Raw genomic sequence first — 113883 nt, forward strand, 5'->3', positions numbered from 1 at the left:
TTGACGACGTCCCAGGCGGCGAGTTTGCCCTTGTAGTGGGCCATCACACCGTTGATGTGGTCGATCATCGCCTGCCGCAGGCCGCTGCCGCTGAGACTTCCCCAGAACCGCGGCTGCTGCGCGTGCCAGGCCAGCGTGTGCCCGCGGACCCGCATGCCGTGCTGGACGGCCCAGTTGTAGATCGCGTCACCGGCGCTGAAATTGAACTGGCCGCGGTTGGGCTCGGTCGCGTCGGGTTTCATCTCGTTGACCGCGGTCATCATGTCGAACTCGCGGTTCGCGATGGTGAGGAAACCGTTGTCGCTGAGCCGGTCACGGCCCATGGCGGCGCCGAAGTACCGGCCGCTGCGCTCGGCGGCCGCCTTGAGCGTGGTGCCGGGCGGGCCGCTGGGTTCGGCGTGGGCCAGGGTGGCCACCGCCACCGACGCGATCACGGTCGCCGCGGCGAGAGCGCCGGCGAGCAGACCGGTACGGCGCTTGGGCCGTACGGAATCGTCTGTCATCTCTGCTTTTCCTTCAGCCTGGAGGGATCGGCCGTCAGCCGGCCTGGACGAGTCGCCAGTTGTTGTCGGCGCTGCCGTTGTCGGATTCCTGGACGATCTGGGCGCCCCAGGTGCTCGACGCGTTGAGGATCGCGAGGACCTTGCCGCTGTTGACGTTGCGGATGCGGTAGGAGCCGTCGCTGTTGGCCACCAGGGTCCACCGGTGGTCGGCGGTGCCGGTGTCGCCCCACTGCAGGACGCGGGCGTTGTCGGCGGTCGACATGTTCTCGACACCGAGGACCTTGCCGCTGTTGACGTTGCGGAACCGGACCGCGGAGCCGTCGGTGATCCGGGCCCAGAGGTGGTCGGCGGTGCCGGTGTCGCCCCAGGCCACGGCGAGGCCGCCGTCGGCGGTGGACATGTTCTGCACGCCGAGCACCAGGCCGGTGCCGACGTTGACCAGCTTGACGGTGGGGTCGTTGCCGGTGCCGGTGCCGGTGGCGTTCCAGTAGACGACGTAGTTGAAGCCCTGGGCGTCGTGGAAGGGGCCGACGTTCACCGAGGTGCCGTTCGCGGTCGCCGAGAAGGAAAGGCTGCCGGCGCCGGTACGGGTGATCGAGGAGACCGTCAGCGACGGCGCCGTGGACAGCGTCGTGTTGCCGTAGTTGCCGCACAGCACGGCGGGTCCGTACGTGATGGCCTGGAGGTTGGCGTTGTCGGGCGCGGCGCTCATGATCACGCGCATCGGCAGGCGCAGCGTCACGGTGTCGCCGGCGGCCCAGTCGCGGGTGATCGTCGCGTAGCTGCCCGGTGTCGCGGTGACGTTCTGAACCGTGCCGTTGACGCTGATCACCGGGCCGGCGGTCCAGGACGGGATGCGCAGCCGCAGGCTCCACGAGCCGCTCATCGCACCGGTCAGCGTCAGCGTGGTGGTGTCACTGACCGGGTAGGTGGTGGCCTGGGTGACGGTGATCCCGCGCTGGGCCCAGGTCAGCACCGACGGCACGTAGAGGTTCACCGTGAGCGTGGTGCCGTTGTAGAAGTAGACCGAGTCCATCAGCTTCGTGTTGGTCTCGATGCCGGTGCCCTGGCAGCACCAGAAGCTGTTGTAGTCGGTGGACCACGTGCCGCCGCCCCAGGCCGGTCCGACACCGCGGCGCCCGCCGGGACGCAGCGGCGTGAAGTAGGTGACGTGGCCGTGGCTGTCGGCCGGATTCTGCGCGCCCACCAGGTGATTGAGCAGGGCGCGTTCGTAGTAGTCGAAGTAGTCGGCCCGGTTCGGGTCGAGCAGCCACAGCTCGCGGGTGAGCTTGAGCATGTTGTACGTGTTGCAGTGCTCGCAGGTGTCGTTGGCGAGGTAACCGGCGATCGCGTTCGGCGGACGGAAGTGCTCGGCCTGACTGTTGCCGCCGATGACGTACGTGTGTGCCCGGGTGATCATGTTCCAGGAGTTGGCGGCGATGTCGCGGTAGCGGGTGGTGCCGGTGGCCTTGTACTCCCGTGCGGCGCCGATCACCTTCGGGATGGTGGTGTTGGCGTGCTTGCCGTTGAGCTGGTCCTGATTGGCGGCCAGCGGGTCGAAGACCGACGCGTGGTCGAAGCGTTTCGCCGTGGCCAGCCAGCGCGCGTCGCCGGTCTGCTGGTAGACGTCGGTGAGGACCTCGTTCATCCCGCCGAACTCGGTGTTCAGGACGGCCTGCATCTGGGCGTAGCTGAGCCGGCCGGTGCGCCAGTCCACCCAGCCGGCGAGGTTCAGCAGCACGTCGCGGGCCTGGGTGTTGCCGGTGTGCCGCCACACGTCGAGCAGACCGGCGAGGGTCTTGTGGATGCAGTAGTAGGAGACGGAGACGGCGTTGCCCGCCTCCAGGGCGGTGAAGTCGGACTCCGGGAAACCCGACAGGTAACCGGCGGTGAATCCGGCGGCAGCGTTGTTGGCCTGGCACTTGGCGAGTTCGGCGACCATCTGGTTCGCTTTGTCACGGCAGGTGGTGTCACCCAGTACGGCGTACGCCTGCGCCCACGCGGTCAGGAAGTGGCCCTGCATGTGGCTGCGGAAGGGGAAGTTCGGCGCGTCCCACCCGCCGTTGGCGGCGGCGCCGTTGGTGGACAGCCGATGGTTGGCGCGGAACACGTACAGCAGGCGGTTGACGTCGACGAATCGCAGGTAGTTCAGGGTGCGGGTCTGGTTGTCCATGAACCGGCCGGCCGTGAGCCGGACCTGGCCCAGCTCGAACGGATACGCCGACACACCGATGTCGGACCGGGCGGGCGGGACGACTGCCGCGGCGGCCGGTCCGGGCCGCAGGACGGCAGCGCCACCGGCGGCTGAGGCCGCACCGAGGCCGGCGGCTTGCAGCAGGCGACGGCGGCTCAGGGATGAGGACATGGGGAACTCCAGCGCATGGGGGATGACGGGGCTGGCCGGTCGGCTCGGCACCGGATCGCACGTCGGCGAGACGGTGCGACGTCACCGCAGTGGGGATGGCGAGACAGCCGGCGCGACCGCCCCAACCCTGCATATGACGTATGACCTTTGCCCGGCCGACGTTATGGCGGCGTTTCCGTCATGTCAAGCGAAGGCGGTCAATCCCTGTTTTACGTGATTCGGGCAATGTGATGCCCGGAAAACTGTGACAACGCCGGCCCGGGAATGGTCGGGCGGCGATGGGGAATGCGCATTCACGACATCAGCAGCGGCGCCGGTGATCCTCGGCCAGGACGAGGTACACGGCGGCGGTCCAGGTGTAGGCCCGGTCCCGCAGACCGGCTCCGGTGCCGGCGTCGAAGTTCTCGGCGAAGCCCGACGCCTCGCACAGCGCCCGGAACCGGCTGCTGACGTCGTCGGCGAGGTCGTCGTGACCGGCCCGGCGCAGGCCGTCCTCGATCAGCAGGGTGACCGGCGCCCAGATCGGGCCACGCCAGTAGCCGTCGGCGACGTGTCGGGGCGAGTCGAGCGGCTCGGTGGCCGGCCCGTACGGCGTGAGGTGTGCCTTGAGGCCCGCGGCCAGCGCCGTGCGGACCTCCTCGGGCAGATCGGCGCCGAGGCAGAGCGGCATGAGCGCGAGCAGGCTGGTGCTGCTCGTGGTCGCCCCGGTCTCCGGGTCCCGGGCCAGGAAGCGGCTGCCGTCCCACAGGGTGTCCAGCAACGCGGTGTGGAGCTGCTCGGCGGTCGCCGACCATCCGCTCGCCGCCCGGGCGTCGCCGAGCTCGGCGGCGAGGGCGGCGACCTCCCGTAGCTGCATGATCAGGAAGGCGGCGAGATCGGCGGTCTCCAGCACGCGCCCGGCGTCGAAGGTGGTGGCGTTGTCCCAGCCGCTGTCGTTGCCGTGCTGGTAATGCGGGAGCGGCTGACCGGGGGCACGGCGCTGGGTGAGCCAGAACGTGGTCCAGTCGCTCAGCCGCCGGTAGGTCTCGGCCAGCCGGTCCCGGCTCAGCGGCTCGGGCAGCCGCTCCCGCAGGCGACGGAACGCCCAGCCGTGGATCGGTGGTTTGACGAAGTTGCAGAGCACCTCCGAATGGGCCACCGAGTCCGGCAGCGCCCCGGTCGGATCCTGGTGATCGAACGGGAGGGTGAACTGGTGCCAGGCCAGCTCGGGATCGCCGCCGGCGAGCGCGAGCGCGGTGAAGCAGTGGTCCCAGCTCCACACCTTGTCCATCCAGTGCTTGGACATCAGCACGGCCGGCCGGCGCAGGAATCCACCCGGCGCCACGGTCGCGGACCACAGCACGTAGGTGGCGAGTTCCGCGGCCGGGGTGCCGGCGTCACGCCAGGGCGCGATCGCCTCGACGTAGTCGTGGAAGGCGTCGGCGGCGGCGCGGGCCACCTCCTCGAACGAAGCCACCGCACGGTACGGATCACGGCTGGTCGTGTACTCCTCGACGGCCAGCTCCCAGGACGCCTCGCCGGACAGTTCGAGATGCCGGTCGCCGGAGCCGAGGAGGCCGGCCCCGGCCGGGGTCCGCGGGGTCCCGGACAGGACGGTGATCCGGTAGCGCCGGCCGGTCTCGTACGAGGTGAACACGGGCGACCCGTCACGCGGGTCCCGGTAGAGGTAGGTGCCGGCGAACGGTGTCAGGGTCGTCGCCGCGGCCCCGATGCGCATGCCCAGGCCGGCGCCGCGCAAGCGGATCGTGTCGGCGCTCTCGTAGACCATTTCGACATGACCGGACGGGTGCTCCCACCGCAGCCTCTCCGGCCGCGCCGTCACCCGGGTCTCGGCGCGGCCGTCGGCGTGCCGGGGCTCGAAACGCAGGATCGCGTGCATGCCCCGCTGGTGCGAGACCAGGTGCAGGTCGTCGGCGTAGCTCGCCTCCGCCACCACCGGGGAGATGCCGAACCACGATCCCGGGAAGCTGAACGGGATCTCCCGCACGGAGAAGGGTGTGGTCACGGGGTGCCGCCTCTCGTCGGGAGTCGAATCGATTCGACCACTCGATGGGCCGAATCTAGGACCGCCGTCGCAGGAGAGTCAACCGGCTATTGACATTCTTCAATCTGGATGCCTAGCCTCGGCCTCGAACCGATTCGACACCCTGGCAAGGCCGAGGCAGGAGGTGCCCGTGAACATCGGGGAGATCGCCCGCCGGGCCGGCGTGTCACGCAGCACCGTGTCGTACGCGCTGACCGGCCGGCGTCCGGTCAGCGCGGAGACCCGGCAACGGATCCAGGCGGTGATCGACGAACTCGGCTACCGGCCCAACGCCGCCGCCCGCGCACTGAAGGAGGGCCGCACCCGTACCCTCGGACTGGTCATCCCCCCGGCCAGCGCACGGCTGACCGACATGCAACTCGGCTTCGTCGCCAGCGTCGTCGAGGCGGCCGCACAAGCCGATCTGGACGTGCTGCTCAGCCCCTCCGGCGGCGACCACGACCGGTCGTTCGAGCGCCTGATCTCCGGCAACCGTGTCGACGGCGTCATCCTCATGGAGATCAGGCTCGAGGACGAACGCGTCACCCGGCTGCACCGCGAAGGGCTCCCCTTCGTCACCATCGGCCACACCGCCCACCCGCACGGCACCTGCTGGGTCGACGTCGACTACGGCACGCTGGTGGCCCGCTGCGTGCACCACCTCGCCGACCTCGGGCACCGCGGCATCGCCCTGCTCAACCGTTCCACCGAGCTGATCGCCGCCGGATACGGCCCGGCCCATCGCGCCCAGGCCGCCTTCGCCGAGGCGATCCACCAGCGCGGCCTGACCGGCGTCGACCTGCCGTGCGCCGACGACCCCGCCGCCGGCGAGGAGTGGTTCGAGCAGCTCCGCGACCGGCACCCCGGGGTCACCGCCATCACCACGATCAACGAGGCGGCGCTGCCCGGCCTGCAGCGCGGCATCGAGCGGCTCGACGTCGCCGTCCCCCGCGAGATGTCGATCGCCGGGGTCGCCGCCCGGCACTGGGCCGAGGGCTTCCGCCCCCAGCTCACCGCGGCCGACGTCCCCACCCTGGAGATGGGCGCGCACGCCGTCGCCCTGCTCCTCGAACGGATCGCCACACCCACCGCACCGCCGCGCCACCTGCTGCTCACACCCCCCATCTCGTTGCGAGACAGCACCGGGCCCGCCCGGACCACCTGAACCGTCCGTCCTCCCGCTGTCCTTTCCCCGACCGGAGGCACCGTGAGACCCGCATCCCCCACCCCGGCCCGCCCCGGCCTCCTGCTGTCAGCCGCGCTGGCAGCCCTCGGCCTGCTCGTCGCCGCGTCACCGGCACGCGCCGACGACCAGAGCATCAGCGTCGACTTCGCCGCCCCCACGACCACGCCGGCCCACCGGGCGTCCGGCTGGATCTACGGGATGACCGAGAACGGCGCGGCACCCCCGGACCACTTCTTCACCGACGTCGGGTACCGCGCCATGCGGGCCGGCGGCGCCCAGCTGGCCGGCGGCGGCTGGGTCGGCGGCGGATACGACCGACGATGGAACGCCACCCGCGCGCAGATGCTGCGCACCAAGGCCCTCGGCGGCACGTTCGTCCTGCTGCCCCACGACCTGTGGGGCGCCGACGGGGCTCCGATCTCCCGGTTCCCCGGCGACAACGGCGACTGGCGCGACTACGACGCCTTCCTCACCCGGGTGATCGCCGACGTGAAAGCCACCGGCGTCCCGGTGCAGTGGGACATCTGGAACGAACCCAACATCACCCTGTTCTGGAACCGCCCCCAGGCGCAGTACCTCGAACTCTGGCGCCGCACCCATCAGCGGCTGCGGGCCGACATGCCGGGCACCCTGATCGTCGGCCCGAGCCTGGCCGGCGTGCCCACCACCACCGGCGCCTGGTGGAACCAGTACCTCGACCACGTCAAGGCCACCGCCACAGTGCCGGACATCATCAGCTGGCACGCCCTGCCCAGCGACCCGGTGGCCAACGTCGCCGCGGCGACCACAACACTCGACTCCCGCGGCATCGCGCACCCCAGGCCGTACCAGATCAACGAGTACGGCGCCGCCGACGAGCAGAACCCGGCCGACGGCGCCTGGTACATCACCCGGCTGGAACGCGCCGGCGCGGACGGCCTGCGCGCCAACTGGGCCAGCGGCGGCAACCTGCACAACGACCTCGGCAACCTGCTCACCCACAACGCCGCCGGGCAGTACCAGCCCAAGGGCGAATGGTGGGTCTACCGCTTCTACGCGGGACAGACCGGCACGGGCGTGGCCACCACACCGTCCGCGGGCTACGACGCCTACGCCACCATGACCACCGGCACCGCCAGGATCCTCGTCGGCGGCGGCCGCACCACCGGCACCGTCACCGTCAACCTGCGCAACCTCGGCAGCACCAGCGGCGTCGTCGTCGGCAACCAGGTCCGCGTGCGGGTGCAGCGCATCCCGCACAACGGCGGCGGTGCGGTGGCCGGCCCGGTCACCGTCCAGGACCGGATCGTCACCCTCACCGGCAACGCCACGGCGGTCACCGTCACCAACACCACGATCACCGACGCCTACACCATCACGCTGCTGCCGCCCACCGACACGAGCGTCACGACCGTCGCCGTGGCCCAGCACAGCGGCCAATGCCTCGACAACACCGACCTGCGCACCACCGACGGCAACCGGCAGCAGCAGTTCCCCTGCGAGGGCGGTGACCAGCAGCAGTGGGTCCTGCGGCCGGTGGCCGGCGTCGCCGACACCTACACGATCGTCAACCAGCAGAGCGGCAAGTGCCTCGACGTCAGCGGGGTGTCCACCGCCGACGGCGCCGCCGTGCACCAGTGGACCTGCGGCACCGGGCAGAACCAGCAGTTCACCCTGCGCCGGGTCACCTACCCCGGCAACGATCCGCACGACTACCAGCTCGTCGCCCGGCACAGCGGCAAATGCGTCGACGTCAGCGGCGTCTCCACCGCCACGCGGGCGCTGATCCACCAGTGGGCCTGCAACCCGCCCGCCCAGGCGAGCCCGCTCAACCAGACGTGGCGGCTGCTCGGCCGCTGATCCCCCGGAGGACACCATGACCGGCAGAACGCGCCGCGGCCTCGTCGTCACCGCGGTCCTGACTCTCCTGTTCACCGGCGGCGCCGTCAGTGCCGCCCAGGCCGCCACCGTCGGCACCCCCACCCGCATCACCGGCGGCCAGTCGGGCCGCTGCCTCGACATCGCGAACTCCGCCACCACCAACGGCCTGCAGGCCCAGCTGTACGACTGCTCGGGCGCGGCCGGCCAGCAGTGGACGTACACCAGCGGCAAGCAACTGACGGTGTACGGCACCAAGTGCCTGGACGCCTCCGGCCGGGGCACCACCAACGGCACCGCCGTCGTCATCTGGGACTGCAACGGCCAGTCCAACCAGCAGTGGAACGTCAACGACAACGGCACCGTCACGGGCGTGCAGTCCGAACTGTGCCTCGACGCCAGCGGAGCGGCCACCGCCAACGGGACCAGAATCCACCTGTGGGCCTGCAACGGCCAGTCCAACCAGCAGTGGGCGCAGCTCACCCCGGGCGGCGCCGGCAACCGGCCCTGTGACCTCTACGCCGCCGGCGGCACACCCTGCGTGGCGGCGCACAGCACCGTACGAGCGCTCTACGGCTCGTACCGCGGCAACCTCTACCAGGTCCGGCGCAGCTCCGACAACAGCACCCGCAACATCGGCGCCCTCGCCGGCGGCACGGCCGACGCCGCCGGCCAGGACGCGTTCTGCGCCGGCGCCACCTGCGTCGTCACCGTCCTCTACGACCAGTCCGGCCGCGGCAACGACCTGTGGTATCAGGGCTCGACCGTCGTGCCCGGATCACCGCAGAGCCGGCCCGCGGTCGCCACCACCGAGTCCCTCACCGTCGGCGGCGCGAAGGCGTACTCGCTCTACATCAATCCGGGCAACAGCTACTGGCGCGACGGGCACCTGACCGGAGTCCCGACCGGCAGCGCACCCCAGGGCGTGTACATGGTCACCAGCGGCACGCACGTCAACAGCGGCTGCTGCTTCGACTACGGCAACAGCGAGACCACCCGCAAAGCCGACGCCGCCGGGGCCATGGACGCCATCTACTTCGGCACCAGCTGCTGGTTCGGCGGCTGTTCCGGAGCCGGGCCGTGGGTGCAGGCCGATCTGGAATGGGGCCTGTTCCCCGGCGGCAGCAGCGCCTGGAACACCAACCAGCGCGCCTTCACCAGCAAGTTCGTCACCGCCACGCTGAAGAACAACGGGACCTCCCGGTTCGCCATCAAAGGCAGCAACGCCCAGACCGGCAACCTGTACACGCTCTGGGACGGCTCGCTGCCGGCCGGCTACAGCCCGATGCGCAAGCAGGGCGCCATCGTGCTCGGCAGCGGCGGTGACTGCTGCAAACCCGACGGCGGCGCCAACCAGAGCGCCGGCACGTTCTACGAGGGCGCCGTCGTCGCCGGCTACCCCTCGGACGCGACCGAGAACGCCGTACAGGCCGACATCGTCGCGGCCGGATATCGCTGAACGACGCAACGTCCGGCGACCGCCACCGGGCCGGTGGCGGTCGCCGGCCGCCGGCGCGTTCGCGGGCGTCGCGTCAGGTCCACTCCGCCGTGCCCAGCGCGATGAGGGCCAGCAGTGTGTCCCGGCAGTCCTCGGCGTCGGTCATCACCACGGCCGCCGTCGAGGCCGCCGGCCACATGAACGAGAAACAACTGAACCCGGTGTTCTGGCCGGTGTGCCCGTAGAACCCGGCGCCGAGTTCGACCCCGAGGCCGAACCCGCCCGGCACCTGCGCCGTCACCATCTGCCCGGCCAGGTCCCGCGGCAGCAGCGGCGACTCACCGGCGACAGCACGGGCGATCTCCAGCTCCAGCCGCACCAGATCCGCCGGGGTGCTCCACAGCCCGGCGCCGGCCCGCTCCGGCTGGGTGTGCCAGCCGCCCGGCACGGGCACCCCGTCACGGTGCCCGCGTGCGGCCCGCCGCCGATGCGCATGCGGGAACCCCTGGTCGAAGCTGCTGTCCACCATGCCGGCCGGTGCGAGCACGAGCTGGTCCATCAACTCGTCGAACGGCGTCCCGGTCACATCCTCGAGCAGCTTCTCCAGAACGGCGTAGTGGCCGCCCGAATACCGGAACACCGCGCCGGGGGTCAGCTCCCGTCGCACGGCAGGCGTGTTCGCCGGCGGCTCACCCCGCAAGATCTGATCCAGCGACGGTACGGGTGACCCGGCGGCGTATCCGGGAAGCCAGTACTCGGTCAGCCCCGCGGTATGCGACAGCAGCTGGCGTACGGTGACCGTCCCCTCCCCCGGCAGCCGCCACCCGCGCAAATGCTCGTTGATGTCGTCGTCGAGGCCGAGCACCGCGTCGGCGACGAGCCGCAGCGTCCCGAAGGCGGCGACATGCTTACTGACCGAGCAGGCCGGAAACAGCAGGTCGTCCCCGTCGGTCCACAGGTCCCCACCGATCCGGCCGACCGCGATCGCGGCACGCGAGATCCGATTGTCGCCCGCCACCACGTCCCGCCAGCTCTCTCGCGTGCCCACGATCTTCCCGTACCCACCGGCGGTCACCGGCAAGCCCTAACCGCGCTGGAGCTGGAAACGCTGGTTGGCGCCGGTGCCGGGAGTCCACTGGGAGATGCGCGCGCCGTCGGTGGTGGCCGCCTGCCACACGTCCATGGCGAGGCCGCTCAGCCGGTTGATCAGCGCGACGACCCCGCCGCCGCGGTCCTCCACCCGCCACTGCTGGCCGGTGGCATCGGTGTCGGGCTGCTGGGTGATGTCGGCGCCGGTGGCGGTGCCGGCGACCTGCAGCACCAGGCCACTGTGCCGGGCCCGGATCCGGTGGAAGCCGCCGCCGGAGCTCACGAAGTCGAACTGCTGGTTGGCGGCGGTGCCGGCCTGCCACTGGATCAGTTGCGCGCCCGCGGCGGTCGAGGCGCCGCTGATGTCGGCGGCCTTCCCGCTGTGCTGGGCCACCAGCCGGTAGTACACGCCGGTCTCCACCGGCCCGGACGCCGTGGCCGACGCGCGGTAGGTGTGGCCGGCCTGGCCCGCGAACTCGACGACGTCGGTCTCGGGTCGCGCCGGTTGCAGCACGGCTCCGGTCGTGTCGTCGCGCAGCTCGAAGGCGCCCGCGAAGATCCGGTTGCGGACCCGGACCGTGCCGGCGCGGTCCGGGGTGATGACGAGTTCGGTGCGGGTGCTGCTCCAGGAGGCGCCGACGGTGTGTCCGCCCCGGCCGCGCAGGCCGGTGACGCTGCCGGACGGCCAGGCCGGCGGCAGCGCGGGCAGCACGTGCAGCTCGCCGTTGTGGCTGTGCAACAGCATCTCGGCGATGCCCGAGGTGGCGCCGAAGTTGCCGTCGATCTGGAACGGCGGGTGCAGGTCGAACATGTTCGGCGCGAGCCGGTCGGTACGGACCAGGTCGCGCAGCAGCTTGTGGGCCCGCGCGCCGTCCTCCAGCCGCGCCCAGAAGTTGATTTTCCAGGCGAGTGACCAGCCGGTCCCGTCGTCGCCGCGCAGCTCCAGGGTCTGGCGTGCGGCCTGGTACAGGGCGGGTGTGCCCCGGCGGGTGATCTGGTTGCCGGGGTGCAGGCCGTACAGGTGCGAGACGTGCCGGTGCGTGCGCTCGGTCTCCACCCAGTCGGCGAGCCACTCCTGGATGTTGCCCCGCGAGCCGACCTTGGTCGGGGCCAGCCGGTCCCGGGCCGCCAGCACCTGGGAGCGAAGCGTGGCGTCCGTCCCCAGCACGTCGGCGGCCCGCGCGACAGCGTTGAACAGGTCGCGCAGGATCTGGTTGTCCATGGTCGGGCCGGCGCACACGCTGGCGTTCGCGTGGTGGGGCAGCTCGGGCGAGTTCGACGGGTTGGTGACCAGATATCCGAGTGCGGGATGGGTCACCAGCGAGTCGAGGAAGAACTGTGCGGCGCCCCTCATCGCGGGATAGTTCGCGCGGAGGAACTCGACGTCGCCGGTGAACAGGTAGTGGTCCCAGATCATCGTGGCGAGCCAGGCGCCGCCGGTCTGCCACATGCCCCACAGCGCGCCGTCGACGACCGACGATCCACGCCAGGCGTCGGTGTTGTGGTGGGTGACCCAGCCCCGGGCGCCGTACTGCACGGTGGCGGTGCGGGCCCCGGTCACCGTCAGGTCATCGATCATGTCGAAGACCGGCAGCAGGCACTCGGCGAGATTGGTGGTGTCGGCGGGCCAGTAGTTCATCGGCAGGTTGGCGTTGAGGGTGTACTTGGAATCCCAGGACGGCGCCATCTCCTGGTTCCAGATGCCCTGCAGGTTCGCCGGTTGCGTGCCCGGCCGGGAGGAGGCGATCAGCAGGTACCGGCCGTACTGGAACAGCAGCGCCGAGAACTGCGGATCGTCGGCGCTCGCATGCTGGGCGATGCGCACGTCGGTGGTCTGATCGGCGGCCGCGGTACGTCCGAGGTCGATCGTGACCCGGTTGAACAGCGCCTGGTGATCGGCCACGTGCCGGGCCCGGAGCTGGTCGAATCCGACGGTACGGGCAGCGGTGAGGTGACGTCGCGCGATGTCCTGGTAGTCGCCGGTGACCGTACGGTAGTCGACGTAGCTGGAGCCGATGGACACTAGCACGGTGACGCTGGTGGCTCCGGAGACCCGTAACGTGCCGCCGGAGCTGCTGACCGTCCCCCCGGTGGCGCTCACCCCGGCCAGGGCCAGGAACCGTACCGAGCCGGTGATGCCCTCCATCGAGCCGGAGATCCCGTCGAGGGCGATCGTCGCGGAGTCCGGGCTGGACACGGTGGTCCGTTGCGGGCTGCCGAACGTGGCGGTGAAGGAGATCGCACCGTCCCGGTCGGCCGTCAGCCGGGTCACCACCACCTGGTCCGGTGCGCTCGCGAACACCTCCCGCTGATAGCGCACACCGTTCTGCACGTACGTGGTGGTGGCGGTGGCGGTGGTCAGGTCGAGAGCCCGCTGGTACTGCGTCGCCCCGGTGGCGCTGCCGACGGCGAGCCGGAGATCACCGACCGGCTGGTACGCCAGTTGCCCGACGGGGGTGCCGAGCATCGTCTGGTTGATCAGGTCCTGGGCCGGGACCCACTGGTCGGCGAAGACTCGCCGCCGGATCTCGGCCAGGTTGCCGGCGCCCCGGGTGTTCGCCGAGTCGTAGGGTCCGCCGGCCCACACGGTGTCCTCGTTGAGCTGCAGCCGTTCGGTGTCGACGTTGCCGAACACCATGGCGCCGAGGCGTCCGTTGCCCAGGGGCAGGGCACGCAGCCAGTCGGTGCCGGCGGGCTCGTCGTACCAGAGCCGCAGGTCTCCGGCGGCCCGCGTGCCCGCCGGTGGCGCCGCCGCCACGGGATCGGCGGTCCACCGGGCCGGCAGCAGCGTGGATCCGGCTCCGGCCGTGCCGGCGGCGAGCAGTCTCCGGCGTGTCGTCTCAGACATCAGCGGTCTCCCAGCGGTGTCTCACGGCAGGGTCCAGCGCTGGTTGGCGCCGCCGTGACAGGTCCAGATGATCAAGGGGGTTCCGTCGGCGGTGCCGGCGCCGTTGGCGTCCAGGCACTTGCCCGACTGCGGGTTCACCAGGGAGCCGTTGGCCGCCGGGGTCCAGGTCTGGGCGGCGGACCCGGTGCAGGCCGACAGTTGGATCTGGGCGCCGTTCGCGGTGCTGCCGCCGGCGACGCTCATGCACTTGCCGAGCGAGCGCAGGGTGTTCGCGTCGGCCGTCCACTGCTGGTTGGTGCTGCCGGTGCAGCGCCACAGCTGGATCCTGGTGCCGTCGGCGGAGCTGGCGCCGCTGACGTCGACGCACTTGCCGGCCGCGCCGGTGATCGCGCCGGTGCGGGGTGTCGTGCCACCCGTCTCCTTGATCCGGATGTTGCGGAACGAGACGTCGTCGCCGGCGCCCGGGTTCTGGATGCCGATGTGGCCCGACGCCAGCGACCGTACCGGATCGGTGTTGGTGAAGTCGTTGATCTTGACGCCGTTGAGGAAGACCTGGAGCCGCTCCCCCTCGACCAGCAACTCGTAGGTGTTCCATTCGCCGGGCGGGTTCAGCGCCGCGTCCCGGGCGGTGATGTCGGCCGACTTGAACCCGTACACCGAGCCGGTCGTCCGGTCCGTGGCGTCGGTGGCGTCGATCTGCACCTCGTACCCACCGGCCAGGGCCGCGTCCGGGTCGCTGCCGGCCGGGAAGCCGATCACCACGCCGGAGTTGTCGTCGCCCGGCATCATCCAGTCGAGTTTCAGCGAGTAGGAGCGGAACTCCTTGGCGCTGTACCACAGCAGGCCCGGTCCGCCGGAGGACGTCAGCGTCGCGTTGCCGTTGGCGAACCCACCCGTGCCCGCCTGCGACCAACCTGTGGTGGAGCCGTTGTAGAGCGTGGTGTAGCCGGTCTCCGGACGGCAGTCGGCCCGGGTACGGCCGGCGGCGTACCGGATGCCGCCGAGCACCTGCGCCCGGAAGCCCGCCTCGGTGTAGGAGGCCTGGGTGTGACCGCCGCCGGTGTAGAACGACCGCCCGCCCTGGAGGGTCTTGCACCAGGTGTGCGGGTGGTCGGCGCCCATCGTGCCGCCGGAGTAGGTCGACTCGTCGAGCACCGACAGGATCCGGGCCGACGAGCGCGGATTGGTCCGGAAGTTGTACCACTCGTCGGTACGCGCGACCGTCGGCGGCAGTCCGGCGGTGGCCGCGTGCGCCCGGTTCTCCACCCGTACCGTCGCCTGCTGGATCGCCGGATGCGAGGCGAAGTAGGCCCCGACCAGTTCGCCGTAGAACGGCCAGTCGTATTCGGTGTCCGAGGCCGAGTGGATGCCCACGTACCCGCCACCGGCCCGGATGTAGTTCTCGAAGGCGCTCTGCTGGGTGTTGTCGAGCACGTCGCCGGTGGTGTTGAGGAAGACGACAGCCTCGAACCGGGACAGGTTGGTGGCGGTGAACTGGCCGGAGTCCTCGGTGGTGGTCACCGTGAAGCTGTTGGCCGCCCCGAGGTCGCGGATCAGCTGGATGCCGGCCGGGATGGCGTCGTGCCGGAAGCCGGCGGTCTTGGAGAACACGAGCACGTCGTACGGTGTGTCGGCCGCGCTCGCCGGGGTGCCGCCGAGGCTCGCGATGCTCAGCAGCACCGCGGCCGTGGCGCCGAGGACGGTGCGGGTCAGTGATCGCATGGCCGGGGTTCCTCTCATGGCGTGGTCCAGCGCTGGTTGGTGCCGCCGTGACAGCTCCAGATGATCAGCTGAGTGCCGTTGGCCGAGCTGCTGCCGTTGGCGTCGAGGCACTTGCCCGACGGGGTGTTGACCAGCGAACCGTTGGATCCGGCGGTCCAGTTCTGCGCCCCGGAGCCGTTGCAGGCCGACAGTTGCACCAGGCTGCCGTCGGTCGTCGCGCCGCCGGCGACGGTCATGCACTTGCCCAGCGCCCGCCAGGTGGCGCCGGTCCGGGTCCACTGCTGGTTGGTCCCGTTGTTGCAGGTCCACAGCTGGATCTTCGTGCCGTCGGCCGAACTCGCCCCGTTGACGTCGACGCAGGCGCCGCTCGCGCCGACGATGCGGCCGGTGGCGCCGCCGCTGGGGGCGGCGCCGAACGTGAACGCGTCGACGTCGAACAGTGTTCCGGCGCCGCCCTGGAAGGTCAGGTACAGCGTGGTGGTGCCGGCCGGGACCCCGGACAGTGTCGTCGACACCTCGGTGAAGGTCTCGTAGCTGCCGGTCACCGGCACCGTGACCGTGCCGAGCACCGTGCCGGTGGCCGAACCGGCGCGGACCGAGAGGGTGCCGCCGGCGCCGCCGGACGAGACCCGGGCCGTGAAGCGGCTCTCGCCGGCGAGGGCGTAGCGCTGGAAGGCGATCCAGTCGCCGTTCTGGATGTCGCCGACGGTCCGGCCGCCCTCCGCTGTCGTCTTGTCGTAGAGGCCGGTGCCCGACTGGCTGCTGCGGTGCTCCGCCTGCCGGTGCCGGGGCTGCAGGATCTGCTGCGTGTGGGTGGTCAGAGCGGGCTGGTCACCGGCGCCCCGGTCGGTGTACTCCGCGTCGAACACCGCGTACAGGTTCGCCGCCGTGTCGTGCTCGCCGTCCACCGGGATCTGCAACGTTCCCGAGCATCCGGTGCTCGAGGTGATCGCATGCGCGTGCTCGTCGTGACCGAGGTAGTAGCTGACCTTCACCCGGCTGCAGTCCACGGTGCCGTCCTCGGGGTCCGAGACCGTGACCGTGTACGGCACGTTGTCACCGAAGTCGAACAGCGCTCCGTCCACCGGCGTGTTCAGGGTGACCGTGGGTGCGGTGTTGCCGACGGTGATCGTCACCGAGGCGTTGGCGGTCAGTCCGGCGGGATCGGTCACGGTGAGCGTCACCGTGCGCTGGCCGTCGCCGGTGAAGGTGTGGCTGGGGTTGGCCGCGGAGGAGGTGCCGCCGTCGCCGAAGTTCCACGCGTAGCTCAGGGCGCCACCCTCGGGGTCCGACGAACCACTGGAGGAGAAGCCGACGGTCAGCGGCGCGGTGCCCGAGGTCCGGTCGGCGGCGATGCGGGCGATCGGGGTCTGGTTGTTGCCGGCCTGGTTGTACTCGATGCGGTACAGGGCGGAGCTGGCGTCACCGCTGCCCCAGCCGGTGCCGTAGTCCAGCACGTACAGGGCTCCGTCGGGCCCGAAGGCGCTGTCCATGATCTGGGTGCCGCGCCACGGGAAGTCGCTGATCTGCCCGGCCGAGCCGTCCGCGTTCACGTCGATGCTCTTGATCCAGCGCCGGCCGAACTCCATGGCGAAGTAGTGGCCGTCGAGGGCCGCCGGGAACTTGACGGTGGAGGGGTTCGCCGCGTCGTAGCGGTACACCGCGCCGCCCATCGGCGACTCCGAGCCGCACCCGAACGCGGCCAGCGAGCAGTTGTCGTACTTGATCCACGCCGGCCGGGCGGCCGGCAGGTTGGTCAGCCCGGTGTTGCGCGGGGAGTTGTTGACCGGCGCGGCGCAGTTGAACCGGCTCCCCGAGGGCCCGGACGGGAAGGTGTAGTCCACGTACGTCTCGTTTGTCGTGTTCGTGCCGGTGCAGTAGGGCCAGCCGTAGTTGCCGGCGGAGGTGATCCGGTTGAACTCGACCTGGCCGGCCGGACCGCGCGTCGAGGTGGTGGTGCCGGCGTCGGGACCGTAGTCGGCGACGTACACCGCACCGGTCGGCTTGTCGACGCTGAGCCGGAACGGGTTGCGCAACCCCATCGCGTAGATCTCCGGCCGCGTGCGGGCGGTGCCCGGCGGGAACAGGTTGCCCGAGGGGATCGAGTACGACCCGTCCGCGTTCACCTTGATCCGCAGCACCTTGCCGCGCAGGTCGTTGGTGTTGCCGGCGCTGCGCTGCGCGTCGTAGACCGGGTTGCGGTTGCTGCGCTCGTCGATGGGGGTGTAGCCACCGGAGTCGAACGGGTTCGAGTCGTCGCCCGTGGACAGGTAGAGGTTGCCGGCCGCGTCGAAGTCAATGTCGCCGCCGACATGGCAGCACATGCCCCGGTTGGTCGCGACCTCCAGCACTGTCACCTGACTGCTCACGTTCAGGGTGAAGTCGGCGTTGAGCGTGAACCGGGACAGCCGGTTCACGCCGTTCCACGCGGAGAAGTCCGTACCGGTGGCCGGCGCGTCGCCGCTGGGCGTGGAGAGGGGTGGCGCGTGGAAGAGATAGATGAACCGGTTGCCGGCGAAGCCGGGGTCGACCCCCACCCCCTGCAGACCCTCCTCGTCGTGGGTGTACACCGGCAGCGTGCCGATCACGCTGGTGACACCGGCGGCGGTGGTACGGCGCAGGACACCGTTGCGGGCGGTGTGCAGGACCGAGCGGTCGGGCAGCACGGCCATCGACATCGGCTCGCCCATCTCCGCGACTCCGCGGGCGAGCTCGACCTGCTGGAAGTCGGCGGCGTTGACCGGGTGGGCGGCGGCCGGCGACGCCGGGCCGGCGATGGCCGCGCTGATGCCGACGGCCAGAAGGACGGCGGACGCCGCCGCTCCCATGCGGATGGTGCGGCGGGACGGTCGGCGGTGGCGGCTTCGTGGGAAAGAAGGCATGGCGAACTCCAGTGCCCGGGGGGATGTCGGGGACCGTGCGGTCGTCAGCGCAGCGAAGATGGCGGGACGGCTCGGCGAGGCCGCCCGGACTGCATATGACGTATTACCTTTGCCCGGCCGACGTTAAGACGGTGTTTCCACCATGTCAAGCGACGGCCGTCAATCGATAAATCTCGGAATGCGAGCAAGATAAAACCCGGAAAAGTGTCACGCGGGCCGCCCGTGAATGGTCGCATTGACATCGAGCGATGCGCCTCCCATGCTGGCCGAGTCGACCACAGGACAGGACGGCGCCTGCAGCCCGTGGACGAACCCGGCCGGCACCGCGTCTCCGGCGACCAGCCGTTTCCGTGCTGCCGCGCCACCGGGCTCTCACTCTCGCTGTCACCATCGACGGAAGGTCGATCATGGTCGTTTCACCACGCCCGCGCGGCATCCTGCCGGCCGTCGTCGCGGCACTGGTCCTCATCGCCGCCGGCCTCCTCGGCGTCACCCCGCCGGCATCGGCACAGGCGGCCGTCGCGCTCGCGCCGAGCGGTGGATGCGGCACGGCGCCGACGCTGACCAGCGGCACCCGGACCATCCAGTCCAACGGGCGGACCCGTACCTACATCCTGCGGATCCCCGACGGCTACGACTCCGGCCGCCCGTACCGCCTGATCTTCGGTTTCCATTGGAACGGCGGCACCGCCGGCGACGTCGACTCCGGCGGCACCAGCGGCTACCCCTGGTCGTACTACGGGCTCCGGGCACTGTCCGGCAACAGCGCGATCTTCGTCGCCCCGCAGGGGCTCAACAACGGATGGGCCAACTCCGGCGGCGAGGACCTGGCCTTCGTCGACGCCATGGTGAGCCAGATCCAGGCCGGACTGTGTGTCGACACGGCCCAGGTCTTCGCCGGCGGTTTCAGCTACGGCGGCGCGATGAGCTACGCCCTCGCCTGCGCCCGCCCCACCGTGTTCCGGGCCGTCGCGGTCTACTCCGGCGGGCAGCTCAGCGGCTGCACCGGCGGAACCCAGCCGGTCGCCTACATCGGACTGCACGGGCTGCGGGACCCGGTGCTCAACATCGCCCAGGGCCGGTCACTGCGGGACCGGTTCGTCAGGAACAACGGGTGTACGCCGCAGAACCCGCCGGAACCCACGCAGGGCAGCCTCACCCACACCGTCACCACCTACGCCGGCTGCCGCAGCGGATATCCGGTCACGTGGGCCGCGTTCGACGCCGGTCACACCCCGGGACCCGTCGACGGGTCGGCCGGCGACTACGAGCCCGGCGAACGCTCCTGGACCCGGCAGGTGGTGTGGAACTTCTTCGCCCAGTTCGCCACCACCGACCCGGGCCCCGGACCGGCCACGTTCCGGCTGCGCAGCGAGTCGGCCGGCCGCTGCCTGGACGTCAGCGGGGCCAGCCCGGCCAACGGCGCCCTGACGCAGCTCTGGGACTGTCACACCGACGCCAACCAGCAGTTCAGCCAGAACGGCCGCGAGCTGCGGGTACTCGGCAAATGCCTGGACGTGGCGCCGAACGCCGCCGCCGGCGCCCGCGCCCAGATCTGGGACTGCAACGGCGGCGCCAACCAGCAGTGGAACGTCAACGGCAACGGCTCGATCAGCAACGCCCAGACCGGCCTGTGCCTGGACGTCAGCGGCGCCGCGACCGCGAACGGAACGTCCGTCGTCGTCTGGGGCTGCCACAACGGCGCCAACCAGCGCTGGGCACGCGCCTGAACCCACCGGCCCGCGATCCTGCCCGGCACGGCTTCCGGCGGCAGCAGCGACGTTCCGGCCGGCGACGACTTGTGAGCGACCGTGATCCGGGCGACGCTGTGCGGGTGGACCTGATCGAGCGGGCCCGGCCGTACCTCCGCGAGTTGATGCGGGCGCCGGTGTGGTCGGCGGCAGCCAAACGGCGCCTGTACCTCCCCGAGGAGGGGCCGAAACCGCCTCCCCGGCCCCGGCCCAAGGACTGCGGGCTGCCACCACAGCGTGCCGAGCGTGTGCTTCCGCCGGAGCGGACCGCCCAGGCACGGGCGGCGCTGCTGCTCAACGACTGGGAGCAGAACCGGCTCGATGCGATGCTCGCCGCGCCCGGCGTCGACGACGAGGGTGAGGAGGTCGGCAGCGGTCCGATCATGACGGCGCTCGAACACCTCGCCATCCCGGCGGCCGAGGCCGAGGCGTGGATCCGAGGACCGTTCGGCGGCAACATCGCCGCTGTCGACCATCTGAATTCCTGGTGGATCTCGTACGCGCGGACGGCCCACCCGGGCGGCGCTGCCGTCGCGGTCGTCAGCGCGGCCCTCGGCGACCCGGAACCGGCCGAGAACCTGCGTTACCACCCGCGGAACAGATCGCTGCCCGAAGAAGCGTGGAGGCCGCTGATCGAGGCCGGTGGGCAGCGGGTCACGGCGGAGTATCCGGAGGCCGGCAGTCAGCGTCTGATCGCGGCCGAGCTGCTGAGCAGAGGCTGGACGGTGGCCGAACTCCGGCGGCAGACCGACGGCCTCGACGGACCCGACCGCAACAGGCTGCTGCACTGCATCGACGGGCTGCGATTCATTCCGTACGACGAGATCCTGACCTGGCTCGAAGCGATGACCCCGGCGGACCTTTCGCGGCCGGACCGGTGGCGGCGCCTCAGCGCCGTGCCGCAGTTGCGCACCCTGGTCGGGATCTGGCGCAGCACCGGCCTCCCACCGGCCACGCGGGCATGGTGCGCCGCCGCAGGCCTTGCCCCCGAGGAGGCGATCACCGCGGACGATCTCGACCTGGACGAACTGAAGGCACAGTCATCATCCCATTCGTCCCGTCAGCCTTTCGAGCACCCGGTCGATCGCATCGCGGGCCCTGCCGCGCCAGGCGACCACCTGATCGGGGCGGACCACCATGACCTCGTCGTGGTCCAGGCCGAGCATGGGATGCGCCTCAAATCCGGGGACATCGGCGCCGCCGGAGAACACGGTGAAGCCGGTACCGCATAGGTCCAGGGTGGACAGGCCGGGTTGTAGCCAGAGGTGCGGCACCCGGGTGCCGGGCCGGCCGACGAGTTCCAGGCGGTCGGTCGGGAACGGTGGCCCGCCGTCGGGCACGAGAGCGCCGTCGGTGTAGCCGTAACTGAGCATCAGGACGAACGGATGGACGAGTTCCGGTCGTTCCGAGCCGAAGCCGGTCGGCGCCCGCAGGTCGCCGCTGCGCAGGCTGGACTGCTCGGCGGCGAGGAGCCCGATCGGGTGGCGCTCGGTGTGATAGCTGTCCAGCAGTCCGGGGCCGGCGTCCCCACGCAGCACCATCGCCAGCTTCCAGGCGAGATTGTGCGCGTCCTGAATGCCGGTGTTGGCGCCCTGGGCCGCGAACGGCGGCATCACGTGCGCGGCGTCGCCGGCGAGGAAGACGCGGCCGGCCCGGTATCGGTCGGCGACCTTCATCGTCGGTTCCCAGTCCTGCACGGTGATCAGCTCGATGCCGAGGTCCGGCAGTCCGATGACGCGTCGCAGATGGGCGGGCCAGTCGGCCTCCGCAACGCCGACGACGTCGGTCATGAACTGCCACCGGTCGGTGCCGTTGATGGAGACCAGGGCGCCGGGCGTACGGGCGTCGTCGAGCTGGCACAGGTTGAACTCCCGGCCATGGACGGCCGCGCCGAGGTCGGCCCGGAAGTAGACGGTCGTCGCCCGGCCGAGGGTGCCGCGTCCGGTACGGGTGATGCCGAGCGCCTCCCGGATCGGGCTCCGCGCGCCGTCGGCGGCGACGAGGTAGTCGGCGTCGACCCGGTAGGGGCCGTCGGGTCCGGTGACGGTGGCGGTGACTCCCCGCGCGTCCTGCGTGAAGCCGGCGAGCTCGTGGCCGAATCGCAGGTCGGCGCCTCGTTGTGCGGCCAGCTCACGCAGCACCGGTTCGAGGGCGTCCTGGGCGCACAAACAGGGCAGCATCGGCGAGGCGGCGACGAGATCGCTGACGTCACCGGCCGGGGGGCCGGGCAGGACCTGCGACTCGATCAGCGTCGGCCCGGCCCGCATGGCCTGGAAGTCGGCGAGATCGGCAGCGGCCCGTTCCACCTCGTCAGCGATGCCGAGCTGCCGATACACCTCCATCGTCCGGGTGTTGAACCGGCGTGCCTTGGGCAACGGCGACGTGCCGCCGTGCCGCTCGACCAGCAGCACCTCGACGTCGTGGGCTCGCAGGAGCAGGGCGGCGGTGAGCCCGACCAGGCCACCACCACTGATGATCACCGGAATTCGCACGAACCACCTCCGTGTACGTCGTACAGTGAGTGTACGTTGTACACGCGTCGGTAGAGTGACGTCAACAGTCACCACAGGAGGCGCGATGGCGGAGGCCCCAGGCTCGCTGGTCTGGTCACTGCCCGAGCCGCCGGGCGGGCAACAGCCGAACCTCAGCCGCGACCGCATCGTCCGCGCCGCGCTGAAGATCGCCGACGCCGAGGGCGCGCCGGCCGCGACCATGCGGCGAGTGGCCACCGCCCTCGGCTCGAGCACCCCCATGTCCCTCTATCGGTATGTGGGCAGCAAGGACGGCCTGGTCGACCTGATGCTCGACGCCGCGTGCGGCGAGGTGTCCACCCCCGCCCCGAGCGGCGACTGGCGGGCCGACCTGCGGGCGCTGGCGCTGGCGAACTGGGACATGATGCAGCGCCACCAGTGGTTCGCGGAGCTGGTGCACACCCGTCCGCCACTGGGCCCGAACGCGTTACGGCTGACCGACTACGGCCTCGGTGCCCTGTCGTTCCTCGACCCGGCCACGGCGATGACCTACCTCGGCATGGTCAACAGCTTGACCATCGGCACGGCCCTGCAACTCGCCGAGGAGCTCAAGATGCGCCGGCGCGTCGGCCTGCCCACCGACGACGATCTGCGCGCCGCGGTCAAACCGATCCACGACGAGATCGTCGCGACCGGCCGCTACCCGAACTACAACCGCTGGGCCGCCGACGGTGGCCGCTTCCACAACGCCGCCGGTTTCCCCCTGATGCTCGACATCCTCCTCGACGGGCTGGCCGCCCGCATGCCCTGAGCCGAGAGCCTCCGCCGACGAAGCCGCGGTGAGTTCACCACCCCTCCGGCCCGCGACACACCTACCTGTCATGCCGCCGGCCGTGGGCCCCAGCCGCCCATCAGCGGATCCGGCTGAGAAGGAGCAGGTGCTGCTTGCCGCCGGGTTGGCCCATGTCGATCACGTCTCCGTCCCCTGAGGACCCGTCCTGCTGCGTGCCGACCGTGTTGGTGTTCCGGTCCCACAGGTAAACCCCGGACCTGAGCCGGAGCTGAAGGAACCGGCCGTAACTGTCGTCGTAGAACACGTTGATCTGTGACGGGCACGAGTCGCACGTGTCGGCGCCGGCGGGATCCACCGCGTCGTCGCTCGTCCGCAACGGCCGGCTGCCGTCGATGCCGTAGCTGACCAGGCTGCCTCCGGCCCGTCCGACACAGACGCGGGGATTGCAATCGATCAGGGTGACCCCGCTCAGGGCGCGCGGTGTGCGACGCTCGCCGGTGGCGACGTTCCAGAACCCGGGAGTTTCCACCGGCGCCACCGCCGCGTTGCCGGCATTCGACCGCGCCGAGCGATGCACGGCCCACGGCCCGTACCGAAGGGTGTACCCCTCACTGCCGGGCACCTTCTGCGGTTCGCCGGCATCCGGGATCCGGTAGACCGCCCCCTCCCCCGCGAAGGGCTCGATGCCGGCGTAGAAGACCCCGCCGACCTCGGCGACCGACACGCTGATGTCACCCGGGCCGAACATCGCCCGGCGCACGGCTGCGCCGCCGTCCCGAGGCGCGCTCCACACCTCGACATACCTGGCGCCGTGGCTGTCCTGCGCCGCCACCACCCACGCGATGTGGTGCTCGGTCAGATAGGTGCCGGCCAGGTCGTACCCGAGGAAGCCGGGCGTGCGAGCCGTTCCCAGCTCACGCGCCACACCGGTCCGGGCGTCGAACACCACCGGCGGGAACCGTTTCTGATCATCCCACGGCACGACGAGGTACGCGTCGCCGCCCAGTTCCGCCTGAACGGAATACCGCCGTCCGTCCGGGAGCCGCAGAGGCAGCTCGACGAACGCGTCCGGCCACAGGTCCCGAATCGGCCTGGACAGGGACAGGTCGACGGTGGGCAACGACCCGGTCGGCAACGGCGCAGGGCCGAGAGGCTGTGCCAGATCCGGCTGCCGTACCAGGGGGTCCGGCTGCCGTACCAGGGGTGAGGCGAGGACAGCCATCCCGGCCGCGACCGCGACGACCGCCGCGAAGGCGCCGGCCATCCTGGTCCGTGCCCGCCGGCGCCGGCGGGCGGTCAGGGCCACCGAGAAACCCGGCTCGGCGTTCGGGGCCACGAGACCGGCAGCCCGGAACGTACGGGTCAGATCTTCCTCCAAGTCGCGCATGCGCGGCTACCTCCCCAAGACTTGTGCCGCCACCGGCGACTCGGCAACCTCGCGCAGCTTGTCCAGGCCACGAGCGGCCTGACTGCGCACCGTTCCTCGGGAAACCCCCAGCAAGCGGGCGATCTCCTCGTCGCTGAGCTGCTCGTGATAGCGCAGCATGAGCACCGCTCGCTGCCGGGGCGGCAGGGCGGTCACCGCACGCCACAGACCGAGATCACCCTCGGCTTCGGCGATACCGGCGTCGACGTAGCCCTGCTCGGGCAGCACCACCACCGGATGCTCCCGCCGACGCCGCCGCCACCAGCTGATGTGCAGCCGCGCCATGGTCGTGCGAACGTAGCCCTCCGGGTCGCCCCGCGCGGAGACCCGCGACCACCGCTCCCCCAACCGGACCAGCGCCTCCTGCGCCAGATCAGCGGCATCATGGGGATTGCCCGACAGTACGAAGCCATAGCGCAGCAGCGCAGACGTACGGTCACGGACGAACGACCCGAAGTCCTCGACCATTCCCACCTCCCGACGTACCAACACGCTCGGCAGGCACGAACTGTTGCACGAATCCGACCACCGATCTCCTCGGCACGAACCGGGAGCAGAGAGACGTCAGCCGGTGTGCGTCAGCCGGTGTGCGTCAGCCGGTACGCGTCGGCCGGTCGCTGATGAGCAGCCGCTGATCCAGGCGATCCGCGACCGGCCGCCCAGCTCGCCCCGGAGGCGCTGACCTGCCCGGCCCACTACTTGCCCGACCATTCGGAGGCTAGGTCGGTGACGGTTGGGGTGCCGTTGGCGGCGCGAAGGGCGCTGTTGTGGCGGGAGTCGGCTGGCAGCAGTTTCGGTCCCACTCCTCTTCGTCCCTCAACGCCAGCCACCACGGGAGCACGAAGACAAGGTAGGCAAGGACCGCCACACCGGTCAGGCCAAGCACCCCGAATACGACGTAATGGAGGCCACTGCCCCTGGGGGCACCAGGCCCGATGCCTGACTGCGGCGGGTTCGGCATAGATCCGAGGCTAGTAACGAGGGGCCCCGGCCCTCTTGCCTTTGCCGTTTGAAGTGCCTTTCACGCGACGTTCTCCTCGGCCGCGATCCGTTGTTGCTGGCGACTGCTGCCGGCGGCGCCCGCCCACGCCGATGGGCGCGCACCTGATCACAAGACGATCAAGTGAAGCGATGGACGATGTTGTGGATGTAGGGATCGCCACCGGCTTGTCAGGGCCGTGCCATCATGCTGCCGTGGCTGAGGATCGAGCTGACCTTCGCACCATGGTCGACGACATCGTGAGGGCCGGCCAGGCGGAGGAAGACCGGCGCCCGGCCCCGGACATGTGGTCGCTGTTGCATGGCCTGGGCACCGACGATCCACAGTCGGTGACGAGGGGCCTGTCGTACCTGTGGGACGCGTTCCTCGAGTATCCGAACGTGTTCGAGCCGGCGGTGCCGGCCGTCCGGTACGTGCTGGCGCTCCTGGATCGCAAAGCGGGCGGCGATACGGTGATCCGGAGCCCGGACGGCAGGCTCCGGCCGTTGCGAGGGCACCTGCTGACGTGGCTGTCGCGGGTCGCCGACGCGGTCGGCGACGTCCGAGTCCGCGAGTTCGTCGAGCTCGCCGGATTCTCGCCGCTGGAGTCTGCGACGTCGACGTGGCGCGCGGTCCGGCAGCTCCGTCCTCAGATGTACGAGGCCGCCGCCGCGTTTCTGGACGATCCGCACCCCGGAGTTCGGCAGGAGGCGATCACCGTGGCGGTCGTGCTCGTACGGGATCCGGCCCTGGCCGTCCACCGCCGGCACATCGCCGCCGCCGCGCGTGTATTTCTGGACACCTGCACGGACCCGATGTGCCGGCGATGGGCGGCTGAGGCATTCGACGAGATCAGACCGAGCCGACCGTGATCAGGTCGCCCGCGCTCTGTCGATGGCGGCGCGGCCGAAGTCGTTGACGATCGTGTAGTCGCCGGCGCCCACCACGGGATCGGTCACGAGAACGACCACCACATACCGTCCCACCGCGGCCACGAGATAGGCGGCCCACCGGTCGCCTTCGTCGTACTGCCGGATGAACAGCACCGTGTCCGGTCCAGCGGTGTCTTCGGCGATCCCGCGAAAGCCTGTCTCGTCGCCGCCGGCCCGGCACCGGGCCAGCTGGTCCTTCAGCGCGGCCAGGTAGGCCTGGGCGCCACCGGGCCGGTAGCGGCCCACGTTTTCGTACACCCGGTGTCGCGGGTCGTAGTCTGCCACCAGACTCCGCTGTGCGATGGGCTGCGGCACCGGCGCGTCCGCGCATGGCTGCGGCAGCAACGGGTGGATCAGATCGGGCTCGACCGGACCGGGCTGTGCCCCACCAAGATCCGCCGACTGCAACATCACGGCCTCGGGTACGGGACGAGGTGCGGCCTGGGCTGGGGAAACAGCCAAAGCTGCGCCGGCCAGCCCGGCCACGAGACTCGAAAGGTATCGATTCATGGCCGCATTCTGCCAATGCCTCGCAAAAAGGGAGTGCCAGCGACAACGTGGAGCCCGGCTCGCGCCGATGCGCCGGCGCGGTGATCGCGAAGGCCGTTGTGCCCCGCGGTCAAGGAGCTGTCCGTGTCAGCCGCTACGGCCGGTCCGCCAGGATCACCAAGCGGACATCGGCGCCCAGTTTCGATCTTGATCGTCCATACTGGCGTCCATGAAACTTGCCGAGGCTCTTGCGCTGCGGGCAGCGGCGTCGCGGCGTGCGGAACAGCTTCGTTCCCGGGTTGCCGGTAGTGCGCGCTATCAGGAAGGCGAGACGCCGGCCGAGGATGCCGCGTCGCTGCTGGCGGAGGCCGGTGCGGTGCTCGATGAGCTCGAGTCGCTGATCCGGCGCATCAATCGGACCAACGCCGCCACCGTTGTCGAGGGCGGCACCCTCACCGACGCGCTCGCCCGCCGTGACGTCCTGCGTCTGCGGCACGGGATTCTCACCTCGGCGGCCGACGCGGCGGCCGGTGACGGTCAGCGCGGGTTCCGGCAGTTGCGCTCCGAGTTGAAGATGCTTCCGGCGCTGCCGGTGGCCGACCTGCGACGCCAGGCGGACGACGTCGCCCGGCAGCTGCGTGAGGTGGACACGCTGATTCAGCGGACCAACTGGGAGGCCGACCTGATCGATTGACGGGCGCGGAGCAGGTAGCCGACGTGGAGGCGTGCACGACCCGAGAGCCGGCGGGCAAATCGGCTCCTTTCTTGGCGCGCCGAGGGCAGGCGCAGGGGTTCGATTCCCTGGCTCACATCGCATGCCCAGCACGGAGCACAAGAGACGGCGCACCGGGCACGGCACATCACCGGGTGCAGATCCACGACGGCGAGGGCGGGAAACGGGGAACTCCGCGCCCGTGGGAAAGGTGGCCGTGACAGGCCGCGGCCGGACATGCGAGGCTACCCGTCGGTAACGTCGTCGGATGGGGGTGGCGCCATGTCGGTTCCGGTAGAGGGTGCTTGGCAGGAGCCGTCCGTGCTCGATCCGGCGCTGGTGCGCCGGACGTGGCGGTCGGCCGAGGCTCTGCACGGGCTGATCTATTTCGCGCCCGAGGCGCACCAGCGCTACGCGGCGCTGGGTATCGATCCGCGGGCGGGGTATTTCGCGTCCCGGGCGGCGGCCATGGGGCCGGTCGGATCCGGGGCGGTGACGGGCGCCTTCTTCAACTTCAACCCGGCGCTGGTCTCCCAGGCGCTGCCGGCCGTGTGGGAGCGGGCCACACCGCAGGCGGTGCTCGCGGCCCGGCTGGACGCCGCCGACGCCGCTCTGACGCGTGTGCTCGGCGACATGGTGGACTCGTACGAGATGCGGGAGGCCGCCGGGCTGGCCCGGGCCGCCGCCGAGTCCGTCGGCGAACGTCCGGAGGGGCGGGCCCTGTTCGCCGCGCACGTCGCTCTGCCGTGGCCGGACCGGCCGCATCTGGTTCTCTGGCACGCCCAGACGGTGCTACGCGAGTTCCGTGGCGACGGGCACGTGGCCGCCCTGCTGGTGGCCGGGCTGACCGGGCTGGAGGCGCTGGTCCTGCACGTCGCGTCGGGTGAGGTGCCGCGCCGGTTCCTGCAGCGCAGCCGTGGATGGAGCGACGAGCGGTGGGACGAGGCGGCCGGCCGGCTCCGGGCGCGCGGGCTGGTCGAGGGTGACGAGCCGGCGCTGACCGACGCGGGGCGATCACAGCGGGCGTGGATCGAGGCGGCCACCGACCGGCTCGCCGCTCCCGCCTATGCGGTGCTCGGTGCGCGGGGGTGCGCCCGGTTCGCCGAGCTGGCACAGCCGATGAGCCGGGCCGTCGTCGAGTCCGGTGCGCTGAGTGCCGCCGCCCGGAGTCCGCGCGACCGGTCGACGCCGGCGTGACCGGCCGTGGCGGTAGCCGGGACGCGGTCATGCCACCCGGCGTCGTCGCGCGCGGATGAGGCTTCCGGCGATCACCACGCCACCGACGAGGAGCACGATCAGGACGGCGAACTGCACGTCCTCGCCGTATCGGTTGCCGGTGAACCGGAGGATCCGCGACACGATGCCGAGGCCGAAGATCACGGCCAGCACGTAACCGGCCCGGATCCGGCGCGCCTCCCGCTTTTCGGCGCGGGTGGGCGGGGGTTCCGGGCGCGGCCGGCCGGACTGTGGCGCCGGGATCTGGTCCGGGCGGCGGGCGGGTTGGTCCACACGCAGGCCGGGCGGGATCCGGGCGTCCAGGAACGCCACCGCGTCGTGACCGTCGCGGAACAGGGTCGGCTCGACCCGTACCATGATCCCGTCGTGCCCGACGAACAGCCGGCCGCCGTCCGGCCAGGCCTGCACGATCGAGCAGGCATCGAACCGTACCGTCTGATGATCGTCTCCATCGGCCAGCGTGACGCCGTCCTCGCCGGTGATGAGATGCACGTCCGGGTCGGAATGGGCGGCGTGAGCCGTCCCGAGGATCATCTTCTCGGACCGGTCCGGCGCCGGCTGAAACCCCGCCCACCTGGCGTCGACGCCTCTCGGCGTCATCAGCAGACCGCTGTCTTGGGCCTTACCGGCAACCGCTGTGACGTCACCGACGGTGACCGCCATGATCTCGGCGATCTCGTCCTCCACCTGCCGCACCCGGCGCCCGGCGAGCAGTGCGGCTGCTTCGCCGGCGACGCGGGTGCCCTGCTGGTCGGCATTCCACAGGGTCTCGCCGCGCTGCCGGACCACGATCGCCAGATCCGCCTGGTCGATCCGGCCGACCTGCAGCGTGGTCAGCACGTCGACGAGGCCGCCGAAGACCGCCTCCTGCTTCTCCGGCAACGCGTCGGCGACGGCGACGACCATCGCCGTGTCAGCGCCGAACTCCCGGTACGAGCTGCCGGCGGTGTACGACAGCCCGGCCTCCTGCCGCAGCGCCCGGAACATCTCGCGTTCCAGCAGGTCGGAGAAGACCTGGGAGGCGGGGTTCCGGGGCACCGTGGCGTTCCAGGCGACCACCCCGGGCGCTCCGCGGAAGAAGGCGGGCGTGACCGGCAGCGTGTTCGACGGTGTCGGCAGGGGTTCCCGGCGACCGGCCGGAAGCGGCAGCCGCAGCCCGGCCGGCACCCGGTCACCGGCGATCCAGAGCACCGCGTTGTCGCGGGTGAAGTAGCGGGCCGCCCAGGCGCGCAACTCGTCGGCGGTGATCGCGGGCAACCCGAACTCCGGATAGGAGGACACCCCGTAGTCACGGGCGCCGTGCCGCCACAGCGGCATCGCGTCCAGCGCGCCGTCGCCGCGGCCGTTCGCCTCGGTCCGCAGCAGCTCCTTCTCCACGTCGAGGCGGTGCATCGGCAGGTCCTGCAGCGACGCGCAGACGCCGGCCAGGAATCGGGCCACGTCGTCCGGCGGGCCCTGCATGTGGAACGAGGTGTGCTCGACCCCGGTGGTTCCGTTGACGTGGTGGTCGCTGAGCCCCAGCGGGTACAGCGCCAGGTGTTCGAGCAGGTGGGTGATGCCGTGCCGGGCCAGCGGCTCGTCGGCGAAACCGACCCGGAAGACCAGTCCCGCCCGCATCAGGCCGGGCGCCGGGCTGAGCAGCACCGGAACGCCGTCGAGCTCGCTCTGGGTGATCATCGGCCACCTCCGGTGAGAGCCGACGCCGAGCGGCGGCGGTAACGGCGGATCACCACGAGCTCGTCGTGCTCGTCGTAGTAGCTCCAGGGCCATCGGCTGGCCAGCGGGCCCAGCATCGCGAACACCCGGGCCGCCGACTGCTGATCGCCGGCCTGGGCGAAGACCATGGCGAAGGCGCTCGCCGCTGACACCCAGCCGGGGTCGCGGCGGAAGGCGGGATGCCAGATCGAACGGTTCGCGGCGTCGTGCAGGCTGTCGCGGGCGCCGACCAGGTGGGCGGTGGCGGCCCTCTTGTACTCACCGCCGAGGTCCAGCCACTGTTCGATGTGCGCCTCGGCGACGAGGGAACCCTGCGGTGCTCCGGGCGGGGCGGCGGTCATCGCCTCGTGTGCGAAGGCGTGCGCCTGCGGCCAGCTGCCGTACCACTTGGGGCACAGACTCTGCAGGTACTGCCGCTGCCCCGGCAGGTGGTGCGGGTCGGCGGCGACCATCCGGTCGTGCCGGCGGCGGATCTCGGCGAGGTCCACCTGCAGGCCACGGGCGGTGGTCAGCCGGGCCGCCCACACGGCCGGGTCGTGCGGCGCCCGCGCGGCGGCGTCGATCAGCACCGCCTCGGCCCTGCGCAGCCACTCGCGGAACTGTCTGAACTGGTCGGCGCTGACGTGCTCGGCCGTCGCCGAGCTGCGGATCCGCCAGCCGACCTTGGTCAGGTGCATGCCGAGCAGCGCCGCGGCCGTGCTGTCCCAGGGATCGGCCTGCAGCAGGCGCCGGAGCCACTCCTCCAGGTCCGGGCTCTCGGCAGCCGCCTGGAGCAGCACGGTCCGCCCGCTCGGCGAGGCGGCGTCGAGCGCCGCCCGGCAGCCCGCCCAGTCCCGGCGGGCGACCGCCGCGTCGAGCACACCGAACTCGGGGTACGCCGCCGGTTCCAGCAGCACTTCGTCGTCAGCCCTGTCGAACACCCCGCCATGTTCTGCACATCCGGTTGCGGGCCGGTTGCGGACGGGCTGCCGCTCGGGTGCGCGCGGAGGCTCCCCGACCTACCGGGCCGTGGAGACGGCGTCCAGGTCGCGCGGCAGCCAGACCGGTTGCAGCACGTGCCAGTCGTGGGGATGCCGGCGGACGGCGGCGGTGAAGACGTCGGCCAGCTCCTGCGTCATCGCCGCGACCGACCAGGCACACCACCTCCCCGGCACGCAGCCGCCCGGCGAGCGTGGTGACCGTCCGCCGGGTCTCGTCGGCGGGCAGCACCGTCGCGCCGAGAGCTGCCCGGTGACTGACGAACCGCTGGTAGAGCGACTCCGGGCGCAGTCGTTGCGCGACAGTGGTGAAGGGGTACCCGTGCACCACGAGCCCGGCCCCGGCCAGGTCCCAGTTCGCGCTGTGCGGCAACGCCAGCACCACACCGCGACCGGCGGCACGGGCGGCGGCCACCCGCTCCAGCGACTCGAACACCACAGTGTCGCGGATCCGGTCCCGGCTCCACCCGGTGAGCCCGAAGAACTCCCGCCAATACCGCAGATACGAATGCACACCCAGCCCGGCCGCCGCGGTCACCGCGGGACTGTCCACGGCCTGACCGAGCACCTGGGCCAGGTTGACCCGCAACTGCCGCACGCCACCCGCGCCCGACCAGCGCATCCCGGTGGCGATGCCGTCGAACACGAAGGCGGCGACCGGATCCGGCAGCCGTGGCGTGACCCGCCAGGCAAGGCCGTACAGCAGGCTGGTCAGGTCCTCTCCCACGCCGGGGATGGTAGCGGCTCGCCGAGCGCCCGCAGGTGCGCCGCGAACGACTCGACCAGGCTGCCGAGGACGGCGGCGCCCTTCGCGGCGGTCCCGGCGGACGGCCGCCCGACGACGCCGTGCGAGGTGTAGGCGGCCATCCCGTCGACGAGCAGGAACCGCCGGTCGTCAGCAACATGATCAAGAGATGAGGCCCCATCGCGTACGGCGGACGGCGCCACCGCCGACAGGATCGACACCTCGAGCTCCCCGGCGTGCATGTCCTCGTGGTCGCCGGTGGCGAGACCGGCGCTGCGGCGGGCCCGCGTCCAGTCGTCACGGGACGGGAAGAGCGTCATGGACCGTGGCCTCGCCGCATTCGCCGTCTGCACCACGTTGCCGAGGAAATAGTTCCCGCCGTGCCCGTTGACGACGGCGAGCTTCTCGATGCCCTGGGCAGCCAGTGAGGCCACGACATCGCCGATGATCGCCGTCACCGTCGTATGGCTGAGACTCACCGTTCCCGGCCAGGCGGCATGCTCGTGGGAGCACGACATCGTCACGGCGGGCAGCAGAAGCACGTCGTGGGCCGCCGCCACCCGGCCCGCGACGGCCGCCGCCACGATCGTGTCCGTGGCCAGCGGCAGGAACGGTCCGTGCTGCTCGAAACTGCCCACGGGCAGCACGGCGACAGCGGGCCGTTTCGCCCGAACATCCGCCGTCGTCGTCAGAGGGAGGAGATCCATGGTGCCGATGGTGGCATTTCACCGGCCCCACCGCGGTCCAACGTCGTCTCGCCGGCCCGCGACCGCCTGCCGGGCGGGGGTTGACCAGTAGCCCTGACCAACCCCCCTCCCCTGTCAGCCGGCCAGGGAGGGCAGGCCTCCCACCTGCGTGTTCAGCCACGGGCGGATGGACGGCAGGTCGCCGTAGACGGACGGGCCGGTCGCGCAGACGGAGCTGTTGTTGCCGGCACGGCTGGTCACGCCGATGAGTGCCCAGCGGTCGTCGATCAGGCGTACCTGGGGTCCACCGGAATCGCCGTAGCAGGCGCCGGCGACGTTCCCGGGGTTGCTGGTGCAGATCTCGTGCGGGCCGTCGATGCCGCTGCAACGCTTGTCGGCGAGGATCGTGGTGTCCAGCTCGTTGGCGATCCGGGGCACCGGCCCGCATCCCGGCTCGGCACAGGTCTGGCCCCAGCCGATGATGCGGGTGACGGTGCCGACAGGGCCGGAGTCGGCCGGGACCGGCGCCGGGGCGTAGGGCACCGGCGCGGCGAGTTCGAGCAGCTTGACGTCGATGCGCGGGTGGCTGACCGCACGGCGGACCCCGACGACAGTGCCACCCTGGGTACGGTCGATGCTGCCCACCCGTACCGTGCCGGGGGTCGGGCAGTGGCCGGCGGTGACCACCCAGTTGTCCTTGATCAGCGTGCCGGTGCATCCGGGCAGGTAGGCCATGAACGAGTAGTCCTGGCTGGCCCGCCCACCGCCGACAACCGGCGGCGCCGCCGCGGCGGAGACCGGCGCGAACAGGCCACTCAGAGTGATCGCGGCGAGGAGAAGTCGGGCAGGGGTGCGCATACGAGGGTCCTTTCAGAGGTGGAACGGAGGACTGCCGGGAGTCGCCGGCCATCGACAGGCGGCGCTACGAACGGCAGGAGGAGGAAGTGATGGCCCGATCGGGCCGGTCATGTCCCCGGGCAGTGGCCCGTGGGCGAACAGGGTGAAGACTTTGCGGCGGCTTGTTGTGGGCAGCGGACGACGATCGGGTCAGCCGGCGAGGTCGCAGCCCTCCCCCGGCTCGCCGTGGCGCCGGTCGCCGTCCACTTCCTCGCCGGCCGGCCACGGGCGGCCGGACGATCCGCTGAGCGGCGAGCGCCGGTGACAGCCCGCCAGGGGCAGGAGCGGCCGTAGCTCAGCCGTCCGATAGGGAAATACGTCGGCGAGCCAGCTGTCACCCGTACACAAGAAGGTCTTCATGTCTTTCTCCCTCGGTCCGGCGCCGGGCCGGTCAGCCGCGGCGACGGGATCGAGGTTGCCGCGCCCACCATCTCGGGCGCATGGGGCCGGCGTCCCGCCCCATCCGGGCGATCCGCCCGGAGAATCCGGTACGCGAACCGGGTATCAAGCGGCGCGGCTTTGCCGGGCCGGGCCGCCGCTCCTCGCTCGGTCGCGATGCCGGCGGCGCGGACGGCCCGGATCACGCCCGCACCGCCGGCGAGTACTTACCGATTCCATCGCCCGCGACCCGTCCGCCAGGCCTTCGCTTCACTGGCCAGCCAGACCTTGCCCTGAGCCAGGTCCGCGATCGGCCGGGGGAAGTCGGAACGGTGGGTGATCTGATAGACCCTCTGACGGCTGATGCCGCCGAACAACATGCGAATCTCGTGGGCGCCCACGTAAACCATGTCGACCAGATCTTGCTTAGCGCCTACTGTCATGAGTCGACTGTACACACGACAATCTCGGCCTGGCAGACGGCACTCAGCGAGCCACCCGATCCGGCGTACCGCCCCGAACGCCACGGCGAGCCCGCCACGCTTCGACCTCGACTTCTCGACCACACCCGCCCCCGACCCGACTCCGCCGCCGGGAGATCAGCCCGGCGGGTGAGCAGCACAGCACACCGACGACCGACTCTCGGCTCCCTTCCTCACACGGCTCCCCGATCCTTCCGGGGCTGCGGCTACGCTCGCCGGATGCGCCACCTCACCCGGCAGTTCGCCGTCAACGCACTGCGCCGCGGGATCGGCATCGAGCAGTTCCTCGGCGGCGCCGAGATCGACGGCGAGCCGGCCATCCGGTGGGTGGAGATCAGTCCCGCGGACGGGCGGTACCGCATCTCGCTTCACACCGTGCAGGACCCGGATGATGACCGGTTCGGCGACCTGCCGAACCTCGTGTCAATCGATCCGGTCGACGAGGCCTACATCGGCGAGGGGCGACAACTGGGCATCAGCGAGGACGAGGCAGGCGCGATATCGCTCGCCGAAGGTCTCACGGGCGCCCACCGGGACCGCTGGGTCAACCATGCGATGGCCGGCGAGGAATACATCGACTTCGTCAGGAGCCGGCGCGATTCCGCTCCCAAGCCGGGGTGACCGGGCCGGGCCGGCCAGGCGGCTCACACGAGGCGCCACCCCAGCACAACGACCGCGGCGGCGAGCAGGGGACAATCGACGAACCTCGCCGTCCACCGGGTCCCATGGAGGCCGGCTTCGGTCATCCCAGGCAGACCCGAGCCGTGAACACCCTTTCCGTGGGATCGCGGCCGGACACAAACAGGTCCGTGACCACGGTGGGCAGAGCCACACGTACTCAGAAAAGGTCGATGACCAGGCCCAGATCCCGGGCGGCGACGCCGCGGCAGTGGTCGGCCCAGGCGCGCAGATCCCCCAGGGCCCTGGTGAAACTCTCGGTGTCGTCATCCTCCGGGTGCACCTTGTACAGCCCCAGCTCCAGCATGTCGGCCACCGAGAACTCGCGGCGCACCGCCGCCACGTCCAGCTCGTCGATCAGCCGCGCCGCGGCGGTCAGCTCGGCCGGCGACGAGCACCGCCACGGGGTGACACAGCCGTCCGAGGTGTATAGGGCGAATCGCTGCGCACCGAAGATCGCCCGGTAGGTGGCCATCCGTTCCCGCTGCGGCCAGGACTTGATCGTCCGGGTGGCGATCGGGTCGAGCAGATACTCAGCCTGGTCGAAATTGCGGCTCTCGAAGAAGTCGAGGCTCCACTTCGTGTCGTCCGGGACGACGGCGAGCAGCTGCTCACTGATCCGGGGTAGCACCTCGTCCGGCCACCGCCGGGTGAACGGTGGCTGATCCTCGGCGAGGCGCTGCAACGCCGGATCAGCCCGCAGCGCCCGGACCGGACCGGACTCCAGCGGCAAGGCAATGCATCTCATGTCGCGCCCCATGCCCTGATCACAACACACCCGCGCGACCGTTATCGCACGTGGCAGTCGACCTCGATGCCGTCGAGCCGGGTGTCCGCGACGACGACCGGCGCCGTCGCCCGGCAGGAGGCCTGCCCGGCGCCCGCCGGGGTGCCGGTGACGACATACCGGCCGGCGGGAACGGCGACGGTGAAGCGTCCGTCCGCCGCGACCTCAGCGGTCACGGTGGTCCCGCCGGCATCCTCGAACCGGACCGTGCCGCCCACGCCGAGCGGCGCGGCGCCCATCGGGCCACCGATCCGCCGCATCGATCCGGTGACCTCGACGGCGACCTGCGGCACCCGGCCGCTCGGCTCCTGAGGGACGGGTCCCGGCCGCCACGTCACCGCGTTCGCGCTCAGGGCCAGGACGACGACGGCGGCCGCCGAGCCGGTCACCCTCCGCTGCCGGCGGCGTCGGCTCGCCCGCACGAGCTGCCCGAACTCCGGCTGACGCACCGGCTGGAACTCTGTCGCGGCCGAGGCCAGCAGGTCTCCGAGGTCAGGCATGGGAGGCCTCCTGCGGCAGCAACTCGGCGAGAACGGCACGTCCCCGGCTGAGGCGGGATTTCACGGTGCCGGGAGCGATCTGCAGGGCGCCGGCGATCTCCTCGACGCCCAGGCCGAGCAGGTGGTGCATGACGACCACCTGCCGCTGCCCCAGCGACAGCCGCCGCAGGGCGTGCGCCACGTCGACGCGGTCGGCGCTGGGCTCGGGCTCAGCCGGCGCCGGACCGTGCCGCAGCAGCGCGCGCACGGCGTTGCGGGCTTTCCGCCGCCTGTTCGACAGCAACCGGAACGCGACGGTCCGCACCCAGATCTCGGGAGACTCCAGTCGCGAGACGTGGTCCCAACGGCCCAGAAGCTTCAGGAACGCCTCCTGTACGCATTCCTCGCCGTCGACCCGGCTCTGGGCGGCCAGCGCCACGACGCCGACCAGTCGCGCGTAGCAGGAGCGGTAAAGCTCCGACACCGCGTCCTCGGCGGCCGATCCCTTGCTCATACCCACCATCACCCCCGAGCGGGCCCGCCGGTTCCCGGCTTCGACGACAAAGTTCGGCACCCATCGCCGAGCGGCGAGGAAACCGGCTCAGCCGCCCGGACAGGTGTGGCGTCCCCCGCTGTAGGCCACGCACGTGTTCTCCGGAACCGGACTCCTGCCCGCCGGGCCGGTCGCGAACGCATACACCCCGCACAGCAGCGCGCCGGTGACCAGGACCGTGATGACAGTGCCGCGCAGCCACCGGACCGGGCCGCGCCGCACAGCCACGACCACGGCGAGGGCGGCGCTGAGCCCGGCGACGAGCCACACGGCACTCGAGGTGGAACCGTCCTTCGCGAGCCATCCCGGCATCAGGCTCACGAACGAGGCGGGACTCACCAGCAGCACAAGGACCAGGACGGCCAGCGCCCCGAACCCGAGAAGGACCACGCCGCCGAAGACAGCGCCGACACCCGGCCGCCGGATCACCGTGCTTGCCCGTTTCGTCACAACCGGACATCGTGCCATGCCTATGCACCCTGCCAGCCGAGCAGGTTCCACTGCCACAGGAACCAGGTCAGAGCGACCATCCCGGTCAGCAGGGCGACCTGGTGGACCCGGGCGATGACGCCGGCGCCGCTGCCGCGCCAGCTCCTGACCGTCAGACCGGTCGCGGCCACGGCCGCTGCCAGCGCCACGATCGGCACACCCAGCAGAAGACGGAAAGCCGGCGGTACGGCATACAGGAACTCGCCGGACAGCGACACCACGGTGACCATCAGCCCGCCCAGGAAGACCACGCCCAGCAGGCCCGCACCGACCGCCAGCCGGCGCGCCAGCCGCCAGGCGGGCGTGGTCACGGCCGGCCGTCGCCGGATGCGGCGCACCAGCCGGATGACCGGCAGTGCGAGCGCGCCGAGGACCGGCACGAGAAGGACCAGCAGCACACCCAGGTTGACGGGGAGGGTCTCGGCCGGGGGCATCAGCTCGGCGGCCGATCCGTCGGTGGCCACATAGCGCCGGCCGTCGGTTCCGGTGAGGAACACGAGCCGGTCACCGTCGTCGGCCTGATAGCGGCCGTCGTCCTGCCGTACCCACGTCCTGCCCTTGAAAGAGATCTTGCCCGCGTCGTCGATGGTCAGTCGCGCCGGCGAGAGCAGAGTGCTGAACTTCTCGAACGACGTCGTGTTGTGCCGGGTCGGCTTGTAGAACCCGGCCACCGGGGTGGCCGGTGAGGCCGGCCCGGCGGCCCGCGCCCCGGCGTCGGCGGTGTCCTGCTGCGGGGCGAACCGGTCGAAGAAGCCGTCGACGAGTTTCTGCATCTCCGGGCTGCCGCCGGTGAGGCTGTTCAGGGTGAGGAACAGGCCGAGGTCGCAGTCCGGCACGAGCATCATGATGCTGGCGAAGCCCTCCCAGCCGCCGTCGTGCATCAGGACCCGATGGCCGTTCATCGTGCGTTCCTTGAAACCGTGGGCGTATCCGTCCACCCGCGGGTCGGCGGTGAACGAGCGCTGATGCATCAGTGCCGTGGCCTGCGGGGAGAGGATCCGCCCGGCGCCGAACCGGCCCTCGTGCAGGTGCGCGATCATGAAGTGGGCCATGTCCGCGGCGGTGGTCGTCACCGAGCCGTCCGGTGGCATCCGGTCGAAGGTGAACGGGTACACCTTCGGCGGGGTGAGCTCGGTGTCGTAGCTGCGGGCGAGGTCGGGCGCCAGGGCGGCGGGCACCGGCTCGGCGGCGGTGCTGCGGGTCATGGCGAGCGGGTCGAGCAGGTGGCGCTGGAGGTACGTGTCGTACGGCTCGCCGCTGACCTCGCTGACGATGTGCCCGGCCAGCGCGGCGCCGAAGTTGGAGTAGGCGGAGATCTCCCCCGGCGGGCGGATCCGGGCGGGCATGTGCGCGGCGAGATAATCACCGAGCGGCGGAACCTCCGCGGCGTCACGTGCGCCGGTGCCGGTGACGAAGTCCTCGAACCCGGCGGTGTGGTTCATCAGGTGTCGCAGCGTGACCGGCTGATCGTAGGTGGCCGGCACCTGGAAGCCGGTCAGATAGCGGTTCACGTCGGTGTCCAGGTCGAGACGGCCGGCCTCGACCTGCTGCATCACCGCGGTCCACGTGAACAGCTTCGAGATCGACGCGATCCGGACCAGCGACCGGGAGGCGTCGAAGGGCACCGCACGATCGGTGTCGGCCGACCCGTACCCCTTGGTGAAGGCTGTCGCGCCGCCGGCCACGACCGACACCGCGGCGCCGGGCACCCGGTCTGCCGCCAAGCGGCCCGGCAGGGCGCTGTCGAAGAAGCCGGACACCGCGGCCTGCGTGGCCGGGGCACACGAGACCGAGGCCGCGGCCGCCGGTCGCGCGGGGATGACGGCGGGGACCGCCGCACAACCCACGAGCAGACCGAGCAGCGTACGGCGGGTCAGGGCGTTCATGAGAAGCTCCTCGGAAGGCATCGCTGGCGGACGATGCCCAGCTTCCCGCCGGCCGGTGGTCCGGCACATCGGCGCAAGGTCGGCGACGCGGCCCCACCAAAGACGCAGCCGCCTTGCCGGCATCGTCGACGAAAGTCGCAGTGGCCGGGCGACCGGCGTTGCCTACGCTGCGTCCATGCGGATACGACCTTCGCCCGGGCCCGAGCTCGTCGACGCCGGGCTGGTGCTGGCGTGCCTGGTGCTGAGCCTCCTGGCGGTCAAGACGCCGTGGTCGCCGTTGCCGTGGCCGGTCGTGGCGGCGGCCGGGGTGCTGGGCAGCGCTGCCATGTGGCGTCGCCGCCGGTGGCCGGTGGCCGCCGCGGTGGCCGGGGCGGTCGCGTTCGCGCTGGGCGGCAACCCCGGTCCGCTGCTGATCGGCCTCTACAGCGGCGCCCGCTACGCCTCCCGTCGCCACGCGTGGCTGTGCGGGATCGCCGGATGGGCCGGTTTCGTGGGCTGGTCCTGGTTCGACTCGGGGAAGCTGACCGTCGACAACATCGTCTTCCCGCCGCTGGGCATCGCCCTGGTGGCCCTGGCGGGGGTCAATCTCGCCACCCGCGACGCTCTGCTGGTGTCGCTACGGGAGCAGGGCCGCCGTGCGGAGGCCGAGCAGTCGCTGCGTGACGAGCAGGCGCGCGCCGCCGAACGCACCCGCATCGCCCGGGAGATGCACGACGTGCTGGCCCACAAGATGTCGCTGATCGCCCTGTACGCCGGCGCGCTCGAACTGCAGACCACGGCTGATCCGAAGCTGCGCGACGGCACGGTGCTGATCCGGACCACGGCCCGGGAGGCGCTCGTCGAGCTGCGGGAGGTGCTGGGTGTGCTGCGCGCCGACGTGGCGCCAGCAGCGGCATCGGCATCGGCATCGGCGGATGACACCGGGGCCGGGCAGTTCCCGGACCTGGGCGCGCTGGTCGGGGCGTCCCGCCGCGCCGGGCATCCGGTCGAGCTGCGCGATGAGGTCGGTGACCTGCCGGCCGCCACCGCCCGGGTCGTGTACCGCGTCGTCCAGGAAGGGCTGACCAACGCCCACAAGCACGCGCCCGAAGCGCCGACGACCGTGTCGGTGGGCCGCACCGAGGACGGCGGTGTCGCCGTGGCCGTCCACAATCGGGCGGGCGCCGCGCCGATGGATCTGCCCGGCTCCGGGTCGGGGCTGGTGGGCCTGGCCGAGCGGATCCGGCTGGTCGGCGGGACCCTGCGCAGTGGCCCGGTCCCCGGGGACGGCTGGCAGCTGTCCGCCGTCGTACCCTGGCTGGACCCCCGACCGGAGGTTTCATGATCTCGGTACTGCTCGTCGACGACGAGGCGCTGATCCGGGCCGGGCTGCGGATGATCCTGGAGACGACCGACGATCTGAGCGTCGTCGGCGAGGCCGAGGACGGGCACGCGGCGGTGGCGGCCGTCGACCGGCACCGGCCCGACGTCGTCCTGATGGACATCCGGATGCCACGGCTCGACGGGATCGCCGCGACCGCGCAGATCCGGACCAGGCCGCAGCCGCCGTCGGTGATCGTGCTGACGACCTTCAACACCGACGAGGACGTGTTCCGGGCACTCGGGGCGGGCGCCACCGGCTTCCTGCTGAAGGACACGCCGCCGGCGGATCTGCTGCGGGCGGTGCGCCTCGCCGTCTCCGGCGACGCCATGCTGTCGCCGAGCGTGACCCGCCAGGTGATCCACCGCCTCACCGCGGAGGACCGGTCGCGGACCCGGGTCGAGGCCCTCGGCAAGCTCGGACCGCTGACCGATCGGGAGCGGGAAGTGCTCGTCCAGATCGGGCTCGGCCACGCCAACGCCGTCATCGCCCGCACCCTGCACATGAGCGAGGCCACGGTGAAGAGCCACATCACCCGCCTGTTCGAGAAGCTCGCGGCCACCAACCGGGTCCAGTTGGCCATCGCCGCGTTCCGTGCCGGCCTGGTCGAATAGCCGCCTCAACCGGTCACGCCTCGTTCGGAGACCCGGACCCGGATGGCGTCGCTGATCGGGCGGACGGCCTCGACGCCCTGGCCGGCGGGCGCCCGGTCCTCGGAGGGCGGCGGCTGCCCCCGCGAGACGGCCACGACTAACCTCTGTGGACATGAGCTTCGCGGGGAGAATCAGACCGGTCATCGACCGGGTCTATGTCGGGGCCCGGGCCGCCGGCCGGGATCGTGTGCTCGCCGTCTATGCCCGCCACGGGCTGCGGCCCGGCTTCGAGAGCAGCTTCTACTTCGGTCTGCTGGCCCGGCCGATGACGGCGGAGGCCTTCGCGGCGGCGACCACCTATCTGGGCGGGGACATGTCCGCCGAGTTGGAGCAGGGCATCGCGGTGGTCGACTCCGCCGGCACGTGGCGGCTCACCGACCGCGGGCGCGACATCGCTCTGGGCGTGCAACTGGCGATCGGCGAAGCCGCTGCCGAGCGATGGACTCCCGGACCTCCGCTGGACGCCATGCTCCCCGGACCGGCCGCGTTGCCTCGCCTCGTCGACCTGGTGGGGCGCCTGCTGGAGGCCGGGCACGCCACCGGTGGCCCGGCTTTCACTGCGATGGCTCCGGTGTCCGAGCCGGAGGGCGCGTCCGCGGCCGTGCGCCTGACGAGCCGGCTGGGCGCGCTGCGGCACCATCGCGGGGATGCCCATCGCGCCGCCTGGCAGGGCGCGGGTTTGACGCTGGAGCAGCTCCGGGCACTGCCCGAGGGCCCACAGCGGCGGGCCGTCGAGGCCGAGACCGACCGTCGTGACGAGCCGCTCTACCAGGTCCTCGATGATGAGGAGAGGATCGAGCTGCTGGCCGGGCTCGGCGCCCTGCCCTGACATGACGTGACCGACGACTCCGCCGCCGACCGGCTGCTCACCGACGACGTGCCGGCCATCTGCGTCATGTGCGGCCCTCGGCGTCCGCCCACCGCTGATCGGCGGGGCGGGGCGCTCCCACGCCCGCCTCGCGCAGCGACGCCCACGCTCGCCGGACCGCGGCCGGCACCGGCACGTGGGCGATGAAACCGCGCCCGGCCGGCCCGTAGCCGCCGGGGTCATCGGTGAGGCGAGGGATCTCCCCCATCAGCAGGGAGACATACCGGTCCAGCGGCCACATGCCCTCCGGCGGTGACCGGAAGCCGAGCCTGCCGTCGATCAGGTCGACGGGCGTGCGGTGAGCGGCGAAGTTCACGATCCGCGCGGCCGGGGCGGACAACCGGAAGCCGGCGTCCATGCGCCGCTGCATCGAGGCGTCCTGGATCAGCAGGATCCGCCGGTGGGGGACGCCCTTCGCGGCGAGCAGCGCCAGAGCGTTACGGACGTTGTTGCCGCAGTTCGTCGACTCCTGCTCCAGGAAGGTGGCGTGAACGCCGTACCTCTCCCGCAGGTAACGATCGAAGAGGGCGGCCTCGGTCAGGTCCGCGACGTCGTGCCACCCCATCCGGCGCCGCATCGCGGTGCGCAGGACATCGGTGGAGTGGCCCTGACCGCCGACGATCAGGAAGCAGGCGGCGAGATCGTCGGCGACGGCCCGGGCGAACAGGTCACCGCCCGCCAGGATGCTGCCGCCGAAGAGGATGGCGACGTCCAGGTCGCCACCGACGGCGTCGCGGGTCAGCGCGCCGACATCACGCTGAGCGCAGAAGTCGACGAGAGTGTTGAGATCCGCGACGACGCCGGCTCCGATCACGGATCCGAGCATAGGCCGGCGGCGGCGCCCACCCGGCCTGGGCTTCCTCGTCGTTCTCGACGATCTCAGGCACGGACGAGGGTGGCGAGGAGGCCCGCGAACTGGTCCAGGCTCGCACGGGCACGGGCGTCGTCGCGGTGGGAGAGCCACGACCAGGTCACCCCGTTGAGGGTGGCCAGGAGCAGGTCGGCGAGGACTCCCTCCTCGCGCAGGTAGGTGAGGCCCGCCTCCTTGGCGAGACGGCTGATGTAGCCGGTCGCCTTCTCCACCGACTCCCGGTGCTCGATCTGGGGAAGGTCCTGCAGCTCCGGATCGCGCAGCGCGACCGTGCCGAGCTCGTAGAGCACCAGTTGGGCGCCCGGGTCGGCTTCGACCTGCGACCAGTACGCGGACAGCAACGTGCGGACGTTCTCCTCGGGGCTCGCGTCGGGCCGGATCTCGGGCCAGGCGTCGTCGAGGTCGATCTCCCGGTCGCTGGCCAGCACGGCCGCATACAGGTCTTTCTTGGTGTGGAAGCAGTAGTGGAACGCGCCGTGCGGCATGCCGGCCTCGGCGCAGATCGCCCGGGTGGTGGCCGCCGCGATGCCGTCGCGTTTCATCACCCGCAGCGCTGCCGCGACCAGTTGGCGGCGGCGCTCGTCCGCGCTGATGTTGCGGCGGGCGGCTTTCACGCCCGTGCTGTCTCCCATGGGAAGGGATCCTAACATTGGCCACAGGACTTGGTCACTTGACCAAGTCCTGTGGCCAAGTTAGCGTTCGCCCATGCTCAACCACCCCGTTGCACGTCAACGATGGGCGCTGGCCGCGCTGACCCTCCCGGTACTGCTGCTCAGCGTCGACCTCACCGTGCTGTCGATGGCCCTGCCCCATCTGAGCGGCGACCTGACGCCGACCGGCACCCAACTGCTCTGGATCATCGACATCTACGGGGTGTTCCTGGCCGGCCTGCTGATCCCGATGGGCTCCCTGGGCGACCGGATCGGCCGGCGCCGGCTGCTGCTGATCGGCGGGGCGGCGTTCGGGGCGGCCTCGATCCTGGCCGCCTTCGCACCGACCGCCGAGGTCCTGATCGCCGCCCGGGCACTGCTGGGCATCGGCGGCGCCACCCTGATGCCGTCGACCCTGTCGCTGATCCGCACGATCTTCCGGCGCCCGGCACCACGGCGGCGAGCACTGGCGGTGTGGATGGCGGCCTACGCCGGCGGTGCGGGGCTGGGACCGGTGATCGGCGGGCTGCTGCTGGAGCACTTCTGGTGGGGCTCGGTCTTCCTCATCAACGTACCGATCATGGCGTTGTTGCTGATCCTCGGACCACTGGTGCTGCCGGAGGCCAGGGACCCGGCGCCGGGCCGGTTCGACGTCCCCTCGGTGCTGCTGCTCATCACCGCCGTCCTGGTGACGGTCTTCGGGTTCAAGAGCGGCACCGTCGTGCTCCTGCTCGCCGGCGCCGCCGTCGCCGTGGTCTTCACGGTCCGCCAGCGACGGCTGGCCACACCACTGATCGACGTGGCCCTGTTCCGGTCGCTGCCGTTCACGACAGCCGTGCTGTCCAACATCGCCGGTGTGTTCGCCCTGACCGGAGTGCTCTACTTCTACCCGCAGTACGTGCAGACCGTGCTCGGCCGGACCCCGTTCGAAGCCGGCCTGTGGTCGATCCCCATCGCCGCCGGCGCCGTCATCGGGGCTCTGCTCGCCCCGCGGATCGCCCGCCGCCTGCCGACGGGAGTCGTCATCGGCCTCGGCCTGACCGCCGCAGCCGTCGGGTACCTGCTGCTCAGCCTCCTCGGCGTCAATGCAGCCATGATCCTCACCTTCGTTGCCGGGGCGCTGCTCGGCGCCGGCGCGGGACTGTCCGACACGCTGACCAACGACGTCATCCTCGGCACCGCCCCGGTCGACAAGGCGGGCGCCGCGGCCGGCATCAGCGAGACCGCCTACCACCTGGGCGCGGTGATGGGCACCGCGATCCTGGGCACCGTCGGCGCCCGTCTCTACGCGAGCAACGTGCTGGCCGGCCTGCCCGCGGGAACACCGGCCGACGTCGCCACCACGGCCTCCCAGACCGTCGGAGCCGCGAGCCGCCTCGCCGGCCCGTTTCGCGCGATCGCCAACGACGCGTTCGTCGACGCGATGTCACGCACCTTCCTGACCGGCGCGGCCGTCGTCGGCGTCGCCGGCCTCGCCGCGGCCCTCGTCCTCCGCCATCACCGGCCGGCTCCGTCCGCCGACCACTGACCACCGGCCACCGACCACCGACCACCGAGAAGGAGATCCCATGAGCAAGCCCGGCATCCCCGGCCCGACACCGCTGCCGATCGTCGGCAACCTGTTCGAGCTGATCGGCGCGGCGCACGAGACCAGCGCCGACTTCGCCGAGGCCTACCACGCGAGGTACGGCGGGGTCTTCGCCCTCGACGTCGGCGGCAAACGCATGATCTTCGCCTCCCACCACGCGCTCGTGACCGAGATGTGCACCGACCCGCGCTGGTCCAAGGCCGTCCACGACCCCCTCGAGCAGCTACGCGACCTCGGCGGCGACGGACTGTTCACGGCCTACAACGACGAGCCGAACTGGGGCCGGGCACACCGGCTGCTGATGCCGGCGTTCGGCACCGCGGCGATCAAGGACTACTTCCCGCAGATGCTCGACATCGCGGAACAGATGATGCTGCGCTGGGAACGGTTCGGCCCCGGCCACGACATCGACGTGGCCGACGACATGACCCGGCTGACACTGGACACCATCGCGCTGTGCGCCTTCGACACCCGCTTCAACTCGTTCTACGCGGAACGGCACCACCCGTTCGTCGGCGCGATGGTCCGCGCCCTGGTCGAAGCGGGCGCCCGCGGCGACCGGCTGCCCGGCGTCCAGCCGTTCCTGGTCGGCGCCAACCGGCAGTACCGGGAGGACATCGCGCTGATGCACCGCCTCGCCGACGACATCGTCACCGCACGCATCGCCAAGCCGCCCGCACAACGGCCCGGCGACCTGCTCGAACGCATGCTCACCGCGGCCGACCCGCTCACCGGTGAACGCCTGTCCGAGGAGAACATCCGCTACCAGCTGGCGACGTTCCTCATCGCCGGACACGAGACCACGTCGGGGCTGCTGTCCTTCGCCACCCACCTGCTGCTGGCCCATCCCGAGGTGATGACCCGCGCCCGGCACCGGGTCGACGCGGTGCTCGGGGACCGTACCCCCGCGTTCGAAGATCTTGCGCAGTTGGGTTTTCTCGGGCAGATCCTGCGCGAGACGCTGCGTCTCTATCCGACCGCGCCCGGCTTCGCGCTCACCCCGGACGAGGCGACGACCCTCGGCGGCTACCCGGTCGAGGCCGGTGAGCACGTCCTGGTGATGCTGCCGGTGCTGCACCGCGACCCGGCGGTGTGGACCGAACCGGACAGGTTCGACCCGGACCGGTTCGCGCCGGACCGGATGGGTGAGATCCCGGAGTACGCCTGGATGCCGTTCGGGCACGGCGCCCGCGCCTGCATCGGCCGGCCCTTCGCCCTGCAGGAGGCCACCCTGGTGCTGGCCATGATGCTGCAACGCTTCGACCTCGCCCTGGCCGACCCCGGCTACCGCATGACCGTCAGCGAAACCCTCACCCTCAAACCCAAGGGCCTGATCATCCGTACGGCGGCCCGGCGCCCCGCCGCCACCCTGCAACCGGCGACGGCGCCCGGTGCGGCAACGGCTCCGCCCGGCGGCGACACCCACGGCACCCCGCTGCTGGTGCTCTACGGCTCCAACGGCGGCAGCAGCGAAAGCCTCGCCCGGACCATCGCCGCCGACGGCAGGACCCGCGGCTGGACCACCAGGACGGCCCCGCTCGACGAGCACGCGCACACGCTGCCGACCACCGGCCCCGTGATCATCGTCAGCTCCTCCTACAACGGCACTCCCCCGGACAACGCGAAACGCTTCACCGACTGGCTCACCCACGACCGGCCCGACCTGACCGGGGTCGGCTACCTCGTACTGGGCTGCGGAAGCCTGGACTGGCCCACCACCTACCAGCGCATCCCGACGATCCTCGACGAGGCCATGCACGACGCGGGCGCCCGGCGGTTGCGCGAGCGCGGCGCCGTCGACGCCCGCACCGACTTCTTCGGCGAGTTCGAGCGCTGGTATCAGAACCTCTGGGCAGACCTCGCCGCGACCTACGACCTGCCGCTCGTGGAAGCCGGCGGCCCCCGGTATCGCGTCGGCATCTCCGCCGCCGGCACGCCCGCCGCAACCGCCGTCGTCCTGGAGAACCGCGAACTGGTCAGGGGATCGTCGGCCGGCTCGAAACGCCACCTGGAGCTGCGCCTGCCCGACGGCTGGAGCTACCGCACCGGCGACTACCTGTCGGTGCTGCCGCAGAACCATCCGAGCCTGGTCACCCGCATGATCACCCGCCTGGGCCTGACCGCCGGCCACCTTGTCACGATCGAGTCCGACACCCCGGCCGGACGCATCCCCACCGGCACGCCGACCAGGATCGACGACCTGCTCACCCGGTACGTCGACCTGTCCGCGCCGGCCACCGCCGGTGTGATCGGCCGGCTGGCGCGGACCACCACGTGCCCGCCGGAACGCGCGGAGCTGGAACGCCTGGCCGGTGCGGACCGGGAACGCCCGGCCGGTGACGGCAGGCGGCTGTCGCTGCTGGACCTGCTGGAGATGTTCGCCTCCTGCCAGGTCGATCTGGCGTGGGTGCTGGAGACGCTGCCGGAGCCGCGGATGCGCCAGTACTCGATCAGCTCGGCCGCCGAGGTCCAGCCCGAGGCCGCGCTCACCGTCTCGGTCGTCCACCACGGCGCCGCATCCACCTATCTGCGGCACGTCCTGCCCGGTGACCGGCTCACCGTCGCCCTGGCGTCGCCCTCGGAGACCTTCCGGCCACCCGCCGACACCTCCGTCCCGGTCGTCATGGTCGCCGCCGGCTCGGGCATCGCCCCGTTCCGCGCGTTCATCCACGCCCGCATGGCCGCCGAGTCTCCCGGTGAGACGGTGCTGTTCTTCGGATGCCGGCACCCCGACACCGACGACCTCTACGCCGACGAGTTCGCCCGGTACGTCGCGGCGGGCCGCCTGACGGTGTATCGCGCGTACTCCCGGCAGCCCGACGGCGACATCCGCCACGTCCATCACCGGCTCCGGCAGCAGGCTCGCCTCGTGCTCGAACTGGCCGGCCGCGGCGCGCACCTCTACGTCTGCGGCGACGTCCGCGGCATGGGCCCGGCCGTCGAGAGCACGCTGCGCGACATCGGACCGGCCCGCTGGCTCGACGACCTCACCGCCGCCGGCCGCTACGCCACCGACCTGTTCTGACAGTGCCCTTCGCCCGCGCCGCCGACCCGTCGTGGCGCGCCATCGGCGCCGGCTTGATCAACGCGGTCGAGGGCCTCTACCGGCCTCCGGCCTGAGGTTGCCGCCCCGGCTTCTGGAAAGAACGTTCACAGTCGACACTTTTCGATGTCTTGTCAAGCGTTCGGATCATGGAAGTCGGGGCGGAAGCCCTACTTTCGCAGGGGGCGATGAAAGTTCCGTCCGGACACATTGAACATCTGGACCGGCAAGCGAAACGAGTCCTACGGTGACGCGCACCACACCTCCATCCCCTGAGGAGTACGGATGCCCGTACGGCCGTACCGGAAGATCCTCTCTTTGGTCCTGACCTTCGGCCTGACCACGGCGACCGGCGTGCTCACCGGCCCACCCGCCCACGCCGCGCCACCCCCGCAGGAACCGGGCGTGACACTGCGGGTCTTCGACGTGCAGACCGCCCTGGACAAGCTCTGCACCCTGAAGCCCGCCCAGACCCCGAACATCGACAAGCTGATGCCGACGGTCGCCTGGACCGGCGGCGACTTCGGCATCGAGGACCGCTTCGTCGCCCAGGTGCTCGGCAACGTGACGGTCCCGGCCGCCGGCGCCTACACCTTCCGGCTGACCAGCGACGACGGCTCCCGCCTGACCGTCGCCGACAACCTGGTGATCAACCACGACGGCCTGCACGGCGCGACGGCCAAGGAGGGCACGATCACCCTGGCCGCCGGCATCCACCCGCTGCGCATCGACTACTTCGAACGCGACGGCGGCCAGACGCTCACCCTGGAGTGGCGGACGCCGGGCGCCGGCGCCTTCACCGTGGTGCCGAACTCGGCGCTGAGCACCGACGCCGGCGTCGTCCGGGTGACCGCGCCCGGCCGCAAGGAGTGCGAGGCCGTCGGCGACAGCCCCGGTGACGGCCTGCCGCTGACCGGGGTGCACCCCAGCTACGACCTGACCAACCTGCGGCCCGGCTCCTTCCAGCCCAAGGTCACCGGCATGGACTGGTTCCCCGACGGCCGGCTCGCCGTGCTGACCTGGGGCGGCTCGGACGACTCGGGCACGTCGTCGGCGGGCGAGGTCTACATCCTCGGCAACGCGACCGGCAGCACCGGCCCCGGCACCGTGACGACCAAGAAGGTCGCGGGCGGGCTCAAGGAGCCGATGGGCCTCAAGATCGTCGACGGCGTGATCTACGTGTCCGAGAAGGCCCGGCTGACCCGGCTCGTCGACACCACCGGCGACGGGGTGACCGATCAATACCAGACGGTCGCGACCTGGCCGTACGGCGGCAACTTCCACGAGTTCGCGTTCGGCCTGCTCTACGACGCCCCGAACTTCTACCTCAACCTGTCGGTGTCGATCAACCTGGGCGGCAACACCACCAACCCGCAGCCCGCCGCCAACCGCGGCACCACCATCAAGGTCAACAAGGACACCGGCGCGGTCTCGTACGTCGCCGGCGGCCTGCGCACCCCGCACGGCATCGGCTGGGGCCCGGAGAACGGCCTGTTCGTCACCGACAACCAGGGCGGCTGGCTGCCCTCGTCGAAACTGCTGCACATCAAGCAGGACCGGTTCTTCAACCACTACACGACCCCGCCCGGCCCGTTCGACGCCAAACCGGTGACCGCGCCGGTGCTGTGGATGCCGCAGAACGAGATCGCCAACTCCCCCAGCACACCGGTGCTCGTCAAGGACGGCGTCTTCGCGGGGCAGATGCTGATCGGCGACGTCACCTACGGCGGCATCCAGCGCGCTTACCTGGAGAAGGTCAACGGCGAGTACCAGGGCGCGCTGTTCCGGCTCACCCAGGGCCTCGAAGCGGGCATCGCGGAACTCAGCTTGGGACCCGACGGGGCGATCTACGCCGGCGGGCTCGGCGCGGGCGGCAACTGGGGACAGACCGGCAAGCTGACGTACGGCCTGCAGAAGCTCAGCCCCAACGGCAAGAGCACCTTCGACATCCTCGCCATGCGCGCGAAGAACGGCGGCTTCGAACTCGAATACACCAAACCGCTGTCCACCGAGACGGCCAACGCGCTGGCCACCCGCTACACCGTCAAGCAGTGGCGTTACCAGCCCACCGCCACCTACGGCGGGCCGAAGGTCGACGAGCAGACGCTCAACGTCACGGCGGCCACCCTGTCGTCCGACCGCAAGAAGGTCACGCTCGCCATCGACGGTCTCCAGGCGGGGCACGTGGTGTACGTACGATCGCCGCGCCCCTTCTCCGCCGACACCGGCGAGTCGCTCTGGAGCACCGAGGCATGGTACACCCTCAACTCGCTGACCAGCGGCCGGCCGCCGATCGCGACCACGTACCAGGCGGAGCACGCGGGCCTCTCCGGCACCGCGGGCGTGGCCAGCGAGCACGCCGGATACACCGGCTCCGGGTTCGTGGCCGGTTACGGCACCGCCGGCGCGACCACCACGTTCACCGTCAACGTCGCCTCGGCCGGCGCCTACGACGTGGCGCTGCGCTACGCCAACGGCCCCAACCCCTTCACCGGCACGAAGAAGATCAGTGTGTACGCCAACGGCGTCAAGATCGGACAGACCAGCCTCGCCGACACCGGCGCCTGGGCGAACTGGGCCACCAAGTCCGAGAGCATCCCGCTCAACGCCGGCGCCAACACCATCGCTTACCGGTACGACACCGGCGACGACGGCAACGTCAACCTCGACGCCATCACCATCGGCGGCAGCGGTGGCCCGATCGTCGGCATCGCCGGCAAGTGCGTGGACGTCGACAACGCCGGAACCGCCGACGGCACCAAGATCCAGCTCTGGACGTGCAACAACAGCAGCGCCCAGAGCTGGAGCCGGGTCGGCAGCACCTTCCGTGCCCTCGGCAAGTGCCTGGACATCGACAACGGCGGCACCACCAACGGCACCAAGGTGCAGCTGTGGACCTGCAACGGCTCCGCGGCCCAGGTGTGGCAGCCGCAACCCAACGGCTCGATCCTGAACCCGCAGTCCGGCAAGGTCCTCGACGCCGCCACCGCCAGCTCCGCCGACGGCACCCAGATCCACATCTGGGAGTACGTGGGCGGCGCCAACCAGCACTGGACGATCCCCGGCTCCGGCTCGGCCGTCCTGTTCGACGGCGACGACCTCAACTCCTGGCAGAAGACCGACGGCACCGCGGCGACGTGGCCACTGTCCGGCGGCTCGGCGGAAGCCCTCGGCGGCGACATCCGTACCCGGCAGAGTTTCACCGACTTCAAGCTGCACGTCGAATGGTGGGAACCCACCCTGCCGTCCGACGTGACCGGCCAGCAGCGCGGCAACAGCGGCATCTACCTGCAGGACCGTTACGAACTGCAGGTCCTCGACTCGTACGGCGACACCACCCTCGCCAACGACGAGGCCGGAAGCATCTACCAGAAGAAGGCGCCGGACAGCAACGCCGCCCGGGCGCCCGAGACGTGGCAGACCTACGACATCACCTTCCGGGCGGCCCGTTACAACAGCGCGGGCGCCAAGACCGAGAACGCCCGCGTGACCGTCGTCTGGAACGGCGTCACGGTCCACAACAACGTCGCCATCGACGGCCCCACCGGCGGCGGCGCGGCCGAGGCCGCCACCCCGGGTCCCATCCGCCTGCAGGACCACGGCGACGCGGGCGCCAACGTCCGCTACCGCAACATCCGCATCGAACCCCTCGCCTAGCGCACAGCCAGACGTCCGGTACGCAACCCGCCCGGTCAGAGGACGCACCGACACCAAGACCTCGTCGTGGGGTCCGATCAGTTTCCCCACCAGAAACGACACCACGACGAGGTCGGTGCCCGATCCGACGGTAACGGCCCCTTCGACCAGGACCGGGGCCGGCCAGATGCTCAGATGTCGTCGAAGGGAACCGACTCCCACGCCTCCCGCAACAGCGACACCAGCTTGTCAGTGGCGGGAAACGGGACGCCGTCGATGTCGGCCAGGGGCTGAGCGGGGCAGATCGAGTTGACGGCCGCCGCGCCGGTCAGCAGCGGCAACTCGATCGCGTCGACGGGGCGCAGGGTCCACGGTGTCCCGTTCATGCTCAGCGCCAATTGCAGCAGCACCATGGTCACGCCCTTGAGCATCGGCGCCTCCGGCCAGATCACCCGGTCGCCGTCGAAGAACGCCACGTTCCACGTCGTGCCCTCGCTGACCAGGTTGCCCGCGCCGACGAAGAGCGCGTCGTCGTAACCCGCCAGGCGAGCACGGCGCGCGGCGTACGTCGATCCCATCGTCGCCGTGCTCTTCTGCGCCGGCCAGTCCCGCTGATAGTGGTCGAGCCGGACGTGACGTGGCCGTGTGGGTGCGTCGTCGACCGGATCGTTCACCGAGACCAGGATGTCCGGCGCCGCCTCGCCGGTGACCGGTGGGAGGAAACCGACCCGCACCGAGGCGTCCCTCTCGTTGCCGAGCGCGTGCCGGATGAGGCCGAGCAGCCGCTGCTCGTCGTCGATGCCCATCCGGTAGTCGAAGAACTCCTCGTTGCCGTCGGACAGCCGGGCCAGGTGCAGTGCGAGACCGCGTACCGCCCGGTCACGCACCTGCATCGAGGTGAAGTGCCCGTAGTTGCCGGTCGCCAGCCGCTGGATGTCGGCGATGTCCGACGGCACCCGGCCGTTCAGCTCGATGTTCAACACGCCGTTCAGCGTAGGGCCCCATCCGCGCTCACCGCTGAGGCAGGATCACCGGGTCCCGAGGCGGCAGGCCCGGTTGTTGCCTCCGTCTATACCTAGATCTACTATGCATTGCACTTCTAGGTATGAACGGAGGCGGGTACCGCCATGCGGGTCGCCAAAGATCTGGTCGCCGCGTCAGCCACGCCGATCGTGCTCGGCATTCTGGCGGACGGCGACAACTACGGCTACGCCATCCTGCAGCGCATCAACGAGGTGTCCGGTGGCGAGCTGGACTGGACCGAGGGCTTCCTCTATCCCCTGCTGCACCGTCTCGAACGGCTCGGCCACGTCGAGTCGGACTGGCGGGCGGCGACCGGCGAACGCCGGCGCAAGTACTACCGGCTGACCGAGCAGGGCCTCGCCGAACTGGCCGAGCAACGCCGCCAGTGGGCGACCGTGGTCGAGGCACTCAAGCAGATCTGGCCCGGCGCCGGCGACTTCAGCCCGCTGATGATCCCCCGAGAGGGCACCGCATGACCGTGACGAACGATCCGGACGAGCTGGAGGCACAGTTCGCGCAGTGGCGGCAGTACGTTCGCCGCCGCCCCGAGTTGAGCGAGAGCGACGCCGACGAGCTCGAGGACCACCTGCGCGGCTCGGTCGACCAGCTCACCGCTCTGGGCCTGCACAGCGACGAGGCGTTCCTCGTCGCCGTGAAACGGATGGGTGGCCTCGACGAGCTGTCGCGCGAGTTCGCCCGGGAGCACTCCGAGCGGCTGTGGAAGCAGCTGGTCCTCACCGGCGACTCCGGGCCGCGGAGCCGGTCCCGGCACGACCTGGTCGTCATGCTGGTCTGCGCGATCGGCGCCGCCGTCTCGATCAAGATTCCCGAGCTGTTCGGGCACGACGTCGACTTCGACGAGGACGGCTTCTACAGCCTCAACTACTCGCTGTTCGCCCTGCCCTGGCTGGCCGGTTTCCTGCTGTGGCGGCGGCGCGCCACCCGGCTGGTGTGCGCGGTCGTGGCCGCGTTGTTCCTGGTCGGCGCCGCCGCGGCGAACCTCTACCCGGTGCGCACCGAATCGCAGTCGATCGATGTGATCGCGAGCCACCTGCCGATCGCGCTGTGGTTCGTCGTCGGCGTGGCCTACGTCTCCGATGGTCTGCGATCGGCCCGGCGCCGGATGGACTTCATCCGATTCACCGGGGAGTGGTTCGTCTACCTCACCCTCATCGGGCTGGGCGGCGGCGTGCTGATCGCCTTCGCGGTCGGGGCGTTCAACGCCATCGACATCTACATCGACGACATCGTCGACGAGTGGCTGCTGCCGTGCGGCCTGGTCGCCGGGGTGGTGGTCGCCGGCTGGCTGGTCGAGGCCAAGCAGGGCGTCATCGAGAACATCGCACCGGTCCTGACCCGGCTGTTCACGCCACTGTTCACCATCGGCCTGCTGTCCTTCCTGGTCACCATCGGCTGGAACGGCCGGCGCATCGACGTCAACCGGGGCAACCTGGTGATCTTCGACCTGCTCCTGGTGCTGGTGCTGGGCCTGCTGCTGTACTCGATGTCGGCCCGGGACCCACTGGCCCCGGCCGGCAGGTTCGACGTCATGCAGCTGGTGCTGGTGGCCGCCGCCCTGGTGATGGACGCGCTGGTGCTGTTCACGATGACGGGCCGGATCGCCCAGTACGGCAGCACGCCGAACAACATGACAGCGCTCGGCGCGAACATCGTGCTGCTGGTCAACCTGATCTGGACGGCCTGGCTGCTGCTGCGTTTCGTGCGGCGCCGGCAGCCGTTCGCGGTGATCGAGCGCTGGCAGACCACGTACCTCCCGGTCTACGCCGGATGGATGTGGATCGTCGTCCTGATCCTGCCCCCGGTCTTCGCCTTCCGCTGACGCGGCGGCCGGGGTGGGCGGCGACGCTGCGGCCCACCCCGGCGCCGGGAGATCAGGAGACGGGGTACGGGTAGTTGGCGCCGAAGTCGGAGTCGTAGGCCGTACATCCACTGTGCCGGCCGGTCACCCGGAACCACAGCTCCACCCGGCCGGTGCCCGGCGCGATGTCGACGATCGTGGGGACGGACTCTCCGTCGGGCCCGGTCACTGCCTGCGACTGCGCCGGCCCGCCGTCGAAGCGGGAGAACACATCGATGCGCCAGGCGGGTACGCCGTCGTAGGTCTCCCGGCACTGCGGCAGGCGAGCCGGGTCGTAACGGACGACGAGGCCACGCCCGGCACGGATCGGCCCGCTGACCGTCTCCGACCAGTCGGCGCGGAACGTCACGACCGGGGGCTGCTCGATCGCGTAGTGGTAGTTGGCCCCGTACCGCGAGTCGTACTCGCTGCAACCGGCCCGGTCGCCGGCGTGAAACCAGAGCTCCAGGTCGTGGGCGCCGAGCGGCAGGTCGATGCGGGCGGGCGCCTTGACGTTGTGCCGGTTCTCGTCGAGCCGCGTGACCTGCTGGACGCTGATCGGCCCGCCGTCGACGCGATAGTGCACGCCGATGCTCCAGGCGTCGCCGCCCGCGTACCGGCTGCGGCACTTCGGGAGCCGCTCCAGGTCGAAGTCGACCAGGACGGGCCGGCCGGCTTCGAGGACGCCGTCGACGCGCTCACTGCCGTCGGCGGCGAAGTGCAGCACGGGACCCGGCTCGGCACTGGCGGCCACGGCCGGCGCCGGCCGGGCGGCCATGCTCAGGAGGAGGATGCCGGCGATGACTGCCAGGGCGCGCCGGCTCGGAATGATCCCAGGGTTGCGATGCATCGCTTCCTTCTCACCGATCGCTGTGAAGGTGCCGCACTTGCCACGGCACTCTCCACGACCCTGCAAGTTCTTCCAGAATCAGTCAACCAAAGTCATCGCTCTACGTGTTCACATACACCCTCGAAATGGCCGGCCGAAGCGATTCGATACAGGCCAGACGTGTTCAAAGTTGGAAAACGTGTTCCCCGTGTGCTTCGTCACGCTCTGAAGTGACCATCGCCATCTCGGGCGAGCACTGCAAGATCTTGCAGGCAGACCGGGCCAGCGGAGCACCAGCGCAGGCGTACACCTGAAGGATTTGCTCGGCGATCCGGCGGATGTGCTCACGGGCCTCGGCGGGGCCGGTGACGGTGATGCCGTTGCCGAACGGCAGGAGCATGCGCACGTCCTCGACGTCGCGACCGGTGACCGTGATGCTCACCTGCCGCGCTCCGGCGGGGCCGCGGATGGTCAGCCGGCGGCCGAGGATGCGTCTCGCTCGGGTGAGCTGGCCGGCGTCGAGGTCGGTGGGCTCGCTCTCCGCGGACCGGCGGTAGCGAATCCGCAGCCGCACACCGCGCCGCAGGTCGCCCACTAGCGCGACCGGCGGCAGCCCCTCGGCGTCCCGGGAGTACCAGGATCGGTTGTCGGTGGTGACGACCGCGCTCAGCGGCAGCACGTCGATGTTCGGCGGGCGTAGGGCCGAATGCATCTTCTGGCGTGCCCGCCGGGTTCCGGCTGCGGCGCCCAGTTGCGCGCGCTGCACGTCGTCGAGGCCGTAGAGCGCGAGATGGTCCCGCTCCTCGGCGGTGAGCCGTGACGTGTCGAGCGAACCGCCGGGCAGCAGTGTCACCCCTCCCCAGCGACCGCGCCGGATCAGCAGGGGGAAACCGGCTTCCTGCAGCCATTGCAGATCCCGCAGGACGGTACGGACCGACACGCCCAGGTACGCCGCCAGGTCCGCTGTCGTCGTGGTCTCCCGGGACTGCAGCGCCAGCAGCAGCGCGAAGAAGCGATCCGCGTTCATCGGATCAGAATTTCAAACACGACGGAATCCGTCAGGTATGACCGGCAGGCTCCGGTGCATGGCTCACTCCGCACACGCGATCCTGTTCATCGTCTACGTCAACGACGCCCCGGCGGCCGCCCGCTTCTACGCGGATCTGCTCGACATCGAACCCACCCTGGAAACCCCCGGGTACGTGTCCTTCGATCTCGGTGGCGGCGCGGGTCTCTCGCTCTGGAGCGGGCGGATCGACGGTCTGACACCGGCGATGCCGCGTACCAGCGAGATCTGTCTCGCGTTGCCGGGCGGGTCCGAGGCGCCGATCGACCGTCAGTTCGAGCGGTGGGCAGCCAAAGGGGTTCGCGTCGTCAGCGAGCCGCGCGACGAAGGATTCGGGCGCACCTTCGTCGTCGCGGATCCCGACGGCAACCTGATCCGGGTCGCTCCCGTCGACTGACCGGACGGTTACAGCTCGCGCAGGTCGCTGGACCGCGCCAACTGCAGGGTGGGTACGTCGAGCACTTCCGGCGCGAGCAGCAGGGGGCCGACGGTGATGGCGGCCTCGGCGTCGACGGTGACCCGGTCGGCCCGCACCACGTCCGGGCGGCCGCTGCGCAGCAGGGCGGTCATGCGTTCGTGCAGGTCGGGGTCGGCAGCCAGCGCGGCCCCGATCGTCTTGTTGCGCTGCAGCAGGTCCCGCACGTAGTGGGCGGAGCCCTGCGAGGCGCGAACCCAGGGCCCGGCCGGCTCGGGATGCGGCGGCACGATCCGGCTGCCGGTGCGGCCGGTCGGTCCGACATGAGACCAGACGCGGATGTGCGGGTCGTCGCCGTCGACGTACAGAACCCGGTCGAGGAAGTACTCGCCGGCGTAGTCGGCGGTCGGGCGGTGGTCGGCGGCGCGGGCCGGCACGGCGACCGTGCGGGCGGTCGGATGGTCCTGGGCGATCAGGAAGGTGGCGACCGCCTCGTGCATCGGGATGTCGGCCAGGCGCAGGGCGACGTCGGCCGCGCCGCGCTCGTGTTCGTCGCCGAGGATCGGCAGCACGAAGTTGTCGTGCTCCAGAACGTTGAACGCGCTGACGTCGAGATCGGCGGGCGACTTGATCGCGATGACCTCACGCAGCACGCCGGTGATCAGCCGGGCGGCGGCGTCGAAGAAGTCGCGGTAGGGCCGCCAGTGCAGGTCCTGGGTCCACATCGGGCCGAATCCGCGGCCGGGGCCGCTCCAGCCGGCGGCGGCCAGCGTCTCACGCTGCCGAGCCGTCAGTGGGAGGTCGTCGTTGTCGCTCACCTCGACGTGGAGGTAGTCGTCGCCGTGATGGACCTGCACGAAGCCGAGTCTGTGCCAGGCGAGGATCGCCGCGTCCTCGACGCAGGCGCGGGCGATGCCCAGCGCCAGGCCCTGCTCGAAGGTGTCCCAGTCGTGCGTGCCGATCGTGTCCCCCATGAGTTGATCATCCCATGGAAGGGGTCGTTCACCGGCGGCAGTGCGGCCGGACGGTGGCCGCCGGGGATAGTTTGTTGCGGTGAGCATCACCGAGGCCGCCGTACGGGGCTGGCGCATCGCCCGCCGCTACGCGGTGCCCGCACCGATGATCGACAGGGCGACCGAGCGCCGCCTCGCCGGCGATTGGCGGGGCGCCTGCTCCGCCGCCGACGTCGCCGTCGACCTCGATCTTTCCGAGATCAACCGCCGCTTCGGTACGGCGGCCGCCGCCCGCATCGAGGAGGATCTCCGGCACTTCGCCCCCGACCTGCTGCGCTGGCACCTGCCCCGCCTGCCGAGCACCGGCAGCACCGCCCTGTCACCCCGGCGCCTGTCGGTCCTCGCCCGCTACGACGACGACCTGGTCCTCGCCGTCGGCAGCCCCCGCACCGGTTACGGCCGTCAGCAACTACGCCTCCTCGTCGCCGCCGAGCCGCTGGAGACAGCCGAGCCGCGGATCGCCGCCCGCTGGAACCTCAACCACCAGCCCTGCACCTGGTATCAGACCGTGGACCGCGATCTGCCCCGCCACCGGTGGGACGTCCGCCACTGCGGCGAGCTGCTGACCTGGCACGGCCTGGAACCGGCACCCCACGACCATCTCATCTGGGACCTGCACGACACCGAGAGCTTCCTGCAGGCGTGGGCGGAACAGGGAGTCGACATCCCGGAGCAGCAGGTGCGAGTCAATCCCCGCCTGGCTCTCGGCTACTGGTACCGGCTGCCGGAGATCGTCCGTGCGGTCCGCGACGCCGCTCCTGGGCGGGTCGGCGTCGACTCGCCGGGCCGGCCCAGCCTGTTGTTCACCCCGGCCGGACAGGGCCGGCTCGCCATGAGCTTTCACTGCTATCCGCCGTACGACGCACACCTCCACCTCGATCGTCTCGACGTGCCGCTGGACGTGCTGCTGATCCAGCTCGGGCTCCTGGACCCGGACCATCTGCACCCGCTGATCCACGCGGCGCTGTTCCCGTCCGCGACGCGGCCTCCGGCCGGGCCACCGCGTCCCGGCCGGCCGGCGACGGACCCGGTGCGGGTGCGCTGCGGCGGCGAGTGGCACGAGGTCCACTGGCAGGACGGGCGGGTCCGGATCCCGCACAGCGAGCAGGAGGAACAGCGGGAGACCGCGCTGGTCGCGTTCGGCGGCAGCCGCAGTGGTTGCTTCGCCGCCAAGACCGCGATGGAGAACGGTCCCGCCGGACGGCCCCGCCGGCGGCGGAACGCCACCGACTTTCCGGATCCCTGGGCGGCCGCCGCCACGCCGTCGAACGCCCCTCCCCCACCGCCACCGCCACCGCCACCGCCCGCCCGCCGTGCCCGGCTGCCGCGGCGGCTGCGCGACCAACGCCGCGAACTGATGCGGCTCGCCCTGCACGGCGACACCGAAGGCGTGGTGTCACTGCTCGACGCCGGTGTCTCCACCCACGTACGCGACCATCGAAGCCGCACCCTGCTCCACTTCATGGCACACCTGCGTGATCTCGCCCTGCTGGCACGGCTGCTCGCCGAAGGCCTCGACATCGAACACGCCGACGTGGCCGGGGTGACCCCGCTGGTCGCCGCCGCTCACGGCATGGGCGACATCGCGGTGATCCGCGCCCTGATCGCGGCCGGCGCCCGCCTGGACGTGGTCTTCGCAACCACCGGCGAGCCGCTCACGGCCTGGCTGGAGAAGGCCCGGCCGGACGTCTACGCCGCGATCAGCGACCTGGAAGACCCCGCGGCCCGCACCGCCCGCCTCGCCTGGAACCAGCAACTGGCCGAGTGGGCACGCGCTCACGACGAGTGGCAGAGCCGCAGCCCCTGAGCTTCGCCCGGATGATCGCGAACGGCGTCGACGCGAATCTCGAGACAGCCGTCGAGGAGCTGGCCGATTTCCCGGCGGCCTGAACTCGGGGCGATCAGCTCACCAGGCCGTTGCGGTAGGCGTAGACGACGGCCTGGACACGGTCTCGCAGGTCGAGTTTGGTGAGGATCCGGGAGACGTACGTCTTGACGGTCTCGTGGCTGATCACCAGGGTCGCCGCGATCTCGGTGTTGGACAGGCCGTTGGCGATCAGGCGCAGCACCTCCAGCTCGCGGGCGCTCAGCGGCGTGTCTCCCGCGGCTCGTTGGGACGGCAGGATCCGGGACGCGTAACGGCCGACCAGCTGGCGGGTCACCTCCGGCGCGAGCAGCGCCGCCCCGGTCGCGACCGTCCGGATGCCGTGCAGCAGGTGCGCCGGTGGCGCGTCCTTGAGCAGGAAACCGCTGGCGCCGGCGCGCAGCGACTCGTACACGTACTCATCGAGGTTGAAGGTCGTCACCACCAGCACCTTGATCGGATGCGGTACGCCGGCGCCGGCCAGCCGGGCGGTGGCCTCGATGCCGTTGAGGCCGGGCATGCGCACGTCCATGACCACCACGTCCGGCGACAGGTCGTGCGCGAGTGCGACAGCGGTGTGGCCGTCCCCGCACTCGCCGGCCACCGCCATGTCCGGCTGGGCGTCGATGATGGTGGCGAACCCGGTCCGGATCAGCGGCTGGTCGTCGCAGACCAGCACCCTGATCATGACGGGATCCGCGCGGTCACCACGAAACCGCCCCCGGCCCGCGGCCCGGCGCTGAAGTCGCCGCCGAGTGTCCGGACACGGTCACGCAGCCCGGTCAGGCCGCGCCCGCTGCCACCGGGCGTATCCGTGGCCGACCCTGATCCGTCCGTACAGATGCGCATGTCCGTCTCCCCCGGCCCGTATCGGACGGTGACGCTGGTCCGGGCGCCGTGGTCGTATTTCAAAGCGTTCGTCAACGCCTCCTGCGCCACCCGGTAGACGGTGGCCGACGCGCCGCCCGCGGTGTCCGGCGAGGCGCCCTGCTCGATCAGCTCCACCGGCTGGCCGGCTCGCCGGGTCCGCTCGACCAGTGCCCGCAGTTCGCCGCCGTGACCGGGATCGAGCAGGTCGAGCACGTGCCGCAGGTCGGTGATCGCCTGCCGTCCGGTGTCCGAGACCGCGGCCAGCGCCTCGTCGAGCCGTTCCGGCGCCGCGGTCAGATAGCGTGCGGCCTCGGCCTGGACCACCATCGCTGTCACGTGATGGGTGACCACGTCGTGCAGTTCCCGGGCGATCCGGGTGCGCTCGGCGACCCGGGTGGCCTCCTCCAGGTGCCGCCGGTGCTCCAGCTCGGCGCGCCGGCTGCGCCGCAGCGTCGCCCCGACCGCCCACATCGCACCGAGGATCACGTAGAACAGCCCGACCGCGTCCGGCCCGAGCTGTCCGATTCCGGCCAGAGCGGCGGCCAGCGCGAGGAAGGCGACGGTAGCGGTGATCACGATGGCCCGCCGGTGCCGTGAGGCGTACAGGCCGGCGCTGATCAGGGCTATCGCCAGGGCGATGCCGCCCAGGGTGTTGTAGCCGCACAGCTGGTCGGCGGCGAACCCGGCGAACACCAGCGCGAGGGTCACCGTCGGCCGGGTGCGGCGCAGCGCCAGCGGCAGGCACTCGACGACGATGATCAGCACACCCCAGGCGTCGAACGGCCGGGCCGGCACCGCCTCGGCGAGCCGGGTGCCGTGCCGGTGCCAGTCCGGAACCAGCGCCAGCGCCGTCAGCAGCAGCGCGAAGGGAAGGTCCTGGACCGCGACGTCGTAGCGGCGCCACCGGTCCCGCAGGCCGGCGAAGTCGATCACCCCGCGATCCTAGACGGCCGGGAAGAGACGAACTCCACGGTACGGGCGGAGCGCCGCATCGGCACCAGATGACCGCGGCGACGGGCGAGCCACAGGAACACCGCCGTCACCAGGACGCCCGCGATCAGGGTGAACACACTCGCCTCCGGCCCGAACTGCCCGCCGCTGACCAGGGTGTTGCCGGTCGACTCCGACTCCAGGATGCCGCGCCGCAGCCCGTTGCCGGAGACCGTCGAGCTGAAGATCGCCGACTGGGCGTAGTTCCACCCGAAATGCAGGCCGATCGGCAGCCACAGGGTACGGCTGGCGATGTACGCCGCGGTCAGCATGCCTCCGCCGGCGATCGCCACACACAGCGCGCCCCACCAGGTGGCGTCCGGGTTGAGCATGTGCACACCACCGAACACCAGCGCCGACACCGCGAACGCCGGCCAGGTGCCGGTCAGTTTCTCCAGGTGCCGGAACAGCACACCGCGATAGAGCAGCTCCTCGGTCGTCGCGGCTCCGGCCATGAACCCGATCAGCCCCACCGCGTCGATCGGGCTGTCACTGACGCCGGTGACCCGGTAGCCGCCGTTGAAGGCGATGTCACCGATCACCACCGCGAAGATCGCCACCCCCAACAGCACACCCCGGATCAAACCCGAGGCAGCGGTACGGCCGGAAGCCTCGGTGACCTGCCGTTTCTCCGTGGCCCGCACCACCCCGTGGTAGACGAGCGTGGCGATCACCGCGGCCACCACCCCGACCGCCAGTGACAGCCAGGCGTTGCCGTCGACGAGGGTGATCGCCTGCCCGGCCAGCGCCGACACCGCCAGCACCGCGACGAGCTGAAGTACAAACCGCATGCCACACCTTCCGTAGGCCTCGCGACACCCCGCCGCGACTGCGGAGAAACCTACGGAGATGTACGCCGGAAAATGTCCCCGTACAGCGGACACTTTTCCTGTAGCTCGCCCGAGCTACAGGACGTGCCTCGCCCTCGTGTTGTCCGAACCTCGATTGTCCGATCCGCACCGTGGTGGCAAGACAATTCGCCGGTTGTTAGGCAGGGGGTCCACACCGACAACGGGAGGACTCGCATGCGTCGATGGGACATTCCGAGACGGGCGGCGCTCGCCGTGGCCACGGTTTTCACCGTGCTGCTGACGGCGGTCTCGCCGGCCGTGGCGGGCGATGATCCGGGGAAGAGGAACAGCGCCCGGGCCGCCGCCACGTTCTGCGACGGCTGGCACCGGCTCGACCATGGGGTCAGCGGCAGCCACGCCGTGGTCGAGCCGGGTGCGCCCTGGCACGTCCGCCTGGGTGGCGACACCGACGGCTACCAGAACTTCATGTTCTGCGACTACGGTTACAACGCGGGCGCCGGAAAGCGGAAGGTCGCCTTCTACTCCAACGCCTCGAAGCAGTATCTGACCTGGCGCAACGGCGAGGTCGTGGCCAGCGGCACGGAGCCGGACGGCCCGGACTACTGGTGGGTGTGCGCGCTGGACACGACCTGGGTGGAGATCAGTTACTTCACGCGGGACGCGTACCTGACCCGCAACTCCGCCAACTACCTGACCACCGTGAGCGGCCCGCCGGGCGGCGAGGTGCTGTGGCAGCGCTACCAGTTCGGCCCGATCAGCGACATCCTGCCCTACTGCTGACAAGCGTCGGTGCCCGGAGCAAGGCAGCCGGAGGACGATTCGACGGTCACTTCACTTTCGCCGGAATTCGTTCTCCGGTGTCACACCGGCGGTCCCCTTCCGGGATGGACCGCCGGTGTGACACCGGATCAGGCCGGCTGGTCATCGTCGTCGACGACCTTGGCGGCGAGCGTCGAGGCGAGCGCCACCATCCGGCGGATCGTCGGCTCGTCGGCGTCGCGCACCTCGATCACGTCCCGGTCGTGGAAGAACGGTATCGGCCGGCCGGACGTATGGCCGCTCCAGCATGCGACCGGCGGGCAGGTGATCCAGCGGGCGCCGGAGGGCAGCGTCGCCTCGATCCGCGTCATCATCTCGAAGTCCGGTTGCGCCGCAACCGCCTGCGCCCACTCCTCGGCCCGGATCGGCGCCCGCGCGTTCATGCCGCTCGCCCACGTTCCGCGGGTGAGGAAGCGCTGGTTCCACTCGAAGGCCTCCGGCCCGCGTTCCCCGTCGACGACCTGCTCGCCGTCCCACTCGTACACCACTGTCGAACCAACTGATCGCCCGGGTGATGTGCAGTTCGTAGCCCATATCGGTGATCCTGGCAGGCTCAGCGGGCGATCAGCTCGTCGATCAGGCTGTCGGCGAGCCTCTGGGTACGGGCCTCCGCATGGTCCAACGCGATCACGACCATGCCGGCGCGCTGTGCGGGCAGCCGGGCGATCTGGGCGCTCAGACCCGCCCACACGCCGCCGTGGCGGTGCACCGGGTGACCGGCCCGGGTCAGGACGTCGATGCCCCAGCCGTACGGGAGGGGCGTGCCGTCGTCGAGCCGGCCCGCGGTGTGCAGCAGGCCGGAGACACCCAGCTCGTCGTTCGCCAGAGCCTCGTTCCAGCGCATCAGATCGGCCGCCGTCGACCAGACGCCGCAGTCGCCCAGCGACAGCGGTGCCGGGGAGCCCGGCTCGGTCGGCGTGGCCCCCGGCGGGAACGGTGCCGGACCGGGCCAGTAGCGGGTGGCGGCCATGCCGAGTGGCTCGAACAGACGCGAGCGCGCGAAGTCGGGGAACGGCTCGCCGGCGACCCGTTCGACGATGACCGACAGGCAGGTGTAGCCCGGGTTGCGGTAGCTGAAGGTGGTTCCCGGCGTGCTCTCCAGGGTCTCGTGCCCGCGCAGCTCGGCCAGCACGCCGGGGACGGTCCGGTGCCGCCCGGCCTCCTTGAGCGCGAAGAACTCGCCGGCCTCGGGCAGCCCGCCGGTGTGGTGGATCAGGTGCCGCACGCGGACGGTGGCCGCCCAGCCGGGAAGCTCGGGGATCCACTCGGCCAGCGGCGACTCGACGTCGAGCTTCCCCTGCCGTACGAGCAGCGCCACGCACGCGGCCGTGATCTGCTTCGACACCGACGCCACGCAGGCCGTCGTGAATCGCTCGCCGTGGCTCACATACACCGGCGGCGCGTCCCCGTGCCGCAGACCGACCACGACCCGGTCGCCGTCGCCGTACCCCGCCGACTCGATGAGAGCGGCGGCCCGCTCGCGAAGCCCTCGATCCACCGGCCCAGTATCGGGAGCCGCCGCCACCGGGTACATCGAATTCTGCCGGCCCTCGACCTCGGGCCGCAGCGAGGTCTCGCTTGTGGCGGTTACCGAGCCGCGAACCAGGCCCGCCTGGACCCGGTTGCACCGGTGCCGGGCGCGGCCGGCTCTGCGGCGGCGGTCAGGGCCGCCGATCGCCCTCCGGGTCCCACCAGCGGCCTTCGAACCCGTAGTAGATTCCCGCAGCCCCATAGGCGGGCTCCTCGTGATACTCGAGGGCTTTGCCGACGATCCACATACGAGGCATTTCTCCACCCGCGCTGTCCGGTTCAGACCAGTGGCGGTTGACACGCGCTACCGCCTCGGTCCGGGAGATGCCGGCAGCGGCGGGCCGGAGGTGACGAAACGGCCCGGCGCCGGAAGCTCGCGGCAGAGCTTCTCCGGGAAGGCGGGAGCGGCCTTGACCACGTCCGCGCACCCGCCGTCCCTGGTACGGGTGACGAGCCGCCAGCCGGTGTCCGCCGGACTCAGGAAGTAACGCCAGACCGCCGTGTCGACCGTGCAACCCGCCCGGGGCTGAGCGCCGCACGCCGTCGGATCGTCGGGCACCGTCATGACCAGCCAGTCCTCGTCGCAGGACTCGACGGTGCCCGGCGAATGGCGGGAGACGTCCAGCCCACGCACGACCGCCCGGGTCCACGTGTCGTCGCAGTGGTCGGCCGGCGGTTTGCAGCCGAGCTCGTTGTCGCACTGCACGTAGACGCCGTCCCGCAGCGTCCACACCTTCTGGCTGAAGTTGATGTTCCGGTCGCCGATCGCGGTCTTCGAGGTCAGCTTCACGTCGACCGTCTCGTACTCCGGGCAGTCCCCGTGCTGCGCCGCCGAGTCACCGACGATGTCCGCGAAGATCGTCCCGTTCTCCTCGGTCACGTTGGTGAGCCGCACATTCCGTGCGCAGACGTCCTTCCCGGCGGGCAGCTGGACGTGCGCGGTCACCTCCGTGGCGCCCGGACCGGGAGTCAGCCCGCTCACATCCGCCGCGAACGTGTGCCACTCCGGCGCGGCGCTCATCTCGGCCTCCGGCCGGGCGCCCGGCTCGGCACAGCCGCCCAGGGCAGCGACCACCAGACAGAGACCGACGGCTATCTGACGCATGACGGGCATTCTGCCCCAGACATCGCTTTCCTGCCGTACCTGCCCGGCCGTAGAACCCGGCTGGCCCTCCCTGGTGTCCAGCGCCGCCGCCGGTGTCCGAGGTCACGGCCTGCGCCACCCCGCCGGCCGTTCGCCAGACATCCCTCACGGGCGGGAAGGCGTTACGACCGCGGACAGCCTGCCGTCGGTCGTCAGCCGATTCCAGCTGGCCGGCTGACACATCGCAGTCTCCCTGATCGCCGCCGGGGTCCGGGTTCCCCGGCGGCGCTAGGCCGCGGTGTACACCGCCACCCGTAGGTCGCCCGGGTTGAGCGTGAGCACGTCCAGGTCCAGGTAGAGATCGCCGTGCGCCGGGTTCGGCACGCGCAGCCGGTCCGCGTGGCCGCCGGGGGCCGGTGGCGCGTCCCAGAGCAACGCGAAGTCCGGGCTCAGGGCACGCAGGTCCGTGATCATCGAGGTCAGCTCGGTGTCCGCCGGGTACCGGCGGGCCGTGTCGCGCAGCTCGGCCACGACGGTGGCGCGGAATCCGTCGAGCCGTTTCGGGGCCAGGAAGACGGACGGGCCGGTCTCGGTGAACGCGCGCCAGACCACGTTCCGCCCGCGGCCGGCCTCCGGCACCGTGCACACGTTGGTGTGCCACAACTTGTTGGCCTCCAGCACGGTCCAGCTCGCGTCGCAGACGCAGACCGCGACCTCGGTCAGCCGGTCCAGCATGCGGCGGGCCGTATCGGTGACCTCGCGCGGGACCCGGCGTTCCGGCTGCGGCGTCACGGCGAATCCGGCCAGCGCGCGCAGCCGGGCGTGCTCCTCCGCACCCAGCCGCAGCGCCCGGGCGAGCGCGTCGACCACGCCAGGCGACGGGCGGCGCCGGCCCTGCTCCAGGCGTTTCAGATGTTCCTCGGAGACTCCCGCGAGCCCGGCCAGCTCGTCCCGGCGCAGGCCCGGCACGCGCCGCACGGCGGGCAGCGATGCGGGCACGCCTGCCTCGCCAGGGGTGATCCGCTGCCGCAGGGATCGCAACACTGTTCCGAAGTCGTCGTCCCGCCGCACCGGCCCATTCTGACAGGCGTGGCCGGAACCCCGTTGGTGACAGGCTCCCGGCCACGGCGTGCGTCAGTCGCGGGCGAGGCGCGGGCCGCCCGGTACCGCAGCGCCGACCGCGTCGACCGGCTCCATGTAGAAGCGGGACCGGCGGATCTGTCCGTCACGTACCGTGATGATGATCACGCCGCGTAGGTCCTGGCCCGCAGCCTTGGTGTAGTGCCACTCGCCCCACACCTCGTCGCCGACCTCGACTGCGTTCGTCATCGCGATCGTGATGTCCGGCGACGTTTCGAAGATCATCTCCCAGTTCCGGCGCACCCGGGCCGGGCCGTGCACCTCCCGGGCCGGATGCGCCGGCCATTCACCCACGAAATCCTCGCTGAAGCAGCTCTCCACCGCGTCGAGATCTTGCCCGTTCAACGCGCCGATCAGGCGCTGCACCACATTGTTGCTCATGCCGACCGAAGCTATCCGCGCCGCCGCTCGCCTGCCGGGGCCAGGATGTACCACCCGGAGGCCTGACCCGCCCGAGTGATGAGCGGCTTCGGGGTCCGGCACGGGTCACGGCTCCCCCACCGGGACACATCGGGCGCTGCCGCATCGAGGCATCACCAAATCCTCGGCCGCACAAGCTCCTGCATGGCCACTCACGGTCCGCTGTCGGCAAGCGGAAGGGCGAGCATCACGACATCATCGTCCGGGACGCCACTTCGGAGTCAGTCGGTGCCGGGCGGCCCGCCGGCGTCCGATGCCGAACCGGTCAGCCACCGGTGAGGTGGCGGGCCAGACGCAGGCTCAGCGCGGCCAGCGTGAGTGTGGGGTTGGCGGCCGGTGAGGTCGGGAAGACCGAGTTGTCGCAGGCGTACAGGTTGTCGTATCCGAGGAACCGCAGGTCGGCGTCGACCACCCCGGTCCCGTCATCGGCCATCCGCAGCGTGCCGACCTCGTGGGCGACCCCGCCGAGTCTGGCCGTGGCCAGGTCGAGGTTCTCGCCGGTGACGGCCTCGGCGCCGAAGCTGTCCAGGAGCTGCTTGCCGATGCCGCGTATCTCGTCCAGCACCCCGGGGCCGAGCGGCGCCGGCTGCACGTCGACCAGCACCGGCAGGTGCGGAGGCCCGGACAGGGCGACGCGGTTGCCCGGCACCAGCGGGGTGTTGAGCAGGAAGACGACCTCGCCGAGCATGGCGTCGCCCTTCAGCTCGCGGTGCCGGCGCAGGTTGTCCGGGTCGATGTAGCGGCCCTGGTTGAAGTCGGCGCCCAACTCCAGCACCACGTTGTACGGGTGGCGCCCGGCCGAGGCGTCCCGGTGCCGGGACCAGACCTTCGCCGAGGACTGGGTACGAGACCAGGGGGAGCCGGCCGGGATCGAGAAGTGCGTGAACAGGATCGGGTGATCGGTGATGCCGTGCCCGATGCGGCCGGCCGGCACGTCGAGGCCGGACTGCAGGGCGATCTTCGCCGACTCGATGGTGCCGGCGCTGAGCACGACCGTCGCCGCCAGGTACTGCCTCTGGCGGCGGGCCAGCAGGTCGAAGCATTCGACGCCGATGGCGCGGCCGTCGGCGTGCAGGACCCGCTGGACGGCGTGGTTCAGGTTGATCGTCGGCAGGCGGGCGCCGGGGTCGTCGGCCAGCCGGTCCTCGGTGAGCAGGTCGGCGGTGGAGAACATGCCACCCGGGATGGAGAGCGGGGTGTAGCCCTCGTACTGCACGGCTACCGGCGCGTCCAGGTGGTCGAAGTCGGGAAGCACGGCGCCCAGATGTTGTTTGACGTCCTGCTGGTAGGCCGAGCCGAGCGGACCGTTGCGGTTGAGAGCATCCTCGGCCAGCCGGTACCCCGTGGTCAGCAGGTAGTCCCGGACCGGCTGCGGCCAGCCGGTCAGCTCCCAGGCGCCCATCCGGGGGATCAGACCGCCCCAGAACACCGAACGGCCGCCGAGGTTGAACGCCTGCGCGCCGGCGAAGAACGAGCCGGGGGCGTTGACATAGTTGGCGAAGCTGAAATCGGGGAACAGTCCCCACACGTTCTTGTCGAACCTGCCGATCCGCAGCCGGCGGGGCAGATTCGCCACGTGGGTGGGGAACAGGTAGGAGCCGGCCTCCAGGACCAGCACGTCCGCGCCTGCGTCGCTCAGCTGGTCGGCGAGCAGGCCACCGCCCATTCCCGAGCCGACGACGATCACGTCGTACACGTGCTCCTGGTCGTGGTTCGGCGGAAAGAACAGTTGCTGTACCCGGGAGTTCTCGGTCACGACGGCCGGGACCGGATCGAAGCGCACGGCGTCGTCGCCGAAGTCGAACGGGCCGGGGCCGGCCGGCAGTACGAGGTTCGGGCCGGACATCCAGGTGCCGTCCAGCACGAACTTGAACTCGGCGGGACCGTCCGGCACGACGAACCGCCATGCTCCGTCCTCGAACACGCCGGGGTGGTCCCGGCTCCAGCCGTCACTCGCGGAGCGGACGACCACCGACTCGTCGGGCGGATGGATCTCGGTGAAGTAGCGCACTTGGGCCATGACTTCAGTGCACCCCGGGAGCGGTCGGCCGCGCAGTCGTTGATCCGAACTTCGGCGGACCGGATCAGGACGGCTCAGGTCCGCCGTGCCGCTTGCCACGGGCCTTCCGGCGGAGAGCCGGCGGCCCGGAGGAAGCGAAGTCGTGATCCGGCCGGCTCCCGCCCGGAACGCGCATCGGGTCTCGCCGTCGATACGGCCGAGGAACCCGGCCATACCGACCGCTGGTCAGCTGGTGACGTGGGCGATCAGCCGGTAGTAGTTCATCGCCATCATGGTGAGCAGCATGATCAGGAAGGCGGTGCTGACGAATCCGTACGTGAGGTACAGCCGGCGGCGGGCCGGGGAGACCGATCGGTGGGCCGCGGACAGTGGGATCCGTAGCAGCACGTGTGCCATGTAGGCGTTCGCCCGGTGCCGCAGGTTGAGTTCGCCGATCGCCGCCTCCAGGGCGTGGTTGCCGTCGGTGGGCAGCAGCGGGTTGAGGTTGTTGATGATGACGAACAGCTGGAATCCGAGCAGCCAGCGCACCCCGCCGAAGCCGACCGGGTCGATCAGGATCAGCGTGGCGGACAGTCCCGCCGCGGTGAGGTCGATGATCGGCCCGACGAGCGCCACGCCGATCCGCCCGGCCCGGGACCGGACCCGGTACGCGTCCGTCCGGTCCACGTACGTCAGCGGGATCAGCAGGCAGAACAGCTTCACGCCGGCCTCGCGTACCGGCACGCCGAGCGCCTGGCACACGGTGGCGTGTCCCATCTCGTGCACGGTGGCCTGCACCAGCAGCGCCGTGATCATCATCGTCCAGTCGGGGCCGGTGAAGACGAACGGCGCCGGCAGCACGTACGCCAGCACGACCGCGGTCGCCGCTGCCACGGCCACCAGCAGCGCGATGATCGCGGCGGTCCGGGGGAAGCGGGCCAGCAGCCTGCCCGGGGGGCCGAGCAGCCGGTTGAGGTGGTGTGCCGGGAACCGTACCCGCGGGGTGAGCCGGCCGAGCAGGGTCAGCACCCGCCGGCGGCCGCGTATCTGTTCCGGCGGCAGGGACAGCACCCCGGCGGCGCGCAGGTCCCGCAGGAACGTGACCAGGGCCGGCCCGCGGTCGCGGGGACCGTCCGGCCCGCGTGCCCGGCCCGCCGCGGCCAGCAGGGTCGTTCCGGTCCGGGTGCCGTCCAGCAGTGGCACCAGTCGTGCGCCGGTCCGGCTCAGCCGTACGTACGTGCCGGTGGCGGCGTTGAACAGCAGAGCGTGCCCGTCCGCCCCGTCGACCAGGCTCACCTGCGGAGCGAGCGCGAGAGGTTCGCCGAGCCAGTCCGGCACGTCGAGGTCCGGGGGCGGCGCGGTGCGGCCGACCGGGGGCGTGCTCATGGCACGCCCCCGGATGTGATCAGTGCCGACACCCGTGGCACCCGCCGTGCCCGCCACAGCCGTGACAGCCACCGTGCCCACCGCAGCCGTGGCAACCGCCGTGCCCACCGCAGCCGTGGCAACCGCCGTGCCCGCCACAGCCGTGACAGCCACCGTGCCCACCGCAGCCATGGCAGCCGCCGTGGCCACCGCAGCCGCCGCAACCGTGGCAGCCGCCGGTTCCCAGCAGGGACGCGCTGACGACGGTCGGCAGCTGCTCGACGGTCAGGTCGTCTTCCAGCCAGAGGTCGAGTTCCTCGGCGGTCTCGGGTTTCATCAGCTCACTGCTCATTACCCCAACTCCTTTACGGTCCCGTGACCGTGTTCTCGCCGGTCGGCGGTCTGCCGCCGGCCTGAGCCCGTGACCTGTTCAGGCCGGGCCCAAGTCTGTGGACCGTCCGGGCGGCGCCGGTTCGGTGGCGGGTGGGCGCCCGACGGCGAACGCGAACAGCGCGGCCCGGTGGTATCCGTCAGCGCTCGCGCGTTCCCGCAGGACGTGCGGCAGCAGGCCGGCGAAGACCGTGCCGACGAGGCCGAGGCGCAGCGCTGTCAGCCACGCGGCGTGCCCGGCGGCTCCGGCCCGGGTCAGCAGCAGCCGGTGGCCGTGGCCGCCGTGGCGTTCGAGCGCCGCGGCCAGGTTCCCGGTGATCACCACCAGAGCGGCGGCCTGGGCGAACTCGCGTTGCAGCACCAGCTCCTCGGCCTGCGGGCCGTCCGGCAGGCTCGCCACCCGGCACAGCTGCGACCGGTCCGGCAGGTACCGGTGCAGACCGATGTCCACCCCGGTCACCCGCCACGCCGCGCAGTACAGCTCCAGGTCGACGCCGGCCTCCCGCTCGGCGGCCCACCCGCGGGCGTCCATCCGGTCGGCGGCGGCGAGCAGGGCCGACAGCTCGGCGCCGGAGATCGCTGCCGGTGCGAAGTCGTGAGCCGCGCCGCGTTCCGGCAGCACGTCGGCGAGCCCGGCGCGCGGGGACGCCGGCAGGGGCAGCCGGGTCAGCGGCCCGTCGTCCGGCGGCCGGCGCAGGTGCCCGGGGACGGGTGCGGGCAGCCGGGCGGCGGCCTCGGCGTCCAGCAGGGTGTCGGCCAGCAGTTGTTCGAGCAGCCGCGCCCGGTCGGTCTCGTCGCGGGCCGGGCGGGTCTCAGTGGTGGAGGTCATCGTGGTTCCTCGGGTCGAGGGCGAGCACCGTGGTCACCGGCTCGTCGGCGGGCTCGATGCGCAGCGCCCGGCTCACGGCGGTGTCGTCCCACCGGTCGGCGATGCGGATCGTCACGCGGTGGTCGTCGGCGAGGGCGGTCAGCTGGGCGAGGGCGACGCCGGCGTCGAGGCAGAGGATGCGGTAGGCGAAGTCCTGGTACTTGGCGGCGACCACGCCGAGCGCGCCGGTGAGGGCGATCAGGGCGGCCGGGCGCTGGGCGGCGAGCTGCGGGCAGACCGCCGCGGCGTCGGTCTCCGGCGCGCCCGCCCGGATGCGGGCCAGGCTGTGGTCGCCGCGCTGGTAGAAGTAGCAGCCGGGCGGCAGGCCGGGCACGTCCAGCGCCAGCAGGTAGGCCTGTACGGAGCCGAGGTTCCCACCGGTCGGCGCCCACCGGTTGACCTTGCCGGAGGCGGTCGCCGGTTCGTCCTCGCGCAGGCCGGCGGTACGCCGGAGCAGCACGGCCAGGGTGCCGAGGGTCAATCGTGGCCCGGTGGCCGGCGGTTCGCCGTCGAGCGGGATGCGCGGCGCCGCCAGGTATTCCTTGTTGTATCGCTGCAGGGACAGGTTCGCCGGGCGGTAGTGCGCCTGGTGGTCCTTGAGGTTGAGCCATTCCCGGGGCGGGGCCGCCACGGCCTGCTCGTAGAGGTGGGCAGACGCCGTCGGGGCCGGGGCGCGGGCAGGCAGGCACTGCGGGCAGCCGGGCCGGCGGTAGGCGCCGACCATCGACTGGGTCCAGTCGCCGAGGTCGAAGACGGTGCAGCCGGACGTCGACGGGGTGGAGCCGACCCGGGACAGCAGGTGCACGATCTCGGTCGCGGTCAGCGCCGCCCAGATCGCCGCGCGGGCCGGTGACGGGGTGCCGTCGGGATGCGGCCGGTGGCCGGCGAAGCACTCGTGGCAGCCGGTGTACCGGGCGTTGAACAGTGGCCCGATCTCGGCCGTACGCTCTCCGGCCGCGGTGCGCAGCCAGCTGATGCCGGAGCGGCGGCAGGCCTGGTCCACCGCCGCCATCGCGGCGGTGTCGCCGTCGTCGACGGCGACCAGGAGATCACCGTCGCCGACGGTCTGGCCGGGGCCGGTCCAGCCGTGCGCGTCGACGCCGGCCCCGGCGAGCTCGGCGCGCAGCCGGCCGGCGAGCGGTTCCGGTCCGGCGATCAGCACGCGGGTACGGGCGAGCCGGTCGCAGGCCTCGCCGCGGCTGTGGTTGATCCGGGTGGTGTCCAGGTTGCGGCCCAGGTAGTCGGCCACCTCAGCCGGGATGAGCCCGCTGCCCAGGCCGTCGGGGCCGTCCTGCAGCAGCCCGCTGACGTACAGCAGGGAGATGCAGGCGCGCAGGGCGGTCGCGGTCACGTCGGGGTGTGCCGCGGCCAGTTCGTCCATGGTGTGGGCGCCGTCGAGCGCGGGCAGCAGCCGCGGGATGAGGGTCAGTGCGGCGCGGCCGCGCAGCACGGTCTGGCGGTTGGCGGTGCCGGCGAAGGCCAGGCCGTCGTCGAGCGGGACGCACACCAGGCCGGGCGCCAGGCAGGGCCGGACCGGCATGCTGAACTGGGGGTCGACGGCGACCGCGTAGGCCATGGCGGCGGCGGAGAGCCGCCCGTTCTGCCGGGTGGTGTCGTCGACCTCGATCATGACCACACCCCCTGGAGCAGGGCGGGCAGCCGGTCGTACGAGCGGGTGGTCTCGTCGCGGCCCGACCCGCAGCGTGGGCAGCCGTGCACGCCGACGACCCGGCCGGAGCGCAGTTGCTGGGTGGGCACGTCGATCTGGCGTACCCGGCCGGCCTCGTCGCCCGGCGCGGCCCGGAACCGGTCCACGATCTCGGCCACGCTGGCCGCCGCGAACAGCGCGGTCGCCGTCAGGTATCCGGCCGGCCCGGCCTGCGGGTCGGTGTCGTAGTGCCGGTCGACGGCGGCGCGGATCGTGCGGGCGGTGTCGTGCTGCGCGATCCGGCGGCGGTAGCAGCCGTGGCAGGCGCCCTCGCCGGGGACCACCAGCGGGCCGATCTCCAGGACCGGGTGGTCCAGGACGACCGGCAGCCACGGCCGGCCGGTCCGGAACGCCACGTCGTCGAACTCCTGCTCGATCGCGGGCGCGCGCCGCCACGCCACGAGCACGTCGAGCCGGTCCTCGCGGTCGGGCGCCGGGCGTACGGCGGTCACCGCGCCGGTGGCGTCGATCCCGGCGATGTCGACGTCGCGGCACAGGTCACGCAGCCGCTCGGCGACCGCGTAGCCGAAGGGGCCGAGCGGGGAAACGATCAGATGACACATGCGTGCTCCCGGTGGGTGGCGTCAGGCGAACGGCTGTGGCCAGGCGTTGAGCTCGGCTTCCGGTCTGCTCGGGTGGCCCATCCGCAGCGGCGCCCGGTAGAGCCGGGGGTGGCCCAGGTAGCGGGCGCGGTAGCTGAAGGACAGGGGCTGCAGGCCGGGGACGACCGCCCGCACAACGCTCATCCCGGTCCGCAGCGCCTCGTCCGGGGTGAGATCCACGACGTACGCGTCGAGGTCGCACGCGGCCAGGCGCTCGGCCACCAGGCGCAGGTCGGCGACCGGATCGCCGGTGGACAGCGCCGGCATCTCGGACAGCCGCCGGCGTGCCGGGCTGTCGAGCAGGAAGTCGAAGGCGCCGGCCCGCTGCGGGTCGGACATGTAGGCGGCGCCGTCGGCCACCCCGGTGAACTCGCGCACGTCGTCGCCCGGTGGCGGGGTGCCGTGCAGCGCGACCCGTTCCGACACCGTCTCGCAGATCGCCTTGGCGGCCGCCACCTGCGGGTCGAGGCTGGTGGCGCAGGCGACGACGGTGTGACAGGTGGGGTGGTGCGGTGCGACCGAGACGGCGTACACGGTCGGGATGCCGACGTCGGTGGTGGCGTCGAAGAGGTGGATCGTGAGGTCGCGCCCGGCGGTGAGGTCGAGGTAGCGCTGCAGTTCGGGGCCGACGGTGTCGAGCTCCAGCCGTGGCAGGGCGAGCTGTTGCAGCCAGGTGATGCTGATCGCGTCCCGCTCGATCACCTCGCAGAGCCCTCCGCGGACCGCGACGGCCGGGTCGGGGTGCGCGGCGGAGCCGGTGGAGATGGAACGGGTGAAGCGCTCCCCCGCGTGCGGCGGGAGGTGCATGTACACCAGCACGGCCGGCACCCAGCGCGGCTCGCCGGTGCCCAGGTGCAGTCCCCGGACCCAGCGCATCGGCGCGGTGCGGTCGGGCAGGGTGACCGGGCAGTCCGGGTCGGCCAGCTCGGTCGCCGAACAGCGGGGCACGCTGTCCAGGTCGAGCGCCTCGGCGCCCAGCTCGGCGGCGGTCGCCCAGCGGAACTGCCGCTCGTCGTAGACGCAGTTGGCGTAGCGTTCGAGCGCCTCGGCGACCGCGACGAGCGCGGACCGTTCCGGGTCCACCCCGGTTCCGGTGCCGTCGAGGTTGCCCAGGCACTCCGGTCCGCACAGTCCCGGCAGCACCGCCGAGACCTCGCCGAGCTCGGCCGAGAAGACCGCGAGGGGCGGCTCCGACGGCTCGACCGGCAGCCGGGGTACGTGACTGACCAGGCCACCGAGCGGCGACACCAGTTCCGCCAGCCGGGCGGATCCGGTCGTCTCGGTTTTCGGGTTCGTTGCTGCTGCAGCGATTGCGCTCATGCGCATGTTCGTTCCTGTCCGGTCAGATCCGGCGAAAGATGTCTGAGGGGCGGCCCGCGAGGCTCACCGCGACGGTTCCAACTATGGACCTGCCGACGCCGATTCGCTGTGGTTTGCGGGAGCTACGGCCGGGTAATGTAATTCATCCATTCTGGAGATTAATGTCCGACCTTCCCGCCCGCGGTCCATACACGACCGATAGGCGATGCAGGGAAAACGCCGGGATCCTGCCAGAGGTCTGACGTGGCCGGGCACGTCCCGGGCCGCGGCGGGCACCGTGGCTCGGGACCCCGGGCCGGGCATCCGCGGCGCTGCCCGCGATCAACACCCCGCCGGAAGCGGGGAGGCCTCCTCGATCAGGCGGGCGGGGCGCAGTCCCGGGCGATCTTCGCGAGGCGGGCCGCGGTGTCCGGGCTGATCCGGTGACCGCCGGAGGTGAGCAGCTTGTCCAGCTCGCGGTCGGTGGCGACCAGGCAGGTGGTGGGCACGCCGTTGGTGCTCATGGCGCCCGCCCCGGTGAACGCGAGGACCGGGACGACCGGCACGGTGACGCCGGCCGCGGCGGACAGCGCGTCCGCGGCACGGCTCGCGGCACGGCGCGCCTCCGCGACATAGGACAGTCGCCGCCCGTTGATCTGCACCACGTCACCGACGATCAGGACCCGGAAGAGCCCCTGGTCGGCGACGGTGACCGCATACACCCCGCCGGGCCCGACGGCCAGGAACCCGGCGCGGGCGCCCAGCGGGTCGGCCGGGTCGTGCCGGCGGGACAGGCCGGTCTCCGACCAGTCCACGATGTGCCAGCTCTCGCCGAGGCTGTCGAGCCGGCCGAACGCCCGGGCGCCGGCGACCTCGAGACGCCGGTCGACGAGGTCCGCGCGACGCCGCCGGACCCATTCCGCAGGGGACAGTCGGGGAGACATCCGACCACGGTAGCCCGTTCGCGCACAGCGGTCCCGGACCTCCGCGCGCCGTGTCAGCCGACGGGGGGCCGCAGGCCGATCGCCGAGGCCCAGAGGCGGGAGAGGTGGTCGACCATCTTCTCGGTGTCGAGCGGTTCGCGCAGCTCGTTGATGATCACGGCGACCTGCTCGACCATGCCGCCGAGGGCGATCGCGGTCAGGTGCGGGTCGAGGCCGGGGTCGGCCAGCCCGGCGGTCTGCAGCCGGCGGATGCCCTCCTCGCTGCGGCGCACGTAGAACTCGCGGATCTCCAGGAGCAGGCCGCGCAGGTTGTCGTCGAGGTAGGCGCCGTGCTCGACCATCCGCAACACCTTGGCGGCCTTGCCGGTGGCCGCCAGGTAGCGGCGGTTGGCCTCGACGATCCGCGCATACGGGTCGTCGAGGTCGGGCACCCGGCTCGCGGCGATCATCTCGTCCGCGGCGGCTTTGACGATCTTGCGGAGCAGGTCGTCCTTGGACTCGAAGTAGGTGTAGAAGGTCCCGTACGACACGCCGGCGGCCTGGGTGACGGCCTCGGGCGTGAACCCGGCCCACCCCTGCTCCTCGATGATCTCCCGGCCGGCGGCGATCAGCGCGTCGTGGGTGCGCCGGCCCCGGGCGGTCGCCGGCGCGGTGGGCGCGGGGTTCGTTCGGGCACGTCCCATCGGGCCCCCTCTCGTTACTTGACTACTTTGTCAGAAAGTCTAGGGTGACGGTGTGTTGAGCCGCACCCTGCGTACGATCCGCATCGGGAACTGCTCGGGCTTCTACGGCGACCGCTTCTCGGCGATGGCGCAGATGCTCGACGGCGGCCCGCTGGACTACCTGACCGGCGACTACCTGGCCGAGCTGACCATGCTCATCCTGGGCCGCGACCGGCAGAAGGACCCGTCGCTCGGCTACGCGAAGACGTTCCTGCGCCAGCTGGCCGGCAGCCTGGCCGTGGCCCGCGAGCGCGGGGTCCGGATCGTGACCAACGCGGGCGGCCTCAACCCGGCCGGGCTCGCCCAGGCCGTCCGCGCCCTGGCCGCGGAGCAGGGCGTCGAGGTCGCGGTCGCCCACGTGCAGGGCGACGACCTGATCGGGCAGGCCACGGCGCACGGCTGGGCGGGGGCGCTGACCGCCAACGCGTATCTCGGCGCCTTCGGCATCGCCGAGGCGCTCACCGCGGGCGCCGACATCGTCGTGACCGGCCGGGTCACCGACGCGGCGCTCACGCTCGGGCCGGCGATCGCCGAGTTCGGCTGGGGGCGCACCGACTTCGACCTGCTGGCCGCCGGGGTCGTCGCCGGGCACGTCCTGGAGTGCGGCACGCAGGCCACCGGCGGCAACTTCTCCGGCTTCGCCACGATCGACACCAGCCGGCCGCTGGGCTTCCCGCTGGCCGAGCTGAGCGCCGACGGCACCGCCGTGATCACCAAACATCCCGGCACCGGCGGCGCGGTCACCGTCGACACGGTCACCGCGCAGTTGGTGTACGAGGTGGGCGGCCCCTACTACGCCAATCCCGATGTGACCGCACGCCTGGACACCGTCGAGCTACGGCAGGACGGACCCGACCGGGTGACGATCACGTCGGTCCGCGGCGCCGCCCCGCCCCCGGCGACGAAGATCGCCCTCAACAGCGCCGGTGGATGGCGCAACAGCGTCGAGTTCGTCCTGACCGGCCTGGACATCGAGGAGAAGGCCGACTGGGTGCGCCGGCAGATGACCGAGGCGCTCAGCGCACGGCCGCCCGCCCAGCTGGTATGGGATCTGGCGCGCACCGATCATGACGATCCGGCCACCGAGGCGGCGGCGTCGGCGGTGCTGCGCTGCCACGTCAAGGACCCGGATCCGGCCGTCGTGGGCCGCGCGTTCAGCAGCGCCGCCGTGGAGCTGGCGCTGGCGTCCTACCCGGGGTTCCACGTGCCCGCGCCACCGGGCGCCGGCACCCCGTTCGGGATCTACCGCGCCGCCTATCTGCCGCAGGAGTCGGTGCCGCATGTGGTGGTCCACCCGGACGGGACGCGGGTCGACATCGGGCCGCCACCGGTCACCGCGGACGTGCCGGACGAGACGGCGCCCCGGCCGGATGCGGCGCGCTCCGACCGTACAACCAAGGAATTGCCGTTGGGTCGTCTGGTTTTCGCCCGGTCCGGAGACAAGGGCGGCACCGCGAACGTCGGGGTCTGGATCCCGTCGGGCCACCCCCGGCGCGCCGAGGCGTACGCGTGGTTGCGGCAGTGGCTGACGCCGGAGGTCGTCGCCCAGCTGCTTCCGGAGGCGGCCGCGCTCGGCGTCGAGGTCTTCGCGCTGCCGAACCTGAGCGCCGTCAACATCGTGATCGACGGACTCCTCGGTGCCGGTGTCGCCTCGTCCACCCGTTTCGATCCGCAGGCCAAAGCCGTCGGCGAGTGGCTGCGCGCGCGTGTCGTGACCCTGCCTGAGGAGCTTGTCCCGTGAGAACCAGCGTCGATGCCACGTCGCCCGGCTACGCCGCCAACCGGGAGGTGATGCTGGAACGCGTCGCCGACCTCGCGGCGCAGCAGGCCGCGGCCCTGGCCGGCGGCGGGCCCAAGGCCGTCGAGCGGCATCACCGGCGGGGCAAGCTGACCGCCCGGGAGCGCGTCGAGCTGCTGATCGATCCCGACTCGCCGTTCCTGGAGCTGGGCGTCCTGGCCGGCTGGGGCACCGACTTCGCCGTCGGTGGCTCGGTGGTCACCGGCCTGGGCGTGATCGAGGGCGTCGAGTGCCTGATCATCGCCCACGACCCGACGGTCAAGGGCGGCGCGTCCAACCCGGTGACCGTCCGCAAGATCTTCCGCGCCAACCAGATCGCCGCCGAGAACCGGCTGCCCACCGTCACGCTCGTCGAGTCCGGCGGGGCGGACCTGCAGACCCAGAAGGACATCTTCATCCCCGGTGGCGCGGTGTTCCGCAATCTCACCGCCGCCAGCGCCGACCGCCGGCCCACCATCGCGCTGGTGTTCGGCAACTCCACGGCCGGTGGCGCGTACGTGCCGGGCATGAGCGACTACACCGTCATGGTCAAGGACGGCGCCAAGGTCTTCCTCGGCGGGCCGCCGCTGGTCAAGATGGCCACCGGCGAGGAGTCCGACGACGAGTCGCTCGGCGGGGCCGAGATGCACGCGCGCACGTCCGGGCTCGCCGACTACCTGGCCGCCGACGAGCTGGACGCGCTGCGGATCGGGCGTTCCATCGTGCGCCGGCTCAACTGGCGAAAGCTCGGGCCACCACCCCGCCGGGGGTACGCCGAACCGCTGCTCGACACCGAGGAACTGCTCGGCATCGTCCCGTCCGACCTCAAGGTCCCGTTCGATCCGCGCGAGGTCATCGGCCGCATCGTCGACGGCAGCGAGTTCGACGAGTTCAAACCGCTCTACGGCACGTCCCTGGTGACCGGCTGGGCGCAGTTGCACGGCTACCCGATCGGCATTCTCGCCAACGCCCAGGGCGTGCTGTTCAGCCAGGAGGCGCAGAAGGCGGCCCAGTTCATCCAGCTGGCCAACCAGAGCGACACACCGCTGCTGTTCCTGCACAACACCACGGGCTACATGGTCGGCGCCCAGTACGAGCAGGGCGGCATCATCAAACACGGCGCCCAGATGATCAACGCGGTGTCGAACTCCACCGTCCCGCACCTGTCGGTGGTGATGGGCGCGTCGTACGGGGCCGGCAACTACGGCATGAGCGGCCGCGCGTACGACCCGCGGTTCATGTTCAGCTGGGCCGGCGCCAAGTCGGCGGTGATGGGCCCGGCACAGCTCGCCGGCGTCATCTCGATCGTGTCGCAGCAGGCCGCCGCGGCCCGCGGGGCGCCGTTCGACGAACAAGCCGACGCCGCGATGCGGGCCCTGGTGGAGAAGCAGGTCGAGGAGCAGTCGCTGGCCTACTTCACCTCCGGCCTCGGCTACGACGACGGTGTCATCGACCCGCGCGACACCCGCACGATCCTCGGCATCTGCCTGTCCGCGATCCACAGCGCGCCGGTGGCGGGCGCCCGCGGCTACGGCGTCTTCCGGCTGTGAAGGAGCTCCAGTGATCCGCAAGCTCGTGGTCGCCAACCGTGGGGAGATCGCGCGCCGGGTGTTCCGTACCTGCCGCGAACTCGGCATCGCGACCGTCGCCGTCCACTCCGACGCCGACGCCACCGCCCCGTTCGTCACCGAGGCCGACCAGGCGATCCGGCTGCCCGGCAACGCGCCCGCCGACACCTACCTGCGCGGTGACCTGATCATCGAGGCGGCCCGCGCGGCCGGCGCCGACGCCATCCATCCCGGGTACGGTTTCCTCTCCGAGAACGCCGCTTTCGCCGGCGCCGTCGAGGCGGCCGGCCTCACCTGGATCGGCCCGGCGCCCGAGTCCATCGCGACGATGGGCAGCAAGATCGACGCGAAACGGCTCATGGCCGCGGCCGGGGTGCCGGTCCTGGCGGCCGACCTCGCCACCGTCACCGCGTCCGACCTGCCGCTGCTGGTCAAGGCGTCCGCGGGCGGCGGCGGGCGGGGCATGCGGATCGTGGACTCCCTCGACCGGCTCGCCGACCAGGTCGCGCGCGCCGAGGCGGAGGCGGCGTCGGCGTTCGGGGACGGCACCGTGTTCGCCGAGCCCTACCTGCCCACGGCACGGCACGTCGAGGTGCAGATCCTCGCCGACACCCACGGCACGACCTGGGTGCTGGGCGACCGCGACTGCTCCCTGCAGCGCCGCCATCAGAAGGTGGTCGAGGAGGCCCCCGCGCCACTGCTCGCGCACGAGACCCGTACCTCCTTGCATGCCTTTGCCCTGGCCGCCGCGCAAGCGGTGGGATACCGCGGCGCCGGCACCGTCGAGTTCCTCGTCGACGGCGACCGGATCTTCTTCCTCGAGATGAACACCCGCCTGCAGGTCGAACACCCGGTCACCGAATGCGTCACCGGCCTCGACCTGGTCGCCCTGCAGATCGCCGTCGCCGAGGGCCGGCCGCTGCCCGCGCAGGCGCCTCCGATCACGGGTCACGCCATCGAGGTGCGGCTCTACGCCGAGGACCCGGCCGCCGCCTTCGCGCCACAGACCGGCCACGTCCGCGCCTTCGACATTCCCCACCATCCGGGGGTACGGATGGACTCCGCCGTCGAGGCCGGAAGCGAGGTGGGCGTCCACTACGACGCCATGCTCGCCAAGGTGATCGCCCACGCCGCCGACCGTGACGCGGCGATCCGCCTGCTCGACGGCGTCCTGCGCCGCGCCCGGCTGCACGGTGTCACCACCAACCTCGACCTGCTCCGGGCCGTGCTCTCCGACGACGAGTTCATCGCCGGGCGCGTGCACACCACCCTGCTCGACGAACGCCTCGACCGGTGGACCGCCGGCCCCGACCCGCGCTCGCTGGCCAAGGCCGCGCTCGCCGCCGCCATCGGCCAGGCCACCCGGGCCGCCGCGACGTCCACCGTGCTCGACCGGATCCCCGCCGCGTGGCGCAACGCCGCCGCCCAGCCCCGCCGGCGTGTCTACCGGCGCGGCCCCGACCGGTACACGGTCACCTACTCGTCGGCCGGACGCCGCCTGGTGTCCGACTTCGTCACCGGAGTCACCGTCGCCGACGCCCACGGCGACCTGGTCGTCCTGAGCGACGGCCCGATCCGGGAGACCTACCGGGTCACCACCTCCGGACAGTCGGTCGACGTCGACGGTCCCGCCGGCTCGGTGAGTTTCGAGCTGATCCCCACCTTCGTCGACCCCGCCGACACGGTCGCCCCCGGCTCGCTGGTCGCGCCGATGCCCGCCGCCGTCACCGACGTCGCCGTCGAGCTCGGCACGGTGGTCGCCAAGGGCGACCCGATCGTCGTGCTGGAAGCCATGAAGATGCAGCACACCGTCACCGCGCCCACCGACGGCACGGTCACCGGACTCACCGCGACGGTGGGCCGGCAGGTCGTCGCGGGCGCCGTGCTCGCCGTCATCGAGGAGAAGCCTTGACCAGTTTCGTCGAGTCCCAGGAACGCCGCGACCTGCGCGCCGCGGTGTTCCAGCTGGGCAGCAGGTACGGCGAGTCGTACTTCTACTCGGCCGCGGCCCGCGGCGCCAAGACCACCGAACTCTGGGGCGAGGCAGCCAAGGCCGGATACCTGGGTGTCTCGATCCCCGAGGAGTACGGCGGAGGCGGCGGCGACATCGGCGACCTCGCCGCCGTCGTGGAGGAACTGGCCACCGCCGGCTGCCCCCTGCTCCTGCTCGTCGTCTCGCCCGCCATCGTCGGCACGATCATCGCCCGCTCCGGCACCGACGAGCAGCGACGGCGGTGGCTGCCCGGCCTGGCCACCGGCGAGGCACGCTACGCCTTCGGCATCACCGAACCCGACGCCGGCTCGAACTCCCACCAGATCATCACCCGCGCCCGCCGCGACGGCGACGACTGGATCCTCAACGGCCGCAAGACCTACATCAGCGGCGTCGACGAAGCCGGGCACGTCCTCGTCGTCGGCCGCACCGAGGACGCCCGGACCGGCAAACTCAAGCCCGCCCTGTTCATGGTGCCCACCGGCGCCGCCGGGTTCGAGTACCAGCCGATCGAGACCGGGCTCGTCTCCCCGGAGAAACAGTTCAGCCTCTTCTTCGACGACGTCCGGCTGCCCGCCGACGCGCTCGTCGGCCGCGAGGACGCCGGCCTCGACCAGCTGTTCGCCGGCCTCAACCCGGAACGCATCATGGCCGCCTCCCAGGCCACCGGCACCGCGCGATGGGCACTGCGCAAGGCCGTCGACTACGCCGGGCAGCGGAAGGTCTGGGACACCCCGATCGGCGCCCACCAGGCGATCGCCCACCCGCTGGCCCAGATCCACGTCGAGGTCGAGGCGGCCCGGCTGCTCACCCAGAAGGCCGCCGCGCTCGACGCCGCCGGAGACCTGCTCGCCGCCGGAGAAGCCGCCAACATGGCCAAATACGCCGCCGCCGAGGCCGCGTGCAAAGCCGTCGACCAGGCCATCCAGACCCACGGCGGCAACGGGCTCGCCACCGAGTACGGGCTGGTCCAGGCCCTCGCCAACGTCCGGCTGTCCCGGATCGCCCCGGTCAGCCGCGAGATGGCGCTCAACTTCATCGCCCAGTTCTCCCTCAAGCTGCCCCGCTCGTACTGACAGGGATCCCGCGCATGACCACCTCGCTCGTTCACCGGGACACCACCGGCGGCCTCGCCACGATCACGCTGGACAGCCCGCACAACCGCAACGCGCTGAGCAGCCGGCTGACCGCCGAGCTCGGCGAGCACCTGACCGCCGCCGGGCAGGACGCCGGCGTCCACGTCGTGCTGCTGCGCTCCAGCGGCCGGGTGTTCTGCTCGGGCGCCGACCTCGCCGAGGCACGACAGGGCCGGGCCGATGACGGACCGCGCGCGATCGTCGGCCTGCAGCACCAGATCGCCACCCTGCCCAAGCCGGTGGTCGTCGAACTGGCCGGACCGGTCCGCGCCGGCGGGCTCGGCCTGGTCGGCGCGGCCGACATCGTGATCGCGGCCGCCTCGGTCACGTTCGCGCTCACCGAGGTCCGCCTCGGACTCGCCCCGTCCGTGATCTCGCTGAGCCTGCTGGCGCGGCTGTCACCCCGGGCCGTCGCCGACGTCTTCCTGTCCGGGCGCACGTTCGACGCCGCCGAGGCCGCCGCCGTCGGCCTGGTCACCCGCTGCGTGCCGGACGACGAGTTGGCGGCCGCCGTCGGCGACACCATCACCGAGCTGCGCAAAGGCAGCCCGCAGGGCCTCGCCGAAACCAAACGGCTGGTCAACGGCGACCTGGTCGCCCGCATCGACCGCGACGGCGAGGAGGCCGCGCGACGGTCGGCGGCGCTCTTCGCCAGCCCGGAGGCCCAGCACGCGGTGCAGGCGTTCCTGAGCCGGTCACGTTCCTGAGCCGGCCGCCTTCCTGAGCCGGCCGCCTTCCCGGGCCGACCCTCTTCCTCAGCCGGCCGCCTTCCCGGGCCGGCACTCTTCCTCAGCCGGCCGCCTTCCCGGGCCGGCCTCTAGAACGACAGCATGCCGCTGACCAGTGCCTGCCACGTCATCGGGCCGACAATGCCATCGACTGCCATCGACGGGACGTCGGCGTGAATGGCAGACTGGAAACCCCGTACCGCCGCATCGGTCTGCGGGCCGAAGATGCCGTCCACCGCCAGGCCCCGCGCCGGTTCACCGGAAAGGTTGCGGAACTGGAACTCCTCCTGCACACCGCGGACCGCGTCACCCTCGGCGCCCCGCTTCACCTGGACGATCAGCGCGTTCCAGGTGTTCGGGCCGACGATTCCATCGACCGTCAGACTCCTCTCGGCCTGGAAGGCACGCACCGCGGCGTCGGTCCTCGGCCCGAAGATGCCGTCGACCGTCACCGTCGTCCGGCCGCGTGCTCGCAGCAGGTATTGCAGAGTCGGTACCGGATGTTCCTTGGCGCCCTGCCTGATCTGCGGCCACGGGCTCAATGTCCCTGTCATCGTCAATCGCCTCCCTCACGCCCGTCATACCGCCGGCCCGGGCACGCGTCGCCACAACTGTCCTTGATCTGCGCTCCTCGAATCACGCGATCTTCATCGATCCGGTACGAGGTCGTCATCCGTACTCCGTGTCGCCGAGGAATGCGTCCCGGCGGGTGGAGGTGCGATGGCTGAGCAGCGGGGCGGACCGTCCTCGGATCGACGACGCCCACCCGTCGAGCTTCGCTTCCTGTCCCCGAGCGGTTCCGAGCCGCCCTCGGCCGGAAGGGCGCCGGCCTGGCCCGACCCACAGCCCGGCCCGGCCGGGGCGTCGCCCGGCTGGTCGCCGCCACCTGGACCCGCCGAGGCGTCGGCCGGCCGGACGCCACCTGGAACCGCCGAGGTGTCGGCCGCCTGGACGCCGCCACCCGGACCGGCCGGAGCGTCGCCGGGCTGGCCATCGCCGCCACCTGCACCGGCCGAGGCGTCGCCCGGCTGGTCGCCGCCGCGAGCCGGGACGGCCGGGATGTCGCCGGCGCAAGGGTCGCCGTCGCCGGGCGGGGAGCAGCCGGTGGCCGGGCGGCGGGTGGACACGCCGTCGCGGGGGAAACGGCTGATCGGCAGGGCGACCATTGCCCGGCTGCGGGGCGGTCCGCCGGCGAGGACACCGGCGGCCCCCGAACCGGTCGTGATCATCCAGGAGCAGCAGGTTCTGAAGCCATGGCGACTGTGGTTCTTCACCGGCATGCTGGTGTCGCTGACCGTCGGCGTGCTGCTGGGCCAGGCCGAGGCCTACCGGGCGAACCCGCCGCGCGTGCTCCCCACCGTGGTCGAGGGGCCGCCGTCCGCCGGACCCTCGGTCGCGCCGCTGACCGCCCCGCTGGGCACGGCCCGCCGGCGAACCCTGGAGATCACCGGCGCCACGACGACCCTGCGCATCCGCACGGCTGCGATGGGCGATCAGTTGTACAGCATCCTGGGCCTCGATCCGGGCATCCCTCCCCGGATCACCGACACCGGTGCCGGCTCGGTGCTCACCCTGTCCCCCGACGCGGTCGTCACCGGCGGCGCCGAGGTGGTGCTCAACTCCACGGTCCAGTGGACGGTGAAACTCACCGGCAGCGCCAACGAACTCGACGTCGACGCCAGGCCCGGCGGCCTCGCCACCGTCGAATCGACCTCGGCGGTCGCCCGCGGCCTGCTCCAGCTGCCCAAACCGAAGACCTCGATCCCGCTGAAGATCACCGGCCCGGTCGGCGACCTCACGGTACGCACCGAGGCCGGCGCGCCGGTCCGGGTCCGCGCGGCAAAGGGCGCCGGCAGCGCCACCGTCGCCGGCAAGGCCCAGCGAGACATCAAGGAGGGCGCAACGCTGCAGGAGACCGGTTGGCGCACCGCACAGGGGAGGTACGACCTACGCCTCACCACCAGAGCCAACAGCATCGTGGTCGAACGCCTGACACCGTGATCGGCGACCCTCAACCCGGCACGCGCGCCTCCGATGATGCACGGCAGTGCACACCATCCGAAGCGCTGAAGGAGTCCGATTTTGCGGAAGATCCTCGTCTCCGTCTCGACGGCATTCGTCGCCCTGGGTCTCATCGGTGCCCCAGCGCCGGCGCAGGCCAAGCCCGCCGCAGCTCACACCGTCGTCACGGCCTCGTACTCCGCGGCCGGGGAGTCGGTCGCCCAGCAGAACGCCCGCCGGATGGCGGCGGCCTACCTGAAGTCCATGCCGTTCTCCCGCAAAGGCCTCATCGCGCAGCTGAAATACGAGGGCTTCAGCACGAAGCTCGCCACCTACGGCGTGGACAAGCAGCACGCGAACTGGAAGAAGCAGGCCGCGAGGATGGCCGAGCGGTACCTGAAGTCGATGCCGTTCTCCCGCCAGGGCCTCATCGATCAACTGGTGTACGAGGGCTTCACCCTGGCCCAGGCCAAGTACGGGGTGACGAAGGCCGGCCTCTAGGCTTCGCGTCTCGTTCCGTTGCGGGACGCCCGTACGCTCAGATCCCCTACCGCCTGGAGGTTCCCATGGGGTTGTCTGGCCGGGACTGTCCCGACTGCGGTCGCAGCATCCGTGAACCGTTCGAGAGGACGATCACCGGGCGTGAGGTCTGCCCGGACTGCGCCAACGCGCTGTCCACCGGCACGGCCGCCGCGGTGGTCACCGGCGACATCGGATCCGGCTACGGCGTCTGGGCGATGCTCATGCGCAAGATCCGGCGCTCCGGTTGAGCACCGGAGTCACTGTCGAAGGCGACCTCGACCATGCCGCCGAGGTCGGCAGGTGGCTGTAGACGTTCAGCCGAGTTGATCTTCTCGGTGAAGAGGACGCCGGGGCAGTACGCCAGAAGATTCCGTTCGATCGCATCGACTGTGGCTGGCGTCCGTCGTCGGGCGAAGCGCCCTGGGTCACCGTTACCGTCTCGCTCTATCTTGACCCGGCGACCGCTCACGAGAAGGCCAGAAACTGGTTCGCCCAGGCGCTCGACTTTTCCGTGGACCGAGCGGCGGGAATTCCATCACAGGCGGTACGAGTGGCCGAACGAGCGACTCCGTACGACTCGGCCTACGTGGTCGCCGACGCCAGCGACGCCGAGGTGACAGGCAGCACCGATGACCTTTCGCAGACGACCCTCGTCGGCAACGCCGTCATCACGGTGAAGCTCATCGAGAAGAGGGATCCCGCCCACGGCGGGAGCGCCCGAGCCGACGAGCTGATGACGAGCCTCACTGCCACGGGCGAGGCGATCACGGCCGAGGTGGCAGCGCAATTGGTGAGCCGGCCGTAGTGCCGGGCCGGTTCGGGGAACAGGAGTCGATATCAACATGGAAAGATCGGTAGAACTGATACTAGTACCAGGTACCGCTGGCCTCATCGCGAATCGGCTTCGTTCGGATCACCAGAGGTCCGACCATTTCGTCAACCTCCGGATCCGTCAGGACCCCGCCATCCCCGAAGCCTCTCCATCGTTCAATTTGCCGAAGTGAGAACAAACTGTTTTCGAAGGCGAGGAACATGCAACTCAAGTTCCAGAACATTCCTTTCCCTTGACCGGCGTCGCTGGTGAGCCACGTCAAGACATCTGAGGCGGTTCGGCCGTCCGAGGCCATCTGCCGGATGTGAGCTACCACCGGTTGACGCTCATCCATGCGGCAGAAGATACCCCGTACGAATCACCAGGCGCCTCGCCTTTCCGGTGTCGACAGCGACACCTGCAGATCCGATGCCGCAAACACCGGGTCCGCGACGAGGGGCAGCGCCGAACAGCCCAGCGCACCCGCCATCGGCCACCGCCGGACCCTTCCCACGGGCCGGACCGAGGCACCAGCACCCACGCCGCGCCCCGAGGCGTACTCGGCCGGTCTGCCGTCGCGACGATACGATCTTGGCCGATCTGGAGGCGATGGAAGACTTTGCGTACGCTGCAATGCCGCCGGATGGCGAAGCTGCCGGTTCTGAACGCAGTGGAAGAACTGGTCGCGTTGAACGCGACGGTCGACGGCAGGCTGGTGGCCGTCTCGGCGTCGGGTGGCCGCCGCGGCAGACTTCCCGACTTGCGGGTACGCGTTCACCTGCACGAGGCCGGCGACGACTGGCGTTCGATGGAACTGACCGGGGTGACGGTGGCGCCGACCGAGGTGGGCCTGCTGGCTGACGGAAGTCTGCTGCTGGTTCAGGGGCGATCCGTACGCAGGCCGTTCGAGCCGGCGCAACACAACGCGCAGGTTTTCAGCCCGTCCGGGAAGGCGTTGCGGTCGTTCCGGGTCGGTGACGGCGTGGAGCACCTCGCCGTCGACGAGCCGGGCACCATCTGGGTCAGCTACTTCGATGAGGGCGTCTACGGCGGAGATCCGCTCAGCGCCGGCGGTCTCACCCGGTTCGACGAGTACGGCCGGCAGCTGTGGACCTACTGGCCGCAACCCGGATTCGGTCACATCGCCGGCTGCTACGCATTGAACGTGAGCAGCCGTACCACGTGGGCCTACTACTACAGCGACTTCCCACTGGTCCGGATCACCGATACGACAACCCGCCCCTTTCCACCGGGCCCGGTCCGCGGTGCGCGGGGCGTGCTCGTCCACGACGACGTGGTGATCTTCATCGGCGGGTACGGCAAGCCCCACCAGCTCACCGAGTGCCGGCTGCACGACGCGGCCATCGTCGAGCACGGCCCGGCCGCCCTGACGCCGCTGCAGAGGATCAACCTCGTCAGCACCCGCGGAAGCCGCCTCTACGCGCGAACCGCCCATGCGGTCTTCGAAGCCGACCTGGCCGAATCCTGATCACCCACCTGTTGTTCACTCAGGCGAGCCGATTCGATCCTCACCGCCGGCGCCGGACGGTCACCCGTCAGGCGCCGAGCAGTCCGGGTGTGCGGCCCGTCAGCACGCGTGACCGCTGCCGCCGTCTTCCAGTTCGCTGTCCTGCACCCAGCCGCGCACGACCTGGGTGTCGTCGGACGCTTCCAGGTGTGTCCAGCTGGTGCCGTCCGAGCCCACGAGGTAGCAGTGATAGACCACCGAGTCGGTGGCCTCCCCCCAGGCGATCGTGTGGCAGTCGGCGCTGGGGCCGGTGTGGATGGCGACACTGTCGCTGGTGAATCCGCCGGACTGCAACGTCGTTGTCCACGAAGGCCGGGTGCACCCCATACGGGCCGAGGCGTCGTGCCCCGCGGCGCCCGTGGCCGCCTGGGCGGGCGCCGCCACGAACGCAAGCGGTATCGCGGTTATCCAAACATTGATACGACGCATTGAAGTGACTCCTTGGTCTGATTTATTTCTGGCTCTGATGGCATGTCGCGATAGTCGCCAAAACGATTCTACGATTCATCAGCCGAAGAGCGGATCACCAGAAAATGTCGCGCACCGAGTAGTCCGCCCCGGGCAGATGAAGCTCGACACCAAAGGTGCCGGAAAATCGATTCGAAAAGTGCCCCACCGGACGCCGGGAACACCATTGCCGGCGACCGGACACGTTCTACAAGCAGGCTAGAGCATACTCGCGCAACCACCGAAGAATCGGGTTATGGAGAGACCCGGTCAAGATCGGTTTTCGATCAATTCGATCATTCGGTGGCGGACCGGCGAACCCGCCGTGCACACCGGCGCGGCAGCCCAGCGCCGACGGGACAAGGATCAGTCGAACCAAGCTACGAGGCGTACGCCGTCGTCACCGAACCGTCCGGCCAACGCCCGCATCACCCCGAAGACGTGCTCCCATCCCGAGCCTGGCCCCAGCACGTCGTTGCGGGTCATGACCAGGAAATCGATCCGTACGTCCTTCACTTGCCAACTGCCGTACGCCGCCTCCGCCGGCACTGGCCCCAGCGGGGGGACACCGTACTCGGTGACGATCTCCGCGGGCCATTCGTCGTCGACGCGCGTATACCGGCATCCGCCTCCGGACAACCGCACACGCAGCACACCGCGACCTCCCGGCGTCACTGTCATGTCCAAGTTCTTCAACTCGGCCCACGACACCCATGTCTGATCCCCGACCGCCTCGTTACCGCGAGAGTGGTTCTCGAATTCCGTACGGATTGAAGCGGAGACGTCGGCGGGGAGACCTCGTCGCGCGGCTACCGGCTCCCAGCCGATCCGGTTCCGCACGCCGAACAGACATCCGAAGGCCAGGTAGACGTTGTAGGGGTACAGCGGATACAGGTCAATGGCGCGGGTCCACGGCTCGATGTCCGCCGGATCGTCGTGCGGCGCCAGCTGGTAGACCTCGATGGCACCGTATATGTCAGTCGACACGGCCGGCCAATTCGAGTCCTGCATCCATTTTGGCCCGGCCCGCGTAGGCGAGGTCGGTCAGAGAACACACGGCAGCACACTATCTTCACCGGTTGCGTGCCTCTCGCCGGGCCGACCAGCCGGCGAGAGCGGAGCAACTCAGCAAGCGCTTCCTTCCGGCCGGCGTCCGTGTGATGATCCGGGCGATGTCGGCCGGGCTACCGGGGATCCGCGGTGTCCCAGGCGTACTCGAACCGGTGCGGGCCGAGGCGCCATTCCCGCAGAACGGTCAACAGTTCTGACTCGTCGGCGGCGACGGCGCTGCGCAGCAATATCGAACCGATGTCGTAGTCGTATCCGTCGAGCAGGTCGGCGTCGTACTCCCAATGCTCTATCCGGAAGGATCGGGCATCGCTTTTGTGGGTCCATTTCTCGTGGCGGGCCTGTGCGTCTCCGGCGACGGCGCGCGGCGTGATGTCGACGAAGGCGCGCCGCCCCGGCCCCGTTGCGGGCACCTCGACCGCCAGACGGCGGCCGAGCCGGAGCGCCGACAGTTTCGCGAGCGGCCACACCGGCTCGCTGGTCATGATCGCTCTCGATGCCGTTCGGACACGGCATCACCGTAGACCACGAGCCCGCGCGGGCGGTCGACAGTGGCGCAGCCCTCAGATCGGCGCGACGGATTGACTCAGGGCGGGCCGCCGGATCAGCATGCCATCTGTGAGACATGATGTATCAGAGATGGCGGGCAAGCCCATGCGGGTCGCTGTTGCGGGAGCCAACGGCTCCACCGGCCGCGCGCTCGTCGACCGGGCTCTGAGCGCCGGACACCAGGTCACCGCGCTGGTGCGGCGGAGCGACGGACTTCCCGAGCACCCCGGGCTTCGCATCGGCCTGCTCGACGTGACGTCGGATCACGACCGGGCCGCCGCCCTCCTGGAAGGGCACGACGCGGTGATCTCCACGCTCGGCAACGCGCTGTTCTACCGCTCCGGCCCCGCGCCGAAGTTCCTGGCCGCGGCCCATCGCACCCTGGTCGCCGCCGCACAGCGGGCCGGCGTCCCCCGGGTGGCGACCATGCTGGCGTACGGCAGCGCCGCCACCACCGCACCCGCGCCCCCGATCATCCGGCTGCTGGCGGGCACTCTGCTGCGCAGGGACTTCCGCGACCTGGCCGGCGCTGACGCCGCCCTGGCGGAATCCGGGCTGGCGTGGACGGTCGTGCACTTCGGAGCCCTCACCGACGGCGAGCACACCGGCGCCTGGCAGCTCAGCACCGACCTGCGCCGCCCGGCGCGGTACCGGATAGCCCGGGCCGACGTCGCCGACGCCCTGCTCACCGTCGTGTCCCGGCCCGGATACGAGCAGCGCCGCGCCGTGGTGAGCGGGGCGCCGCGATGACGATCACCTCAGGCCGATCGGTTCGCTGAACCACGGGTCCGCGTCGCCGGCCAGGGCGAGGGACAGGCAGCGCTCCTGGTGCGGGGGCAGCGGCGGCATGGCGTCCGGGTCGAACCAGGCGACCTCGATGGACTCGTCGTCGTTCACCCGCGCGTCGCCGGCCACGGCTCGGCAGCGGAACCCGATGGCGAGCCAGTGGACCTGGTCGCCGTTGGGGGCGACGGACAGGTCCAAGGCCTCGATCGACAGCAGGCGCTCCACCTGCACGGTCACGCCGGTCTCCTCGAGGACCTCTCGTCTCGCGCCCTCGGCCGGCTGCTCGCCGGGCTCCAGGCAGCCCGTGATGAGAGCCCAGTCACTGGTGTCCGAGCGGCGGCCCAGGAGCACCCGGTTCCGGTCGTCGAGGACCACCGCGACGACGCCGTTCAGCGGGAGCGGGGCATGCCCGATCTTGGCACGTAGGGCGACGACGAACTCGGGTATCGGCATGCGTGCACCCTACGCAGCACGCGCCGGCTGCCCTCAGGCCGCGGGGGCCAGGAAGCCGGCGACGAGGTGGGCGATGAAGTCGTCGCTCACCTCGTGGCCACGAGCCAGGGCCAGATACAGCAGGGGGCCGATCAGCACGGCGGCCCGTTCCGCCGGCGGCGATGCCCCGGGCGCGAGCGGCAACGAGGTCATCGCCGCCTGCAGGCGTTGCTCCAGGACGCTGAAGAGGCGATCGCGGCGCACGTCCGTCCGGTCTCGACGGATCAGGGACGTGGTCAGCTGCACCACCGTGGGGGTCAGCAGCTCGTCGGCCAGGCGGCGGAGCTCCTGGTGCAGCCAGGCAGCCAGGGGCTCCCGCGGATCGCGGAAGAACGGCAGGGAGAACTCGTTCATGACCTCGTCGGCCAGGGCGTCGACGGTGGGCCAGTGCCGGTAGACGGTGGCCCGGCCGACGCCGGCCCGCTCGGCGACCACGGCGAAGGTCAGCGACTCGGGGCCGCTCTCGCTCATCAGGGCGACGGCCGCATCGACGATGCGGGCACGGCTGCGAGCGGCGCGGGGGTCGAGCGAGTCGGTCACGTCACGGATTCTACGAGACAACTTGACTCAGAGAGTACGGCCACGGCACGCTGCCACTGTGAGACAACATGTATCGCAGTTTGGGCTGAGTGTCGTCACCGGCGCCAGTTCGGGAACCGGCGCGGCCCTGGCGCGGCGACTGCACGCCGAGGGCGTGGAGCTGATCGTCGTCGGACGCGACCCGGACCGCACCGCTCGTGTCGGCGCCGAGCTCGGCGTGCCCCATCTGGTCGCCGACTTCAGCCGCCTCGGCGATGTCCGCCGGCTGGCGGCCGACATCCTGGCGCGGACGCCGGCGGTCGACATCCTGTTCGCCAACGCCGGCGGCGCGACCACGAGCGTCGCCCTCACCGAGGACGGCAACGAGCCGAATTACCAGATCAACGCGCTCGCGCCATTCCTGCTGGAGACGCTTCTGCGGCCCGCCCTCGGCAAGCGCATCGTCGCCACCTCGTCGCGGTCGCACGACGCCGCGGTTCTGGCCGCCGACTCGGTCACCGCCCAGCTCGACGATCCGGGCCGCCTGTCGGCCCATCAGCGGTACGCGCGTGCCAAACTCGCCGCCCTGCTGTTGCACGAGGAACTGCGCCGGCGGCATCCGGACGTGCCGATCGTCGACGTGCATCCCGGGCTCGTGGCCACCGACTTCGGCCGCTACCTCGGCCGTACCGGAGCTGTCTTGAAGGTCCTCGCCCGGCCCGTGCTCAGCTCGCCGTGGACCGCCGCCGGCCACCTGCTGCGCGCCGCCACCGCCGATCTGACCGGTGGCGCCTACTTTCATCGCGACCGTCCGGGCAGGCCGTCCCAGCTTCTTCAGGATCGGCGACTGTCCGACGCCGTGTGGCAGGACGCCGTCGCGCGCCTCGAATCCTCCGCCGTGGAGGGGGCGTGATCGCCCGGGCGGTGATGCGCGGGGTCTTCGCGCTGCCCCGGCCGCTGAAACGCCGCCTCGCCGGGCCTCCGGTGACCAGTGGACCGGCCCCGCTCGCGCTGGACGCGCAACTGCTGCTGGCCCTCACCCGGCGCGGCGGGCAGACCCTCGTGGTCGACGACTCCGCCACCGCGTCACGGGCCGCCCTGCGCACCGGCGCGACCGCGCTGCGCGGACGGCGGCTGCCGGTGACCACGCGGGACCTCACCATTCCCGGCGATCATCCGGTTGCGGCGCGGCTCTGCACGCCGGCGGTCGAGGCGGTGCCCGGGGCGCTGCTGCTGTTCCTGCACGGGGGCGGCTGGGTGATCGGTGACCTCGACGTCTACGACTATCCGAGCCGATTCCTCGCCCATCACGCGCAGGTCCGGGTGCTGACCGTCGACTACCGCCTGGCCCCGGAGCATCCGTTCCCCGCCGCCCTCGACGACGCGCGTGCCGCGTACGACCATGCGGTGCGCACCGGGCCGTCCTGGGGTGTCGATCCCGGCCGGATCGCGGTGGGCGGGGACAGCGCCGGGGCCACACTGGCCGCGGCGCTGTGCAACGACCCGGCCGTCACAGCGGCCTTCCAGCTGCTGCTGTATCCGGCGACCGACCTCGCCACGGTGTCGGCGTCGCGGCGCGAGCTGAGCGACGATTTCATGCTCACCGACCGCGACATCACGTTCTTCTACGACGCCTACACCGGAACCACCGATCGGACCGATCCGCGGCTCTCCCCGCTGTATCAGCGCCTGTCCCCCACACTGCCGCCGACCTACCTCGCCACCGCGGGCTACGACCCGCTGCGCGACGAGGGCGTGGCCTATGCCCGGGCCCTGGCCGGCGCGGGCGTCGCCGTCGAGCATCGTGCCGTCGACGACATGATCCATGGGTTCCTGGTCTTCGCCGGGATCAGCGCGGAGTTCCGGCAGGCCACCCTGCACGCCGCCCACGCCCTGCGCGCGGGCCTGCGGGCATGAGGTCAGGATCCGCTCCGGGCGGTATTCCCGACCTCGTCGACGACGTGCCGGACCGTACCGCTCAGATCGTCCTTGATCTTGTCGGTGAGGTCGCCGTCGCCCTCCTTGAGCTGTTGCCCATCACCTTCATCGCGGTCCACCCCATTCGGAGGATCCAGGCAAGGCGGACAGCCGTTTTGGCGGGGTTCGCGGTGGGAACCAACGGGGCATGCAGCCGATTGATCAGTTCGAGACCGCCGAACCCACCGACACCCCTCTGATCGCCCGCGTCGATGTGGGCATGGCCGTCGTGGACTCCGCCGGCGACGACGCCGGCACGGTGAGCGCCGTCCAGGCACCCGGCACCGGCGTACGCCCGGACACCGTGGCGGGTGTCGCCGAAGCACTGATGGGCGCCGGATACCTGCGCGTCGACGGCACCGGGGCACTGTCGAACGACACCTACGCGGCCGGCGACCAGATCGCCGACGTGGTCGACGGCGAGCCCGGCACGGTACGGCTGAACGTGCCCCGCGACGACCTGTCCCGCGCCGCGTCCTGAGTCCGGTCGCGCCTCAGACCGAGCGCAGCCGGTCCAGGGTGTGGCCGGTGGCGCGTTTGCACAGGTAGGCGGCACGTTCGTAGGACAGCCGCCGGCGCCCGGTCTCGGGACAGAGGTCGGCCGGTGCGGGTGGGCGGCCGGGTCCGGGCCGCCGGTCGGAGAGGAAGAGCGGGCCACGGGTACGACCGGAGATCAGCTCCGGGAGCAGCCGGGCCGTCGCGGAGCGCCAGACGATCGTCGCGTCCCGGGCGCTGCGGTCGTCGAGGTCCAGGTCCTCGACGTTGAGGGTGAGCACCGCGCCGACCTTGGCGCCGGACTCGCGCAGCAACGACCAGAGCGCCCGCTCCCGCAACGGCGTCTCACCACGCCTCTCGACATCCGAGCGCGGCGCAGAAGCCGCGGCGGACACGACCGGGCGCGGCGCAGAAGCCGCGGCGGTGATCGGGCGCGGGTGGAGGGCGGCGGCCAGGGACGGCGAGCCGGACCAGGTGGCGAAGGAGCGGATCGCGGCCACGTGCCGGTTCCAGGTGCGCGGCGAGACGTCCGGCCAGCTCACGGCGAAGATCTCGGCGATGCGGGCGGCGGTCAGGCCGGTCAACGGGGTGCGGTCGCCGGCGAGGCGGGCGATGCGGTGCAGGGTCTGGCCGTACGCGCGGGCGGTCGCCGGACCCAGCGGGGCGAGGAACGCGGTCACCGCCGCACCGAGGAGACGGCTACGCTCGTCGGGCACGTCCAGGGCGGCCGCCCGTCGCAGCAGGAACTCGCGCTCGGCCGTGTTGCGGGCCAGTGTCGCCGCCCGCTGCAGCTCGTGGCGGGCCTCGGCGGGCCGGCCGACTTTGATCAGCAGGTCCCCGCGCACGCCGGGCAGCAGGTGGTAGGCGGCCATCTGCGGATCGGTCCGCAGGTCGTCGAGCAGGTCGAGGCCGGCCTGCGGACCGTACGCGAAAGCCACCGCGACGGCCCGGTTCAGCCGGACGACCGGGGTCGCCACCAGGCGCTCCAGGGCTTCGTAGAGGGCTGTCACCCGTACCCAATCGGTGTTTTCCTCGGTGTGACAGACCGCGATGGCCGCCTGCAGCACATAGGGCCCGGGTGGGCCGCCCGCCTCGCGGGCGCGCAGCATCGCCGCGAAGCCGCGGCGGATGAGCAGCTGATCCCAGCGCCCGCGGTTCTGTTCGTGCAGCGGGATCGGCTCCCCGGCCGGGCCGGTGCGGGCCGCGGATCGCGACTGCTGGATCTCCAGGAGCGCCACCAGGCCGTGGACCTCGGCCTCGTCGGGGGCGAGCACGGCGAGCATCCGGCCGAGCCGCAGCGCTTCGAGGCAGAGGTCGGCACGGATCAGGTCGGTGCCGGAGGTGGCCGCGTAGCCCTCATTGAAGATCAGGTAGACCACTTCGAGTACGGACGACAGCTGCGCCGACGGCTCGTAGGCGACCCCGGACTCGGCGAGGGTGCGTTTGGCCGCGGCGATCCGCCGGGCGATGACCTGTTCGCCGACGAGGAAGGCGCGGGCGATCTCCGCGGTGCTCAGCCCGGCGACGACACGCAGGGTGAGGGCGACCCGGGCCTCGGCCGGGAGCACCGGGTGGCAGGAGGTGAACATCAGCCGCAGGACGTCGTCCTCGGCCGGTTCCGGCGGCCGGGCCAGGTCGGGGGCGAGCCGCTCGCGGGTGCGGGAGCGGCGGATGTGGTCGACGGCCCGGCGTTTGGCGGTGGTCGTCAGCCACGCGCCGGGGTTGTCGGGGATCCCGGTCGCCGGCCATTGTTCGAGGGCCGCGACCAGGGCGTCCTGGGCCAGTTCCTCGGCCAGGCCGACGTCGTGGACCAGCCGCAGGAGCCCGCCGACGATGCGCGCGGACTCCTGCTTCCAGACGGCGCCGACAGTGGCCGAGAGGTCGCTCACGGACCGTAGACCTGATGGATCAGGCTCTCCCCGTCACCGACGATCTTGCGGAAGCGGCGGCCCAGCTCGATCGCCTCCTCCCGGGAGCGGACCTCGATCAGCGCGAACCCGCCGATCGCCTCCTTGGCCTCGGTGAACGGCCCGTCGGTCACGGTGATCTCGTCGCCCACCGAGGTCATCTTGAAGCCGGCCGGGTCGAGACCGCCGGTGGCGAGCAGGACACCGGCGGCGGTCAGCTCCTCGACGAACGCGGCCATGTCGGCGTAGAGCTGGGCGTCCGGTTCGGCTCCGCCGGCCTTCTGCATCATCAGGTAACGCATGGTGTCTCTCCGTTTCGTGATGCCTGCTTCCGCCCTCGCGTCGAGCCAGCCGATGTGACAGGTAATTCCAGCATTACCTGTCATCTCACGGGATCCGACGTGGCGGCATGAAGAAGAACATCGCACTCGCCGTCGCCGGGCCGCTCTGGGCGGCGGTGTCGCTCGTCCAGGTCGCCACGCGTGCCGGGTTCGATCTGATGCGTCATCCGCTCAGCCTGCTCAGCACCGGTTCGCTCGGCTGGCTGCAGATCGCGAACTTTGTGGTGGCCGGCCTGTTCCTGGTGACGGGCGCGGGCAGCCTCGGTGGCCGGTGGGCGCCCCGGCTCGCCCGGGTCGCCGGGTTCGGGATGATCGCCGCGGGGCTGCTGGTGATGGATCCGGGCGGCGGATTCCCGGTGGGTCACGACGCGGTGCCGACGACGATGACCTGGCACGCGGTCGGGCACATGGCGGCCGGCACGGTGACGTTCACCGCGCTGATCGCCGTCTGTTACGTGCTGGCGAGACGGGCCACCACCCGCGCCGCAGCGGTGGCCGGGGTGCTCTCGGGAACGGCTCTGCTGGCCGGCTGGCTGTGGGCGATGGCGGGCGGCACGGCGGGCACGCTGACGCTGGCGGTGGGCGCGATCGCCGCGATGCTGTTCCTCTCCGCGGCCGCGATGCGCGAGCGGTGAGGCGTGGGGTCCCGGGCGCGCGGCGCGGCCGGGACCCCACGCCTCCGTCAGGCGACGGTCAGGGCGGTGTCGTCGATGGCGAAGGTCGTCTTCAGCGACGAGTCCTCGGTGCCGGTGAAGCCGAGGGTCACGGTCTGCCCGGCGAAGGCGGCCAGATCATAGGAGCGCAGGGTGTACGACGCTCCGGCGTTGAGATTCGAGAAGGTCGCCAGCGTGGTGCTGCCGATCTTGACCGTCAGCTTGTCGTACTGGGTGCTGGAGGTCGTCTCCGAGGTGACGATCTTCAGGTAGAACGACAGCGTGTACGCGCTGCACCCGGTGGGCAGGGTGACCGACTGGGTCAGCGTGTCGGTGTGGGTCGAGCCGTATCCGCCGAGCTTGGCGTCCCGGGTGCCGGTGCGCGGCGCCGCGTCGCCGGTGTTCGCGCCGATCACCCCGGTGGTGGCGGTCCACGGTGTCGTCCCGCTCTCGAAGCCGTTGTTGCCGAGCTTCTGGCCGGCGCCGGCGCAGCCGCCGGTCGTGCTGACGGTGAGCGTGTACGTGGCGGTGCGGGTCGCCGAGCCGGTCCCGGTGACCGTGATGGTGTAGGTGCCGGACGCCGCGGCCGTGGTGGTGGCGACGGTCATGGTGGAGGTCGCGCCGGAGGTGACCGACGCGGGGCTGAAGGTCACCGACACGCCGGTGGGCGCTCCGGTGCTGGTCAGGGCCACGGTCTGCGCGCTGCCGGAGGTGGTCGCGGTGCTGACGGTGGCGGTGGCCGAGGCGCCGGGCGTGACAGTGCCGGTGCCCGGGCTCAGCGACACCGAGAAGTCGTTGCCGGTGGACGTGCCGGTGGTCAGGTTCCAGGCGGCGTACAGCTCGGCGTTGGCCCAGCGGCCCAGCGAGGTGGTGTTGATGTTCGAGGGGTACGTGTCGCAGGCCTTGTGGTAGCAGGGGTCGTACGCCTGCCCGGCCGTGCCGCCCCACTTGGTCACCTGGGCGCTGGTCTTGGTGTAGCTCGCCCCGGTCGAGTTGATCGACGACGGGATGCCGGCGTTACGGAACGAGCCGTCGTCGCTGCAGCACTCGGTCGACGTCTCGGTGGGCACGCTGATCGACGTGAAGTACTCGCGCAGCTTCACGGCGACGGCGTCGGTGCCGGTCACGAAGTAGCCGCCGTTGGTGGAGGCGATCATGTCGAACGTGCCGTACGCCTTGATCGCGCTCTTCTGGGCCGTGGTCAGCGAGTTGACGTAGAACTTGGAGCCGATCAGCCCCTGCTCCTCGCCGGCCCACCAGCCGAACCGCAGGTGGTTGGTCATGGTCGGGTTGTTCGCGGCGAGCTGGAGCGCGGCTTCGAGCAGGGTGGCCGTACCGGAGCCGTCGTCGTTGATGCCCGGCCCGGCGGACACGCCGTCGGAGTGGGCGCCGAACATGTAGGTGTTGGCGGTGTCGCCGCCCGGCCAGTCGGCGATGATGTTCTTGGCCGAGCCGGAGCAGGTCGTGCAGGTCTGCACGGTGACGGTGTATCCGGCCGCCTGCAGTTTCTGCTGCAGGTAGGTCGTCGTCGCGGTGTGGCCCGCCGTGCCGGTGGCCCGGTTGCCGCCGTTGCTGGTGGCGAAGTTCTGCAGTTGCTGCAGGTGGGCGTTGACATTGGCGACGTTGACGGTCGGCGCGGCGGCGGCCAGCGGGGCGGCGGTGCGGGCCGGCGTGGTCGCGCCGGGCGACGCGGACGCCGGCAGGGCGCCGAGCGCCAGCGTCACCGCGGCGAAAACAGCTACGGCAGGTCGTGCCGTCACCGTTCTGAGGCTCATGGAGGTTCCTAGGGTCGGGGGGCCGTTTCTGGGCTGGCCGTGAATTCGCGGCTGGCCGTAGGAGAACAGCAACGCCCCACCAGGCACAAGATATCGAAACATCTATATCCCTGAGGAAGCCCGCCCGCGCTGCCGGCACCGGCGTCCATGTCAGCGGCCGATCACGGCTCCCCGGGCCCCGGTTCCACGCTGACGCGCAGGTACAGCAGACTCCGCAGCTCATCCGGGCCGAGGCGGACGCCGGTCAGGTAGTCGGCGAAGGCCAGTGACAGCGCCGCCGGCGACTCGCCGTGGCCGTCGGCGTCCATCGGGAACCCGACCTCGGCCATCACCCCGACCTGCGAGTCCGCCGACCGGCCGGTGCGCCGCCATGGCCGGGCCGGATCGAAGGCCAGCTCCTCCGTCGCGTCGTGCATCCACAGGAACGAGCTCACCGGCCCGGCCACCCCGTGCGCCACCAGGGTGGTCCCGCGTGACAGGCCGGCCACCGGCAGCGCGGCGGCACCCGGGGACACGGCGGTCTCCAGCAGCAGCGCCCAGCCGGGCGTCTCGGTCACCGCGACGGTGTGAGCGGGCGCCGCCCCGTCGACGATCGAGCTGCCGGGAAGCACCTCCGGATCAGTCCCGCCGATCCGCAGCGCCGCCTCCGCGACCGAGAGATCCGCAACCAGGGTCAGGCGGTACGAGCGGCTCAGGCGCCCGTACCGCTCGTCGAACCACGCGTAATCGGCGGCAGTGCAGACCACCGGCTGATCGTCACCCGCACACCCGTTCTGTGCTGCGATTCGCACTCTGTTGAGCGGTCGCTCAAACTGTCGTACGCTCGGGTTGAGCAACTGCTCAAACACGGTGAGGAAGAGTCATGAAGATCGTCATTCCCGGGGGAAGCGGCCAGATCGGCACGATCCTGGACCGAGCGCTGACCGCCGACGGCCACGACGTCGTCGTGCTGACCCGCACCCCGAAGACAGCACGGCAGGTCTACTGGGACGGCGCGACCCTCGGCGACTGGGCGGCCGAGATCGACGGCAGCGACGTCGTCATCAACCTGGCCGGCCGCAGCGTGAGCTGCCGATACACCAGTGAGAACCTCCGCGCCATGATGAACTCCCGCGTCGACTCGGCACGTGCCGTCGGCAACGCCGTCACCGCCGCGACCCGGCCACCGCGGGTGTGGCTGCAGATGAGCACCGCGACGATCTACACACACCGATTCGACGCGCCCAACGACGAGCACGACGGCCTGATCGGCGGCGCCGAGCCGGGCGTGCCCGGCTACTGGGGCTACAGCGTGCAGATCGCGCGGAACTGGGAGGCCGCCCAGGAGCGAGCGGTGACCCCGTACACCCGGAAGGTCGCCTTGCGGTCGGCCATGGTGATGAGCCCCGACCGCGCAGGCGTCTTCGACGTCCTCAGCCGGCTGGCACGCCTCGGCCTCGGCGGACCGGTGGCCGGCGGCCGGCAGTACGTCTCCTGGATCCACGACCACGACTTCGTCCGCGCCGTCCGGTTCCTGATCGCGCGCGACGACCTCACCGGGCCCGTCAACCTGGCCGCGCCCCACCCCCTGCCGCACCGCGACTTCATGCGTGATCTGCGGTCGGCATGGCGGATGCCGTTCGGCCTGCCCGCCACCCGGCACATGGCCGAGATCGGCGCCTTCGCGCTGCGGTCCGACACCGAGCTGCTGCTGAAAAGCCGGCGCGTCGTTCCGGCCCGCCTCACCGACGCCGGATTCACCTTCACCTTTCCGAGATGGCGTACGGCTGCCGCAGACCTCGCCGGACGACGTACCACTCCGTACCGTCGGATACGTGGAAGAAGCTGAACTCGTCGGAGTGCAGAAGACCCTCAACCCGGTCCTCAAGGCGAAAGCCCTGGACAACCGGCTGCCCGACCCGGTCCTCGGCGACGAGTGGGCCGAGCGGGTGATGCGCCGCCTCGATCCCGACTACGACAAGGGCCGATTCGGCACCAGCCAGATGGGCCTGGTCGCGGTCATCCGCACCAAGGTCCACGACGACTGGGCGCGCGATTTCCTCGCCGGCCATCCGGACGCGGTGGTGCTGCATCTGGGCTGCGGTCTCGACGCGCGCGTCCTCCGGATCGATCCACCGGAGACGGTCGACTGGTACGACCTGGACTATCCCGCCGTCATCGCGTTGCGGCGGCGGCTTCTGCCGGCCCGCGCACATTGCACCCTGCTCGGCTCCAGCGTCACCGAACTGTCCTGGCTGGAGCGGATACCCCGCGGGCGTCCGGTGCTGATGATCGCCGAGGGGATGATTCCCTATCTGACCGAGCCCGACGTCCGGCGGCTGCTGACCACCATCGTGGACGCGTTCCCTGCCGGGCAGATGCAGTTCGACACGGTTCCGGTGTGGGCCTGGCGCACCTCACGGTGGGATCCGACACTGCGCAAGTACGACGCCGAGTTCCACTGCGGTTTCGACGACCCGGCGAAGCTGGCCGGCTGGCACCGGCGCCTGGAGTACGTCGAGGAGGCTCCCATGTACGGGTCGCCCCTGCTGATGGCCAAGGCTCCGGCGAGCACCCGCCGCCTGTACCGGCTGCTCACTCTGCTGCCAGGGCTGAAGCGTTCGATCAGGATAGTGCGATTCCGGTTCTGACACCGACCGGCGCTGATCAGTAGCTGCCGGAAGCGTCGACACCCAGGATTCCCAGAGCGCCGGCCAGCAGGTACGCGATCACGATGGCGGCGCCCAGCAGAGCGACGGCCCCGATTCCGGAGATCAGCGTGGTACGCCCCAGGATCCGCGCACTGTCGACAACAGACCGGACGAGAGTGGGATGGGTGACCCGGCAGGCGAATTCGGGGGCCACAGTCGACTTCGGCTCGTTACGGATGATGTTCATGCCGAAAAGCATCACCGCGCTCCCTCAAGGCAACCTCTACCGAGGATCAATCCGCCCGCAAGAAGGCCGTGCGGAGCCGGGATGCCGGTCACGTGTGCGGCACCCGGAACACCGCGAGATCCAGCCGTTCGACGATCGGGCCGGTGAGCGCGCCACTGGCCGCGTCGCTGCGCAGCTCCGCCAGACCCTGCTCGAAAGCCTCATCAGGCAGGGCGGCCAGCGGGCTCAGCGACCGGGCCCGCACCCTCTCCACCAGCTCGTCGGCGGTCTCGGCGAAGGTCTGCTCCACCTGGACCTGGTCCACCGGCACGAAACCGGCGTCGGCCAGCACGCCGGCTATGCGCTCCAGCGGAAGCAGCGCCGCGCTCCCCGGGGCCCACGCGAGCGGGAAGTAGCGGTACAACGGCAGCTCCTGCGCCGGGCCGAAGCCGCCACGCAGCAGCACATGGCCTTCCGGCCGCAGAACATGGCGCAGGCCGGCGGCGAACGCCGGCAGATCCCGGATGTGGTGGACGACCTGGGAGGCCCACACCGCGTCGAAGACCCCGGCACGAAACGGGACGGCCTCGGCCGCACCGGCGACGGCCCGCGCACCGGGACGGTTCGCGTGGAGGACCGCCCGCATGGCCGCCGACGGCTCACACGCGATGACGCTCGCTCCACTGGCCCGGGTCAGGGCGTCGCTGAACCGTCCGGTTCCGGCGCCGAGATCGAGGATCCGGCCCCCGGCCGACGGCAGGTACGGCCGCGCCGCGACCATCCACCGCTCCAGATCCCGGGACCGAAGACCCCGCCCTCGGTCGTAGCCTGCCGCCATCGCGAACCCGTACGTCATCGTCCCTCCCCCACTCACGCCTGCGGGTCGAGGCGGTAACCGGCTCCGCGCATCGTCTGGATGGTGCTGCGCCCGAACGGACGGTCCACCTTGTCCCGCAGGTAACGGACATACACGTCGACCACGTTGGAGCCGCCGTCGTAGGCGAAGTCCCACACGTGCTCGATCAGATGGGTACGGCTCAGCGTCTCACCCGCCCGGCGCATCAGCTCGTGCAGCAACGCGAACTCCTTGGCCGACAACGCGATCCGGGTGTCACCGCGCTGCACGGTCCGGCCGGCCGGGTCGAGTTCGAGATCACCGACGCGCAGGGTGGCCGGGCGCTGGGCGGGCTCGCGGCGCAGCAGGGCCCGCACTCTGGCCATCAGCTCGTCCAGGACGAACGGCTTCGTCAGGTAGTCGTCGGCGCCGGCGTCGAGGCCCCGCACCTTGTCGCCGGTGCCGTCGCGGGCGGTCAGCAACAGCACCGGCGCCCACCGCCCGGCGGCCCGGATCCGCCGGCACACCTCGATGCCGTCGGGGGCGGGGATCATCACGTCCAGCACCACCGCGTCGAAGTCGGTCTCGGTGATCGCCCACACCGCGTCCGCGCCGGTCCCGACCGTGTCGACGGCGTAACCGGCGCGCCGGAACGCCCGCTCCAGCATGACGGCCATGGCCGGGTCGTCCTCGGCGATCAGGATCCGCATCAGCCCACCCTAGGGGCCGACGCGGCGATCGCGGTCTGGGCGGCGACCCGGGCCAGCTCACGGTGCAGCAGGGCCAACTCGTCGCGCAGATCCAGGGCCAGGGCGGCGGCGGTGTGTTCGTACCCGATCTGACGCCGTGCGATCTCGGCGGTGATCCGGTCCGCCCGGCGCAGCGCCATCAGCACCACCGCCCACTCGGCCACCGACAGCACCGACAGTGCCAGCACCGCCGGCATCGCACCGCCGGACTGCCGGAAGCACACCAGCACCACCACTGCTCCGGTGAGCAGCGTGCCCAGGACCAGCAGGTCGGCCGGGCGCCGCCGCGCGGGGATCGACGTCATGCCCCCGATCCTCGGCCACCGATGATGAGAGCATGATGAAGAACGACGGAGGTGACGGTGGCACGGCTTGTTCCCTCCTCGCTGCGCGCCCGCCTGGCCCTCGTGTTCGGTGTCGGCACTTCGCTCGTACTCCTCGTGGCTCTTTCTCTGCTCTATGTCGCGCTGGAGCGGCAGCTCGACGCCGCGGTGGATGCCGACCTCTCGGGCCGTGCCGACGATCTGATCGCCGGGATGAGGGCGCAGGACCTCGACGCGGTACGGGCTGACCCGCTGGCCGAGCTCTACGCCGCCGACGGCACACCCCTGGCGTCCTCGGCCGGGCTGAACGGCCAGGTCCTGTTGCGTCCGGAACAGATCAGTGCCGTGGGCGGCGGGGCCGTCCGTAGCGTCGTGCTGCTGGCGCCGCGCCCGGGTGAGACGCCCGAGCGGGTCCGGCTGCTGGCCCGCCCGGCCGGCCGCGACGGCGAGGTCCTCGCGGTGGGGCAGCCGCTGAGCACCGTCGAGGGCGCCGGCGACCGGCAGCTGGTCGTGCTGGCCGTCGCCACGCCGCTGCTCGTCGCCGCGCTGTGTGTGCTCGGCGGGTTGCTGGTGCGGGCCGCGTTACGGCCGGTCGACGAACTCACCCGGGAGGCGGCGGCGATCTCCACGCTCGACAGTGACCGGCGGCTGCCCGCTGTCGCCGGTGACGACGAGATCGCCCGGCTGGCCGCGACGCTGGACGGCATGCTGTCGCGGCTGGCGGTCGCGTTCGCCCGGGAGCGGGCTTTCGTCGACGACGCCAGCCACGAATTGCGTACCCCGATCGCGATCATGCGGGGTGAGATCGACCTGGCGTTGCAGGCGGTCGACGACCCGGAGGAGGTTCGCCGTTCGCTGTCGGCCGCGCAGCGCCAGGCGGCCCGGCTGGGCCGGCTGGCCGAGGACATGCTGCTGCTGGCCCGGGAACGTGCCGGGGCGCTGGCGGTGCTGCGGGAGCCGGTCGATCTGACCGATCTGGCCCATGCCGAGGCTCGCGCTCTGGGCCCGGTCACCGACGTCCGTATCGAGGTCCGCGGTGATCCGGTGATCGTCGACGCCGACGCCGGGCGGATCCGTCAGGTGCTGGCCAATCTGGCCGCCAACAGCGCCGCCGCGGGGGCGCGCACGGCCCGGGTCACGGTCGGCGCCGACGGCGCCGGCGTGCGCATCGAGTGGGCCGACGACGGCCCCGGCTTTCCGCCGGACCTGCTGGACCGGGCTTTCGAACGGTTCGTCCGCGGTGATCCGTCGCGCACCTCGTCGACCGGAGCGGGGCTGGGCCTGTCGATCGTCCGGGCGGTCGTGACCGCGCACGGCGGCAGCGCGGAGCTGCGCAACGGGCCGCCGCTGGGTGGTGCGGTGGTCACCGTCCGCCTCCCGGCGGCCTGAGGGCTGTCGTTTCCTTCGGTGGTACGGCCACCCGCCCCATCTCCGGCCCGGCCGGGCGGCCCAGTGACGTCGACAGCCAGTCGAAGGCGGGCGCCTCCATCGCCTGCCAGCTGCGCAGATTGTGCCCGCCACCACCCAGGTAGGACGTGGTGACCGACAGTGGCGCCCGCGCGGCGGCGGCCAGCGCCTGGGTGTCACGCATCGGTGCCCGGTCGGTGCGCGCGCAGCTCAGATAGAGCGACACCGCCGGCGGCGGCAGATGCGCGAGCCGCCACAGCGCGTTGTACCCGGTGTTCTCGGCGCCGTCGCCGACCCGGATACCGGGTGTGGCATACCCGGACAGGGCGGCGCCCGCCGCGTACTCCATCGGGTGCCGTAGCAGCAGGTCGGTGGCGCAGTAGCCGCCCGCCGAGTAGCCGATCAGGCCCCACCCGGCCGCGTCGGTGCGGAGGTGGAGCCGGGCCTTCGCGGCGGCCGGCACGTCGACGGTCAGGAACGTCTCCGCCCGGGGCCCGCCCGCCAGGTCGGTGCATTCGGTGTCCAGTGCCGGGTCGGGCGTCTGGTACGGGAACAGCACCACCGTGGGCGCCATCCGCCCGGCGTCGATCTCCTCGTCGAGGACGGCGGCGGCATGCAGCCCGCTCAGCCACTGCGCGGGCGATCCCGGGTATCCGTGCAGCGCCTCGACGACCGGGTAGCGGGTGGCGGGCTGCCGGTCGTAGCCGGGCGGCAGGTAGACGTACATCGGAAGGGTGAGTCCGCTGGCCGGGCCGGTGACCGTCATCGTGGTCACCGTGCCGGTTCCCGCACCGCCGGCGCTCGCGGCGGGCACCGCCGTGGCCGGTTCGGAGCCCAGCAGCCCGGCCCAGGTCGGGTAGGCCTCCACCTGGCGGTTCACCCACAGGAGCGCGGTCGCCGCGGCGGTGATCAGGCAGGCGGCCACGGCGGCCGTGCGGACGGCGAGGCGACGGCCGGGCCGGGCGGCCCGGTTCCAGAGCGGGCTCACCAGAACGGCGGCGAGCACCGTGGCGGCGAGGGCGAGCAGTTCAGGGCCGAGGCTGTCCGGGGACACGGCTTCCTCCTGTACGGGCCGGGGCCGGCGAGGCGGGCCGGTGCGGGCGGTGGTGGTGGACGGGGATCCAGGCGACCGGCGGCTCGGCGGCGGCCAGCGGCGGCGGTGTCTGCAGGGCGGCCCAGGCGACGGCGGCGGCCAGCCCGTCACTGTGCCCGACCGTCACGCCCACCGGCACGGCCGCGACGTCGGTGACCGGCGTGGCGGTGACCGGCCGGCGTGACCCGGCTGGTGGCGGCCCGTCGCGTACCACGGCGATCGCCGGATACTGTCCGGCCGCCGCCGCGGCCCGCCCGGCGAGCCCGATCGCCGATGCCGGTGACACCAGGGCCCAGTGCCGTGCGGTGACCCGCAGGTCGTGGCTGAGCTGCGCGGGGATCGCCGCGGTGAGGGTCGCCGCGGTGGTCGCCGCCGTCGTGCGGGCGACGACCACCACGGTCTGGTCGGCGCCCACGGGCGGGCCGGTCCAGCCGTCCCCGACGACCACGACCACGGAGTACCGCCGGTCGGGGTGCTCCAGGTATCCCGGCGGGACCACGACGGTCGGCGCCGCGGCCAGTCCCCAGCCGTCCCAGCCCGCCGGGCGCCAGGCGAACGTGTGATCACCGGCTGCCCGGGATCGCAGCCAGTCGTCCAGCGCCCCGGCCCGCACGACGGGCATGGCCGCCGGGGTGTCCGTCTGCTGGAGCAGGTCACCCCACGACGAGTAGAACAGCTCCGACCGGTTGACGATCAGACCGACCGCGACCAGCAGCAGAGCCTCGGTGAGCAGAATCCCGGCGGGCCGCACCAGCAGCCGTGGCCGCCACTCCCGCCGCCAGGCCAGCACGGTGACAGCCGCACCGACGGCCACCCCGAGCACCACCACGAGGATCAGGGGTATGCCGGTCAGGGACATGGACGCTCATCTCGTCGGCAGCACGGTGACGAAAGGCAATCTGCGCCACCGTCGATGAGAGACCGGTGAGAGAGGAACCGTTTCCGCGCCGGTTTTGGTTCACATGCTCCGCAGCGGGCGGTCGTCGTCGCCGTGGAAGTAGCGGACCTCCACGTCGGGCAGCTCCCGCTGAAGTTCGTGTGCCAGCGCCAGGCCCTCCTCGGCCCACGCGGCACTCGCCCACTCCTCGCCGCCGAGCCCGTGCCGCTCGTACGTCTCGTTCCAGGCCCGCAACCGCCGCCCCAGGGATTCCGAGACACCGAGCTCCTCGAGTGACACCGGTGAACCGCTGCCCCGGGGCCGTTCCCACACCGGATCCCCGGCGAAGTACTCCGCCATGACCAGCAGCGTCGCCGGCCGATCGTCGACACCGTCCAGCGGAAACGCGCGCCACTCGAACTCGAAACCCCTGCGCCGCTTGCCCTCGATCGCGGCGAGCAGGTCGACCAGAGCCGAACTGTCCCGCGCGAGCCCGGCCGGACCGGCGTCACGGGCCGCGTACTGCTTCAGGAACTCCCCGGCCGCGGCCATCGCCCGTGGTCCCAGCAGACGGCCGACATGGTCCTGGAGGTAGCTGAGCACCTCATCGGGCACTCCACCGCGGGCATAGGCGTCTTCCGCGAGCAACCAGGCCTGCAGCGCTCCCAGCGCGTCACCCGTCTCCCGGCCGGCCTCGGCGGCCTCTCTGAGCGACGATTCGTCATCCACACCCCGATCCTGGCAGCCTCCGAAGCATCCGGCCGGAAGATCACCACAGGTGTGACCGGCCCGAGCCGCCTGTCCCGATGCCGCGCGGCGGTCAGCAGGTGAGCCGGGGTGGATTCGGTCCGTAGGCGTTGGCCCGGGCGGTGCGGCGGCGCACGCCGGGAACGGCGGTGACCAGGCGCAGGATCGCGGGCGGGCTGATCGAGCGGCCGGCCGCGCGGGCTGTCGCCACCCGCCGTTCGAGGCGTACCTGCTGGTGCTGGACCTTGCGGATGGCGGGTTCCCGGTCGGCCTGGATCGCGGCCAGCACGGCGTCCGGCACGGGACCGGCGCCCAGGGGGATCAGGTGGTTGGCGGCGGTGACGGCGTCCTGGACGGCCATCAGGATGCCGTTGCCGCCGACCGGGGAGATGACGTGGGCGGCGTCTCCGAGCAGCAGCAGTCCGGGCCGCCACCAGCGGTCGGCGCGGGCGATCGCGACCGACAGCAGGGTGATCTGGTCGAAGCTGGTGAGCCGGCCGGCCCGGTCGGCGAGCCAGGGGATGTGCCCGGCGATGAAACGCCGGATCGGGTCGACCCCGGCCTCGCGGGCCGCGGGGAAGCCGCCCTTGGGCACCGTGTAGCCGACCTGCCAGCCCTGGGTGCCGGTCAGCAGCCCGGCGTAGTTGTCCCGGCCGAAGTACAGGTCGAGGTCGGCGTCGGCGGGGTCCTGCTCGTGGCGGGGCAGGCGGAACCACAGCAGATCGCTGGCGGCGCCGAGGGGACGCACCGGCAGGTCGGCGAGGCGCCGGAGGCGGGAGAACCGGCCGTCGGAGCCGATGACGAGGCGTGCGGGCACGTCCTCGTCGCCGGCGCCGGTGCGGATCCGGGCGCCGGTGACCCGATCGTGGTCCTGGACCAGGCCGGTGACCTTGCACCCGGTGCGGACCGAGCAGCCGGGCAGGGCGGCCACCTTCGCGGCGAGGAAGTCCAGGAAGCGGGCCTGCGGCATGAGCGCTATGTACGGGTACGGGGAGTCGATCTTCCCGTAGTCGGCGACGGTGATCGCCCCGGCCCGGGTGTGGAAACGGAAGTGGCGGGCGGTCACGTGGGGCAGCGCGAGCAGGTCGCCGGCGAGCCCCAGCTCCGCGAACAGCTCGAGGGTGTACGGATGGAGCGAGTCGCCCCGGAAATCCCGGTCGAAGTCGCGGGCCGCTTCGAGCACGGTCACCGGGATGCCGGCCCGGCCGAGCAGGTAGGCGAGCATCATGCCGCCCGGCCCGCCGCCGGCGACGACGACCGGGTCAGCCATCGACGCGAGCCGGACGGGGCACGGCGATACGGTCGGGGCGGGCGCTGGTCTCATCGCGAGGACGGGGCATCTCGCCACGGTAGCCCAACCCACAGCGCGGGTGGCCGATGACGAACCGGCTGGTCAGTCGAGGGTGCTGAGCCAGGCGGCGATCTGGGCGCGCCGGGAGACGCCGAGCTTCGTGCGGATGTGTTCGACGTGTGCCGCCGCCGTCTTGGGCGCGATCACCAAGTGCGCGGCGATCTCCCGGTTGGTCATCCCGGCCGTGACCAGCCGTGCGACTTCGAGTTCGCGGGGCGACAGGACCGTCCGCGGTGGGGCCGCGCCGCGCGGTGACCGGGACGGGGCAGCCGTGCCCGAGTGGTCCGCCACCGGCCGGGGCGTGGCCACGTCGTCCGGCGACAGGTGCGCCGGCAGCGGAGCGCCGACTCGCTCGTACCTCGCCCGGGCCGCGGTGAGGAAACCCGCCGCGTCCCCGGACCGGCGGCTGCGCACAGCGCACCGTGCCTGGTCCAGCAGCACCGCCGTCCCTTCCCAGAACCGGCGCCGGTGTTCCCAGAACTCGCCCGCCTCGGCCAGCTCCACCCGGGCCTTTCCGGTCCGCCCCTCGTGGAGGTGGATCAGCCCTCGCGCGTGCGGCAGCACACCGAGGGTCCCCGGTATCCCCCGCTCCTCGATCAGTTCTCCGGCCCGGCGCAGCCACTCACGCGCGGCGGACGCTCCGGACAGCGCCAGGTGCGCCCGTACCCCGGTCAGCAGGTAGGGGAACAGGTAGGCGGCGTCGCGGACCCGGGCCGACGCCTCGAATCCCTCCTCGCACCGCCCGATCGCGGTCGTCAGATCGCCGGCCGCGACGGCGATCTCGGCCAGTCCCCACCAGGCCGGGGACAGCCGCTGCAACTCCCCCATGCCCGAGGCGAGCGCCACCGCCTCGTCGAGGTGGTCCCCCGCGACGGCGTGTTCCCCACGGCCCATCGCCAGGTAGCCGAGCACGTGCAGCGCCGTGATGCGGGTGGTGATCCCGCCGCCGTCGGCCAACGCCTGCCGGGCCGCCGTCTCCGCGCCGGACCAGTCCCCCATCGCCCATCGCACGTGCGCGAGGTGGGCGGCCAGATAGTTGCGGTCGTTGATCTGCTCGACCCGTTCGGCGTACCCGATGCCCTCCGGCAGCCAGCGCAGCGCCGGACCGTACTCGACGAGCACCGACATGCTGGTGCCGATCATGCGGTAGCCGCGGGCCGCCTGTCCCTCGAGACGCCAGCCTCGGGCCCGTGTGATGGACTCCTCGAGCAGTACCGTCCCCTCGTCCGGGCGGCCGGCGAACAGCAGCACCGCGCCGAGCGTGGCGTCGAGATGGCAGCGCATCGCCCGATCGCAGTCCTCGGCCGCGAGGGAGCGCGCGAGATTGCCGTCCTCGATCGCCTCCGCGAGCCGCCGGTCCAGCATGTACGCGGCGGCCAGCGCGGCGTGGATGTTCGCCCGGACCTCCTGCGCCGGCGGGTCGGTGCGTGACTCGATCAGCGGCAGCGCGCCCCGCAGCGCCGTGGTGCGTTCCGGCAGGCTCGCGCCGAGCAGATGCCGGACGGCGACCCAGTCGGGCAGCAGGGCGGCCGCGGCCAGCCGATCGCCGAGCCGTAGCCGCAGCCGGTAGGCCTCCGTATAGCAGGCGGCCGCCGCCGTGTTGTCGTCCACCGCGGCCAGCTCCGCGGCGAGCGCCGTCAGCAGATCGGCCCGGGCCGCGTCCGGCAGCGTCTCCGGTGCGGTCCGGCGGGCCCGCTCGTACAGTTCGGACGCCTCCCGATGCGCCGATATCTCCGCCGCCTCGCCCGCGGCGGACATCGCGTAGTGGAAGGCCGGCTCGGTCAGTGCCGCACGTTCGTACTGATCGCTCACGAAGGCGGCCGGAAATCCCGCCGCGACGGCCGCCGCCGCGGCTCGCGCGTGCAGCGACCGGCGCCGGTGCGGGGTGAGATCGGCATAGAGCGCGTCGCGGATCAGCGCGTGCCGGAAGTCGAAGGTCGACCGGTCCGGGTGGGCCTGCACGAAGAACCGCTCGCCGAGTTCCCGCAGTCCGTCGTCGACGGAGGCCGGCCCGTCCCCGGTGATCGCCGTCAGCAGGTCCAGGTCGAACGACCGGCCCAGCACCGACGCCACCTCGGCGAGCCGGCGGGCCCCCGCCGACAACGCCGACGCGCGGGCCAGCACCGCGTCGGCCAGCGTGTCGGGCACGCTGTCGCGCGCCGCCAGGAACTCCTCGACGTGCAGGGGGATGCCGTCGCTGCGCGCGAACACGTCCCCGGTGATCGCGCCGGGCAGCGCGCTGCCGGCGATGGCCGCGGCCATCGCCGCCGTGTCGGCCCGGCTCAACCGGCCGAGCCGGACCTCCTCGGCATGCCGCTGGGTCAGCAGCCGGGCCCGCCAGGCGCGTAACGGCACCCGCGGATACAACTCGTCGCTGCGGTACGTGCACACCAGCAACAGCGGCAGGTCGGGCGCCCGCCGGCCGAGGCGGGCCAGCACATCCAGCGTCAGGTCGTCGGCCCAGTGCAGGTCCTCGATCGTCACCAGCAGCGGCCCGCGAGCGGCGCCGGCGATCAGCTCGGTCAGATCGGTCACCAGCAGCCGGCGCTGCCGGTCCGCGTCACCGTCGGCGGATTCCCGCAGCCGTCGCGACACCCCCTCGCCCTCCGCCGCGGTGGCCGGGTTCCGCCGCAGCTCCGCCCCGAGATCGGCGAGTACGGCCCCGGCCACCTCGGCGTCACCCGGCGACGCCCCGGCGGAGAACACGGTGAATGCCGGCGCCTGCCGCACGATCTCGGCCAGCAGCCGGGTCTTGCCGATGCCCGCCTCCCCGGCGAGCAGCAGCAGCTCCCCGCGGCCCTCGGCGGCGGCGGCCAGC

Annotated in this window: 107 protein-coding genes (1 of these 107 only partly in view); 39 read left to right on the forward strand and 68 right to left on the reverse strand. The window is 71.5% G+C overall.

Going from position 1 to position 113883, the window contains the following annotated elements:
- The 3 genes from BM290_RS16225 to BM290_RS16235 form a co-directional block, all read right to left on the reverse strand.
- The coding region (locus tag BM290_RS16225) for an endo-1,4-beta-xylanase (RefSeq protein ID WP_143133761.1) at positions 1 to 503 on the reverse strand (503 nt) is incomplete at its 3' end.
- Positions 504 to 537: 34 nt separating this feature from the next.
- Positions 538 to 2868 (reverse strand): beta-L-arabinofuranosidase domain-containing protein, encoded by a 2331-nt coding sequence (locus BM290_RS16230; protein ID WP_093614808.1) that lies wholly within the window; start codon positions 2866 to 2868, stop codon positions 538 to 540.
- A 301-nt stretch (positions 2869 to 3169) separates the two neighbouring features.
- Positions 3170 to 4873: an amylo-alpha-1,6-glucosidase gene (locus BM290_RS16235; protein WP_093614810.1), complete on the reverse strand. Its 1704-nt coding sequence runs from the start codon at positions 4871 to 4873 to the stop codon at positions 3170 to 3172.
- Positions 4874 to 5042: 169 nt separating this feature from the next.
- On the opposite strand from BM290_RS16235, the gene BM290_RS16240 reads away from it, so the two are divergent.
- Genes BM290_RS16240 through BM290_RS16250 form a run of 3 tightly spaced genes read left to right on the forward strand, consistent with a single transcriptional unit; the run spans position 5043 to position 9393 of the window.
- Complete coding sequence (locus tag BM290_RS16240) at positions 5043 to 6056, forward strand: LacI family DNA-binding transcriptional regulator (RefSeq protein ID WP_093615694.1); 1014 nt, start codon at positions 5043 to 5045, stop codon at positions 6054 to 6056.
- A gap of 42 nt (positions 6057 to 6098) precedes the next feature.
- The gene (locus BM290_RS16245) at positions 6099 to 7916 is read left to right on the forward strand and encodes an RICIN domain-containing protein (protein ID WP_239143434.1); all 1818 of its coding nucleotides are present in this window, start codon (positions 6099 to 6101) and stop codon (positions 7914 to 7916) included.
- Positions 7917 to 7932: 16 nt separating this feature from the next.
- Positions 7933 to 9393, forward strand: a complete 1461-nt coding sequence (locus BM290_RS16250; RefSeq protein ID WP_093614812.1) for an arabinofuranosidase catalytic domain-containing protein — start codon at positions 7933 to 7935, stop codon at positions 9391 to 9393.
- 73 nt (positions 9394 to 9466) lie between these two features.
- On the opposite strand, the gene BM290_RS16255 is transcribed toward BM290_RS16250, so the two are convergent.
- The 4 genes from BM290_RS16255 to BM290_RS16270 are packed head-to-tail and all read right to left on the reverse strand — an operon-like array spanning position 9467 to position 17859.
- Positions 9467 to 10420 carry a serine hydrolase domain-containing protein gene (locus BM290_RS16255; protein ID WP_203779198.1) on the reverse strand — a complete coding sequence of 318 codons (954 nt, stop codon included), beginning with the start codon at positions 10418 to 10420 and terminating at the stop codon, positions 9467 to 9469.
- 36 nt (positions 10421 to 10456) lie between these two features.
- Entirely contained in the window at positions 10457 to 13309 is a 2853-nt protein-coding gene (locus BM290_RS16260) for a glycosyl hydrolase family 95 catalytic domain-containing protein (protein WP_093614816.1), read from the reverse strand.
- 21 nt (positions 13310 to 13330) lie between these two features.
- Positions 13331 to 15031: a ThuA domain-containing protein gene (locus BM290_RS16265; RefSeq protein WP_093614818.1), complete on the reverse strand. Its 1701-nt coding sequence runs from the start codon at positions 15029 to 15031 to the stop codon at positions 13331 to 13333.
- Positions 15032 to 15045: 14 nt separating this feature from the next.
- Positions 15046 to 17859, reverse strand: a complete 2814-nt coding sequence (locus BM290_RS16270) for a PQQ-dependent sugar dehydrogenase (protein WP_093614820.1) — start codon at positions 17857 to 17859, stop codon at positions 15046 to 15048.
- Positions 17860 to 18320: 461 nt separating this feature from the next.
- On the opposite strand from BM290_RS16270, the gene BM290_RS16275 reads away from it, so the two are divergent.
- Positions 18321 to 19643, forward strand: coding sequence for an RICIN domain-containing protein (locus tag BM290_RS16275; RefSeq protein ID WP_093614822.1), 1323 nt, complete (start codon positions 18321 to 18323; stop codon positions 19641 to 19643).
- 1064 nt (positions 19644 to 20707) lie between these two features.
- Here the strand turns inward: BM290_RS16275 and BM290_RS16280 are convergent.
- Positions 20708 to 22156, reverse strand: a complete 1449-nt coding sequence (locus BM290_RS16280) for an FAD-dependent monooxygenase (protein ID WP_203779199.1) — start codon at positions 22154 to 22156, stop codon at positions 20708 to 20710.
- Positions 22157 to 22241: 85 nt separating this feature from the next.
- Between BM290_RS16280 and BM290_RS16285 the strand changes: the two genes are divergently transcribed.
- Positions 22242 to 22946, forward strand: coding sequence for a TetR/AcrR family transcriptional regulator (locus BM290_RS16285; RefSeq protein ID WP_177319740.1), 705 nt, complete (start codon positions 22242 to 22244; stop codon positions 22944 to 22946).
- A gap of 100 nt (positions 22947 to 23046) precedes the next feature.
- On the opposite strand, the gene BM290_RS16290 is transcribed toward BM290_RS16285, so the two are convergent.
- Both BM290_RS16290 and BM290_RS16295 read right to left on the reverse strand, forming a co-directional pair.
- The gene (locus tag BM290_RS16290) at positions 23047 to 24315 is read right to left on the reverse strand and encodes a hypothetical protein (RefSeq protein WP_093614824.1); all 1269 of its coding nucleotides are present in this window, start codon (positions 24313 to 24315) and stop codon (positions 23047 to 23049) included.
- Between the two features lie 6 nt (positions 24316 to 24321).
- Complete coding sequence (locus BM290_RS16295; RefSeq protein WP_093614826.1) at positions 24322 to 24822, reverse strand: SigE family RNA polymerase sigma factor; 501 nt, start codon at positions 24820 to 24822, stop codon at positions 24322 to 24324.
- A 624-nt stretch (positions 24823 to 25446) separates the two neighbouring features.
- Here BM290_RS16295 and BM290_RS16300 point away from each other — a divergent pair.
- On the forward strand, positions 25447 to 26205 hold the full coding sequence (locus BM290_RS16300; RefSeq protein ID WP_143133762.1) for a hypothetical protein: 759 nt from the start codon (positions 25447 to 25449) through the stop codon (positions 26203 to 26205).
- On the opposite strand, the gene BM290_RS47290 is transcribed toward BM290_RS16300, so the two are convergent.
- Positions 26206 to 26751 (reverse strand): hypothetical protein, encoded by a 546-nt coding sequence (locus tag BM290_RS47290; protein ID WP_143133763.1) that lies wholly within the window; start codon positions 26749 to 26751, stop codon positions 26206 to 26208. It lies immediately after the preceding gene.
- Between the two features lie 232 nt (positions 26752 to 26983).
- Here BM290_RS47290 and BM290_RS16310 point away from each other — a divergent pair, with 232 nt between their 5' ends.
- Together BM290_RS16310 and BM290_RS16315 are read left to right on the forward strand one after the other, a co-directional pair.
- Positions 26984 to 27448: a DIP1984 family protein gene (locus BM290_RS16310; RefSeq protein WP_093614832.1), complete on the forward strand. Its 465-nt coding sequence runs from the start codon at positions 26984 to 26986 to the stop codon at positions 27446 to 27448.
- A 300-nt stretch (positions 27449 to 27748) separates the two neighbouring features.
- Entirely contained in the window at positions 27749 to 28663 is a 915-nt protein-coding gene (locus tag BM290_RS16315; protein WP_239143435.1) for an SCO6745 family protein, read from the forward strand.
- Between the two features lie 27 nt (positions 28664 to 28690).
- Here the strand turns inward: BM290_RS16315 and BM290_RS16320 are convergent, their stop codons facing one another.
- From BM290_RS16320 to BM290_RS16350, 7 genes are all read right to left on the reverse strand, one after another.
- Positions 28691 to 30379 (reverse strand): M16 family metallopeptidase, encoded by a 1689-nt coding sequence (locus BM290_RS16320; RefSeq protein ID WP_093614836.1) that lies wholly within the window; start codon positions 30377 to 30379, stop codon positions 28691 to 28693.
- Entirely contained in the window at positions 30376 to 31338 is a 963-nt protein-coding gene (locus BM290_RS16325) for a hypothetical protein (protein WP_143133764.1), read from the reverse strand. The genes BM290_RS16320 and BM290_RS16325 overlap by 4 nt, the downstream gene beginning before the upstream one ends.
- Complete coding sequence (locus BM290_RS16330; protein ID WP_203779200.1) at positions 31322 to 32122, reverse strand: LpxL/LpxP family acyltransferase; 801 nt, start codon at positions 32120 to 32122, stop codon at positions 31322 to 31324. Before BM290_RS16330 ends, BM290_RS16325 begins: the two co-directional genes overlap by 17 nt.
- A complete protein-coding gene (locus tag BM290_RS16335; RefSeq protein ID WP_093614840.1) occupies positions 32107 to 32847 on the reverse strand; it encodes a creatininase family protein in 741 nt (246 codons plus the stop codon). The genes BM290_RS16330 and BM290_RS16335 overlap by 16 nt, the downstream gene beginning before the upstream one ends.
- Positions 32848 to 32961: 114 nt before the next feature.
- Entirely contained in the window at positions 32962 to 33684 is a 723-nt protein-coding gene (locus BM290_RS16340; protein ID WP_093614842.1) for a S1 family peptidase, read from the reverse strand.
- Between the two features lie 189 nt (positions 33685 to 33873).
- Positions 33874 to 34083 carry a hypothetical protein gene (locus BM290_RS16345; protein ID WP_093614844.1) on the reverse strand — a complete coding sequence of 70 codons (210 nt, stop codon included), beginning with the start codon at positions 34081 to 34083 and terminating at the stop codon, positions 33874 to 33876.
- A gap of 245 nt (positions 34084 to 34328) precedes the next feature.
- On the reverse strand, positions 34329 to 34544 hold the full coding sequence (locus tag BM290_RS16350) for a DNA-binding protein (RefSeq protein WP_239143436.1): 216 nt from the start codon (positions 34542 to 34544) through the stop codon (positions 34329 to 34331).
- A gap of 258 nt (positions 34545 to 34802) precedes the next feature.
- On the opposite strand from BM290_RS16350, the gene BM290_RS16355 reads away from it, so the two are divergent.
- The gene (locus BM290_RS16355) at positions 34803 to 35204 is read left to right on the forward strand and encodes a hypothetical protein (protein ID WP_093614846.1); all 402 of its coding nucleotides are present in this window, start codon (positions 34803 to 34805) and stop codon (positions 35202 to 35204) included.
- 217 nt (positions 35205 to 35421) lie between these two features.
- Here the strand turns inward: BM290_RS16355 and BM290_RS16360 are convergent, their stop codons facing one another.
- The 5 genes from BM290_RS16360 to BM290_RS16380 all read right to left on the reverse strand — a co-directional run bounded on the left by BM290_RS16360 (position 35422) and on the right by BM290_RS16380 (position 39455).
- Entirely contained in the window at positions 35422 to 36009 is a 588-nt protein-coding gene (locus BM290_RS16360) for a DUF1877 family protein (RefSeq protein ID WP_143133765.1), read from the reverse strand.
- Positions 36010 to 36050: 41 nt separating this feature from the next.
- On the reverse strand, positions 36051 to 36548 hold the full coding sequence (locus tag BM290_RS16365) for a hypothetical protein (protein ID WP_093614850.1): 498 nt from the start codon (positions 36546 to 36548) through the stop codon (positions 36051 to 36053).
- A complete protein-coding gene (locus BM290_RS16370; protein ID WP_177319741.1) occupies positions 36541 to 37041 on the reverse strand; it encodes an RNA polymerase sigma factor in 501 nt (166 codons plus the stop codon). The genes BM290_RS16365 and BM290_RS16370 overlap by 8 nt, the downstream gene beginning before the upstream one ends.
- An 87-nt stretch (positions 37042 to 37128) precedes the next feature.
- A complete protein-coding gene (locus tag BM290_RS16375; protein ID WP_143133767.1) occupies positions 37129 to 37530 on the reverse strand; it encodes a hypothetical protein in 402 nt (133 codons plus the stop codon).
- Positions 37531 to 37550: 20 nt separating this feature from the next.
- Positions 37551 to 39455: a serine hydrolase domain-containing protein gene (locus BM290_RS16380; protein ID WP_177319742.1), complete on the reverse strand. Its 1905-nt coding sequence runs from the start codon at positions 39453 to 39455 to the stop codon at positions 37551 to 37553.
- Positions 39456 to 39630: 175 nt separating this feature from the next.
- Between BM290_RS16380 and BM290_RS16385 the strand changes: the two genes are divergently transcribed.
- Complete coding sequence (locus tag BM290_RS16385; protein ID WP_177319743.1) at positions 39631 to 40779, forward strand: sensor histidine kinase; 1149 nt, start codon at positions 39631 to 39633, stop codon at positions 40777 to 40779.
- Positions 40776 to 41429, forward strand: coding sequence for a response regulator (locus BM290_RS16390; protein WP_093614858.1), 654 nt, complete (start codon positions 40776 to 40778; stop codon positions 41427 to 41429). Before BM290_RS16385 ends, BM290_RS16390 begins: the two co-directional genes overlap by 4 nt.
- 5 nt (positions 41430 to 41434) lie before the next feature.
- Here BM290_RS16390 and BM290_RS50660 read toward each other — a convergent pair whose 3' ends face one another.
- Positions 41435 to 41563: a hypothetical protein gene (locus BM290_RS50660; protein WP_275413202.1), complete on the reverse strand. Its 129-nt coding sequence runs from the start codon at positions 41561 to 41563 to the stop codon at positions 41435 to 41437.
- A 17-nt stretch (positions 41564 to 41580) separates the two neighbouring features.
- On the opposite strand from BM290_RS50660, the gene BM290_RS16395 reads away from it, so the two are divergent.
- Entirely contained in the window at positions 41581 to 42297 is a 717-nt protein-coding gene (locus BM290_RS16395; RefSeq protein WP_093614860.1) for a hypothetical protein, read from the forward strand.
- Between the two features lie 64 nt (positions 42298 to 42361).
- Here BM290_RS16395 and BM290_RS16400 read toward each other — a convergent pair whose 3' ends face one another.
- Both BM290_RS16400 and BM290_RS16405 read right to left on the reverse strand, forming a co-directional pair.
- Entirely contained in the window at positions 42362 to 43150 is a 789-nt protein-coding gene (locus BM290_RS16400) for an ElyC/SanA/YdcF family protein (protein ID WP_239143437.1), read from the reverse strand.
- 65 nt (positions 43151 to 43215) lie between these two features.
- Entirely contained in the window at positions 43216 to 43839 is a 624-nt protein-coding gene (locus BM290_RS16405) for a TetR/AcrR family transcriptional regulator (RefSeq protein ID WP_177319744.1), read from the reverse strand.
- A gap of 73 nt (positions 43840 to 43912) precedes the next feature.
- Between BM290_RS16405 and BM290_RS16410 the strand changes: the two genes are divergently transcribed.
- The 3 genes from BM290_RS16410 to BM290_RS16420 all read left to right on the forward strand — a co-directional run bounded on the left by BM290_RS16410 (position 43913) and on the right by BM290_RS16420 (position 52145).
- Positions 43913 to 45385, forward strand: a complete 1473-nt coding sequence (locus tag BM290_RS16410; protein WP_093614866.1) for an MFS transporter — start codon at positions 43913 to 43915, stop codon at positions 45383 to 45385.
- Positions 45386 to 45425: 40 nt separating this feature from the next.
- Positions 45426 to 48470, forward strand: coding sequence for a bifunctional cytochrome P450/NADPH--P450 reductase (locus tag BM290_RS16415; RefSeq protein WP_093614868.1), 3045 nt, complete (start codon positions 45426 to 45428; stop codon positions 48468 to 48470).
- Positions 48471 to 48773: 303 nt separating this feature from the next.
- Positions 48774 to 52145, forward strand: a complete 3372-nt coding sequence (locus BM290_RS16420; RefSeq protein ID WP_093614870.1) for a 3-keto-alpha-glucoside-1,2-lyase-like domain-containing protein — start codon at positions 48774 to 48776, stop codon at positions 52143 to 52145.
- Between the two features lie 170 nt (positions 52146 to 52315).
- On the opposite strand, the gene BM290_RS16425 is transcribed toward BM290_RS16420, so the two are convergent.
- Entirely contained in the window at positions 52316 to 53107 is a 792-nt protein-coding gene (locus BM290_RS16425) for an aminotransferase class IV (protein WP_177319745.1), read from the reverse strand.
- 144 nt (positions 53108 to 53251) lie between these two features.
- Between BM290_RS16425 and BM290_RS16430 the strand changes: the two genes are divergently transcribed.
- Entirely contained in the window at positions 53252 to 53623 is a 372-nt protein-coding gene (locus tag BM290_RS16430; RefSeq protein WP_093614874.1) for a PadR family transcriptional regulator, read from the forward strand.
- Positions 53620 to 54987 carry a permease prefix domain 1-containing protein gene (locus tag BM290_RS16435; protein WP_093614876.1) on the forward strand — a complete coding sequence of 456 codons (1368 nt, stop codon included), beginning with the start codon at positions 53620 to 53622 and terminating at the stop codon, positions 54985 to 54987. Before BM290_RS16430 ends, BM290_RS16435 begins: the two co-directional genes overlap by 4 nt.
- 52 nt (positions 54988 to 55039) lie before the next feature.
- Here BM290_RS16435 and BM290_RS16440 read toward each other — a convergent pair whose 3' ends face one another.
- Together BM290_RS16440 and BM290_RS16445 are read right to left on the reverse strand one after the other, a co-directional pair.
- Positions 55040 to 55855 (reverse strand): DUF6209 family protein, encoded by an 816-nt coding sequence (locus BM290_RS16440; protein WP_093614878.1) that lies wholly within the window; start codon positions 55853 to 55855, stop codon positions 55040 to 55042.
- Positions 55856 to 56018: 163 nt separating this feature from the next.
- Complete coding sequence (locus BM290_RS16445) at positions 56019 to 56861, reverse strand: helix-turn-helix transcriptional regulator (RefSeq protein ID WP_093614880.1); 843 nt, start codon at positions 56859 to 56861, stop codon at positions 56019 to 56021.
- Between the two features lie 58 nt (positions 56862 to 56919).
- Here BM290_RS16445 and BM290_RS16450 point away from each other — a divergent pair, with 58 nt between their 5' ends.
- On the forward strand, positions 56920 to 57297 hold the full coding sequence (locus BM290_RS16450; RefSeq protein ID WP_093615704.1) for a VOC family protein: 378 nt from the start codon (positions 56920 to 56922) through the stop codon (positions 57295 to 57297).
- Between the two features lie 8 nt (positions 57298 to 57305).
- On the opposite strand, the gene BM290_RS16455 is transcribed toward BM290_RS16450, so the two are convergent.
- The gene (locus tag BM290_RS16455; RefSeq protein ID WP_093614882.1) at positions 57306 to 58289 is read right to left on the reverse strand and encodes a TY-Chap domain-containing protein; all 984 of its coding nucleotides are present in this window, start codon (positions 58287 to 58289) and stop codon (positions 57306 to 57308) included.
- Between the two features lie 79 nt (positions 58290 to 58368).
- Here BM290_RS16455 and BM290_RS16460 point away from each other — a divergent pair, with 79 nt between their 5' ends.
- Positions 58369 to 60135, forward strand: a complete 1767-nt coding sequence (locus tag BM290_RS16460) for an ankyrin repeat domain-containing protein (RefSeq protein ID WP_093614884.1) — start codon at positions 58369 to 58371, stop codon at positions 60133 to 60135.
- Positions 60136 to 60229: 94 nt separating this feature from the next.
- Here BM290_RS16460 and BM290_RS16465 read toward each other — a convergent pair whose 3' ends face one another.
- The 3 genes from BM290_RS16465 to BM290_RS16475 are packed head-to-tail and all read right to left on the reverse strand — an operon-like array spanning position 60230 to position 62843.
- Complete coding sequence (locus tag BM290_RS16465) at positions 60230 to 60880, reverse strand: response regulator (protein WP_093614886.1); 651 nt, start codon at positions 60878 to 60880, stop codon at positions 60230 to 60232.
- Positions 60877 to 61995, reverse strand: a complete 1119-nt coding sequence (locus BM290_RS16470) for a sensor histidine kinase (protein WP_093614888.1) — start codon at positions 61993 to 61995, stop codon at positions 60877 to 60879. The genes BM290_RS16465 and BM290_RS16470 overlap by 4 nt, the downstream gene beginning before the upstream one ends.
- The gene (locus tag BM290_RS16475) at positions 61992 to 62843 is read right to left on the reverse strand and encodes a CPBP family intramembrane glutamic endopeptidase (RefSeq protein WP_093614890.1); all 852 of its coding nucleotides are present in this window, start codon (positions 62841 to 62843) and stop codon (positions 61992 to 61994) included. The genes BM290_RS16470 and BM290_RS16475 overlap by 4 nt, the downstream gene beginning before the upstream one ends.
- Before the next feature lie 234 nt (positions 62844 to 63077).
- Between BM290_RS16475 and BM290_RS16480 the strand changes: the two genes are divergently transcribed.
- Positions 63078 to 63644 carry a hypothetical protein gene (locus BM290_RS16480; protein WP_143133769.1) on the forward strand — a complete coding sequence of 189 codons (567 nt, stop codon included), beginning with the start codon at positions 63078 to 63080 and terminating at the stop codon, positions 63642 to 63644.
- A 128-nt stretch (positions 63645 to 63772) separates the two neighbouring features.
- On the opposite strand, the gene BM290_RS16485 is transcribed toward BM290_RS16480, so the two are convergent.
- The 8 genes from BM290_RS16485 to BM290_RS16515 all read right to left on the reverse strand — a co-directional run bounded on the left by BM290_RS16485 (position 63773) and on the right by BM290_RS16515 (position 71242).
- The gene (locus tag BM290_RS16485; protein ID WP_093614893.1) at positions 63773 to 64171 is read right to left on the reverse strand and encodes a hypothetical protein; all 399 of its coding nucleotides are present in this window, start codon (positions 64169 to 64171) and stop codon (positions 63773 to 63775) included.
- Between the two features lie 65 nt (positions 64172 to 64236).
- Complete coding sequence (locus BM290_RS16490; RefSeq protein ID WP_177319746.1) at positions 64237 to 65181, reverse strand: serine hydrolase domain-containing protein; 945 nt, start codon at positions 65179 to 65181, stop codon at positions 64237 to 64239.
- 163 nt (positions 65182 to 65344) lie between these two features.
- Positions 65345 to 65470 carry a hypothetical protein gene (locus BM290_RS50665; RefSeq protein ID WP_275413204.1) on the reverse strand — a complete coding sequence of 42 codons (126 nt, stop codon included), beginning with the start codon at positions 65468 to 65470 and terminating at the stop codon, positions 65345 to 65347.
- Positions 65471 to 65517: 47 nt separating this feature from the next.
- On the reverse strand, positions 65518 to 66318 hold the full coding sequence (locus BM290_RS16495; RefSeq protein WP_143133770.1) for a hypothetical protein: 801 nt from the start codon (positions 66316 to 66318) through the stop codon (positions 65518 to 65520).
- Between the two features lie 267 nt (positions 66319 to 66585).
- On the reverse strand, positions 66586 to 67368 hold the full coding sequence (locus tag BM290_RS16500) for a helix-turn-helix domain-containing protein (protein ID WP_093614898.1): 783 nt from the start codon (positions 67366 to 67368) through the stop codon (positions 66586 to 66588).
- A gap of 63 nt (positions 67369 to 67431) precedes the next feature.
- A complete protein-coding gene (locus tag BM290_RS16505) occupies positions 67432 to 67818 on the reverse strand; it encodes a nuclear transport factor 2 family protein (RefSeq protein WP_093614900.1) in 387 nt (128 codons plus the stop codon).
- 304 nt (positions 67819 to 68122) lie between these two features.
- Positions 68123 to 69877, reverse strand: coding sequence for a GMC oxidoreductase (locus tag BM290_RS16510; RefSeq protein WP_177319747.1), 1755 nt, complete (start codon positions 69875 to 69877; stop codon positions 68123 to 68125).
- Positions 69878 to 70102: 225 nt separating this feature from the next.
- A complete protein-coding gene (locus BM290_RS16515) occupies positions 70103 to 71242 on the reverse strand; it encodes a M50 family metallopeptidase (protein WP_093614904.1) in 1140 nt (379 codons plus the stop codon).
- 88 nt (positions 71243 to 71330) lie between these two features.
- Between BM290_RS16515 and BM290_RS48335 the strand changes: the two genes are divergently transcribed.
- The gene (locus BM290_RS48335) at positions 71331 to 71600 is read left to right on the forward strand and encodes a hypothetical protein (RefSeq protein WP_177319738.1); all 270 of its coding nucleotides are present in this window, start codon (positions 71331 to 71333) and stop codon (positions 71598 to 71600) included.
- Between the two features lie 51 nt (positions 71601 to 71651).
- On the opposite strand, the gene BM290_RS16525 is transcribed toward BM290_RS48335, so the two are convergent.
- The 6 genes from BM290_RS16525 to BM290_RS16550 form a co-directional block, all read right to left on the reverse strand.
- On the reverse strand, positions 71652 to 72440 hold the full coding sequence (locus BM290_RS16525) for a nitroreductase family protein (protein ID WP_093614908.1): 789 nt from the start codon (positions 72438 to 72440) through the stop codon (positions 71652 to 71654).
- Positions 72424 to 74109, reverse strand: a complete 1686-nt coding sequence (locus BM290_RS16530; RefSeq protein WP_143133771.1) for a hypothetical protein — start codon at positions 74107 to 74109, stop codon at positions 72424 to 72426. The genes BM290_RS16525 and BM290_RS16530 overlap by 17 nt, the downstream gene beginning before the upstream one ends.
- On the reverse strand, positions 74106 to 74750 hold the full coding sequence (locus BM290_RS16535) for a TOMM precursor leader peptide-binding protein (protein ID WP_093614912.1): 645 nt from the start codon (positions 74748 to 74750) through the stop codon (positions 74106 to 74108). The genes BM290_RS16530 and BM290_RS16535 overlap by 4 nt, the downstream gene beginning before the upstream one ends.
- Positions 74751 to 74771: 21 nt before the next feature.
- Complete coding sequence (locus BM290_RS16540; protein WP_177319748.1) at positions 74772 to 76109, reverse strand: YcaO-like family protein; 1338 nt, start codon at positions 76107 to 76109, stop codon at positions 74772 to 74774.
- A gap of 356 nt (positions 76110 to 76465) precedes the next feature.
- On the reverse strand, positions 76466 to 77032 hold the full coding sequence (locus BM290_RS16545; RefSeq protein ID WP_093614916.1) for a hypothetical protein: 567 nt from the start codon (positions 77030 to 77032) through the stop codon (positions 76466 to 76468).
- 53 nt (positions 77033 to 77085) lie between these two features.
- Positions 77086 to 77715 carry a TetR/AcrR family transcriptional regulator gene (locus BM290_RS16550; RefSeq protein ID WP_093614918.1) on the reverse strand — a complete coding sequence of 210 codons (630 nt, stop codon included), beginning with the start codon at positions 77713 to 77715 and terminating at the stop codon, positions 77086 to 77088.
- Between the two features lie 52 nt (positions 77716 to 77767).
- On the opposite strand from BM290_RS16550, the gene BM290_RS16555 reads away from it, so the two are divergent.
- Genes BM290_RS16555 through BM290_RS16575 form a run of 5 tightly spaced genes read left to right on the forward strand, consistent with a single transcriptional unit; the run spans position 77768 to position 84935 of the window.
- Positions 77768 to 79495, forward strand: coding sequence for an acyclic terpene utilization AtuA family protein (locus tag BM290_RS16555; RefSeq protein WP_275413205.1), 1728 nt, complete (start codon positions 77768 to 77770; stop codon positions 79493 to 79495).
- 50 nt (positions 79496 to 79545) lie between these two features.
- Positions 79546 to 81081, forward strand: coding sequence for an acyl-CoA carboxylase subunit beta (locus tag BM290_RS16560; RefSeq protein WP_093615708.1), 1536 nt, complete (start codon positions 79546 to 79548; stop codon positions 81079 to 81081).
- 10 nt (positions 81082 to 81091) lie between these two features.
- Entirely contained in the window at positions 81092 to 83011 is a 1920-nt protein-coding gene (locus BM290_RS16565; RefSeq protein ID WP_093614920.1) for an acetyl/propionyl/methylcrotonyl-CoA carboxylase subunit alpha, read from the forward strand.
- Positions 83008 to 84168: an acyl-CoA dehydrogenase family protein gene (locus tag BM290_RS16570; protein ID WP_093614922.1), complete on the forward strand. Its 1161-nt coding sequence runs from the start codon at positions 83008 to 83010 to the stop codon at positions 84166 to 84168. The genes BM290_RS16565 and BM290_RS16570 overlap by 4 nt, the downstream gene beginning before the upstream one ends.
- Positions 84169 to 84182: 14 nt before the next feature.
- The gene (locus BM290_RS16575) at positions 84183 to 84935 is read left to right on the forward strand and encodes an enoyl-CoA hydratase-related protein (protein ID WP_093614924.1); all 753 of its coding nucleotides are present in this window, start codon (positions 84183 to 84185) and stop codon (positions 84933 to 84935) included.
- A gap of 110 nt (positions 84936 to 85045) precedes the next feature.
- On the opposite strand, the gene BM290_RS16580 is transcribed toward BM290_RS16575, so the two are convergent.
- Positions 85046 to 85510 (reverse strand): peptidoglycan-binding domain-containing protein, encoded by a 465-nt coding sequence (locus BM290_RS16580; RefSeq protein ID WP_093614926.1) that lies wholly within the window; start codon positions 85508 to 85510, stop codon positions 85046 to 85048.
- A 505-nt stretch (positions 85511 to 86015) separates the two neighbouring features.
- Here BM290_RS16580 and BM290_RS16585 point away from each other — a divergent pair.
- From BM290_RS16585 to BM290_RS16600, 4 genes are all read left to right on the forward strand, one after another.
- Positions 86016 to 86957: a hypothetical protein gene (locus tag BM290_RS16585; protein WP_143133772.1), complete on the forward strand. Its 942-nt coding sequence runs from the start codon at positions 86016 to 86018 to the stop codon at positions 86955 to 86957.
- A gap of 81 nt (positions 86958 to 87038) precedes the next feature.
- The gene (locus tag BM290_RS49135) at positions 87039 to 87458 is read left to right on the forward strand and encodes an Ltp family lipoprotein (protein WP_203779202.1); all 420 of its coding nucleotides are present in this window, start codon (positions 87039 to 87041) and stop codon (positions 87456 to 87458) included.
- 65 nt (positions 87459 to 87523) lie between these two features.
- On the forward strand, positions 87524 to 87727 hold the full coding sequence (locus tag BM290_RS16595) for a hypothetical protein (RefSeq protein ID WP_093614930.1): 204 nt from the start codon (positions 87524 to 87526) through the stop codon (positions 87725 to 87727).
- A gap of 338 nt (positions 87728 to 88065) precedes the next feature.
- On the forward strand, positions 88066 to 88284 hold the full coding sequence (locus tag BM290_RS16600; protein WP_143133773.1) for a hypothetical protein: 219 nt from the start codon (positions 88066 to 88068) through the stop codon (positions 88282 to 88284).
- A 61-nt stretch (positions 88285 to 88345) separates the two neighbouring features.
- Here the strand turns inward: BM290_RS16600 and BM290_RS47295 are convergent, their stop codons facing one another.
- Entirely contained in the window at positions 88346 to 88645 is a 300-nt protein-coding gene (locus BM290_RS47295; RefSeq protein ID WP_143133774.1) for a hypothetical protein, read from the reverse strand.
- 288 nt (positions 88646 to 88933) lie between these two features.
- Between BM290_RS47295 and BM290_RS16605 the strand changes: the two genes are divergently transcribed.
- Positions 88934 to 89779: a hypothetical protein gene (locus tag BM290_RS16605; RefSeq protein ID WP_093614934.1), complete on the forward strand. Its 846-nt coding sequence runs from the start codon at positions 88934 to 88936 to the stop codon at positions 89777 to 89779.
- Between the two features lie 99 nt (positions 89780 to 89878).
- On the opposite strand, the gene BM290_RS47300 is transcribed toward BM290_RS16605, so the two are convergent.
- The 3 genes from BM290_RS47300 to BM290_RS16620 all read right to left on the reverse strand — a co-directional run bounded on the left by BM290_RS47300 (position 89879) and on the right by BM290_RS16620 (position 91818).
- The gene (locus BM290_RS47300) at positions 89879 to 90247 is read right to left on the reverse strand and encodes a hypothetical protein (RefSeq protein ID WP_143133775.1); all 369 of its coding nucleotides are present in this window, start codon (positions 90245 to 90247) and stop codon (positions 89879 to 89881) included.
- A gap of 384 nt (positions 90248 to 90631) precedes the next feature.
- Entirely contained in the window at positions 90632 to 91252 is a 621-nt protein-coding gene (locus BM290_RS16615) for a hypothetical protein (protein WP_143133776.1), read from the reverse strand.
- Between the two features lie 197 nt (positions 91253 to 91449).
- Positions 91450 to 91818, reverse strand: coding sequence for a hypothetical protein (locus tag BM290_RS16620; RefSeq protein WP_203779204.1), 369 nt, complete (start codon positions 91816 to 91818; stop codon positions 91450 to 91452).
- Between the two features lie 154 nt (positions 91819 to 91972).
- Here BM290_RS16620 and BM290_RS16625 point away from each other — a divergent pair, with 154 nt between their 5' ends.
- On the forward strand, positions 91973 to 92632 hold the full coding sequence (locus BM290_RS16625; protein WP_177319749.1) for an NAD(P)-dependent oxidoreductase: 660 nt from the start codon (positions 91973 to 91975) through the stop codon (positions 92630 to 92632).
- Between the two features lie 3 nt (positions 92633 to 92635).
- On the opposite strand, the gene BM290_RS16630 is transcribed toward BM290_RS16625, so the two are convergent.
- Together BM290_RS16630 and BM290_RS16635 are read right to left on the reverse strand one after the other, a co-directional pair.
- Positions 92636 to 93121 (reverse strand): NUDIX hydrolase, encoded by a 486-nt coding sequence (locus tag BM290_RS16630; RefSeq protein ID WP_093614942.1) that lies wholly within the window; start codon positions 93119 to 93121, stop codon positions 92636 to 92638.
- Positions 93122 to 93154: 33 nt separating this feature from the next.
- Complete coding sequence (locus BM290_RS16635) at positions 93155 to 93700, reverse strand: TetR/AcrR family transcriptional regulator (protein ID WP_093614944.1); 546 nt, start codon at positions 93698 to 93700, stop codon at positions 93155 to 93157.
- 58 nt (positions 93701 to 93758) lie between these two features.
- Between BM290_RS16635 and BM290_RS16640 the strand changes: the two genes are divergently transcribed.
- Together BM290_RS16640 and BM290_RS16645 are read left to right on the forward strand one after the other, a co-directional pair.
- The gene (locus tag BM290_RS16640) at positions 93759 to 94592 is read left to right on the forward strand and encodes an SDR family NAD(P)-dependent oxidoreductase (protein WP_203779205.1); all 834 of its coding nucleotides are present in this window, start codon (positions 93759 to 93761) and stop codon (positions 94590 to 94592) included.
- On the forward strand, positions 94589 to 95596 hold the full coding sequence (locus BM290_RS16645) for an alpha/beta hydrolase (RefSeq protein WP_203779206.1): 1008 nt from the start codon (positions 94589 to 94591) through the stop codon (positions 95594 to 95596). The genes BM290_RS16640 and BM290_RS16645 overlap by 4 nt, the downstream gene beginning before the upstream one ends.
- Positions 95597 to 95598: 2 nt before the next feature.
- Here BM290_RS16645 and BM290_RS48340 read toward each other — a convergent pair whose 3' ends face one another.
- Complete coding sequence (locus BM290_RS48340) at positions 95599 to 95736, reverse strand: hypothetical protein (RefSeq protein WP_177319750.1); 138 nt, start codon at positions 95734 to 95736, stop codon at positions 95599 to 95601.
- 68 nt (positions 95737 to 95804) lie between these two features.
- Between BM290_RS48340 and BM290_RS16650 the strand changes: the two genes are divergently transcribed.
- Positions 95805 to 96137, forward strand: a complete 333-nt coding sequence (locus BM290_RS16650; protein ID WP_093614948.1) for a hypothetical protein — start codon at positions 95805 to 95807, stop codon at positions 96135 to 96137.
- Between the two features lie 13 nt (positions 96138 to 96150).
- Here the strand turns inward: BM290_RS16650 and BM290_RS50935 are convergent, their stop codons facing one another.
- Together BM290_RS50935 and BM290_RS16660 are read right to left on the reverse strand one after the other, a co-directional pair.
- Complete coding sequence (locus BM290_RS50935; protein WP_093614950.1) at positions 96151 to 98040, reverse strand: DUF6596 domain-containing protein; 1890 nt, start codon at positions 98038 to 98040, stop codon at positions 96151 to 96153.
- Positions 98037 to 98360 (reverse strand): YciI family protein, encoded by a 324-nt coding sequence (locus BM290_RS16660; protein WP_093614952.1) that lies wholly within the window; start codon positions 98358 to 98360, stop codon positions 98037 to 98039. Before BM290_RS16660 ends, BM290_RS50935 begins: the two co-directional genes overlap by 4 nt.
- A 107-nt stretch (positions 98361 to 98467) precedes the next feature.
- On the opposite strand from BM290_RS16660, the gene BM290_RS16665 reads away from it, so the two are divergent.
- Positions 98468 to 99034 (forward strand): DUF998 domain-containing protein, encoded by a 567-nt coding sequence (locus tag BM290_RS16665; protein WP_093614954.1) that lies wholly within the window; start codon positions 98468 to 98470, stop codon positions 99032 to 99034.
- A 47-nt stretch (positions 99035 to 99081) separates the two neighbouring features.
- On the opposite strand, the gene BM290_RS16670 is transcribed toward BM290_RS16665, so the two are convergent.
- Positions 99082 to 100827, reverse strand: coding sequence for a M20/M25/M40 family metallo-hydrolase (locus BM290_RS16670; RefSeq protein ID WP_093614956.1), 1746 nt, complete (start codon positions 100825 to 100827; stop codon positions 99082 to 99084).
- Positions 100828 to 100988: 161 nt separating this feature from the next.
- Positions 100989 to 101573: a DUF6461 domain-containing protein gene (locus BM290_RS16675; RefSeq protein ID WP_093614958.1), complete on the reverse strand. Its 585-nt coding sequence runs from the start codon at positions 101571 to 101573 to the stop codon at positions 100989 to 100991.
- A 116-nt stretch (positions 101574 to 101689) separates the two neighbouring features.
- Here BM290_RS16675 and BM290_RS16680 point away from each other — a divergent pair, with 116 nt between their 5' ends.
- Positions 101690 to 102655: a TIGR01777 family oxidoreductase gene (locus BM290_RS16680; protein ID WP_093614960.1), complete on the forward strand. Its 966-nt coding sequence runs from the start codon at positions 101690 to 101692 to the stop codon at positions 102653 to 102655.
- Positions 102642 to 103457 (forward strand): class I SAM-dependent methyltransferase, encoded by an 816-nt coding sequence (locus tag BM290_RS16685; protein WP_093614962.1) that lies wholly within the window; start codon positions 102642 to 102644, stop codon positions 103455 to 103457. Before BM290_RS16680 ends, BM290_RS16685 begins: the two co-directional genes overlap by 14 nt.
- Before the next feature lie 16 nt (positions 103458 to 103473).
- Here the strand turns inward: BM290_RS16685 and BM290_RS16690 are convergent, their stop codons facing one another.
- From BM290_RS16690 to BM290_RS16705, 4 genes are all read right to left on the reverse strand, one after another.
- Positions 103474 to 103704 (reverse strand): hypothetical protein, encoded by a 231-nt coding sequence (locus BM290_RS16690; protein ID WP_143133777.1) that lies wholly within the window; start codon positions 103702 to 103704, stop codon positions 103474 to 103476.
- An 88-nt stretch (positions 103705 to 103792) separates the two neighbouring features.
- Complete coding sequence (locus BM290_RS16695; protein WP_093614966.1) at positions 103793 to 104539, reverse strand: class I SAM-dependent methyltransferase; 747 nt, start codon at positions 104537 to 104539, stop codon at positions 103793 to 103795.
- A 14-nt stretch (positions 104540 to 104553) separates the two neighbouring features.
- Positions 104554 to 105228 (reverse strand): response regulator transcription factor, encoded by a 675-nt coding sequence (locus tag BM290_RS16700; RefSeq protein ID WP_093614968.1) that lies wholly within the window; start codon positions 105226 to 105228, stop codon positions 104554 to 104556.
- On the reverse strand, positions 105228 to 105572 hold the full coding sequence (locus tag BM290_RS16705) for a hypothetical protein (protein ID WP_093614970.1): 345 nt from the start codon (positions 105570 to 105572) through the stop codon (positions 105228 to 105230). The genes BM290_RS16700 and BM290_RS16705 overlap by 1 nt, the downstream gene beginning before the upstream one ends.
- A gap of 57 nt (positions 105573 to 105629) precedes the next feature.
- On the opposite strand from BM290_RS16705, the gene BM290_RS16710 reads away from it, so the two are divergent.
- A complete protein-coding gene (locus tag BM290_RS16710; protein ID WP_093615716.1) occupies positions 105630 to 106979 on the forward strand; it encodes a sensor histidine kinase in 1350 nt (449 codons plus the stop codon).
- Here the strand turns inward: BM290_RS16710 and BM290_RS16715 are convergent.
- The 5 genes from BM290_RS16715 to BM290_RS16735 all read right to left on the reverse strand — a co-directional run.
- A complete protein-coding gene (locus tag BM290_RS16715) occupies positions 106954 to 108051 on the reverse strand; it encodes an alpha/beta hydrolase (RefSeq protein ID WP_093614972.1) in 1098 nt (365 codons plus the stop codon). The two genes, BM290_RS16710 and BM290_RS16715, sit on opposite strands and share 26 nt — an antisense overlap.
- Positions 108026 to 108949 (reverse strand): hypothetical protein, encoded by a 924-nt coding sequence (locus BM290_RS16720; protein ID WP_093614974.1) that lies wholly within the window; start codon positions 108947 to 108949, stop codon positions 108026 to 108028. The genes BM290_RS16715 and BM290_RS16720 overlap by 26 nt, the downstream gene beginning before the upstream one ends.
- A 99-nt stretch (positions 108950 to 109048) precedes the next feature.
- Positions 109049 to 109696 (reverse strand): hypothetical protein, encoded by a 648-nt coding sequence (locus BM290_RS16725; protein WP_093614976.1) that lies wholly within the window; start codon positions 109694 to 109696, stop codon positions 109049 to 109051.
- Between the two features lie 91 nt (positions 109697 to 109787).
- Positions 109788 to 110984 carry an FAD-dependent oxidoreductase gene (locus BM290_RS16730; protein ID WP_093614978.1) on the reverse strand — a complete coding sequence of 399 codons (1197 nt, stop codon included), beginning with the start codon at positions 110982 to 110984 and terminating at the stop codon, positions 109788 to 109790.
- Positions 110985 to 111107: 123 nt separating this feature from the next.
- On the reverse strand, positions 111108 to 113883 hold the 3' portion of the coding sequence (locus BM290_RS16735; protein ID WP_093614980.1) for a helix-turn-helix transcriptional regulator. It continues 68 nt past the right edge of the window; the window shows 2776 of its 2844 coding nt (coding positions 69–2844); its start codon lies off the right edge, out of view; the stop codon is at positions 111108 to 111110.

This window comes from Actinoplanes philippinensis (assembly GCF_900113015.1).
GTDB lineage: Bacteria > Actinomycetota > Actinomycetes > Mycobacteriales > Micromonosporaceae > Actinoplanes > Actinoplanes philippinensis.

What these genes read in the sequence shown, in the direction of transcription:
- BM290_RS16230 (WP_093614808.1), bottom strand. Translation starts at nt 2,868, where the DNA reads ATGTCCTCATCCCTGAGCCGCCGTCGCCTGCTGCAAGCCGCCGGCCTC.
- BM290_RS16250 (WP_093614812.1), top strand. Translation starts at nt 7,933, where the DNA reads ATGACCGGCAGAACGCGCCGCGGCCTCGTCGTCACCGCGGTCCTGACT.
- BM290_RS16260 (WP_093614816.1), bottom strand. Translation starts at nt 13,309, where the DNA reads ATGTCTGAGACGACACGCCGGAGACTGCTCGCCGCCGGCACGGCCGGA.
- BM290_RS16265 (WP_093614818.1), bottom strand. Translation starts at nt 15,031, where the DNA reads ATGCGATCACTGACCCGCACCGTCCTCGGCGCCACGGCCGCGGTGCTG.
- BM290_RS16270 (WP_093614820.1), bottom strand. Translation starts at nt 17,859, where the DNA reads ATGGGAGCGGCGGCGTCCGCCGTCCTTCTGGCCGTCGGCATCAGCGCG.
- BM290_RS16275 (WP_093614822.1), top strand. Translation starts at nt 18,321, where the DNA reads ATGGTCGTTTCACCACGCCCGCGCGGCATCCTGCCGGCCGTCGTCGCG.
- BM290_RS16285 (WP_177319740.1), top strand. Translation starts at nt 22,242, where the DNA reads ATGGCGGAGGCCCCAGGCTCGCTGGTCTGGTCACTGCCCGAGCCGCCG.
- BM290_RS16290 (WP_093614824.1), bottom strand. Translation starts at nt 24,315, where the DNA reads ATGCGCGACTTGGAGGAAGATCTGACCCGTACGTTCCGGGCTGCCGGT.
- BM290_RS16295 (WP_093614826.1), bottom strand. Translation starts at nt 24,822, where the DNA reads ATGGTCGAGGACTTCGGGTCGTTCGTCCGTGACCGTACGTCTGCGCTG.
- BM290_RS16300 (WP_143133762.1), top strand. Translation starts at nt 25,447, where the DNA reads ATGGGCGCGCACCTGATCACAAGACGATCAAGTGAAGCGATGGACGAT.
- BM290_RS16310 (WP_093614832.1), top strand. Translation starts at nt 26,984, where the DNA reads ATGAAACTTGCCGAGGCTCTTGCGCTGCGGGCAGCGGCGTCGCGGCGT.
- BM290_RS16315 (WP_239143435.1), top strand. Translation starts at nt 27,749, where the DNA reads ATGTCGGTTCCGGTAGAGGGTGCTTGGCAGGAGCCGTCCGTGCTCGAT.
- BM290_RS16320 (WP_093614836.1), bottom strand. Translation starts at nt 30,379, where the DNA reads ATGATCACCCAGAGCGAGCTCGACGGCGTTCCGGTGCTGCTCAGCCCG.
- BM290_RS16335 (WP_093614840.1), bottom strand. Translation starts at nt 32,847, where the DNA reads ATGGATCTCCTCCCTCTGACGACGACGGCGGATGTTCGGGCGAAACGG.
- BM290_RS16340 (WP_093614842.1), bottom strand. Translation starts at nt 33,684, where the DNA reads ATGCGCACCCCTGCCCGACTTCTCCTCGCCGCGATCACTCTGAGTGGC.
- BM290_RS16345 (WP_093614844.1), bottom strand. Translation starts at nt 34,083, where the DNA reads ATGAAGACCTTCTTGTGTACGGGTGACAGCTGGCTCGCCGACGTATTT.
- BM290_RS16350 (WP_239143436.1), bottom strand. Translation starts at nt 34,544, where the DNA reads ATGACAGTAGGCGCTAAGCAAGATCTGGTCGACATGGTTTACGTGGGC.
- BM290_RS16355 (WP_093614846.1), top strand. Translation starts at nt 34,803, where the DNA reads ATGCGCCACCTCACCCGGCAGTTCGCCGTCAACGCACTGCGCCGCGGG.
- BM290_RS16360 (WP_143133765.1), bottom strand. Translation starts at nt 36,009, where the DNA reads ATGAGATGCATTGCCTTGCCGCTGGAGTCCGGTCCGGTCCGGGCGCTG.
- BM290_RS16365 (WP_093614850.1), bottom strand. Translation starts at nt 36,548, where the DNA reads ATGCCTGACCTCGGAGACCTGCTGGCCTCGGCCGCGACAGAGTTCCAG.
- BM290_RS16370 (WP_177319741.1), bottom strand. Translation starts at nt 37,041, where the DNA reads ATGAGCAAGGGATCGGCCGCCGAGGACGCGGTGTCGGAGCTTTACCGC.
- BM290_RS16380 (WP_177319742.1), bottom strand. Translation starts at nt 39,455, where the DNA reads ATGAACGCCCTGACCCGCCGTACGCTGCTCGGTCTGCTCGTGGGTTGT.
- BM290_RS16385 (WP_177319743.1), top strand. Translation starts at nt 39,631, where the DNA reads ATGCGGATACGACCTTCGCCCGGGCCCGAGCTCGTCGACGCCGGGCTG.
- BM290_RS16390 (WP_093614858.1), top strand. Translation starts at nt 40,776, where the DNA reads ATGATCTCGGTACTGCTCGTCGACGACGAGGCGCTGATCCGGGCCGGG.
- BM290_RS16395 (WP_093614860.1), top strand. Translation starts at nt 41,581, where the DNA reads ATGAGCTTCGCGGGGAGAATCAGACCGGTCATCGACCGGGTCTATGTC.
- BM290_RS16405 (WP_177319744.1), bottom strand. Translation starts at nt 43,839, where the DNA reads ATGGGAGACAGCACGGGCGTGAAAGCCGCCCGCCGCAACATCAGCGCG.
- BM290_RS16410 (WP_093614866.1), top strand. Translation starts at nt 43,913, where the DNA reads ATGCTCAACCACCCCGTTGCACGTCAACGATGGGCGCTGGCCGCGCTG.
- BM290_RS16415 (WP_093614868.1), top strand. Translation starts at nt 45,426, where the DNA reads ATGAGCAAGCCCGGCATCCCCGGCCCGACACCGCTGCCGATCGTCGGC.
- BM290_RS16420 (WP_093614870.1), top strand. Translation starts at nt 48,774, where the DNA reads ATGCCCGTACGGCCGTACCGGAAGATCCTCTCTTTGGTCCTGACCTTC.
- BM290_RS16430 (WP_093614874.1), top strand. Translation starts at nt 53,252, where the DNA reads ATGCGGGTCGCCAAAGATCTGGTCGCCGCGTCAGCCACGCCGATCGTG.
- BM290_RS16435 (WP_093614876.1), top strand. Translation starts at nt 53,620, where the DNA reads ATGACCGTGACGAACGATCCGGACGAGCTGGAGGCACAGTTCGCGCAG.
- BM290_RS16440 (WP_093614878.1), bottom strand. Translation starts at nt 55,855, where the DNA reads ATGCATCGCAACCCTGGGATCATTCCGAGCCGGCGCGCCCTGGCAGTC.
- BM290_RS16445 (WP_093614880.1), bottom strand. Translation starts at nt 56,861, where the DNA reads ATGAACGCGGATCGCTTCTTCGCGCTGCTGCTGGCGCTGCAGTCCCGG.
- BM290_RS16450 (WP_093615704.1), top strand. Translation starts at nt 56,920, where the DNA reads ATGGCTCACTCCGCACACGCGATCCTGTTCATCGTCTACGTCAACGAC.
- BM290_RS16455 (WP_093614882.1), bottom strand. Translation starts at nt 58,289, where the DNA reads ATGGGGGACACGATCGGCACGCACGACTGGGACACCTTCGAGCAGGGC.
- BM290_RS16465 (WP_093614886.1), bottom strand. Translation starts at nt 60,880, where the DNA reads ATGATCAGGGTGCTGGTCTGCGACGACCAGCCGCTGATCCGGACCGGG.
- BM290_RS16475 (WP_093614890.1), bottom strand. Translation starts at nt 62,843, where the DNA reads ATGCGGTTTGTACTTCAGCTCGTCGCGGTGCTGGCGGTGTCGGCGCTG.
- BM290_RS16480 (WP_143133769.1), top strand. Translation starts at nt 63,078, where the DNA reads ATGCGTCGATGGGACATTCCGAGACGGGCGGCGCTCGCCGTGGCCACG.
- BM290_RS50665 (WP_275413204.1), bottom strand. Translation starts at nt 65,470, where the DNA reads ATGCCTCGTATGTGGATCGTCGGCAAAGCCCTCGAGTATCACGAGGAG.
- BM290_RS16495 (WP_143133770.1), bottom strand. Translation starts at nt 66,318, where the DNA reads ATGCGTCAGATAGCCGTCGGTCTCTGTCTGGTGGTCGCTGCCCTGGGC.
- BM290_RS16505 (WP_093614900.1), bottom strand. Translation starts at nt 67,818, where the DNA reads ATGAGCAACAATGTGGTGCAGCGCCTGATCGGCGCGTTGAACGGGCAA.
- BM290_RS16510 (WP_177319747.1), bottom strand. Translation starts at nt 69,877, where the DNA reads ATGGCCCAAGTGCGCTACTTCACCGAGATCCATCCGCCCGACGAGTCG.
- BM290_RS16515 (WP_093614904.1), bottom strand. Translation starts at nt 71,242, where the DNA reads ATGAGCACGCCCCCGGTCGGCCGCACCGCGCCGCCCCCGGACCTCGAC.
- BM290_RS16525 (WP_093614908.1), bottom strand. Translation starts at nt 72,440, where the DNA reads ATGACCTCCACCACTGAGACCCGCCCGGCCCGCGACGAGACCGACCGG.
- BM290_RS16530 (WP_143133771.1), bottom strand. Translation starts at nt 74,109, where the DNA reads ATGATCGAGGTCGACGACACCACCCGGCAGAACGGGCGGCTCTCCGCC.
- BM290_RS16535 (WP_093614912.1), bottom strand. Translation starts at nt 74,750, where the DNA reads ATGTGTCATCTGATCGTTTCCCCGCTCGGCCCCTTCGGCTACGCGGTC.
- BM290_RS16540 (WP_177319748.1), bottom strand. Translation starts at nt 76,109, where the DNA reads ATGAGCGCAATCGCTGCAGCAGCAACGAACCCGAAAACCGAGACGACC.
- BM290_RS16545 (WP_093614916.1), bottom strand. Translation starts at nt 77,032, where the DNA reads ATGTCTCCCCGACTGTCCCCTGCGGAATGGGTCCGGCGGCGTCGCGCG.
- BM290_RS16550 (WP_093614918.1), bottom strand. Translation starts at nt 77,715, where the DNA reads ATGGGACGTGCCCGAACGAACCCCGCGCCCACCGCGCCGGCGACCGCC.
- BM290_RS16560 (WP_093615708.1), top strand. Translation starts at nt 79,546, where the DNA reads ATGCTGGAACGCGTCGCCGACCTCGCGGCGCAGCAGGCCGCGGCCCTG.
- BM290_RS16575 (WP_093614924.1), top strand. Translation starts at nt 84,183, where the DNA reads ATGACCACCTCGCTCGTTCACCGGGACACCACCGGCGGCCTCGCCACG.
- BM290_RS16580 (WP_093614926.1), bottom strand. Translation starts at nt 85,510, where the DNA reads ATGACAGGGACATTGAGCCCGTGGCCGCAGATCAGGCAGGGCGCCAAG.
- BM290_RS16585 (WP_143133772.1), top strand. Translation starts at nt 86,016, where the DNA reads ATGTCGCCGGCGCAAGGGTCGCCGTCGCCGGGCGGGGAGCAGCCGGTG.
- BM290_RS16595 (WP_093614930.1), top strand. Translation starts at nt 87,524, where the DNA reads ATGGGGTTGTCTGGCCGGGACTGTCCCGACTGCGGTCGCAGCATCCGT.
- BM290_RS47295 (WP_143133774.1), bottom strand. Translation starts at nt 88,645, where the DNA reads ATGGATGAGCGTCAACCGGTGGTAGCTCACATCCGGCAGATGGCCTCG.
- BM290_RS16605 (WP_093614934.1), top strand. Translation starts at nt 88,934, where the DNA reads ATGGCGAAGCTGCCGGTTCTGAACGCAGTGGAAGAACTGGTCGCGTTG.
- BM290_RS47300 (WP_143133775.1), bottom strand. Translation starts at nt 90,247, where the DNA reads ATGCGTCGTATCAATGTTTGGATAACCGCGATACCGCTTGCGTTCGTG.
- BM290_RS16620 (WP_203779204.1), bottom strand. Translation starts at nt 91,818, where the DNA reads ATGACCAGCGAGCCGGTGTGGCCGCTCGCGAAACTGTCGGCGCTCCGG.
- BM290_RS16625 (WP_177319749.1), top strand. Translation starts at nt 91,973, where the DNA reads ATGGCGGGCAAGCCCATGCGGGTCGCTGTTGCGGGAGCCAACGGCTCC.
- BM290_RS16630 (WP_093614942.1), bottom strand. Translation starts at nt 93,121, where the DNA reads ATGCCGATACCCGAGTTCGTCGTCGCCCTACGTGCCAAGATCGGGCAT.
- BM290_RS16650 (WP_093614948.1), top strand. Translation starts at nt 95,805, where the DNA reads ATGCAGCCGATTGATCAGTTCGAGACCGCCGAACCCACCGACACCCCT.
- BM290_RS16660 (WP_093614952.1), bottom strand. Translation starts at nt 98,360, where the DNA reads ATGCGTTACCTGATGATGCAGAAGGCCGGCGGAGCCGAACCGGACGCC.
- BM290_RS16665 (WP_093614954.1), top strand. Translation starts at nt 98,468, where the DNA reads ATGAAGAAGAACATCGCACTCGCCGTCGCCGGGCCGCTCTGGGCGGCG.
- BM290_RS16670 (WP_093614956.1), bottom strand. Translation starts at nt 100,827, where the DNA reads ATGAGCCTCAGAACGGTGACGGCACGACCTGCCGTAGCTGTTTTCGCC.
- BM290_RS16680 (WP_093614960.1), top strand. Translation starts at nt 101,690, where the DNA reads ATGAAGATCGTCATTCCCGGGGGAAGCGGCCAGATCGGCACGATCCTG.
- BM290_RS16690 (WP_143133777.1), bottom strand. Translation starts at nt 103,704, where the DNA reads ATGAACATCATCCGTAACGAGCCGAAGTCGACTGTGGCCCCCGAATTC.
- BM290_RS16695 (WP_093614966.1), bottom strand. Translation starts at nt 104,539, where the DNA reads ATGACGTACGGGTTCGCGATGGCGGCAGGCTACGACCGAGGGCGGGGT.
- BM290_RS16700 (WP_093614968.1), bottom strand. Translation starts at nt 105,228, where the DNA reads ATGCGGATCCTGATCGCCGAGGACGACCCGGCCATGGCCGTCATGCTG.
- BM290_RS16705 (WP_093614970.1), bottom strand. Translation starts at nt 105,572, where the DNA reads ATGACGTCGATCCCCGCGCGGCGGCGCCCGGCCGACCTGCTGGTCCTG.
- BM290_RS16720 (WP_093614974.1), bottom strand. Translation starts at nt 108,949, where the DNA reads ATGTCCCTGACCGGCATACCCCTGATCCTCGTGGTGGTGCTCGGGGTG.
- BM290_RS16730 (WP_093614978.1), bottom strand. Translation starts at nt 110,984, where the DNA reads ATGGCTGACCCGGTCGTCGTCGCCGGCGGCGGGCCGGGCGGCATGATG.